We start from the raw sequence: 115,343 nt of genomic DNA, 5'->3' as shown, positions 1-115,343 counted from the left end.
GGGCATCGGAGTGAAAACACAAGCAAACGTACAAGAGCAAGCACATTTGGAATCACAGCTACTAACTGTCCTACCCGATGAAAAAGTTTCATTTAGTAAATCCGTCATTCTCGGCTTTCAACATGTATTGGCTATGGATGTCTATGTAGTGCCATTCCTTATTGCGATGTTAATCGGCTTACAGCCCAATCAGTCCAGCGCGTTAATCCAATCCACCTTTATTGCCGCAGGACTTGCAACGATTGTGCAAACCTATTTCTGTATGAAGCTGCCTATCGCTCAAGGTCCTTCTTATGTTCCGCTGGGTGCGATCGTCAGTATTTATGCAACTAGTGGTGGCGGAGAGCTCGGTTGGAGCTCCGTGTTAGGTGCCAGCTTAATCGGGGCCATCCTGGTTATTATTTTGGGTTATGCGGGGATTTTTAATAAAATCGTTAAAAACTTTATTCCGCCTATCGTAGGTGGCACAATCATTTTCATTGTAGGTCTATCTTTATTGCCTGTTGCGATCAGAGATAATATCTACGGAGCCTCCGGGGCTTCAATTAATCAAAATGTATTATTAGCCCTTATTTCAGGTGCTACACTGCTTATTTTTGTGGTTCTCGGTACTTTGTTCCGTAATAAAGGATCTGTCTTCCGAATTCTTTCCGTAATGATGGCGTTAGTAGTCGGATGTATTTCCGCTAATATTATGGGCGTTTTAGATTTCTCAGCGATAAGTAGTGCCAAGTGGTTTAGCATGCCGCGGATCGCTTTTGTCGATTTCGGCTTTTCCTTCAATTTTTCAGCTATTATCACCATGGTTATTATTTATATCGTGCTGCTGGCTGAAACAACAGGCACCTGGTTTGCGGTCAGCAATGTAATCAATAAACCTTTGACAGACAAAAATATTAACCGCGGCGTAATTGGAGAAGGAATTGGCTGTCTTATTGCTTCTGTGCTCGGTTCGACTCCTGTTACAGGTTATTCAACTAATGCAGGGATCATCTCCATTACAGGTGTTGCCAGCCGCCGGGTTTTTCTCGCTGTAGGAGGATGGTTTGTCCTCTTTGGTTGTTCCGGTAAACTCGCCGCTTTGATCTCTTCCATTCCATCCGCTGTAATCGGCGGCGTCTTCGCCATCATCTGCGGCATCATCGCAATTAATGGTGTGCAAGTAATGAAGAATGTAACCATCGGCGAAAAAGAAATGTACATTATTGCCTTACCTATGATCATCACCTTGGCGTTGGTACTCATTCCTGGTGACTACTTGAACTCTTTACCTACATTCGTGCAGTATTTATTAGGCTCACCTATCCTAGCTGCTTCATTGGCAGCAATCTTATTGAATAAATTATTACCTAGTGGAAAATAGAACATAAAAAGGAGCAGCCTCTTATTGATCCTTTTTTATCCCCGCGAATAAGCCGAGCTTTGTATGCTACCTTCTGGAATTCCTTAAACAAAAGACACCCATCGAGGTGTCTTTTGTTTAAGGACATGATTATTTTTTACTTGAGTTCATCCATAAAACCGCCTTACCATATGACCTCACAATTTTAATACAAATATCCATATGTCCCTTGATTATATTTAATAAACTAGGATTCCTCCAAAATAACGGAGATTATCAACGCATTGAATTATTCCCTGAAATATATTATGATACGTTTAAACAATTAAACATTATAACGGAGGGAGTTATGAACGAATCTAATAGTAATCAGAAGGCGATTCATATTTTCGAGAATTTAAGCCCCTATTTCCAAGGCTTGGGAGATCCTATACGTCAGCAAATCATTGCATTGCTGATCGACAAAGAGAGTATGAATGTGAGCCAAATTGCAGAGCATATCCCCATGTCCCGGCCTACAGTCTCTCATCATCTGAAAATATTACGGCAAGCAGGGCTGCTTAAGGTTCAGAAGAAGGGCACGGAAATGTTCTACAGACTTGAGTTTGACGAAGCGATAGCGCTTATGAAACAACTTGTCCATTTCGTCGAAGAGGAATGCCAGTGCTAATGCCATTAACCTGACTAGCACTTGTCATTCCTATTTTTTTAAGCGATATGTTAAATAACTTAAACATATAAACATTTAAACGGAGGTTGCAGATATGCATAGGAAAAAGGTACTTATTGTAGGAGGATACGGTGCCGTCGGCAGACAAATTGCTCAAATATTACACGATCGACATCCCGATCTCGAGATTATATTGGGAGGAAGGTCACCGCAAAAAGCAGCACCTTTTGAGTCCACACGGGTACAAACAGTCGTAGTTGATAATAATGCGGATGATCCACTGCTTTATGCAGGCGATAATGTATCGCTAATCATCAATTCCGTCAACGATCTGCAGGATCGGCTACTTATGTCTGCAGTTAGAAGAAAACTCCCACTGATCGATCTTACTCGCTGGACAGAGATATTCCAACAATCAATCACAAAGTTAGAAAAAGCAGACCTCTATGCTCCTATCGTGCTTTCTTCGGGATGGATGGCGGGAACTGCTTCGCTGTTCGCCATGCTGCACTCGGCCACGCTTCAAAACGTCGCCGTTGATATTCACGCGTTGTACTCTCTACGTGACAAAGCAGGACCCGACTCCGCGGCGTACATGGATCGTATGACCATTCCATTCCATATTACAGAACGGGGGGGAAAACGTCTTGTATTTCCAATGACTGACCCCATCAAAGTCCAATTTCCAGATGGATATACAGCAAAATGCTATCGGCTTGACACCCCAGATCATGTCACCTTGCCAACAGCTGAGAATATCGACTCCGCCAGCTTCCGCATCTCCTTCGACAGCAAAGCCTCCACCTCCATCCTTGTCGGACTAGTTAACAGCGGAATATGGAAGATGATCAGCGGGGACCGATTCCGTTCGCTTAGACGAAGACTGCTCTACAACCCTGGTACTGGCAGCGCACATCATATCCTTATTCATCTAAAGGGCCTGGCTCATAATGGGCACTGGGTTGAACGGACAATAGCGATTTCTGACCCGCTTGGTCAGACTCATCTTACCGCTTTGGGAGCTGCTGTCCAAGCAGAAAAGCTATTGCGGATATCAAAGGAAGAACCATTGGTCCCAGGCATTTATTATCCAGAAGATCTACCTGATGAACGGATGGACATCTCTGAAATCACCAACTTTTTTAAACAATATGGGGTTCTTATATCTCACTAATAGCACTTCACATATACCGAGCATTCTGTCTACTACAATTAAGTGCACAGACAGTAAAGAACCCGCTAATATAGCGGGTTCTTTACAATAGAGATGAGACGGAGCTAGGTAAGTTCACAAAAATATAAAATCTTTGATTCGTGCTAAACCCTGTCCCCTGCCTATTTCCACCCTTAAAGGCGTTTGACTAGACCAGGCTAAAGTCCCTGAATATATTGTTATTATTTATCCTATTCAAGGACTTTTATTAAATGGTGGGGGTGATCATTCTGGCTATCCGTTACAGCATCATAATTCCAACCTATAACCGACTTCAGCAGCTGCTACTTACACTCACTTCATTCGAGACACAGACCTATCCGAAGGATCGGTTCGAGGTGATCGTCGCAGATGACGGTTCTACAGATGGTACTAAGGAAATGGTCGAAAGCTTTCAAACTTCTTATCCGCTTATTTATGTCGCTCAGCAGGAACAACGCGGCCGTTCTGCCGTAAGAAATCTGGGGCTGAGTCAGGCAAAAGGGAAATACGTCATCTTCTGCGATGCTGATTTTCTGGTATTCCCTGAATTCATTAGGATCGTAAACCAGTATCACCGTAAATATCCTAAGTCGATAATTTCAGGTATTCCACACTCATGGGATGACGCTTATACCCACTACTACCCAGACTTTTCTCCTGAAGAAAAAGAACATTGCCGCAATACACTTTCGCCTTCTAACTTATGGAATCCTGACTTCGAATCAGCGACTGAAATTATCCCAATAATCACACCCAATGATATCCTTCAGCAGACGGAGACGTTATCAAAAGTCACCTTTGCCTCAAGAGTTCCTCCAAATACTAAAAAGCAATTTGCCAGCACAGATGTAGCCCCTTGGATGTTACTCGTCACACGTTGTGTGTCCATAAGACGCAGCCAATTAACACGGGCTGGAGGTTTTAATGAACAGTTTATCCTCTATGGACTCGAAGATTGGGATCTTGGGTATCGACTGCATCGATTAAAAATCCCTTTTCACAGCATCAAAGAAGTTGTCGGCGTTCACCAAGAACATCCAACCCACTTCAGAGGAAATCTCATAAATATTGAGAATCTAAAAATCATGTTCAAAAGCTACGGGTTCAATGACTCTTCCCTAAATCTGTTCGCCCTTGTTCCTCCAAACGAAGACCTGGAGAAATACAAACATACTATACGGGTCTTGCGCAGAGGATACCGAACGAAGTCAACACGTTCATCAGCAATATTAATGAGAAGGACGTTACGGATTGCCGCCAAACAGCTCTATGAACCCAATGATACCGCCGTATACCAAGAGTCGTTAAGACGGATAAGTGTAAAAGTAAAGAGGAGAAAAAGCCGGGCTGCCCGTGTTTTGCGAGAGATTTTGGTGAAGGCTGAAAAGCTGGGAGAATAATACCTAAAAATACATTAAACCGGGCATCAAATGATGTCCGGTTTTTACTTATTTTCTCAATTTATTAGGTAGCGGAATATGCCTAATCGACTCAATGGGGTGATAGAGCAGCATCCACGGACCAGAAAAACGCATAACCCCTTTAATTCTTTGGCGATAATCCGGTTTGTAACAATGAACAGGACATTTGGCACAAGCTGTTTTCTCTTCACCAAACTTACAATAGGCTAACCTCTTCAGCGCATACTCGTTTAATTCCTGACATTCCTCACAAAAGCCTTTATGATGATGTTTTTTCTTACAATATATACGAATCATTTTGGTAACAAGCTCTTGTTCTTTTAGAATTTTAGGACCCTCATTTAACTGCCGGTTTACCTTTGTTATCATATATGAACCCCCTTGTAACTTGTACAATAAGATCTCATGTAATTATAAAGGGTAAACCAACTGTGAAACCAGCCTTAACGCTAAACCTCCTTAATTCCCTCACATACCGGGGTTGAAAGCGATTATTTTATAAATCAAATTTATTTTTAAAAAACTTGTAACGTTTATAGCTTTTTACGGATATATAACTTGAGGAGGTGAATGGATGCAGGACAACGAGCAATTATACAGGGAATATTCAACCCAAGTATATAAATTCGTATTTAGCTTTTGTCATAATCACTTGCTGGCAGAAGAAATCACCCAAGAAACTTTTTATAGAGCTATAAAATCGATAGACAAATACGATGGGACCTGCAAAGTATACGTATGGCTTTGTCAAATTGCTAAACATGTGTGGTATCAGGAGCTGGACAAGCAGCGCAAGCGGAAGTCTGAGGAATTAGAAGACGCTCCTTTGGCTAACGCAAATTCAACAGAATCCCAGTTCATTTTTGCTCAGGACAAAATGGATTTATTTAAACAACTTCATTTACTTGATCCAAACACCAAAGAAGTATTATATCTGCGTTTGACCGGAGAATTCAGTTTTCGGGAAATTGGCGAAATTCTTGGCAGAGATGAGACCTGGGCAAGAGTTACCTTTTACCGTGGAAAACAAAAATTAATGAAAGGAAGATCTTCATGAAATGCGAGATCATTCAGGATTTATTACCTTCCTATATTGAAAAGCTAACCTCTGTACATAGTAACGAAGAAATCGAAAAACACCTGCAATCCTGTGAAAGCTGCCTTCAATCCTATAATGAAATGACCGCCACAGCAAATCTAAGTGTGCCTATTATTGATAAAGAGGAAGTTAACAAACTCAATTATTTTAAAAAAGTGAAAAAAAAGAATATAAAAACTCTCATTTTTTCCGTCTTATCGGTACTCATACTGGCTACAGCCCTTATTGGACTTTTTGTTATCGGTTTCCCTGTATCCTCTAAAGATGTAGTCATAGATTATCAGAAAACAAAGGATCGTTTGGAAGTTCATCTAACTTTGGAAAATGGCAAGGACCTCGTGTTCTCAGGAAAAACCAAATTTATCCGCGATGAGAATAATAATGTAATCGGTTCTGAAACTAGGTATACGCCTAGAGGTTTACTTCATAATCCCTTTGATGATGTAGGCAAAAAAGTTATGTTGGGGACGGAGATTCATACTGATCTAGATTTTCCAAACAAGTTTATTCTTGAATTCAAAGATAAAACTATGACGTTTGTTAATGGTGTTTTAGTGGAGTAGACATTGCCGCTAAAATAAATAAAGACACCTTTTAAGGTGTCTTTCGCTTTACACCCTACTAAAAAAGTTAGCATTTTTGTTCGTTTTTTCGCTAAAATATAGGGTTATCGATTTTCTAAAAGTATCTTATAATAAAATTACACATGGATATTTCACCTCTTTGTGAACGCGCGTTTATAGATCGGCCCATTAACCACTTAATAGGAGGAATGGTCATGCAATATGGTTATTTTGATGGAAAAAACAAGGAATACCTCATTACCAAGCCGAATACGCCTGCCCCTTGGGCGAATTACCTCGGCTCGCCGGAATACGGTGCAATCATCTCAGGTAACGCAGGCGGCTATAGCTTTGTAAAGTCTGGCGCAAATGGGCGGCATATCCGCTACCACTTCAACTCTAAGGACGAGCCCGGACGCTATATTTACGTGAGAGATTTGGAGAACGGGGATTATTGGTCCGGCTCTTGGCAGCCAGTGGGTAAAGATCTGGAGCAATATAAGTCGGTATGCCATCATGGAACCGGATACACGAACATTGTCTCGGACTACGATAACATCCATACAGAATCATTATATTATGTACCACTGAACAAAACCTATGAGGTGTGGCGCATGAAGGTGCGCAATGATGGCTCCAAAGCACGCAAGCTGGCTCTCTTCGGATTTGTTGAATTAACCAACAATAACAACTATGAGCAGGATACCGTCAACCTTCAGTACACTCTGTTTATTTCACGGACCTACTATAAAAATAATATGATCCTTCAAGTCATCAATGAAAACACCCCCGAAGAACAAACCTGGAGATTCTTCGGGGCTGCAGGTGCAGAAGTTACCGCTTATGACGGTGACCGGGATACGTTCCTAGGCGATTACCGCAGTTATGGCAATCCGGCCTCTGTTGAGAACGGCCAATGCTCCAATTCATTAAACTACAATACTAACTCCTGCGGGGCCCTGCAGATTAACGTAGATTTACAGCCGGGAGAAGAGAAAGAAATCGTATTTCTACTGGGACAGTATGATGAGAAAGGCGCTTCCGAGATTCTCAGCCATTATAAGGACTTGTCCGTGGTAAATAAAGAACTCGAAGAGTTAAAAGCATTCTGGCACAGCAAGCTTAACCGCTTCCAGGTCCAGACACCAAGCGATAACCTGAACAACATGATCAACACTTGGAATGCATATCAATGCTTTATCACTTTCATCTGGTCACGTGCAGCCTCCTTCCAATACTCCGGTCTTCGTAATGGACTCGGATATCGGGATACCGTGCAGGATATTCAAGGCATCATTCATCTGGATCATGAGATGGCCCTTGAACGTCTAAGACTGATGATATCCGCCCAGGTTTCCAACGGCGGTGGACTTCCGTTGGTGAAATTTGACCACAACCCTGGACATGAGGGCACACCGGATGATCCAGAATACGTGCGGGAAACCGGTCACCCCCATTATCGGGCTGATGACGCTTTATGGCTGTTCCCCACCGTCATTAAATACTTGAATGAAAGTGGCAACTGGGATTTCACAGATGAAATAATCCCTTATTCGGATAAAGGCGAGGGCACAGTGTACGAGCATTTGCGCCAGGCACTTCAGTTCAGTCTGGATCGTATGGGCGCACACGGCATGCCGGTTGGGCTTCATGCCGACTGGAACGATTGCCTACGGCTTGGAGCCAAGGGTGAGTCGTTGTTCGTCGCATTCCAGTTGTATATGGCATTCAAGGTATTCATGGAAATCGCACAAAATAAGAACAAGCCTGAAGATATTCAATGGGCGCAGGGCCTGCTTGATGAGCTGGACGATAACATTCAAAAACACGCTTGGGAGAACGATCAATTCGTCCGCGGATTTACCGAAGACAACTATACCATCGGCTCCTGGGAAAATGATGAAGCCAAGATCTGGCTCAATCCGCAAAGCTGGGCCGTATTAAGCGGTGCAGCCCGCCCGGATCAGGCGAAGCTCGCCATGGACAAAGTGTATGAGAATCTGCGGACCGATTACGGCACTATGTTATTCTACCCTCCGTTCCGTGAATACGGTTTGCCAGTAGCGTTGATGGCTCTTTTCAACGCCTCAACTAAGGAAAACGGCGGCATCTTCAGCCAGCCGCAGGGATGGCTCATTCTGGCGGAAACCATGATCGGCAACGGTGGGCGCGCGTTCGAATACTTCCTGAATTGCAGTCCGGCCAGCATGAACGATAAGGCTGAAATCCGTAAACTCGAGCCTTATGTACATGGCCAGTTTGTCGAGTCCAAGGACAGCCCATATCAAGGCCGGGCGCATGTCCACTGGCTGACCGGCACCGCTTCAACCGTGATGGTCTCCTTGGTGGAAGGCATTATGGGGGTTCAACCGCAATTTGATGGCCTTCGCCTCAACCCGTGTGTTCCTTCCGACTGGACAGACTTTTCCATGGTCCGGGAATTCCGTGGGAAGAAGCTGAACATCCAGGTGGAGAACAAGAAGGGTGTACAAAAAGGGGTTACCCATATCGTTATTAACGGTGAAGAAATTCAAGGCAACCTGATCCCGGTGGCCAAAATGGCGCCAGAAAACAACGTGCTCGTTATTATGGGTTAAGGCGTATTTATGAGGAATAGATAGGAGGACGGACCCGATAAGGTGCGTCCTCCTGTTTTTACAATTAGAACGAGGCTTGTACACTTGCCTTCCGGCTCTATGACCGCGATTGAGCTGGATACAATTGACGAAAAAAAGACTGCCGGGACCTTCCCGACAGCCTGAACTCATTCTCATAATTGGCAAACCAAGTTTCTTCGCCTGTAACAATCCTCTACAACCTCGGGTCGATCTCTTTCTCTTTCGTTACCTCGAATAACAGGTTTGCTGCAATTTGCTTGTAGTCCTCGTTGTCAGACGAGATCTCATCCAGCTTCACTTCTAGCATTTGTCTGCCCAGCCGGTGTTCGATTAAGGACGTCCGAAGCTTAGGAGCGATATTCTTCTGTTTCATCAGCTTGGCATACTTATGTGGAAACTTGTAGTCGTACCCGTAGATGATCGACAGGTAGCCCGGATTGCGGACCTTCATGTATGGGACTACCCCCTGCTGTTCTTGCTCCGGTTTGATTACAATTCCCTCCATATGTTTCTCTACCGTTATCTTTGCGAAATACTCCTCTGCTCTGATGTAGGCATCAGGCTCTTTTAAGTCCAAAACCAGAGATTCATCATCATTTAAGAACCTGTATAATTCGGAGGTTTTACCGTCAGGTACCCGTTCAGCACCATTCTCCAGTACTTCCTTCAGGATTGCAAAAGGTTTGTACGCTAATTCTGCATCACCCGCATACAACTCCAGTTGCTGCTTGTATACTCTGTAAGCTTCCTCACGCTGGTCAAGATCTACATACGATTCTCTTATGTCACGGACATACTTAAAAGTCTGGTAAACATGAGGCCCATAGTTGTTGTTAAGCGCCTCTTTCGACATATGGTGCTGGTCTTGTTCAAACCCGCTTGCTTCAAAATCCTGTATCAGTTTACCCAGTGACTCCTCAAATCCATATTGTCTTAAGAAATCCAGCTCTGTCTCCAGCGCCTTGCTAATCGGCCGGAACTGACGCTCAATTAACCCATCCCCCAGCGCTTTCCAAGGCAGCAGCTCGCCATCCAGTAAAAGCACACGGATCCCCTGCTCAGCCATATAGGTTCCGAATCTATGCAGCAGTTGTTCGTAGATAGGCGTCAGATCGACCGCCTTAACCTTGTAGCCGTTCCGGCTAATTGCGTAACACTGCTCTATATCCCGGTAAAGGTACACACTACAGCGTGATCCCATATATTTAGGTTGCAGGACGACTTCAGATATACGACGCTCGGCAAAATAATCCAACCCTTTTCGCAGAGACTCAAGCTCACCGGCAGCCATATCCTTATCCGCAGGTGACATCGTCCCGGAGATGAAGTTGACCCGGTTCTGCGAGGAATACTGCAGTCTGCGCACAGACTCGTAATCAAGCTCTAACAAGGATACGGTTTGCTGTTCCCGGAACAGGATAGGTAGCTCTTCGTGCACCGTAGTCACATGCGATTTTTGACTTTTATAGAAAGGTTTAAACGACATGCGAACAGAAGTTAGTTCATTACCCTGCGCACTCCCTGTGTCGAGGTGGAGTTTGTTTTTGATCCGAAAAGTCTGCTTGGCTGCAATATGTCCGAAGAGATGAAAGGGGTGATTACTCACAGCCTCTTGCTTTAGGAAATCAAGCTGTTCCTCAAAGGAAACCTCACGATCCAGCCGAAAGTTACGCTGATGGCGTAGTGAATTCGTATCCAGCTTACCAATGTACTTATTACGGCAAGGAGCATGAGTAACATAAAAAGAAGGACCTTGCATACCTATATAGCGGTAAAAGGGCTGAGATTGCTCCACTAAAGCCGAAAATTTACTAAAAAGCGCGGTATCCTCCTTAAGCACTTGGGTGGAATCAAAGTACGTTCTTAGCAGTTCCGGATCGGTTCCTTGAATCTCACCCTTTACGTACTTGTATACAAAGTTCTCGTGATTGCCCATAACAAATAGGAAATGCTCGCGGTTATCAAATAAGAACTCAATCGTCTCCCGTGTCTTTTTGCCCTTATCAATCCAGTCACCAGCAAGAATGACTCGTGTGTTACTGAGCTTATCTGTTGCACTTAACTTACCTTCGTGCACCCTGTAGCCGTAATTACGTAATAGTCCCTGAAGCTCTTCGACGCACTCATGAACATCCCCAACCACAATATACTCTTGTGCTTGTAGAAGTACCGTAGATGCGTAAGTATCCCAATCCTGTATAATCACCCGGTAGTCCGGGTTAGGTATCCCTTCACCCTCGAGAATAAAATCTTTAGCACGCACTTTATGAATCTTGTTGTAACCTTCCCGTGACAGAACAGGCAGGACTTCTTTTCTCAGCCGGTTTAAATGATTGGAGATCAGCTTCTTCGAGCGCTCCGAGACGTAGTAATCCTCCCGTTTACGGTAATCAAACAGAATAACCTCCAGATTGTAATTATTTTGCCCGGCGATCTCACGGACTTTACTACGGTAATCTTCGGATAGCCCAATGGTATCCATCACCACAAACTCCGCATTAATTGGAAAAGAAGTGACTAGCTTCAATCTCTCAAACAATAATTGAAAGGTATGCGAACTGGCCTCCAGCATAACCTGATCATACTTATCATAGTCGTAGCCCAATATCTCCTGGCGGATACTATCCGAGGATAAGTACTGCACATTCGTACGTAACCCTTTAGAAGCATCCTCTAGTTTTAACTGCGGGATCAGAACTTCTTTAGCAAAAGTTGACTTCCCGCATTCCGTTGCTCCTACAAGCAGAAATATGGTGTGTACACGTGTTTGAATTTCCATTGCCTATTCCTCCTTTCTTAGCACAATAGCGCATTGCGTCGTACGGATCTCGCCAACCCGGTCACCAACCATCAAATATTCAACCTCGACTGCTAAACCTTGAACCGTATCCAAAACCCATTGCCCGAACGCTTCCTGTCCCATTTCCCACTTGTGATCTTCATGCCGGAATCCTTCCAGCTCATAGTAACGATTGAAATCAGCATTCGGTGTCGTCACAATAAGCTGTTGAAAATTCACATTACCGATTATTTGCTGAATAAGCTCTGCCGCTTCACCCTCACTCATGTGCTCTACAACTTCTGTTAGAATCACATCAACCTGCTCCCCATTGTACGACTCCAGAAAATGGTCCAGTGAGCCAAAGGTTGCGATGTTATCAATGTCCTTAGCTTTCGCTTTCCGATTCACAACCTCCAGCAACGCCTCGGCTATATCTACCGCATAATAGGTGCTCTCTATTTTTCCGGCAAACGGAATTGCATAGAAACCTTCTCCGCAGCCGATGTCCAGAATCGGCTTATTGAATGGAAGCACACTCGAAATAAAAGTACGCCGCTGCATCGCAGTACCGCCATACTCCAGCCCAATAGAATACTGGTCTGTTTGTTCGATGGAGGCTTTATATCGCTTGAACCGTTCCTTAGAGGTAAGGAAATTCCTTGCAAATAGACTTCTTATATAAAAAGGTGCATCAATGACGTTAAGGCTGCGGATATATTTATCCAAAATAGCATCCGAAATATCTATGTACTCATCCCCAAATATGGATAAGAACAAGGACAGCACACCAACAACATGTAAGAGGTGATACAAGCTTTTATGTGTGGTAATCGTCAGGGAATAGCTCTTATGTGCCTGATGCTGCAAGGAGAAGGTATATCCCTTTAAATGCTTTTGGAAAAATTCAATATAGTGTATCCGCTCAACCTGAACCATATTGATGAAAAAAGAATGCTCATATCCTTCCGCATCCCGTTCATCCTGGGATTTAAAGGGTGTAGAGAAAAACTCATTGACCGCATTAAGCGGAAATAGAGGTGTATTAAACCGGGAGACATTTAAATACTCAAAGCTCTCGCTTCCGTTCTGCTTGTAGGATATATCGTTATCTGCGTCCTTAAAATAAACGTTATAAGTTGCCTCATCAGAATACCATCCATAAGCCAATCCCTGACGAACCAGACGAAGCTGCATACCTGTCACTGGATTTTTTTTAATTAAAAAAGTGAATTTTGGATTCGTAGATTTCAGTTGTACAATAGCCACTACCATCTTCCTCCTATCAATCTTTCTATAGGGCCCGTCCCCATACTTCCTGTAAAGCTTCTCGAAATAGAGCATCCAGCTGATGATCTCTGTTGTTCTCCTTAGCATTCAAGGACGCCGCCACCTTATCCAACACTTGGAACTGTTCTTCTAAATAATCGTTAATCGCGGTTAGCTGCGGCTCGTAGTCTAGTTCCTCACCGGATTTTTTTCGTGCCAGCAATTGCTGAATCACCTGCCACAGCTCTTCATCCTGCGGAATAAGCCGATCTACCAGTACATCGAACTCCATCGGCGGCATCTCTCCATATCGTTGAGTCCATTCACAGGCTAGAACGGGACGAAGTACATAAAAGTACTTTTTGATCTTGACCTGTTCGCCTTGCAAATAATCACGGTAGTTCCCTCTTGCCATGTTTAAGTAATGGTACATACAAGACTTCGGCGAAAATGTGTACGGGGAGATGCTTCTAAGCTTCTCTGCTGTACTGTACTTTTCTGCATATTGAATGGGTGATTGCAGCCACTCCAGCAGCGGTGGATTAGACTTGCGAAATAAATTCAGTGCTTTCCGCAAATCCCAGCCATTGATATCAAGCATATTGTTAATAGGACGCTCGATCACATCCCGCTTATCAAAAATAGATAGATACCATTCTGGTTTATGCAGATAAATAAATCTCACATCATAATCGCTGTCCTGCGATGGGAATCCCCACGCCCGGCTACCTGATTCGCAGGCATACAATATTGTAACTTGCTCCTCCTGTTCAATCTGTTCCAGCTGCTCACGGATAAGCTTGTTTATAGGATCCATCTTCATCCCTCCAGATCGGTTACTTCCCTATTCTCTACCCTTGTTACTATTCGAACGCCTCATCAGAATTGCTTTGGCTTCATGGATCTATCTTCGCTCATCTTCCCTGTAACGAACAGGGCGGAAGTATGGCGGCGGCCAAAAACACTTCCATTTTATTCAACTCTGGTGCTTAATATAATGAGTACTACTATTTCTTATGGATTCGCTACAGGGTGGAGGGATACAAATGGCCCGGGAAAGTTTTGACAAGGAGATTCAATTTCTTCGCATGCTCTCTTTAGCGGGGGGAGCTTACAGCAGACAACAATTCGCCGATCGTCTCGGCATTTCTGTACATACCTATGACAAAACGCTGCGCAACCTGAAGGGCATGGTAACCGTCTTACAACAGGATCTGCCTACAGAACAAGGAACAGAACTCTCTGAGTGGCTCCGCTATAACTACTATGAATCTGCCGACCCGCTGCTCCTGTTCTTGTTCCGGGCGAAGTCGCTTAAGGAAACGGAGAGCATCCGGCTTACACTACTATTAACTGCGCTCCAGACTCAGGAGCTAACGGCTAAAGATCTACAGGATGTGTGCAGTGAGCAAATGCCAACCGATTATCCAATGCCCGATGAGAAAACCATCCGTGGAGATCTGAAATACCTTGAGGAAGTTGGCGTTATTCTTCGTGTAAACGAAGGTCGGCCTTATCGATACAAGGCTGCTAACGATCTGATTGATCAATTATCCGGCGATCAGCTCTTGGATCTTTACGACTATGTTGATGTCATCGCCAACACGCAGACTCCGTCTGTACAAGGTTACCTGCTGCGCGACACCTTAAAAAAGGTCCTGCGGAAGCGGGGTTATACCCTCGAAGCTACGGAAACCCATAGATACAAATATAATTATCATTCACGTATTCTTGATGAGGCACACCTATATACGATATTTGCAGCCATTCAGCAGCGAAAAAAAATCAAGTTTCTATATCTATCCCCTAAAAAGGGCAAAAACTACGCCTCTCAGAATACCAATCCTCTCTTTGAGCGGGAAACAAGGGGCGTCACAGAAACTGTTCTTCCGCTCCGCGTCATCTATGACCATCAATATGGGCGCTGGTATTTAATCGGACATAATTCACGTATGGGCATCATGAAATTCCGAATGGAGGGCCTCACTCAAATTGAGGAGGGCGACACTGTGGAAGAAGCAGAGTTTGCTCAGAAACTCAGCAATCTGGAAGAGCAGATGACAACCAGCTGGGTTATAGATACCACCCGTGCAATTAAAGTGGTGGCAAGATTTTATAACCCCAATCGCCCAGGTGTTAATTTTATTCGGGAGCGGGTTGAAGCGCAGGGACAGTGGGGAGAAATTACGGAAGAGTCCGATTCTACATTCCTTTATGAGATCATAGTGAATGGTATTTATGAAATTAAGCCGTGGTTACGAAGCTTTGGTTCGAGCTGCGAGGTATTAGAACCCCCTTGGCTGCGTAAGCAATTTATCGCGGAGTGGAAGGAGATTCACAGCTATTATGAATCCATTTGAGAAAATATTTAACTTCCAAATCATTTCACGCCTCGACGAAGTGGGTTCATTAGCGCTGACCTCCCAGGAACGTTCCTGGCTGAAAACCATGTTAATGCACCCGGCCTCAGAAGCAGCTTTTACACTGGATACCTTAAGTAAATTGAACGCCATATTGGAGGCAGAAGCGTCCACAGAAGTGCGGCAAATTATTATGGAGAAAGCTAAAAGCAAAGAGCGGCAGGTCTATCATCCAATGCTTCGTACACTCCGCCGTATAATCATGCAGAATCAAGCGATCCTTATTACTTTCCATATTAAGCATGGAGGCCAACGAACTGACCAAACCGGGTTCCCTCATAAGCTGGAATACAACATGTATAAGCGGGAGTGGTATCTGCAATGGTACAGCACCCGGCAACGTTCTCTTATGTCCACTAAACTAAAAAACATTATTTCTGTTGAAGTAGCTCCCTTCCCTGCCAAACGGATTAATGATTTAAAAGCAAGGATAATGCGATTATTAGAGGATCAGAAGGAATGTGCATGTATTCAAGTCATCCCCACCTTTAATGCTGAGCTATCACGAATTCTGTACGCCTTTTCCTGTTTTGATAAATCCGTGTCCTTTGATGAAAATTCGGGTATCTATCGAATCAAAGTCATCTACATGAGAGACGATAGCGAATTCCTATTGTCCAAAATCCGTTTTCTTGGCCTCCGCGTAAAAATCGTCGAGGGTGAGCATCTTAAGCGGCGCATGCTGAAATCCGCAGCTATGGCGATTGACCGGTATGGGGAATAACCGAAGAATTAGTATAAGCTGGTCAACTATCCTGAAGTGCTGAAACGTGCTTATATAGTAAAGTAAAAGACACGGTTAAGATGTCTTTTACTTTACTTACAGCAGCTTTCTTAAAAACTGAGAGGTTTATTCTCATGAAAAGAAAAGCCGTCTTATGCATATAGTCAAGATGAAAACTCAGAGTTAGTGAGGGGATTAGAAGTGGGAAAGAGAGTTATAGTAAAAATATCAGAATTGACCAAAAAACATAAGATTTCCCTACGAGAATTGTCCAGAATATCCGATGTCCGACATGCCGCATTAAGTGAGTTAGCTAATGGAAAAAGGGAGAATATTAACTTTAGTCATATAGGCAAAATTGCAGAAGCTTTAAATATTGAGGATATTCGTGAGATTATTGATTTGGTTGATGATAAAGATTAATCAAATCAACACAAAATTAATAGTTTTTGAATCGACAATAACTCAAGTAATAAGATCATAAGAAAAAGCAAAGAAAAGCGACCCCTACAGGTCGCTTTTCTGCGTTTCTGATACTCCATATTAAAGTAGAGGCAGCCATTCCCCTATTCCAGCTTCATATAGTACAGATTCGCCGTACTATCTTTTGTAATGGTATGTGCACCTGCGGCAAGAGAGACAGTGGCAATGCCATTGGTTGTAGGATAACTTGTTCCATCCACTTTGATTTTCGTTCCCTCTGTGTTGAACACTAGGGTTAGCGTTGAAGCTTTAGCAGCAGTGAATTGAATGCTGGTAACACTCTCGATTTTTAGACATTGGGTTAGGGTTAAACCCTGATAGGCCACAGTTCCCTTACTTGTTGAGAGATTGCCTTGAATATTGAAGAAGCTGCTTGTTGTTCCATCCGTAGTAAAGTTGTGAACGTTTGCTCCCGCTGTCGGCACTGGCGTTGTCGTCGGTGCTGGAGTCGCTGTTGGAGCTGGGGTCGCTGTTGGCACAGGAGTTACTGTTGGCGTAGGTGTTACTGATGGAGTCGGAGTCGGGTTCGTTGGGTTTGAATTCCCCCCTACAGAGACAAGTCCCGTTGTGTAGCTTCTGATTGCAGACATCAGCGCTGTATTCAACGCATACGAAACGTCATCCACTGAATCATTAAATTCCCATGTGAAGTCTCCGCCATTCAGACGTCCGGCTTTTGCCATAACAATCTGTTCAACATTGCTTACGTTATCAATATTAGATACGTTCACTCCTGTATTTACGCTCGTGTCGAAGTTGTTATAGGCTGTTCCGCCTTTTAATGCTTTGTATGAGCTTGGGACGGTTTCATTTCTTGACGAAGCTAAGTAAGCATCAAATGAGGTAACATTAGCAGGAGCTGTCCCTGTGTTTGAATTCGCATAGATGAGACTTGAAGCCTCTACAATAAGATTGTTATAGGCTTTAATCACACCTCCATTTTCGCCTGAGAATGTGCCCTCCCCTAAAGCATCTGTACCTTGTAAGGAGATCATCATTGGAAACTTAGCATGTCTAAAATAATTAGATTCTACAAAAGCTGAAGCACCTGTAGTAACACCCACACCGTATTTGGAGATACCATCGAAAAAGTTGTTATAGATATGGACGGATGCCACTCTAATCCGCGGATGACGGGAGTCCGAATGGTCAAACCAGTTGTGGTGGAAGGTAACAAAAAATTCAGCCGGCTCACTCAAACCAACTAGCGAAGATTTTCCGGAATCCCAGTAATGGTTGTAAGAGATTGTAATATAGTTGGATCCATTTTTAAGGTCTGTGGAACCGTCGCCCTTGGCTTGGTCTGCATCGCCTCCAGCAGCTCCATAAAAAATATCATTATTATGCACCCAGACATTCATATTGCCAGAATCCATTGAAATGCCATCGTCGGGGAATAACATTACACCCAGGTTTCTTACTTCCACATTACCTACATATCTTAGAAGCATTCCCCAACCGTATGCGTAAGCATCATTTCCGATACCTTCAATAGTAATATTCATTTCCGAATAATTGTTTTTACCTTTGACTTCAAGATACCCACTGCTGTTAAGCTGTCCACTCAGATCAGCAGCTGTAACTTTTCCGATAATTCGAATCGCAAGTGGAGTTGTATCATAGCCTTTTTGTCTCAGTGCCAGAATACCGCCCAGGCCAACCCCTGTTTGTACAGCGCCGGAGCTGTTGATTTTCACACCAAGGGTTACGGTTTGCGCAGTCTGAGATGTTATATACAGCACTTGAGCACCATTCTTGAGGGTTCCATTCTCATTATAAGCCCCTGATCCCGTACCATATTGCGAGCTAGTCGAAAAAGCAAACCCTGAGCGGTCATATGACGTTACGGATAGTGGATTTGAAACCGCACTTACCGTCCCACCCCCTGACAACGTAGCTTCAACTTTCATCACATAATTTCCGGCTGCAAGCCCTACAGCATCCGCTCTCCAGTAGGAAGGATATTTGCGGATTAACTCATTATTAATTTGTTGATACCCAGAATCCGCTGCACTTGCCAATTTAACATAAACGTTATACCCTGTCGCATTGCTTACAGGTGACCATTCCACATATGCCGTTTCATTCCAGCCTCCACTGCCTGTTACCGCAAGACCAGCAGCATGCACCACCGTATTTGTCCATCCACCTACTATTAAAGAAAGAGCAAGAGAAAACAACACAACAATACTGGTTACCTTTGCAACTCTTTTTTTCATTTTATTTCCTCCCGATTTTAATTTGTTGCAGATATCATTGTAACCGCTTGCAAAAAATGAAGTTTCTCTTTTCACCTCCTAAATATTTAGAAAGAGATCCTGCATCTAGCCCCTGTCCCCCTTCGAAAATAATACAAATTCTGGAACCAGAACACGTTCAACATATCAAAACTAAAAAAGGTTCCGAAACAATCATTTACTCATATCTCCCCTATCTAACCGTGTTCTGAGCTAATGATTATAGGACAGCGAATGGATTGTGATCATACAACACGAATAGCCACACAGTAGCCAGCACATAATAAAATTCACAACCATTAGGTAATCAAGGAGGAATTTTCAATTGAGCGCAAATAAACCAGACAAGAATCTGATCAACACCGTAAAAGATTTGGAAGCCACGCCCGTAAACAGCCTGGAAGCCCAACAGCAACAACAAGCCCGTAATGATCGCCGCAAGCAATCTCAGCATGACAGCGACGGAAAATTCACGGAAAATGAAACCGGGAACTTTCATTAAAGTCGGGGATAATGTTGGCATCTTCTTTTCAAGCTGCAATAACGTAAAAAGACACCCTTCAAGGTGTCTTTTCTTTTACTACCTATGGAGCCGTATCATAATGTATTTTCCTCTGATCAATACGTATCAACTGCTCATCCTGTAATCCAAGCAATGATTTTGTCACGGTCTCACGCGCCGTTCCTGTCATATCCGCCAGGTGTTGATGCGTTAATTTCAAATCGATTAGAACACCTTTATCAGAGGGCACTCCGTGCTGTTCTGTTAGACGCAACAACACGTGAGCAACTCCAGATAGAACCAGATAGTGCTCCTCTCCCTCTTCACCCTCAAAAAAGATGGACTCTCCTTTTATATAAGTACGCTCGCCACATACCTTAGCAATTTCAGCTAATTATTCATCATCAAGATGTTCAAAGAACGGAAAATCCCGTAACAGTTGGGTTTGTGATTGAGTATGTTTCACAAATTTTCCAAATGAACCATCACAAAATGGAAGGTTTTGGTTGTTTAGGACAAGAATAAAGTTAAGATTCTAAATTTCGAGAAGTGAGTTGATGAACATGAGTGATAAGATGGTGGCTGTTTTAAGAAGACAGTTTGATCCAACCGTAGAAATGTTGAAGAATCTTATCGAAGTATGTCCTGATCATTTTTGGAAGAATGCCAAGCATAAATACTGGAAGCATATATTCCACGCTACAACCAGCATGAAATTTTGGTTTAGGCAGCAGAAGGATGAAGAATTCACGATACCTGACTTCGGTAAAGATATAACAGAAGACTTAGATAAGGAGTGCTCTGACTACCCTACTAAGGAAGAAATGACGGAGTACGTAGAGGAGATATTGAGTGTGGCTCGTAATTTTTTTGCTGAACTTACTGACGGCAGATTATTGGAACCATGTGTACTATACGAAGAAATAACTAAAACTGATGTTATCCTCATGCAGATAAGGCATGTTCAACATCATATAGGTTATTGCAACAGCATATTGAATTCGAATCACCTACAAACAGCAAAGTGGCTATGATAAAATTAGTGACCGAAATCAGCTTCTTTACCACGAGGAGTGTTATTTAGTATGGTTTATGAATTTGATAGTGAGATAAGGCTGCTGGAAGGTAAAATGAAATGGAAAGTAGTCTATTTCCCCTATTCAGTAAGGGAGATATTCAATACTAATGGTAAAGTACCTATTCAAATCTCTGTTGACGGGCACGAATTTGACCATACTTTATTGCCGTCAAAGAATGGGCATTATTTTGTTTATAACGAATTTATTCGAAGAGCAGTACAAAAAGAGCTCGGTGATACATTACATATAATACTTAAGAAATGTGAGGAAAATCGTAAACTGATTGTGCCTGATTACATTACTACAAACCTTGAAGAGTACCACATGCTGAATACATTTCTAAACCAGCCTGATTACATTAAACGAGAGCAGATTAATTATATTGAGCTTGCTAAAAAGGAAGATACAAAAAATAGACGAATACTAACTCTAATTGATAAACTTAAGGATTAATAAAGGGACGACAATAAAGTTGAGGTAAAATAAAGACATCAGAGTTAAGCAACGAATAAAATGAGCACAAAACTTTAAAAAATCACAAAAAAAGCGATGAGAAACAATCCTCATCGCTTTCACATTACTAAAACCAGACTTGTTACAGCAAACCTCTGCCATAGTAATAGATGATCGTTTAAGAGTCAGCAACCCTCTACCCCCTTACGTGGTGCTGGCACGTCGATTAGCAAGCGCCATAGCAGCGGCGTAGCCGGAGCTCCAAGCCCATTGCAGGTTATAGCCGCCGCAATCTCCATCCACATCCATCACTTCACCTGCCAAATACAGCCCAGGGACTAACTTAGATTCTAACGTTCCTTCGATTAGCTCCGTCGTATCGATGCCACCGGCTGTTGTTTGTGCATTCGTGAAGCTATTGGTATCGGTCACTTTAAATTCCCAATGCTTCAAGATTCGATAAAATATTTTCTTGGTTTTCCATGATAAATCCATACAAAGCAAGTGCGGCTGTTGATCAATTCCAGCCTCCTTCAGCAGAACTGGAATCAGTTTCTTGCTGACGATGCCCACAAAAGAATCGGCAACCGTCCGGTGTCCGAAGATCCCCCAGTGGATCTCCAGAAAATCAATTAACTCTTCCTCCGTGCGCTCCGGCATTAAATCAACCGACAATGTCACCGATTCTCCTATTCCGAGATTATACGCAGCCTTTCTGCTGAGCTGAAGTATGGGCGGGCCCGAGATACCATAGTCCGTAAAAAGAATCTCACCAGACTCAGTGCGTATGACTTCATTGTTTACGATAACATGGGCCTCTCCCTCAAATTTGATGCCCGATAGTTCCTTCAAATACGGATAATCCAGCTTCAATTGTACAATGCCTGGCACCGGGTTGATCAGGGTGTGCCCCAGGCGTTGGACAAGCGTATAACCGGAGCCGTCCGTTCCCGTTTTGGGAGCGGTAAGGCCGCCTGCACATAGAAAAAGATAGTCGCTGGTATACACAACCTGTTCCTCTGTCTCCGTCTGGCAGGTTATCGCGAACCGCGGATGTCCCGCCGAAACGGTAACATCCAACACTTTATGTTTATAATATACGGGAACATTCCGATCCTCCAGCGCCAGCTTAAATACACCCGGCACCGAAGCCGCCTGCAGCGACATCGGATACATCCGGCCATTCTCCAAGCTTACAAAAGGAAGCCCGAGTGAGGAGAAAAATTCGATCGTTTGGCGGACACCGAATTGCCGCAATACATGTATTGGGAATCCTTCCTGATTACTGTGATACTTGCGTGATAAAGCGGCCGCTTCATCCGTACCGGTGGCGGTGGATTGGTTCGTAATGTTGCAACGCCCGTTACCCGTCGTTATTATTTTCTTCCCAAGCCGGTCATTGCTTTCAATAATTGCTGTATCAATACCTTGATCCCTCGCTGTAACTGCAGCCATTAGACCTGCAGCACCCCCACCGATAATGAACAGCTCGTGGTGCTTAGAAGTCTGATCCTTATACATGTTAATTGATGCATCCCTTTTCCTAATAAATTTATTGAATTGACTTAGCTAGCGCCATGGCGGCCACATATCCGGAACTCCAGGCCCATTGCAGGTTATAGCCGCCGAAATCTCCGTCGACATCCATCACTTCGCCAGCCAAATACAGCCCAGGCACCAGCTTGGATTCCAGCGTTCCTTCGATGAGTTCCGACGTATCAATGCCGCCGGCTGTCACTTGCGCATTCGTAAAGCCATTGGTATCCGTCACTTTAAATTCCCAACGCTTCAAGATTTGATAAAATTTCCCCTTAGTTTTCAACGACAGAGCCTGGCAAAGCAGCTGTGGTTGCTGATCTAAGCCGGTCTCCTTGAGTAGGACCGTAACAAGCTTCTTGTTAAAGATGCCAACGAGAGAATCCGCAACCGTCCGGTGTCCAAAGGTCTCCCAGAGCCTTTCTAAAAACTCAACTAACTCTTTCTCCGTGCGGCCCGGCATCAGATCAACCGACAATGTTACCTGTTCTCCTCTTGCAAGATGATACGCAGCCTTCCTGCTTAGCTGAAGAATTGGCGGGCCGGTAATACCATAATCCGTGAAGGCAATTTCACCCTGTTCACTGCAGATGACTTTACCGTTCACAATGATATGGGCTTGTCCCTGAGATTTGATAGTGGACAGTGCCCTCATATTCGGATATTGCAGCTTCAATTGCACAATGGCCGGCAAAGGCTCAATCAGGGTGTGCCCCAGACGTTCGGCAAGTGTATACCCAGGAGGTTCTTTTCCCGCATTTGGACCGGCAAGGCCACCCGCAGATAGAAGTAGATAGTCGCTAGTATAAACAACCTCCTCCTCTGTCTCCGTTTGGCATTTTATCTTGAAGCGCGGATGATTCTTCGAAACAGTAACATCCAACACTTTGTTATTGAGGTATACCGGAACATTCCGATCCTCCAGCGCAAGCTGGAAAATATCCAGCACCGCTGCTGCCTGCAGCGACATTGGATACATCAAGCCCTCCTTCAATCTTGTAAGTGGAAGCCCGAGAAAGGAGAAAAAATCTATAGTCTGACGGATGCCAAATTGCTGCAATACCGCAAGTGGAAATCCGGCCTGATTACTGTGATACTTGTGCGATAAAGCAATTGCTTCATCCGTACCCGTCGCAGTGGATTCATTCGTAATGTTACAGCGGCCATCACCTGTCATTAATATCTTCTTTCCAATCCGGTCGTTACCCTCCAGAATGGCAGTATCGATACCCATATCACGCGCAGTAACGGCGGCCATTAGTCCGGCAGCACCTGCGCCGATAATAAACAGCTTGTGGTGCATAGAAGTCTGATTCTCATACATGGTTGGTCAATGCATCCTTTATCCAATTTTTCTAAAACACAGAGTCACTTTATTAAATTATAGCATAAGTATACTGGTTTTCATTTATATCTCCCTATTAACTCTTCCTATCCTAGGTTTGCCTTTTTTATCCCTATATAGAACCTTAAATTTTCCTTCACACCTTCTTCACTGCAATCTTTAATTCCACATACGAAAGATACTGGATCTAGCAAGATACTCATTTTTTTGAACCGCCACGCATAGTCCAGATCATATTCTGAAAATATGAAAAAAGACACCTTTCATGGTGTCTTCAATAGTACTCCATATGGAGCCGAGCCATGGCTGTACAAATCCACAATTCGCCGCCGTGTGATGATTCGGATGTTCGGCGAGGTAGCATAGTTTAAGATCATTCCTTGGTCAGCGTATCGATGCGCGTGTGGCATTGCCCAGCGGATCAAATACGCCATTCTTCTTCCCATTGATAATACTAGCTTCTGCTTCATCTTTAATTAGATTCACTGCATAAGAGCTTGCGGTAGACATATCCGTAACTTTGCCTTTGGAAGCATCTTTATTACACTGATTTAGCCATTCAAGGAAAACAAACTCTCCTATAAAGAAAGGCGATCCTTGAGTAGCATAAAAAAGAGTTGCAACGACAACAAGACCTAGACGAAGCGTTCGAAGCGGTTAATTACAAACTTCGCAAGTACGATCAAATCTAGAAGGGGCAAATAACGGCTGAGCAGGAGTTTGTAATGGGTGATCACGAGGTAATGCATGACGAGTTCCTCTAAATATACACAAAAAAGTTACGAACTCAGTTTGGCCGCTTCGAGCAAGCGTTGTAAAATGACGGTAGCTTCGGCACGTGTAATGACATTGTTCGGCGTAAGCTGTCCTTGATTGCCTATGATAATTCCGTATTTAACGTTAAGTGCAGCTGCCGCTCTTGCAGACAAGTCGAGCAAATGATGGTCTTTGAATGTGCTAAGCTGTTGAGCGGCTTCGCTATCGGAAATCGCTGTATCCATCCCAGCAAGCTTCATGGCTTTCCCCAGCAACACCATTGCTTCTTCTCGGCTTAGCTTCTCGTTGGGAGTGTACTGGCTGTTGTTACTTGCCGTAACTAACCCGTAGCCTTCCGCAATGGAGACCGTTTCGTAATACCATTGCCCGCTGTTGACGTCAGTAAAGCTAGTAGGCTGATCAACCGTGTGTAATCCGAGAGCCCGGACCAACATCGCCGTGAACTCAGCTCGGGTAATTTGCTTGTTCGGTTGAAAGCTCGATTCAGTGACACCTTGGACGATCAGCTTGGACGCTACTTGTTCGATATCATACTTCGCCCAATGATTCTGAATATCCGCAAAGGTTTTGTCATTCTCTATAACGGCATAGACGCTATTTGTCAGGCTATAAATGACAGCAAAGGTCTTGCCGTTCTCCCTCATCATTCGGGTAGGTACCGGCACGATGTTTCCATCCTTCGTCATCGTAATCCCCGTTATATTTTTATTGTGATCATCTGCTGAATTGGGAATGACAATCGTCCGCTCGACATAGCTAAGAAACTTGTTGAGCTCAATCGTCTTACCGCCATGTGCTGCTGTGATGTTGAAATCAATCGGCGGCGACAAGAGTCTTGCCTTCCCTATACTATTAGCAAGTTGCACGATATCGCTTTCTGGTACATTGGTAATCTCGACTTGAATCACCATGTTTCGCAGTGCATCCTCCGAACCGAAACGCTTCGTGACAAGACTCCAATCGATCCGGTTGGCAGCTAGAAGATAGGAACCAAGCTCCGTTTGAATTAGAATAACTGCGTTTCGGTCATTCAGTGTTGTGATAAGCTGACCGTTTAAGAGCAGAAGAACACGATTTGAATCATTATGGACCGGTATGTTAATGACTGGCTTATCGGGTAAGGAATCGAGGTAACGCGATAATTTCTTCTCGTCGATGGTTACCGTTGTCACTTTCTTTCCGTTCATAACAGCAGTTGTTTCTTTGGCTAAATCCTTCTGTTTAACTCCATTGATCTCGATCTCTAGCCCTAAGCTTGGAATTGGGCTTGTACTTGAGCTTGTACTTGGGTCTGAGCTTGAACCTGAACCGGATTCAGGAGTCGAGATGTTCAGCGTAAACGTGGCAATCGTCTGATTTCCTGCTTCATCGATGACGACTAGCGTGTAGTCGCCAGAAGATATAACTCTCGTTCCGGTTGTGAAGGGCTGACCGTTTAATGTAGCGGTACCTTCATTAAATCCAATCGTCAACGGACTGGTGTAGTTGCTTATTCCTACAGTTAGACCGGTTATAATCGGGTTTGTTCGATCAATTGTGAAAGAAATCATTGTGACGTTACCCGCCTCATCCGTCACCACAAGCGTATAGTCACCTTCGGCAAAAACCGTTGCGCCACTTGCGAATGGATCTCCGTTCAAGGTCGCCGTACCTTCATTGAACGTAATCGATTGATTCGTGTTATAGATAGAGCCGTCGGTCACACCGCTAATGATCGGGACCGTTTTATCGATCGTGAATGCAATGGTTGTAACGTTGCCCATCGCGTCCGTTACGATGAGTGTGTAGTCGCCCTCGGCACTGACTTCAGATCCACTAGCAAAGGGATCTCCGTTCAATGTTGCGATTCCCGTGTTAAACGTGATCATTCTGTCGGTATTATAACTCGATCCGTAAACAACCCCAGTAACGGTTGGGCCGGTTTTGTGGATCGTAAAGCTGACTGTCGTAACGTTGCCCACCGCATCGGTCACAATGAGTGTATAGTCGCCTTCGGCGGAAACGGTCTCGCCACTTGCGAATGGATCTCCGTTCAACGTTGCCGTACCTTCGTTAAAAGTGATCGTTCTGTCGGTGTTGTAGCTCACCCCGTAAACAACGCCGGTGACGGTTGGAGCGGTTCTGTCAATGATGAAGTTGGCCGTCGTAACGTTACCCGCCTCATCCGTCACCACAAGCGTATAGTCACCTTCGGCGAAAATGGTTGCGCCACTTGCAAATGGATCTCCGTTCAAGGTCGCCGTACCTTCATTGAACGTAATCGATTGATTCGTGTTATAGATAGAGCCGTCGGTCACACCGCTAATGATCGGGACTGTTTTATCGATCGTGAATGCAATGGTTGTGACGTTGCCCATCGCGTCCGTTACGATGAGTGTGTAGTCGCCCTCGGCACTGACTTCAGATCCGCTAGCAAAGGAATCGCCGTTCAACGTTGCGATTCCCGTGTTAAACGTGATCATTCTGTCGGTATTATAACTCGATCCGTAAACAACCCCATTAACGGTTGGGCCGGTTTTGTGGATCGTAAAGCTGACTGTCGTAACGTTGCCCACCGCATCGGTCACAATGAGTGTATAGTTGCCTTCAGCGGAAACGGTCTCGCCACTTGCGAATGGATCTCCGTTCAACGTTGCCGTACCTTCGTTAAAAGTGATCGTTCTGTCGGTGTTGTAGCTCACCCCGTAAACAACGCCGGTGACGGTTGGAGCGGTTCTGTCAATGATGAAGTTGGCCGTCGTAACGTTACCCGCCTCATCCGTCACCACAAGCGTATAGTCACCTTCGGCGAAAATGGTTGCGCCACTTGCAAATGGATCTCCGTTCAAGGTCGCCGTACCTTCATTGAACGTAATCGATTGATTCGTGTTATAGATAGAGCCGTCGGTCACACCGCTAATGATCGGGACCGTTTTATCGATCGTGAATGCAATGGTTGTAACGTTGCCCATCGCGTCCGTTACGATGAGTGTGTAGTCGCCCTCGGCACTGACTTCAGATCCGCTAGCAAAGGGATCTCCGTTCAATGTTGCGATTCCCGTGTTAAACGTGATCATTCTGTCGGTATTATAACTCGATCCGTAAACAACCCCAGTAACGGTTGGGCCGGTTTTGTGGATCGTAAAGCTGACTGTCGTAACGTTGCCCACCGCATCGGTCACAATGAGTGTATAGTCGCCTTCAGCGGAAACGGTCTCGCCACTTGCGAATGGATCTCCGTTCAACGTTGCCGTACCTTCGTTAAAAGTGATCGTTCTGTCGGTGTTGTAGCTCACCCCGTAAACAACGCCGGTGACGGTTGGAGCGGTTCTGTCAATGATGAATTTCACCATCGTGACGTTGCCTGCTGCATCGGTTACAACCAGCGTATACACACCATCCTGATCAATCTTTGTACCGCTTGTATAAGCAGTTCCATTCAATTGCGCTGTCCCTTCATTAAAACTAGGAACTACCGATATATAAATTCCGCCCTCCATTACTCCCGTAACAATTGGCGCCACATTTTCGATCTCAAAGTTAACCGTTGTTACATTACCTACTGTATCGGTTACAACCAGCGTATACACACCATCCTGATCAATCCTTGTACCGCTCATATAAGCAGTTCCATTCAGCTGCGCTGTTCCTTCATTAAAACTGGGAGTTACCGACTTATAAACCCCGCCCTCGCTTACCCCTTTAATTTTAGGTGCTGTTGTGTCTATCTCAAAGTTAATCGTTGTTACATTGCCTGCTGTATCCGTTACAATCAGGGTATACACACCATCTTGTGAAACCTGTGCACCACTAACAAAAGCAGCTCCGTTTAAAGTCGCGGTTCCTTTGTTAAAGGTAATCGTTTTGATTGTGTTGTATATTACACCATTCGCTATTCCCGTTACGGTAGGTGCTATCGTATCAACCTTGAAAACCACCGTCGCACTATTGCCTGCTTGATCGGTGACGATCAGTGTATACGTTCCATCCTGGGTGATGTCTGTACCACTGGTATAGGGACTCCCATTAAGCAATCCGCTGCCTTCATAAAATAGAGGATTAACTTTGCTATTATATACTATGTTATTCACTACATTTGTAATAACAGGAGCTATTGTATCTACTGTAATTGTACTACTAATAGTTGAGTTGCTCGAATTACCAACTCTATCTTTATATTGTACATATACGTTTTTGACTCCCTGTCCAGCCGGAAGGACCCATGACCTCCCGTTCAGATCAGCGATACTGAACCAGCTGGTCTGCCAAGTCCCATTAACATTGGAGAGACGCACCTGCTCAACTCCTGAGCCGCTTCCATCCGTATAGGTTCCTTTTAAAGTGACCATCTCTGATTTCGTCCATGCAGCACCATCATTAATAATCAGTGCACCTGTTGGTGCTGTCTGATCCAATAGAATGATCTGAGAAGAACTGGCAGATATCGCATTGTTGGAATCTCTCACCTGCATATAGATGTTCTTCGCCCCATCCCCTCCACTTAGACTGAATGTTGCTGTATTGCTGAAAGGCAACCAAGATGCCGCCGATAAATTAGCAACGCTATTCGCAAATCTCATATGGGTAACACTATCACCTGCATCAGGATCTGAACCTGTTACGGATAGATTGACTGTGCTGGCGCTTGTCGCTGTTCCCTCCGCAATTTTGAAAGAGCCCGTAGGCGGGGTATTCGTCGGTCCGGTCTCATAAGTAACGACTAGCTTCGGGCGAAATGCAGCATTCGAAGCTTCTAAGGAATACAATAAAAATCTCCCGCTGTCTGCATCTGCTTCATTGCCGTTAAGTGTAAAAGTTACTGTGCGATCAGAACCACCCGTAAAGGCATCGACAGCACTCTTAACATTGAAAGTAATCGATTGATCCTGAAGATAAGTGCCCATCGGCACTTCCGCAGTGCTTTTCGCCGTAAATTTATCTGAAAAAGGGCTATTCACATCTACGAAGGGGAAGGTACCATTAAAATTATGGTCCAAACTATTCGCAGCAGAGCCCCTTGCCTCCATGTACAGCGTGTGATTCGGGACTCTTAATACAGTAGCAACCGTCACAACCAGCTCTGCTGATACAATGGTCCCTTCTGGAGCACCTAAATTGAAAGATGCGGCCATTCTATTGCGCACATTGACGAAGCCGTCATTATTGCTCATGCCGACATATAGATAACCATCTCCGTCATTATCATAGATTCCGTTATATTCCGCTTGACCATTTAATTGCATCGTATCAGCAGTTGCTGTATAGGTCTTTGTAACTGTGCCTCCTGCTGCTTCAGCACTCGGTACCAACCCGGGTGTGATTGTCGTGAATAGAATAGCAATCGTCATGAATAGAGTTAGAATTCTTTCTCTCAATGTTTCTCCCCATTTCATATAAATATCAATATAATACTTTATGTAATATAATTACATTATAAATAAATAATACAAAATAAAAACTTATAGACAATAGCCTTACGAAGCCTATCTTGTCTATGTAATCTATCCATTATATAATTCCAGCATTTGAGAGAATAGTTACTGCTGTCATCACTATTGTCACATGACAAATTTGTAAATTTAACCAGTTATTATTCATCCTATTTAGGTATACTTTAGAGAACGAAAAAACTGGCCTCATGTGTGTTCAATCAGTTGAGAACAGTTACGTATCCCTTCTCGTTCAGCTACCTCCTTATAGCTCGATGAACCCTCTTAATACGCTCTGACCGCCTTTAATTTGAATTCCTCTGTATACTTCTGAAATGTTTGACCTTTTTTAGCCATAAAAAATATCCCCTCCAAGTGGCACTCAAGCCTACATGATAACATGAAGGTTTTTTTGAGTGTCTACTTGAAGGGGATAATATCAATCAGCGGGTCTTTCAAATGGAGCCGGGGGGAGTCGAAACCCTATCCGAAGATAACGGCACATAAGCTTCTACGAGTGTAATTACAGTTTTGATGACCCCTAGAAGCATTCTAACCAATATTTGATGAGTCATTCTGATTAAGGAGACTGGTCATAGGAATAACTCCTTAGTATAGTGATCCATTTATATAAGTTAATCCTGAATATATCGGTTTTTCACAGTGCTTCTTCAATACGCAGAAAGTACCTTTGGCGCTACAGATGATGGCTGGATCCTTTTAATTTTTAGAAGTTGCTAATTCCCTGCGGAATCAAGATACGCTTCAGCTTCTTCTATCGATTCGTACAAGTTTGCAATATCTTTAAACATACGATTCATTTGCGTTTTGTAGAACGCCGTAGGCGCAACATACACCCATTTGTGTTTTGTGGACATTCCAGCTTTCACAGCATCTTCACCAGTTGGAGCAAGAATTGCCATCACCTCTTGCTTAAATACCAGACCACCAGTGATTACAGTCATACCTGTAAACCCTCGCTTAGTTTTCTTCAGTATCTTCGGAAATTGTTCTGCGTACGCAAAGGCATCCTCAACTTCCATACCGTCCGATGTTACAATAATTCTGTTTTTATTTTTAACATAATCAATAGTGAAACTCATAATAGTAATTCCCCCGAATATTTTTGCTTTTGAGTGCTTAATGCCATAATCTAATCTTATATCAGTTCGAGCTCTTATAGATGTAGTTTCGGAAAATGTGCCACTAAATATTAACTTCAAAGTGAATGATCTAATTTTAGATGTAGACAACATGTCTACAAGAATAAATACTTTTAGTTCCCCATAATTCCTTGTCTGCATTCGGTCTACAATTCAATCACTAAACAGCAAAAAAACCGCTATCTCAGCGGGTTCCTCTTATGGAGCCGAGGGAAGTCAAACCCCTGTCCGAAGATAACGGCACATAAGCTTCTACGAGTGTAGTCAGAGCTTTGATGTCACAAAATTCATGACTCCCGCCAGAAAATTGTTTTACGGTGTAGTTGTAATTCTAAACTCAAAACTGTGCTATAGCGAAAAATCGGTAACACCCTTTTTATAGGAAAATTTAAGACTATATGTTTCTTCTTTTCCATAGGGCATTGTAGCAATTTTTATACGAGTATAATCAAGCCTGCTATCTCTTAAAACTCTCTTTACCAAGGCTATACTACGTTCTTCTTCCGTAATGATACAAAATATATTAAGAGCATATTTTTTTGGGTCGGAAATGCATTTGCCCATATCAAAGCCATCAACACAACCTAAGTTAGCATCTATTAGAGATATGTCCAGGTATTCCATTACTTTATCTCTTAACCAGTTATCACGTTGGCTTCCTTTTTCACTTTTTAGAGGATACTGTACTACTAACCAAAATTTTTCACTCATTCATAATCACCAGCCAATGAAGAGATTATTATAATAATTATAACAAAGAAACTTTGCAAAAGGGTATCGTTAACAATAGTATGGGAACCATCCTCATGCGGACGGTATTCGTGGTGGTAGAGAAATCTTTTGCAGTTTAAAAATATGCATACCAAACATTCCGAGACCTCATAGTAGACATGATAAACCACAAGTACACATTTGAGGAATTGGCTGAAATCATTAAAAAGCATTGCCTAACTTTAATTATGAGGATACAAAAAAGCGACCCCTAAAGGTCGCTTTTTCTAAAACTCCATATGGAGCCGAGGGGAGTCGAACCCCTGTCCGAAGATAACGGCACATAAGCTTCTACGAGTGTAGTCACAGTTTTGATGTCACCCGAGTATCGCCCCGTAACCGGCTATACGTTGGGTCAGCCTGATTGTCTTCTTCAGCTCACCGCAGGCGGAGATGAGACAGCGTATCCCACTATTTGTTAGCCCCTATCCCTGTCACATGGGCGATGCAGAGTAGAAGCACGCACACAGTTTCTTAGGCTGCGAAAGCGTAGTTGTTTTGTTGTTTGCCGTTTAATAGGCTTTAGCGTTGATGAAGCGGACGCGTCCCCACTACTCGCTACTCATGCTCGAACTACCCCCGTCGAATCCAAGAACGGCCCCTCATTAAAAAGGGCGCTTCGGATCAAGCGGATCTTCCAAGCAAGAGAGATCCAATCTACAGCTTCTTGTTCAAGAAAACTGTAACGAAGCAATAACTAACTTACTTACTCAGTATAGCACATTTATCAACACTTTAACACGTGGGTTAAAGGAATTGAAGGTTGAAACTGGAACTCATTTGAATCGTCTAGTTCTCCCAGATTATCTGGCGATCTTTTGCTTATCACGCAGTACACGCTGGATATCACGTTGAGCATCTCGCTTGGCAGCCGAGTCACGTTTGTCATACTCTTTTTTACCTTTACCAAGACCAATCAGCAGCTTCGCATAGCCATTCCGCACATAAATCTTGAGTGGCACAATCGTAAACCCATCTCGCTTGGACAAGCCCAGCAGTTTATGAATTTGCTCCTTATGCATTAACAATTTACGTGTGCGTGTGGGATCAGTAGGATTGGCACGGTTACCTTGTTCAAAAGGGCTGATATGCATGTTGTGAATCTGAATCTCACCATTGCGGATCGTAGCAAAAGCATCTCCAATATTAGCGCGGCCATTACGCAGCGACTTGATCTCTGTACCCGTCAGCACCAAGCCAGCTTCATAAGTATCCTCGATAAAATAATCATGGGAAGCTTTCTTATTCTGGGCGAGTACTTTCCCGTCTGCTTTTTTACCCATGAGAATCACTCCTTGAATCATATTCATAAGTTAAAGTAACCATGTCTGTCTAATCTTAAACGACACAGCCATCGAACGTCTGATCTATATTGTAACAAATGGAATCAAGTGAGCGCAAGGAACCTTCAACCAAATATACCTCACCTAATTTGTCATATAGTTGTCAGTAACATTACCCAATATCTAGCATTTGTTACAAAAAAGCATTAAGCTGAGTTGATCTGGAGTTTTTCAGCAAATAGCGAAGTTACCCTTTTACTTGTGCGCCTTAATTAACAGATAGTTATCCACTAATCTCCACATATCTATATCCATATACCCTATTTACTTATTACCTATTTGTTCTCAATTATCCGCTTCCCCCTACTTGGATATACATCTATTCGACGCCTATTCAAATAGTGCTGCTTTTACCTATACTGTGCAATCCTATACTGTACCTATCCTCTACCTATTCACTTGCTATCACCTACGTTGTTCTATATATAAATGTATTTCGTGCAACTATTTAAGCCTTGTCACCGCCAAAAAACTAATTAGTTGCACTTTCTGCAGCTAAAAAAGCGAAATCAGACCAATTAGAGGTAACTCATCAGATTTAGATGTACAAAATGCAATTAGCTACCACTTTTACTACATAACCCAAATTTAACTGCACATAATGCAATTAACCAAGCCTATTATGAGTTAAAAAGCACCGCCCCCAGGAGGGACGGTGCTTAGTATCATTATAGAGTTACGCAACGCATAACCGTCATTTATTTCTTTTTACGCTTACGTGATGCACCTTCTGGAGCGCCGCCATTATTGTCACTTCGTTTAGAAGTGACTTGCTCAGAAGTCTCTACGTTGCCTGGTGTAACGGACTGGCCGATGAACACGCCGCCTTTGGTTTTCTTTTTGCGGCGGCCTTTGCCTGTAGGAGCGCCGTTACGGCCTTCTCCACCGCCAAAGTTCCCCCCGCGATCCTCGCGGCTGCGGAACTTCGTGCTGCCGTCCACGCCCCGCGCTTCGCCGCCGGAGGAGTCGGACGCAGGAGCGCCGTATCCGCCTTTGCCTGAGCCAAAGCCGAAGCTGATGCCGCGTCCACCACCGGCACCGCCGGTGTCTCCGCCGCGGCCTCGCCCGCCGCTGCGCTCACGCGGCGCGCCTGCGTTGCCGCCGGCTTCGCCTCCGCGCTCTGCGCCCGGCGCAGCAACTACCCGGCTCGCATCCTCGCCGGCCTCGCGCCCGCGCTTCCGCTTACCGCGTCCGCCCGCTGCGCCAACACCGGCCGCTTCGCGCGGCCCTTCACCGGCGCGCACAGCTGCGCCCGGCTTGCCCTTGCCCGCGCCTGCAGCAGCGCCGCCGGGCTTGCCTTTACCGCCGCGTCCCTTGCCCGCGGCGCCTTTGGCCCCGGCCGGCTTAATGAAGCCGCCGCCCGAACGGCCGCCCTTGCCTCCGCGGCCGCCTGCAAAGCCACCGCCGCGGTGCTCACCTGGCGCGCGTGGCTTCATGTCGACCAACTCGAAATCGATCGTGTGGTCATCCATATTTACTTTGGCGACTCGGATCTTCACCTCGTCACCAATGCGGAACACACGCGATGTGCGCTCGCCAATAAGCGCCATATGACCTTCGTCGAAGTGATAATAATCGTCGCTCATTGCACTGAGACGAATAAGACCTTCGACGGTATTATCCAGCTCGATGAACATTCCGAAGCTGGTCACACTGCTGACCATAGCCTCGAATTCCTCGCCTACTTTATCCTGCATGTATTCTGCTTTCTTCAGTTGCTCCGTATCGCGTTCAGCTTCTACCGCCACACGCTCGCGTTCCGAGGACTGCTGAGCAATGTCAGGCATCCGGCTAGACAAATAATCATGCCGTTTCTGGGTCAATGCCCCTCCATTCTCAATCACTTCACGCATTACGCGGTGAATGACCAAATCGGGGTACCGGCGAATCGGAGAAGTGAAGTGAGAATAGTATTCCGCAGCCAGTCCGAAATGGCCCGTGCTCTCCGCATCATACTTTGCCTGCTTCATAGAACGCAGCATCATCGTACTGATGACCGTCTGCTCCTTTGTGCCTTGGATTTGCTCCAACAAATCCTGCAAAGCACGTGGATGAACCGAATTGCCACGACCCTTGACGTGATATCCGAAATTGGCCGCAAAAGCCATGAAATTCTGCAGCTTCTCTGGGTCTGGATCTTCGTGAATCCGGTAAAGGAACGGAACCTTCAACCAGTGGAAATGTTCAGCTACTGTTTCATTTGCCGCCAGCATGAACTCCTCGATAATCTGTTCAGCTACAGAACGTTCACGCTTCACGATATCTACAGCCTTGCCGTTCTCATCCACGATGATTTTGCTCTCTTCAAAATCAAAATCAACCGCACCCCGGCGCATCCGCGCATCGCGCAGCTTCATCGCCAATTCTTTCATGAGGCGGAAATCATCAATTAGTGGACTATAACGTTCCAGCAGCTCTGGATCTTCATCTTCGAGAATTTTACGAACATTGGAGTAAGTCATTCTCTCTTTGGTGCGAATCACGCTCGTAAAGACATCGTGCTTCACAACCTTCATTTGCTCGTTAAATTCCATTTCACAGGACATTGTTAACCTGTCTACCTGTGGATTCAAGCTGCAAATCCCGTTCGATAGACGGTGCGGCAACATCGGAATAACCCGGTCTACCAAATACACACTACAACCGCGGTCATAGGCTTCTTTATCCAGCTCAGAGCCTTCACGCACATAATAACCTACGTCTGCTATATGGACGCCCAGCTTGTAATGTCCATTCTCCAAGCGCTGTACGTTTACCGCATCATCCAAATCCTTAGCATCTTCGCCATCAATCGTAACAATGTTCAGTCCGCGCAGGTCGCGTCTTCCTTGCTCCGCAATCTCCTCTTCTGTAATTGAATCAGGAGCACTATCGGCTTCATCCATCACTTCAGCTGGAAATGCTTCAGGCAATTGATGTTTGCGGATAATGGAAAGAATATCAACACCCGGATCATCCTTATGTCCGAGAATTTCAATAATTTCACCCTCTGCCGCTGCTCGGCCTTCCGGATAACTCACAATACGCACAACGACCTTTTGACCATCAACAGCACCTTTAAAGGATTGCTTCGGAATAAAAATATCACGATTAATCCGCTTATCATCAGGCAGCACAAAACCATAGGTCTCCAGGTTCTGAAAAACACCTACCGTCTGCAACACGCCACGTTTTACAATACGTACTACTTCGCCTTCCATACGTCCGCCGGACGGACTTTTAGAGGTAATACGAATCAGAACGATATCGCCATTCATAGCTCCCTTAAGATCATTTGCATGGATATATACGTCAGGATGATCACGATCATCCGGGATTAAAAAAGCAAAACCCTTCGCATGTGCTTGTAAACGTCCACGCAGTAAATCCATCCGTTCTGGCACGCCATAACGTGCAGTACGGGTCAATACAATTCTTCCATCCTGCTCTAATTCAATCAGCAGCTCCTCGAACTTTTTAAACCCTTCACTATCCTCTAGAGCAAAATGACTCACCAGCTCTTCATAAGTCATTGGTTTATATGCAGTTTCCCGCATGAAATCGAGTAATATTTCTTGTGTTATCATGTTCGTCACCCCAGCCCTCCGCGGCTTCAAGCCGCTGGCAAATATGTATATCTTGTCCTGCCCTGCAGTAATGCCAAGTAAATTTTACCTTTACTACTTCATACCCTAGTATACACGAAATCAATCCTGCGCATCCCTGTTACTGTCATCCAAAGGTTAACACAGTACAAAATTTCCTTTAACTGCTGAAATACATCCATGCCAATTTCAGATTTACTTCCTATCGATCCATCCTTTTTCTTTGCGAATATGAAAAGAAAAGCACCCTTAGGTGCTTTTTAACTCCTTTTAATATAACAAAAAAGCCTCCGCTCTATTCCATTTAGAACAGAGCGAGGGCTTACGGTAGATCTTTTAGTCGATTAGAATAGCAGCTAGAATCGCCATGATGAAGAAACCAGCAGCAAGTCCAACAGTTACACGTTGTAGTACAAGCTCCATACCACGAGCTTTTGTTTTACCAAAGAGATGCTCAGCACCGCCAGAGATGGCACCGGAAAGACCCGCGCTTTTCCCCTTTTGCAGAAGAACGACCGCAATAAGACCGACGGAAAAAATCAGGAGCACAACTTTCAAAAAGATATCCATTCACTTCCACCTCCTACGCCTAAGCATCACTATCTATGGTAATTTAGGTTATCACGATACATAAACAGTATTCTTATTTTATCATAGCGCTGTCGGTAATACAACAGCTTAGACTGTTAAGTCGTAGCTTTTCTTGCAAGATAAGGACAAACCTATTAAAGTCTATCTTCTTCAAATCATAAAAAAGACCCGCCATAACGGCGGGTCTTCGAAGTCTGCTATAAAAGCAGATTATCTTTTAAGGTTGTAGAAGGATTTCAGGCCGTTGTATTGAGCCAATTCACCCAACTCATCTTCGATGCGAAGCAATTGGTTGTATTTAGCAACACGGTCTGTACGGGAAGGAGCACCTGTTTTGATTTGACCAGCATTAGTCGCAACAGCGATGTCAGCGATTGTGCTATCTTCGGATTCACCGGAACGGTGGGAGATAACTGCTGTGTAACCAGCACGTTTAGCCATTTCGATAGCATCAAAAGTTTCAGTCAATGTACCAATTTGGTTAACCTTAACCAAGATGGAGTTACCGATACCTTTTTCGATACCTGTTGCAAGACGCTCAGTGTTAGTAACGAACAAGTCGTCACCAACCAATTGGACTTTATCGCCCAATTTTTCAGTAAGCAATTTCCAGCCATCCCAGTCGTCTTCGGACATACCGTCTTCGATTGTGATGATAGGATATTTTTCAACCCATGAAGCAAGAAGGTCAACATACTCAGCGGAAGTGTAAGATTTACCTTCGCCAGCAAGGGTGTATTTACCGTCTTTGTAGAACTCAGTGGAAGCAACGTCCATACCCAAGAATACGTCAACACCTGGTTTGTAACCAGCTTTTTCAATAGCTTCGATGATTGTAGTGATTGCTTCTTCATTCGAACCAAGGTTCGGTGCGAAACCACCTTCGTCACCTACAGCTGTGTTCAGGCCTTTGGATTGAAGTACGGATTTCAAGTTGTGGAAGATTTCAGCACCTGTGCGAAGAGCTTCTTTGAAGCTTGGAGCTCCTACAGGAAGAACCATGAACTCTTGAACGTCGATGTTGTTGTCCGCATGCTCACCACCATTGATGATGTTCATCATTGGTACTGGAAGAGTTTTAGCGTTGAATCCGCCCAGGTATACGTACAAAGGAATATCCAAAGCTGCTGCAGCTGCACGAGCTACTGCCATGGATACAGCTAGGATTGCGTTAGCGCCCAATTTACCTTTGTTAGGAGTTCCGTCCAAAGTAATCATCAATTTGTCGATGCCCACTTGGTCAAGAGCGTCCATACCGATAACTTCTGGAGCGATGATTTCATTTACGTTCTCAACAGCTTTCAGAACGCCTTTACCCATGTAACGGGATTTGTCGCCATCACGAAGTTCTACAGCTTCGTGAGCACCAGTGGAAGCGCCGGAAGGAACGATAGCGCGGCCTTTAGCACCGGATTCCAGATAAACGTCAACCTCTACAGTAGGGTTACCACGGGAGTCAAGGACTTCGCGAGCATATACATCAGAAATAATAGTCATGTAAGTTAATCTCCTTTTAACATTGTTTTGGTCTTACTTGTATAGCTTAAAATCAAAGGCGTTATACCTTACCTTACTTACGGCTAGCAATCATGGATTGTCCGGTCATTTCCGCAGGTTGCGGAAGTCCCATCAAATCTAGGATTGTTGGTGCTACGTCTGCAAGAATACCGGATTCACGCAATACAACATTCTCAGTAGTCACGATGAACGGAACAGGATTGGTTGTATGAGCTGTGAACGGGCGACCGTTCTCGTCAAATACCATATCTGCATTACCATGGTCAGCGATAATAATGGCAACGCCACCTTTGGCAACAACCGCATCCACTACTTTACCTACACACTCATCCGTCACTTCTACAGCCTTGATTGTTGGTTCCAGCATGCCGGAGTGTCCAACCATATCAGGATTGGCAAAGTTAAGAATGATAGCATCCTGTCTTTCCGCTTCGATTTCCGCTACGCAGGCTGCAGCCACTTCGTATGCGCTCATCTCAGGTTGAAGATCATAGGTTGCTACTTTAGGAGAGTTGATTAAGATCCGGGTTTCACCAGGAAGCTCCTCGTCACGTCCACCGCTGAAGAAGAAGGTTACATGCGGATATTTCTCAGTTTCCGCGATGCGCAGTTGCTTCTTGTTTTGTTGAACAAGCACTTCACCCAATGTGTTATCCAGGTTTTTCGGTGAATAGGCTACATAACCTTGTACCGTTTCGCTGAAAGTAGTTAGGCATACGAAGTGCAGGTTTTGCGGGAACAAAGGTCCACGGTCGAAACCGCGGAAATCTTGATTCGTGAACACTTGTGACAATTGAATAGCACGGTCAGGACGGAAGTTGAGGAACACGACGGAATCGCCGCTCTCTACTGCCGTTACAGGTTTGCCTTCACTGTCTACAATTACACTAGGTTCAACAAATTCATCAAATACCGAGTTTTCATAAGATGAAGTGATGGCTTGCACAGCATCCGTGTATTTAGGGCCTTCACCATAAACCATAGCACGGTAGGCTTTCTCTACACGTTCCCAACGTTTATCACGATCCATTGCGTAATAACGTCCGGACACCGTTGCAATTGTACCCACGCCAACCTCTTCGATTTTAGCTACTAGATCTTGGACAAACTTCTTCCCACTATCAGGAGCTACGTCACGACCGTCCATAAAAGCATGGATATACACTTCATGCATATCTTCTTTTTTAGCCAGGTCAAGCATAGCAAACAAGTGGTTAATATGGCTATGTACCCCTCCGTCGGATACAAGCGCGTAAAGGTGAAGCTTTTTGCCAGTGTTCTTAGCATTTCTAACTGCGCTAACCAGGGTTTCGTTATCGAAGAACTCGCCCTCGCGGATCGATTTATCAATACGAGTCAAATCCTGATAAACGATCCGGCCTGCACCAATATTCAAATGCCCTACTTCGGAGTTGCCCATTTGGCCTGCCGGAAGGCCTACAGCTTCACCGCAAGCAGTGAGTGTAGTGTTAGGATATTGTTTCAGGTAACGGTCATAGTTAGGTTTGTTGGCTTGAGCAACGGCATTACCTTCTGTCGTTCCACGCAAACCAAAACCATCCATGATGATCAAAGCTACGGGTTTTGGAGCTGACATCTTACTTCGCCCCCTCAACCAATTGAACGAAGGAATCCGGTTGTAAGCTGGCACCGCCAACAAGCGCACCATCGATGTCGCTTTGGCCCATGTACTCAGTTACATTCTCAGGCTTCACGCTGCCGCCGTATTGAATACGAACAGCTTCAGCTGTTGCTGCATCATACAGATCTTTTACAAGACTGCGGATGTAAGCAATAACTTCGTTAGCATCTTGGGAAGTGGAAGATTTACCTGTGCCAATAGCCCAGATAGGCTCGTATGCAATAACAACTTTTGCTGCTTGCTCGGCACTAAGACCTTGGAATGCAGCTTCAGTTTGTACTTTACATACTGCTTTAGTTTGATCAGCTTCACGCTCTTCGAGCTTTTCGCCAACACATACGATAGGAGTAATTCCGTGACGGAATGCAGCATGCATTTTCTTATTCACGATTTCATCCGTTTCGCCAAAATAAGCACGACGCTCAGAGTGGCCAATGATAACATAGTCCACACCAAGATCACTTAGCATTACACCACTGATCTCGCCTGTGTAAGCACCGTTATCTTCAAAGTGTAGGTTTTGTGCACCAATCTTGATGTTAGTACCTTTTGCAGCTGCTACAAGTGCAGGCAGGTTAGTAAATGGAGCGCAGATTACAGTCTCAACGCCTTCTACTTCTGCTTTGCCTTTAATTTCAGCAATAAAGCTTTCTGCTTCAGGAACTGTTTTGAACATTTTCCAGTTACCTGCAATAATAGGTGTTCTCATGACTTATGTTGCCTCCTTCTTAGGTCTTACTTATCGTTCAGTGCTTCTACGCCAGGAAGCGCCTTGCCTTCCATGAACTCAAGGGATGCACCGCCACCAGTGGAGATATGATCCATTTGATCAGCCAGGTGGAATTTCTCTGCTGCTGCTGCGGAATCTCCGCCACCAATAACAGTGTAACCTTCAGTAGTTGCACAAGCTTTTGCTACTGCAAGTGTACCTTCAGCGAATTTATCGATTTCGAATACGCCCATAGGTCCATTCCAGACAACCAGCTTGGAGTTCTTGATAATATCGGCATAAAGTTCACGAGTCTTAGGTCCGATATCAAGTCCTTCCCAACCTTCTGGGATTTCATTGTAATCAACGATCTTAGTGTTAGCGTCAGCACCAAATTTATCAGCAACAACAACATCAACAGGAAGCATGAAGTTTTTACCAAGTGCTTTTGCTTTTTCGATGAATCCAAGAGCAACGTCAAGTTTGTCGTTGTCTACTAGTGATTTACCGATTTCAAAACCTTGTGCTTTAGTGAATGTATAAGACAACCCACCGCCGATCAGGACGTTATCAGCCAAAGACAACAAGTTATCAATAACATCAATCTTGTCTTTAACTTTCGAACCACCGATGATCGCAGTGAAAGGACGTTCTGGGTTAGAAAGAGCTTTACCAAGAACAGACAATTCTTTCTCCATCAAAAGACCGGATACAGCTGGTAGGAAATGAGCGATACCTTCTGTCGATGCATGTGCACGGTGAGCCGCACCAAACGCATCATTAACAAACAAATCAGCCAATTCAGCGAATTGTTTAGCCAGTTCAGGATCGTTTTTCTCTTCACCTGGGTAGAAACGAACATTCTCAAGTACAAGTACGTCGCCTTCGCCTAGCTCAGCGATTTTTGCTTTTACAGCTTCGCCAATTGCTTCGTCAGCTTTAGCTACTGGTTTGCCAAGAAGCTCGGACAGACGTTCAGCAGCAGTAGTCAAACGCATGGAATCTACGAATTCGCCTTTAGGACGACCCATATGACTCGCAAGAATGATCTTTGCACCGTTCTCGATCAAATATTTAATGGTTGGAAGTGTTTCGCGAATACGAGTATCATCAGTAATTTTACCGTCTTCTACAGGTACGTTGAAATCCACGCGTACAAATACGCGCTTACCCTTTACTTCTACATCACGGACGCTTTTTTTGTTCATGATTAATTCCTCCACACCCAAAATTGTTTCTAGCAGGAAACAAGAAATACATTTAGAAAGAGCGGAAACAAGGAATTTCTGTTTCCGCTCTATAGATGTTGCTTATATCAAGTCAATTACTTAGCGATTTTAGCGAATTTCTCCAAAGTACGAACCAATTGTGCAGTGTAGGACATTTCATTGTCATACCAAGCAACAGTTTTAACCAGTTGTTTGTCGCCAACAGTCAATACTTTAGTTTGTGTAGCATCGAACAGGGATCCGAAAGTCATACCTTTGATGTCGGAAGATACGATTTCATCTTCAGTGTAACCATAAGTGTCTGGATCGGAAGCTGCTTTCATTGCTGCGTTGATTTCTTCAACAGTAACGCTCTTATCAAGAACAGTTACAAGCTCAGTCAGGGAACCAGTTGCAACTGGAACACGTTGAGCTGCACCATCCAATTTACCTTTAAGTTCTGGAATAACCAGACCGATTGCTTTAGCAGCACCAGTAGTGTTAGGAATGATGTTCTCAGCTGCTGCACGAGCGCGTCTGAAGTCACCTTTAGCATGTGGAGCATCCAAAGTGTTTTGGTCGCCAGTGTAAGCATGAATTGTAGTCATCAAGCCTTCAACGATACCGAACTTGTCGTTCAGTACTTTTGCCATAGGAGCTAGGCAGTTAGTTGTGCAAGATGCGCCGGAAATAACAGTCTCAGTACCATCAAGAATGTCATCGTTAACGTTGTAAACGACAGTTTTCATGTCGCCAGTAGCTGGAGCGGAGATAACTACTTTCTTAGCTCCACCTTTCAAGTGTTTTTCAGCTGCTTCTTTAGTTGTGAAGAAACCTGTGCACTCAAGTACGATATCAACGCCTAGGTCGCCCCATGGCAATTCTTCAGGGTTGCGGTTAGCAAGAACCTTAACTTCTTTACCATTGACTTTGAAGAAGCCATCATGCACTTCAACATCACCTTGGAATTTACCTTGAGTTGTATCATATTTAAGCAAATGAGCAAGCATCTTAGCGTCAGTCAAGTCGTTGATTGCTACCACTTCGATACCTTCTACATTTTGAATACGGCGGAAAGCAAGGCGTCCAATACGTCCAAAACCGTTAATTCCAACTTTTACACTCATTGAATAGTTCCTCCTAGAATTCGTTTTATTTATTCAAAACAGACGGTGAGGTCTGTCATGACAACAATGTTAAGTATGATGCAAGAAGTATGTTATTGCCTGCAATCTAAAAACTACGAAGATAGCTGTAGTTGATTGTCAATTTCCTTGCCTATTTCTACTGCAGCAGCCTCGTCCGTGACGAGAATATTCTCCTGCCCGAAACGCAGCATGGCATGAATGGCTTTGGCCTTGGGTTTGCCTCCTGCAATACCGATGACTTTCTCTGTCCGAATAATATCTTCTAGACGTAGACCCATCGTAAGCATGGTATGGACAACCTGACCCTCTTCATTGAAATAATAGCCAAAAGATTCGGCCACTGCCCCTTCACCCTGGATTTCCGAGACTGTAGCCTCGTCCAGTTTGCGGCGGCGGGTCATTTCAATGGCATCCCCAATCCCATGTACAATAATACGCGAACTACGGATGGTTTGTACAATCTCTCCAATATTAGAGTCAAGTGCCAGCGATTGGTATGCATCCCCGCTAAGCAAATCAGGGACATGCAACAACCGGTAGTTGGCTCCAACCCGCTTTGCCATTGTTGAGGCAATCGTGTTGGCTTGAATCTCCATACTCTCTCCTAATCCTCCACGCGCCGGAACAAACCAAGCGTTCTTATAGGAAAGGGACAACGGCGGTGTCAGTTGATCAGCCATATCGGCAAGCGTAGATCCACCTGTGACGGCAACTGTATCATCTGCGCGAAGTATACTCAGCAGCGCTTTCGCACCCGCTCGGCCAAGCTCTCGTTTGGTGAACGGCGATGACTCACAATCACCCGGTACTACAATAACTTTATCCAGACCATACGTTGCTCGAATTTTCTCTTCCAGCTCATCCAGACCAAATAGGCTCTTAACAACCGGCTCTAGCAAATCAAGCAGTCTACGTCCAGCAGCGCTAATGCGCATGCCAACACTCTCGATCTCAATAAGCCCTTGCGATTTCAGAAGATCCGTCTCGGCACGCAGTACCCGCTCAGTCATATCTAGCGAAGCGGCTAGCGTTCTGCGCCCAATAATATCGGACAGCATGATCTGATGAAGAATCGTGTACCGTCTCTTAAGGGTTTCCATGAGATCAGGCAGAAGCTGCTTTTGGATATCTAATAAATTACGCATACTTTCACTCCTGCAACTTCGTCTTCCTCTATTCCCTTGTTCATGGTCTCAAAACGTCCCGGGTAAACTTTTTAAGTCCCACCCATATTCTAACCAAATATTGCTCGAAGCGCAAGTCTTCCGAGAGTAGAATTCTCAAGCGCTTGTCTTCTTATACATTAATAAGGTCAGAAAAAGATATAGCGCCCGATGCCTGCCCCTAAAGCGCTTGTCCAGTATTAATATTACATTGCAATTGTGTAAAAATTGTATTATAATCATTTTTGTTGCGCCCGTGGTCCAATGGATATGACGTAGGCCTCCGAAGCCTGAGATCCAAGTTCGATTCTTGGCGGGCGCGCCATTAATTTCATTTTTGCACATAATTTAGTAGTGCCTATACTACTACTTAACCAAAGAGCCGCTTGTCGGCTCTTTTTTTTGAATATAAGTTTGACTTTCTTTGACTTTTTGTTTGAATTTGTTTATCATGTGGGTAATACGGCAAGAGTAAAAATGAATACATTTAAAGAACCAATATCAAGGAGGTTTTCCACGTGAGTTATATTCCTATGGTAGTAGAACAGAGCAACCGCGGCGAGCGCGCTTATGACATCTATTCCCGCCTGCTGAAGGACCGCATCATTTTCCTTGGAACGGAGGTTAATGACGTGGTAGCCAATTCTATCATCGCACAAATGCTGTTCTTGGCTGCCGAAGATCCTGACAAGGACATTCACCTTTACGTGAATAGCCCAGGCGGTTCCATTACTGCAGGTATGGCTATTTTTGATACAATGCAGTACATTAAACCAGACGTTTCCACCATCTGTGTGGGTATGGCAGCTTCCATGGGAGCTTTCCTGCTAAACGCTGGCGCCAAAGGCAAACGCTTCGCACTGCCTAACAGCGAGATCATGATCCACCAGCCTCTGGGTGGTGCTCAAGGTCAAGCAACGGACATTGAAATCCGTGCCCGCCGCATCCTCAAATTGCGCGATAAGCTGAACCGTATTCTAGCAGAACGTACGGGTCAACCTCTAGAACGTATTGAGAAGGATACAGATCGCGACTACTTCATGACTGCTGCAGACGCGGCTGAATACGGTATCGTAGATAAAGTAATCGAGAAGACATTGCCTAGCGGTGTGTAAGCTATAAAGTAAAAATATAAAGAGGCTGTGCTCTATCCGTTATGGTTAGAGCACAGCCTCTTTATATTTTATAGAAGACCTAAATCCAATTAAGCCAGGCCGCCATAACCTAGCGCATCCAGCTTCTCGGCAATTACGCGATAACCCCGGCCATTCGGATGCAAATGATCAATGGATAACAGCCCTCTCTCATTTCCTGCGAACTCACTGTAAATCGAAGCAAATCCACATACTCGGCTGCTGTACTGTGCTGCGTATTGATTAAACTGCCTGACCCACTCTGTCGCACCAACCACCTGAGGATAGGGGTTATATAATCCCACAATTCTAATGATAAAAGGTCTACGCGTCCTCGCCTTCAATTGTATAAGGATATTCATAATTGCAGAGAAATTTTGTTTGCATTCCTGAAGCGATCTGCGCAGTTCTGCGGATAAGTTGCCTTGCTGTCTTGCTGCTGATTTGGCCGCGTGAATCAAATCATTACCACCGATAGACACAGTGATGATATCAGCTACTCGAACGGCCTCACGCATCATGGAATTTCCGCGCAGCCGCTGCTCCAGCTCTGAAGTAGTCATTCCGTTCACGCCTAAATTCGTAGAGGCTACAGTAGTCCGCAGTCTCCCTTCTGCCATTCTACGGTACACCGGTACAAAACCGTTACCTGGCAGAGCACCAAATCCAGTCGTCAAGGAATCGCCAATTGCAGTATATTGGTAGCCCATAGCTCTCCCCCGTTCATAAACTAGTTACTCCCTTTAGCATATGAACAAGAGACAACTCTGGTAAGGGGGAGATGTCTTGTGCCGACATTAGCGGAGACGAAGCATTTCCATTTATTTTATGCCAGCAAACGGGCTACTGCCATCCGGTAAAAGCTCTTTGAAACTAAAAGTATACTCAGGGAAGCCTGCAGCATACGCTGTGTACTCATATAATTGGAAGAACAGAACAACCTTGTCGTCCTTCAGATAGAAATATTTCTCCGTATTCAATCCGTTGAATCCTCCCAAATAACTATCCTCTGCCTTCAGTAGCTTGCTCAGCTTTGCATTCAGCTGTTTTTTGTAGTTTGGATTAGCTCCAAACAGGTCGCCCAACAGTAGACGTTTACCATCCTTAAGCGAGAAGGTGAAGGCTTCACGGTTAGTCATTCCATGGGCCCCGCCCGTATCACTATACTGATGCATCACTATGCTGATCACACCATTCTGATTGTAGGTCACTACATAACCTGAATCATAGGTGTATTTGGGCTCTGCTCCATCTCGATCGGAGATATCCTGTTCTGCACCCGCCGCGAATTTCATAACACTTTCCTTCAAAGTATTATTAATAGCTTGTTGCGCACTGGAGTTGCCCAATCCACTGATCTTCGGATAATCAAGCTGAATAAAAGCTTCTGCCCGATCTTTAGCATAAGTTTCCGTGGTTACCGTCAGCGCGTTCTGCGGTCTGTTCACCACATTCAGCCTACTGGCGGCCCGACTCCAATCTACCTTATAACCCATATAATCATTTAACAATCCTGATGGAACATAGAGGCGATTATTAATTAACTTCCCTTCATACTCTCGAATGAAATAGTTGTTCACCCACACAGAAGTACCGTAGCTGGATAACATCAACTTGGCCTTGGTCGATCCTTTTCCAATCATGTACGCATTTTCCTTCTTATCATACACAAGCGGTAATCCCAACACATCTCGCATAAAAGTTATGGGAATCCAGGCCTGTCCTTCCTTCAAAATACCTTCCTGCAACGAATTTATCCCGTTTGCCTTTAAAACGATACGCGAATCAATAGCTTTATTCTCCGTTTTACTAGCTGCTGCATAACCCGTTTCGCTGGGCAGCAGACCTCCACCAAACAATAAACCTGCTGACATCAGACCTATGCCCCATTTGCGTGCTGATTCTTTTGAAATAATATTCATCATCTTATTTTTCCTCTCCTTTCCAATTTATTAAACAGAATCGTAGAGAACTTACACAAAAAAAGAGGCGCCCCCCACTATTACTAGTGGAAGATCACCTCTCCTCTCTGCATTCACCTTGTTCTGATACTATTTCAATTCATACATTACGCTCAGCTGAGTTGTAACTTTAACTACTCCGGGTTGCACGGATGTGCTTGCACCAGCATCTGCTGCAGCCATATTCATTTTTAGATTCTGTTCAAAATAAACCGGAGTGATATCGCCATCATTTTGGCTGACCGTGATCACTTGACCCAAGCTGCGTTTAGCTGCCTTAGCAATAGCCCCTGCTTTAACATCTGCATTCGCCATCGCTTTTTCAATCACCTGAGCTTCAAATGCAGAAGTATCTTCCACAGAAAAACGTGCATTTCCGATATTATTCGCCCCTGCCGCAGATGCAGCGTCCAGCAATTCACCAACCTTGGTCAGATCTCTATAAGACACTAACAGCGTATGATTGGCGTTGTACCCCTTCACTTGCTGTCCTTCTTTTTCGCTGTAACTATAATTGGGTTGCACATAAAACTGCGTGCTTTGAATATCTTTATCTGCAATTTTCCAAGTATTCTTCAGTAAAGTCATAATCTTCTGAATTTTAGCGGCATTGGTCTTCTGCGCTTCTTGCGCAGTTGTGGCCGTAGTATCCACACCGATGGACAAGTATACGATATCCGGCTTGAGGGACAATTCGCCTTTACCTACTACACTAACGACATTTTTCTGCACTTCATCTGCGTAAGCCTTTGCAGGACCTTGGAAAACACCACTCATGCTGATCCCTCCAATTAACAAACTCCCTACGATCATCACTGAACCAATTTTCTTCAATAAACCTTTCATATTTGCCAGCCCCTTTCATTTCTTGTGATTTGTTATTATCCTCTAGACGAGTCATTTTGGTAAATGTTGCACGTTCTCCATCTATTTTTTGGTATTAAAAAAAGCCCCGAAGGGCTTTTGGTCATGCGATAAATAAAGTCTTCCTAGCAGAAACGATGTTGTCTTCCTATTATTGGTTCTCAAGCTCTTCTTTGCTGACCAGACTTGTCAAAGCGTTTACAGCTTGATCGGCATCCGCACCGTCCGCGCTAATGTAAATCTCCGTGCCGGAACTGATAGCGAGGCTCATAATCCCCATAATACTTTTAGCATTTACTTTTTTATCATCTTTTTCCACGAAAATCTCCGACGAAAACTTGTTAGCTTCTTGCACAAACAATGCTGCCGGTCGGGCATGAAGCCCTGTCTTCAACCGAACAACTACCGGGTGCTTTGTCATGAAACGCTTACCCCCTAATTGAGTTCTCCCCAAAAGTTTCACATTAATTTTATATTATTATATCATTATAACGTAAACCACACTAGAAAAAAAGTAATTAGCCGCCTCGAACCTTGTCCGCCAGCTCATCAATCTTACGAAGCCGATGATTTACTCCCGACTTACTGACTGTACCTTTGAGCATTTCACCAACCTCCTTGAGGTTGATATCTGGATGCGCCATTCGAATTTCTGCTACTTCACGCAGTTTATCCGGCAAATTCTCCAGTCCCATTTCTCGCTGCAACAGCTTGATATTTTCAATCTGCCGCACCGCAGCACTTATTGTTTTGTTGAGATTTGCGGTCTCGCAGTTCACGATCCGATTCACGGAATTACGCATATCGCGCATAATTCTTACATCCTCAAATTTGAACAGCGCCTGATGCGCTCCAATCAAACTTAAGAATTCAATAATCTTCTCGCCTTCTTTAATGTAAAGAATGAACCCTTTTTTACGTTCGATGCAGCGTGCGTTTAGGTGGAATTCCCCAGCCAGATCCACTAATGCTTTACAATGTTCCTCATACATCGAGGAAATCTCCAAATGGTAGGAGGAGCCTTCCGGATTATTAACCGATCCGCCAGCCAGAAAGGCACCGCGCAAATAAGCACGCTTGCAGCAGTTATTCCCAACAATCTCATCATCAATACCATCGGTAAAAATAAATCCTTCCGACACAATTCTAAGATCCTTTAGGATCTCTTGTACACGGTTTGGGATTCTGACGATATAGACGTTATTTTTCTTCAAACGCATTTTTTTACGCACGAGTAGCTCAATATGGACCTGGTAATATTTCTTAAGTAAAGAATATACCCGCCTTGCAATCGCGGCGTTCTCCGTCGAAATGTCGAGAATAACCTTTTTGCTTGAAAGCTGCACAGATCCATTCATACGGATAAGCGCTGACATTTCCGCCTTCTCGCAGCAGGGTTCACTCTCCACCATCGTCAGCTCTTTTTTGGTAAGGGCCGCAAAAGACAAGGGTCTCACCTCTTTCTTGATAAGTACTTCGTTCTCATCTATAAGTTATACCCTAGGGTTTCTGTTTATCCAATCCTGCACAAGCTGATAAATGTGATGGCTAAGCTTATCGGTATCATGTCTCAAATAAGTTCGGAATAAAACCAGTTTATCGGCTATAACCTTGTATCCATTGCCATCCAGCGCTTCTTTATCAAGCTGCACCGGGCGCGCGCCCTTCTCGGCGTACTTCGTCTGGACCTGTTCCGGAATCTCACCGTCATTAACAATAACATAATCGAATAAATCGATCCCGATATGATCATATACAGCTTGAAGATGATCGCTGACGGTATAGTTATCCGTTTCACCCGGCTGAGTCATTACGTTGCAGACGAAAATTTTGATAGCATTCGAAGATACAACCGCTTCTGCCAGTTTCGGAACAAGCAGGTTGGGAAGAATGCTCGTATACAGACTGCCAGGACCCAGCAGGATCGCATCTGCATTCCGAATCGCCTCAAGCGCTTCGGGCAACGGTTCTACATCTGGCGGCTCCAAGGACACTCGTCTGATGATCCCGCCAGCTTCAGGGATTTTGGACTCCCCCGTGATAATCGTGCCGTCCGACATTTCTGCATGCAGGATTACAGCCTCACCGGCCGCAGGCAATACCCGGCCGCGAACAGCGAATAATCGACTGAGCTCCCGTACAGCTGTAACGAAATCGCCGGATATATCCGTGAGCGCAGCAAGTATCAAGTTGCCGAGACTATGACCAGCTAGTCCCTCACCCGTGTTGAAACGGTATCTCATAATCTCTGCCATGAGCGGCTCAACATCAGCCATAGCTGTCAATACGTTGCGGATGTCCCCAGGAGGAGGCATTTGCAGTTCACTGCGCAAAATACCTGAGCTTCCCCCATCATCGGCAACGGTAACAATAGCAGTAATATCTAATGGCTTCTCTTTTAAACCACGAAGCATAACAGATAACCCCGTGCCACCGCCCATAACGACGATACGTGGACGCTGTCTTTGTTCTTCAGCCACTATGACCCCTTCTCTCTAGTGCCGATCACGCTCGGAATCCCGATGACTAACGGTTACGGATTCCGTCTCGCTAACGCCCAGCATTTTACCCAAATACTCGGAAATGGCTACGGAACGGTGTTTACCTCCCGTACAGCCAATGCCAATGATAATCTGGGACTTACCTTCCTTACGATATTGCGGAATTAGAAAATGAAGCATATCGAGCAGTTTGGTCAGGAACACCTGTGTTTCAGGCCACTTCATTACATAATCGTAGACTTCACTGTCCTGGCCGGTTTTAGGCCGCAGATGGTCCACATAATGTGGGTTAGGCAAGAAGCGGACATCGAAGACAAGATCTGCATCAATAGGGATACCGTACTTAAATCCGAAGGATGTAATATTGACGGAAAGCGTACTTTTTCCTAGATGCGAAAACCGTGAAACGATCTTCTCCTTAAGCTGCACGGGCTTCATACTGCTGGTATCTAAACATAACGTAGCTGAATTTTTCAATTCTTCAAGCATTTTACGTTCTAGCTTGATACCATCAAGCGGCAGCCCCTTAGGTGCTAATGGATGATGACGTCGACTTTCCTTGTAACGCTGAACAAGTACTGAATCTGTAGCATCCAAAAACAAGATCTCACAGCCAATGGTTGACTCATCCTTGATATAGGCAAGAGACTCAGACAAAGCAGTGAAGAATTCTCGACCACGCAGGTCAATTACAAGGGCTACCTTGGCAATCTTACCCTTCGACTGTTCAATTAGCTCTGCGAACTTGGGAATCAGCACCGGTGGTAAATTATCGACACAGAAGAACCCTAGGTCTTCCAGACTCTGTACAGCAATTGTCTTCCCCGCACCTGACATTCCCGTAATAATAATCAGGGTGGCTCCAGCCGTTGGGGTATTGTCCAATTCGGTCATAAAAGCGTCCCCTCCCTAGATTTAGTATATGAATACTTCCCGTCTTTTAAGAACGCAGCAAAAGGCCGGCAGCCCCAACAATACCTGCGTCATTGCCAAGCTCAGCTGGAATAATCGAAACACCAGTTTGAAGCGGAGCCGGTGTCAATTTCGCAAACACACGACGAACCTCGTCAAATAGAATATCTCCAGCCTTAGACACACCGCCGCCAACGATAAATACTTCAGGGTTAAGCACAGCCGCAACAGAAGCCATGGATTTACCCAGATAGTACGCTGCACGATTCACTATACGGATAGCTACTTCATCGCCAGCCTTAGCCGCATCAAAGACTTCTTTCGCAGCAATCTTCTCTACCATAGAGAGGGAAGTACGATCGCCACGAGCTACTGCATCATTAGCCATGCGGATAATACCTGTAGCGGAGGAAACGGTTTCCAGACAGCCCATGTTGCCACAGCCGCATTGAATAGCTTCCAGATCCGGCACTACTGTGATATGACCAAGCTCACCAGCTAATCCCGCAAAGCCTTGATAAATCTTTCCATTAATAATGATTCCGCCACCGACACCTGTTCCAAGCGTATAGCAGACACAGTTATCAACGCCACGTCCCGCACCGCTCCAAGCTTCGCCCAGTGCAGCCACATTCGCATCATTGTCTATTTTGACAGGCTTGTTCCAACGATCTTCCAAAATGGAACGGATCGGCACATCTCTAAATCCTATGTTAGGCGCAAGGATGATGATTCCTTCACGAATATTTGTGAACCCGGCTACACCCGCTCCTACACCTGCAAGCTGATCCCAAGAGTACGGGGAATCCTCCACAATTTGGCGTACATACTTCTCGATATTATCGATAACAGTATCGACACCCTCTGCAGTTCCTGTAGGTCCCTCATAAGTATGTAGCAGGGTACCTTCAGCATTACAGATTCCAACCTTAATTGCAGTTCCACCCAAATCCACGCCAACGTAGATATTCTCAGACATGTAACAAGCCACCTTTTTTTATACTAAAATAGTTAATCCTAAGTACCAACTATAATAGAAGCCCTCTCTGTGGTCAAGGAAAGACAACACACCCGGGAATTCCTTATTTTAAGAGTATACTCTATTATATTCTAAAAAGACCCCCTTACGCCTAAGTAAGAGAGTCTTGTACCTATATTATTATCTGGAAAATAACCCAACGCACCGATTTATTCTGATAAAATGCGCTTTTGGCCCTCTAATGCTCGGATTGGAGCGATATTCTGTGTGAACTCTAGCGTGCCCATATATTGGCCTGACTCGTCTCGTACAGCGAAGTAACGGATGTAGATAAACTTATCCTTGATATTGATCCAGAAGTCTTCAGCATCCTTACGGCCTGCCTTAAAGTCTTCCAAAAGCTTCTCTACCACATGAACACTTTGCGGGGGATGACAGTTCTGTACTGTACGGCCGATAACCGCTTTAGTTCGGGCAAAGATACGTTCCTTCCCGTGTGAAAAATATCGGACAACATCATTCTCATCAATGAAGGTTAGATCTACAGGAAGATGGTTGAGTACGGTCTCCAGCTGATGCAGTGACAACAACCCTGTCTCAAAACGGATGAACCCGCCTTGCGGCGTAGCTCCTTCTGTTTCTTCCAGCACTGCGCCGTCCGGCTCAGCGGCCCGCTCAGGGATCCACTCCTGCTCCGGTGCGGTTAGGCAGAACCCGATCTCATCGCTCTCCCGGGCGATTTTGACCCATTCATCTTCCGTCAGTTTGTCCAGGGCCATGGGCAATAGAATATTTTCTTCCTTAAAGATCATTTCATTAACTTCCTTGATGATCTCCTCAAGCTGAATGCCTATTTCTGCTGCGTTTCCGCTATAAGTGCTGAGCGCAGCTTTTGCCTCTTTAATCATACGGCGGATATTATCATCCACTCCCCACATTACCTTGGTTGGGCCATAAATGCCGTATTTTTCGAGGTATGGGAACAGCAGATTTTCTTTTCGGCTATAGTGTTTATCAAGATCCAGCAGCAAGCTAAGATCCTCCAACAATTTGAAGATCAGTTCCTCACTATCATTCTTTTGAAACTTTGTTGCGTGCAGATCCATGCGGAAGTTAACAAGTTTTTCGATCTCACGATTCTCCAATTTGAAGGTGTGTACTGGATGGCCTGGCTGCTCCTCGGGCTGGGACGAGCGGTGAATTTGCTCAATAGAGCCTTTAAAAATGGCTGTATGCACCGAACAAAGACGTTGGACCTCGGATACCGGAATTCCTTCTTCGGTCATTAATGAATGCTCCATCGCGGAAATCTCCGCTACGGTAACATCACCCACAGCTTCGGCGAATCGCGCCTTAACCTCTTCTACACTTTTCCCTGCATGCAGCTCTTTAATAATCTCCTTAAGCATAGCCTGGCGACGAGTCTGTTCCGGCACATCAACTTCACGGTTGTTAATCAGTTCGCTCATATTAACACTCCTTTATTAAATAATCCCGAAACCATGACGTTCAAAAGTTTGCTTCACGTGCTCGAGATCCATTTTTTTCAGCTTAATTCCTTTGGATAAGGTCATGAAACGGCCAGCAGTCTGCAGCATGCCAGGCTTGGCAATATCCTTAAAGCCCAGCTCTACCATAATCTCGATGACCTCCGGATGCCGTGATACCATCTCGAATATAGATTCATCCAAACTCAGCACTTTTTCCATCTGACTCTTCTCCTTTATGTGAGAACTATTCTCAATAAAAGATTAGCACAGGCCGTACAGGACCATTGTGATTGCAATCACTAATTCAAAAGAATGCAATTATCGTTCTTTTTAAGACGGATTATGTATGCTGTGAACCTAAAAAAACTGTCCCCTACGCTTAAAAAGCATAAGAGACAGCCTGATTTGTCATTAATTAATGATTTATTATAGCGTTACTCCTGTTTTGAATATGGAGATCTCACGGAAATTATTCTTTTCATTATTAACCCATTCACCGCTGGCCACCGCAATAATATAGTTTATGAAGCTGCGCAGGACCTCATCTGGAGAACCATCTTCCACCAACACACCTGCATTAAAATCGATCCAATGACGTTTGCCTTCATACAATGGGGTATTGGTAGATACCTTCATCGTTGGCACGAATGTACCAAATGGTGTTCCCCGCCCGGTCGTAAAGATCACCAATTGGCAGCCAGCAGCAGCCAGTGCAGAGGAAGCCACAAGATCATTGCCAGGTGCGTTAAGGAGATTTAAGCCTTTATTAGTGATAAGCTCCCCGTACTTGAGGACATCCATAACTGTAGCGTTCCCCGATTTTTGAGTACAACCCAATGATTTATCCTCAAGCGTAGTAATTCCTCCGGCTTTATTCCCTGGAGAAGGATTTTCATATACCGGCTGTTTATAGTCCATAAAATACTGCTTAAAGTCATTAATGAGATCGACAATTTTGTTGAAAATAGTTTCGTCCGCAGCACGTTCCATTAGAATTTTTTCGGCACCAAACATTTCAGGCACTTCTGTCAGTACAGTGGTCCCGCCTTGAGCAGCCATATAATCAGACAGACGTCCAAGGAGCGGATTCGCAGTAATACCGGATAACCCGTCGGAGCCTCCACATTTCAGACCGATCTTCAGCTCGGAGAGTGATACCTCTTCCCGTTGATCGCCTTGGACATTATTATAGATTTCCTTCAGCAGCTTCACGCCTTCTTCAATCTCATTCCCAACCTCCTGGGAGACAAGGAAACGCACACGATCCTCATCATAGCTGCCCAGCATGTCTTTAAAAATATGCAAATTGTTATTCTCACAGCCCAATCCGAGCACAAGCACGCCGCCCGCATTCGGGTGTTTAACCGCGTTAGCCAGAATCGTACGTGTATTGTCATGATCATCGCCCAGCTGGGAGCAACCGTAGTTATGCTTAAGCACGAGCACGTTATCGAAAGGTGCGATATCTCCAACCTCTGCTTTGAAAATATTGATGATCTGCTCCGCCACTCCATTCACACAACCAACAGTAGGGACGATCCACAGCTCATTGCGGATACCTACAGATCCATCAAAGCGCCGATAGCCCTTAAAGGTCAAATTCTCCGCTGCAAAAGGATTCGGCGTCAGCTTCTGCTCAAAGGTATATTCCTCTACCCCTGTTAGGTTTGTCTTAGTGTTATGGGTATGCACCCACTGCCCCGGCGCGATAGACGCTATAGCATGACCAATGGGGTAACCATATTTCAATACATTTTCACCTTCGCTAATGCTGGATAGTGCAATTTTATGGCCTCTAGCGATATCTTCAGTAATTTTAATCTCTTTTGAACCAATCACAATGGTGTCGCCTGCTTTATAGTCTTTTAGTGCAACAGCGACATTATCAGCCTCATTAATCTGCAATACTTCTTTCATCGTCTTGATCATATCATTGTCACCTCCAGGGTATTAGTTGTGTGCCGGTCTCTTCACGAACGCTTTTAAGGCTTGCTTCATGCCATTTTTCTCAATCGCAATCAGTCCTTCTGTCACCTTGTCAGTAAGTCCAGACACTTCATTCAGGTCACAGCCCCAGCGATTGGTTGCGGCAAGTACTTCGACGGCCAGTGCGCGCAGCCCGGTGTCTGTGCCATCCCATCCTCCCCATAAGGAGGCGAACCATTCCAAAATATCCGCATCATCAGCCAGTTGAATGTTTTCTTCCCCTCTGCGTCCTCTATAGAAGGCAATTAATGCGCTCAATGAGAAGACAAGCTTTTCAGGCAATTGTCCTTTGGCCTCTACATATTGCAGTAAAGAAGGCAGATCTCTTGTCTTAAACTTCGATATAGAATTAAGGGAAATGCTCATCAAGTAATGCTGCACATAAGGGTTCAGGAATCTTTCTAATACCGCGTCTGCAAAAGAATTCAATTCCTCTGCCGGCAGATCCAGCGTTGGAATAATCTCATCATAGATTAAGGACTTCACGTACGCCCCAACCTCTTCGTGCTCAATGGCTTCAGCAACCGTATCAATACCGTACAAATACGCTACTGGTGTCATAGCTGTATGAGCTCCGTTTAAAATTCTCACTTTACGAGTGCGATAAGGGGCCATGTCATCCACCACCAGCACATTAAGACCTGCTAGTTCAGCCGGGAACTCCTTTTTAATCCACTGTGGCCCTTCAATCACCCAAAGATGGAATTGCTCGCCGACAACGACCAGCTTATCCTCATAACCCAGCTCTTCTGTAATCTCGGCAATGCTGTCTCTTGGATAACCGGGAACAATGCGGTCCACCAGACTGCAGCAGAAGGTATTAGCTTCATTCAACCAGTTCACAAAACCTTCTCCAAGATTCCACAGCTCAGCATATTTCAAAATAACCTTTTTGAGCTCATCACCATTCCGGTCAATCAGCTCGCATGGAATGATGATAAAACCTTTAGAAGCCTCCCCATTAAAAGTTTGATAACGTTTGTACAATAAGGCCGTCAGCTTGCCTGGGAAACTACTCTGCGGCGTATCGGTTAACTTGTCACCAGCTTCAAAAGCAATTCCCGCTTCAGTAGTATTAGACACGATAAAGCGCAGCTCAGGGTTCTCAGCCAGCTTCATATACTCCTCATGCTGTGAATAGGGATTAAGCGTCCGCGTAATACAATTAATTACCTCGTGTTCTTTTACAGCCGCTCCGTCTTTAATGCCTTGCAGATAAAGGGTATACAGCCCATCCTGATCATTCAGCATTTCTGCCAGTCCGTTAGCCAATGGCTGTACAACAACCACTCCACCATTGAAATCCGTTTTTTGATTCATGGTATGAATCTGCCAATCTACAAAGGCGCGCATGAAATTGCCTTCGCCAAATTGTAGAACCTTCTCAGGATACTGCTTGTAAGCTGTCCAATTATCACTATTTAATCTTTTCATATTAACGCCTCCTAATAGTAAATGCACACGATAAACTTATTAAATAAACTATATAAAATCATATTTATATTACTAATCAATTAAATATATGCACACGTGAAAATTTTAGATAGCAACCCTTTACGAAGGTAAAGGATTAGGCTGCTATGCGCAGCCTCTACTTCTGCAACTTCCTGACTGATTCTCTGGCAATAAGCTCTGTCTCGATCGAGATCCGCCCGTCTTTTTCTGAGGGTTCCTTGACCAAGCTTAACAGCTGGCGAGCGCCTTGCTCACTAATCTTCTCAATAGGACGTTTGACCGTGGTGAGTGAAGGATTGGCAAAAAGTGAAAACCCAATGTCGTCAAAACCAACAACAGAGATATCATTTGGCACCTGCAGCCCTCGCTCAAACACGCCTTTCATAGCCCCGATCGCCATATCATCATTGGAGCAAAATACAGCCGTCGGTGGCTTCTCGAGATCCAGCAGCTTGCCCATCGCCTCATATCCACTTTGCATATCATAACTACCGCTTATCATGTAGTCATTACGAACAGGGATATTATGGTCAATCAAAGCTTTTATAAAGCCATCTCTGCGTTCCTGTGTGGATTTAAAGCCCTCGACACCTTCAATAATTGCAATGTCTTGATGCCCGTTTTCGATCAGGTATTTGCCTGCATTATAAGCACCTTCCCGGTCGTTCGAGATGATGTTGATAATGGAACGGTCATCAATTTCCCGGTTCAGCACAACGATTGGAATGCCTTGCTGGACAACATGGTAAATGAATTTATTATCTGCTTCACTCTGGCTCATTAGAATAATTCCATCAAAACGTTTGCGATGAATAGAGGAGTAATCCGCATAATCGTCGATCCCACGGATGAACAGATTGTACTCTACATCTATGACCCTATTTACACCACGAATCGTATCAGAGAAGAAACCAGAAGTTGTGCCGTTGGCAATACTCGTGAAGAACAGACCAATGGTATAGGATCGCTGCATCACAAGGCTTTTGGCATTGTAATTAGGGACGTAACCCACTTGCGCAGCGATCTCGGCAATTTTTTTACGTGTGACCTCTTTAATTAGTGGACTATTGTTAAGTGCTCTCGATACAGTTGTATGCGATACATTCGCCAATTTGGCGATATCCTTGATTGTAGGTGCCATGGGTCAACCTTCCTTATTAAACGGGTTTGGCTCTTCCATGTAAGGATATCATAACGATTACCTAGTCACCAATGCCTGTTTCGAGAAATTAAAATAATGATCAGCGTTATTGTAACAGATGTTCTCAATCATACTGCCCAGTAACTCCATATCATCCGGGGCTTCTCCAGCTTCTACCCAAGAGCCTACTAGATCACACAAGATTCTTCTAAAGTACTCATGTCTGGTATACGATAAAAAGCTTCTGGAGTCTGTTAACATCCCAACAAATTGGCTAAGTACGCCTAGATTAGCAAGTGTCTTCATCTGTTCCAGCATGCCGTCTTTATTATCGTTGTACCACCATGCGGTTCCGAATTGAATCTTCCCTGGAATACCGCCGCCCTGGAAGCTGCCCATTAGACTGGCAATAACATGATTATCATTAGGGTTCAATGAGTACAAAATGGTCTTAGGCAACGCATTCTCACGATCCAGCGCATCGAGCAGACCCGCCAAAGGCTTAGCAATCACGCCGTCATTGATAGAATCATAACCCGTGTCAGGTCCGAGACGTCCGAACATTACGCTGTTGTTATTCCGTAGCGCATGAATATGGAATTGCATCGCCCAATCCAGCTCGTTATACAATTTGCCGAGGAATACTAGCGTGAATCCTTTATATTTCTTTTCTTCACTCTCACTTACAGTGCCTTCATAAAGTGCTTTAGCGAATATAGCTGTAGCTTCCTCCAAGGTAGTAGGCTCAAACATTACCGCATCCAAAGCATGGTCAGATACACGGCCGGCTCTGGCGTGGAAGAATCTCACTCTGCTCTCCAATGCTGCAAGAAACTGTCCGTAATTCTTAACAGCCATTCCCGAAACTTCGCTTAGCTGAGCTACCCAAGGCTGGAAGGTAGGACGGTTGATTTCAAGCGCTTTATCTGGCCGGAATCCCGGCACAACGCTAGCATTGAATCCACTCAGATTACTGATTTTCTCATGATATTCCAGATTATCTACAGGATCATCGGTAGTACAAACCGTAGTCACCTTCGATTTAATGATCAAATCTCTTGCTCCGTATCCTTCACCCTGTAACTGTCTATTCACTTCATCCCAAATTTTTGGTGCGTTAGCTTCATTCAGCAACTCATATACACCGAAGAAACGTTGCAGCTCCAGATGCGTCCAATGGTATAGCGGATTCCCGATAATCATCGGAACCGTTCTAGCCCAAGCTAAAAATTTATCATAATCACTGGCATCGCCAGTAATGAATTTCTCTTCTATACCGTTAGCGCGCATCACTCTCCATTTATAATGGTCGCCATACAGCCAAGCTTCGGTGATATTGTTGAACGTTTTGTTCTCATAAATTTCTTTTGGACTGAGGTGGCAATGATAATCGATAATGGGCATGTCTTTCGCATGATGATGAAACAGCTTAATTGCGGTCTCGCTCGACAATAGGAAGTTCTCATCCATGAATTTTTTACTCATGAGGTTTGCTGCTCTCCTTTAAGTTCGAATGGGAGTTACACAAAGTTTAACGTGAACATTTATTCAATCGGTCGATTTCTTAATAAATATTTTAAACTTAAAATTATTGATTATAATAGGGTTTGTATAAATTGTTCACGTTAACATTATATCTTCATTGTAAACGTATTTTTAAAATGCGCAAGTCTTTTTATAAAGACATTGTTACAGTTATTTTAACTTCCGAGCGGTAATAAATAAACAACATATTTAATATCTGGACACGGCCCCGCCAATATTGAAAAAAGCAGGCAACCCTTTAGAAAAAGGATAACCTGCTTATATGTCATCGACTACGATTTCTCGCAAAATTAACTATCCAGTGTTTCGCTCCAGTCATGCACCATCGTGCCCTCTAGGTACTTCTCAGCATCCATTGCTGCCATACAGCCAGATCCCGCTGCGGAAATTGCCTGACGATAACGGGTATCCTGCACGTCGCCACAAGCGAATACGCCCGGGATGTTCGTTTCTGTCGTTCCAGGGTTGACCACAATGTAGCCGTTGGTATCGGTCGTAATTTGCCCCCCTAAAAATCCGGTGTTCGGCGTGTGCCCAATCGCGACAAACACTCCGTCCGCTTCGATGAGTTCATCAATTCCCGTCTCATTGTTGCGAACCGTCAGCCCCTTAACGCCAGACTCGTCGGTTGTAACCTCAAGCGGTGTACGGTTAAGAGCCCACGATACCTTACTGTTATCCCGTGCGCGAGCCTGCATAATCTTCGAAGCCCTAAGCTCATCACGACGGTGAACCAATGTTACATTGGAAGCGAACCGGGTTAAAAAGCTGGCTTCTTCCATCGCAGAATCTCCACCACCGACGACAATAATCTTTTTGCCACGGAAAAAGAATCCGTCACAAGTAGCACAAGTGCTGACCCCACGGCCCACATTCTCCTGCTCCCCGGGGATTCCTAAATATCTGGCAGATGCGCCGGTTGAGATGATCACTGACTCCGCCTCTAATACTCCCAATCCATCTACAGTCACTTTAAATGGACGCTGTGAAAAATCAACTGAATCCACCCAACCATTCTTAAATTCAGCCCCAAAACGTTCAGCCTGCTTGCGCATGTTGTCCATTAAATCCGGGCCTAGAATTCCTTCAGGAAAGCCTGGGAAGTTCTCGACTTCTGTTGTCGTTGTCAGTTGTCCACCTGGTTGCATACCTTCAATCACAAGTGGGTTTAGGTTGGCACGTGCCAAATAAATTGCAGCAGTAAGCCCGGCTGGGCCTGTTCCGATTACAATCGTTTTGTACATAACAGTGGCCTCCTCACAATAGGGTTTATTTAGAAGAAACGGGCCCTTTTTTGGCAAGCATAGCCGCCTTCGGTGCCCCTATAAGGAACATTAGCGTTACGCAAGACATATAAAAAGGGCTCCGTTTCTACGAAATACTACATGATCGATTTAGATATTCTCGGTAAATGGCGGAAGGCTGTCGCTCACACTTCCCTCGAAACTACATTCCTCATCTATGCGCCGAGCATAACGACTGACCATAGAAACGGAAACATTGTAACGCTGGGCTACTTCACGGTAGGTGACCGGCAGGTTATGCGTTTTAGCGATTAGATATTCTAAAGCAGCACACCAGCCACTCGCATGACGGATAAACGGAACATCCGGATAAAGGCTGCTCAGAAATTGCTTCCACAGTAATTCAGCATCTTTTTTGTGGATTGCATCATATCTTCGATCCATCATACTAAGGGTCTGGTCGATAACTTTCTGCCAATCCTCTCTCCATTCCGGCAGTCCCTTCAGACGCGGGGAAGAGGTTTCTTTGACTTCCTGAAGAACATTCTCTTCAGGAACACTTCCAATCAGCCGCTGCAGACTAAGAAGTGCCGCTTCTTGCAGCTTTTCTTCCTGCAAGGGCTGCTGCTTTAGAAGTCCTTGCAGAATTTCGGACATCTCTTCATCTTCGATCCACCGAAGAGCTTCTGTAACCTGAAGCTTCGTATTGGCATCCCCGTAGCGGAGCGCCCAGAAGAAGGAAGAGCGAAGCAGCGGATTGTTCCGTACCTCTTCGGTAAAGCTGCCCTTGTTGTCCTTCCACAGCTTCAGCTGCTCCTGAAAAGGAAGCTGATAGTTGTAGCTGACCAGCGACAGCGTTTTACCTTCCCCCTGCGCCTGCTGCAGCTGAGCCAGAAAAAATCTCGGCACAGCCGATTCCGGATCGAGCTTAGCCGACTTCTGCCAGCAGCGTTGGGCTTCTGTATACAGGCCACTATTGCTGGCAGCTGCCGCACAGTAATGATAGAGACTGGCGTCGCCACCGACCTCTTCATCCTTCAACAGACGTCTAAAATGGCCATAGGCGGTTCTATGGCGTCCCAGAATCCCCATGGTGGTGGCCATTTTGAACAAATGCTCCTGATGAAACGGAATGGTGGTCTCCAGAAGGCGTAACAATCCATCCAGTTGCCCGCGGTCACCTTCATACTGAAGGAAGATCGCTAAGTTACATAGTGCATGCAAATTCCCGGAATCCAGCTCCAGCACCCGCATAATACATTCCTTAGCTTTGGTAAAACGACCCATGTAAAAATACGCTAGGGCTAGGTTGTTATGTGCCGCCAGGAAGTCAGGCGTATTGCTCACAATCTCTTCAAGCAAAGTGACGGCTTGTGTAAACTTGCCCTCCTCCAACAGTGCTCGGGCTCGCTCATGCTCTATTACACCTTCCCGGCTTCTAATCCGGATAAGTGGAGCAGGACGGTCCAGCTCATATTGCAGCAGCTCCATCAATTCTTCCGATTCGGCCAGAAATTCACCGTTCACATCTTCTTCGAGATAAGTGACGAGTGAGCGTTCTGCCTCCTCATAGCTTTCCATATTGGCGAAGTTGTTAGCCATATAGAAATAACATTCCGTCATTGCCGGATCAATATTCTCCAGTACATGGGTTAAAATGTCGTTGGACGCTTCATAATTACCCATTTCTGATAATACGCCAGCCACGTTGCAATGATTGACCGGATTCTCCGGCTCGTACTCTACAGCTTTGCGAAAATTCTTTAATGCCTTATCATATTGAAAGCGATCCAAGGACCGAACGGCTCTTTCAAAGAAAAAATTGGCATTCAGAGTTACAGGAATCACATTATCATTCCCCAATTCATACTCTGAAGTTCTCTCAATCATGGAAGCAAGGCACCTCCCTTATAAGAAGCTTCCTTATACTAACGAAAAATAGGAGGGCGGCGCCCTATGGGGTATGCCGGAGCTCCATCCTTAATCGCTATTCCGTTCCCTTATTGGGCGCGGGTATCTCCACACAGTATACCACATGTGACAGCGAGAATCTCAAGTTGAGAAAGACTCTACCACTCTGCTTACAACATCTTTTTTGACAAAAAATAAAAAAGACGGGGAATTAAATTCCCGCGTCTCTAAATAGCTTATCGATTGAACCACCCTCAAGGATGATGTGCGTAGCCTGGGCAAGCATCGGTGCAACAGATAATACCGTAAACCGACTTGAATGGTCATCAGGCAGTGCAATAGAATCTGTCGTAACCACTTCCTGAATAGAAGGATGGTCAAGCCGCTGTAGCGCGGGCCCTGAGAATAATCCGTGCGTCGCGCAGACAATACTGTCCTTCGCACCTCTCTCCTTCAGACCTTCTACCACATTCACAATGGTCGTCCCAGTATCGATCAGATCCTCAATAATGATAGGTGTCCGTCCCTCGACATCACCAATGACATGAGTGATTACCGATTCATTATGGGCTGGGCGCTTCTTGATCATAATGGCAAAAGGTGAATCCAGCTTATTCGCCAGCTTCTCAGCCATAGACGCACGCCCTGCATCCGGGGAAACAATGACCAGATCAGACATTGCCTTGGCTTTCAAATGGCTGCTGATCAAATCGAGTGCAGTCAGATGATCGACCGGAATGTTGAAAAAGCCTTGAATCGCCGCTGCGTGCAAATCGATGGTGATTACGCGGGTTGCTCCAGCGGTCGTCAGCACATCAGCCACCATCTTAGCCGAGATCGGCTCACGAGGTGCGGACTTCCGCTCCTGCCGAGCATATCCATAATACGGCACAATAATGTTCACTGTACGAGCTGAAGCCCGTTTGGCAGCATCTATCATCACCAGCAGCTCCACGAACATCTCATTAATGGGATGCGAAAGGGATTGCACCAAAAATACGTCGCAGTTCCGGATGCTTTCTTCGTAATGCACGTAAATCTCGCCGCTCATGAAACGGGTCAGCTTTATCTGCCCCAATTCAACACCAAGTCGCTCCGCAATATCAGCCGCTAACTTTGGATTCGACGAACCGGAAAAAATACGTAATTGTTGATGATGCATAATACCCTCCTGCGGATTATAAATTATTATAGTTTGAACTGAACAGTGGTACGGCGGCGTCCCTCAAATACAGCCAGCTCACGAAAACCAGTGTGCCAAAGCATACTACGCGCCTCTTGCAGCCCGTCCCCCAGCTTGGTAGGATCATGTGCATCAGAGCCTAATGTCAGTGGTATGCCGAGCTTTAGGGCCTCCTGTAGCAGATGCTCCGCCGGGAACATCTCAGCGCAAGGCTTCGTAAGTCCGGAAGCATTCAGCTCCATGGCGATTCCGCTATCCGCTATAACCTTTAAGGTCTCTAGCTCCAGCGCCCTCACCTCAGCCTTGCCCTCCGGTGTTTGTGGACCATAACCGAACCGTTTAATAACATCCATATGTCCTATAATATCATATAATCCCGATAACGCCGACTTCTTTACCGCATCGTAATAAAGACGATACACCTCTAGCGCATCTCTGCCTTCCCAACCATGAACCTGGCGGTGATCCGTAATATCCCACTCCCCAAGAAAATGTACAGAACCTATAAGATAATCCCATGGATACGGCGACAAAATCTCGCGGATTTGCTCTTCGTAGCCTTCGATATAATCGGCTTCCAGCCCCACCCGCAGATCTATGACTCCACGGTAACGCTCCTTTAGGGTTAGACATTCCTCCACATAACGAGGCAGTTCAGCCATTGGCATAGCCATTTCAGGATAATAGCTGGCGGGATCTACGTGGATTAGCGGCAAGTGGTCGGATAACCCCAGCTGCTGAAGTCCAAGCTCTATCCCGCGCTGTACATACTCCTCAAGCTTACCCACGGCATGGCCACAGCGTTCATGATGCGTGTGGTAATCAATATGCATCACTCAGTCCTCCCTTAGTACTGATCCCGGCGTGGGCGTTCGTGACGGGTACTCAATTCTTCCATAATCTCATCCAGTGGAAGCTTACGTTCTTGCAGCAATACCAACAGATGATAGATCAGATCACTGACCTCAAGGCGCAGCTCGGCGTTATCTTTATTTTTGGCGGCAATTATGGTCTCGGAGGCTTCCTCGCCTACCTTTTTGAGGATCTTATCCACGCCTTTATCAAACAGATAAGTGGTATACGCCCCTTCCGGACGTTCCACTTCCCGCTCAGCAATCACACGCTCCAGCTCACCAAGAACAGCAAAGCGCTCCCCATCCGTCAGACTAGACACTGGTTTCGAGGCATCTGTTGTTGGGTTATTCAAAGGAATCTCAAGGAAAAAGCATGACGTAGCTCCAGTATGGCAAGCTGGTCCTTCAGGCACAACCTTCACGAGTAGTGTGTCGCTATCACAATCATAGGATATGGAGGTAATAGCTTGTGTGTTGCCTGAGGTTCCGCCTTTATGCCAAAGTTCGCTGCGTGAGCGGCTCCAAAACCAAGTCTGACCACTCTCCAGTGAGAGCTGTAACGATTCGGAGTTCATATAAGCAACCATCAGTACCTCTAAACTGCTAGCATCCTGAACAACGGCAGGCACCAGACCCGCTTCATTCCAGCGAATGCCTGCCAGAGCTTCTTTTTGGCTTAATGTGGTATTGTTTTGTGTTTCGCTCATCGGATTTCTACCCCTTTTTGCTTCAAATCTGCCTTTAAATCATTAATTGCAATCTCTTTATAGTGAAAAATGGTCGCCGCAAGTCCCGCATCGGCTTTCCCTTCCGTAAATACATCGTAAAAATGCTCCTTCTTCCCAGCGCCGCCAGAAGCAATCACAGGAATACTGAGCAAATCGCATACTGCCGAGGTTAGCTTCAGGTCGAAGCCGTCTTTTGTGCCATCTGCATCCATGCTAGTGAGCAAAATCTCGCCTGCACCCAGCTTCTCAGCTTCTTTGGCCCAAGCCAGAGCACGGATGCCGGTGGGCTTACGCCCGCCATGAGTGTACACTTCCCATTCACCAAAAGCCTCATTATATTTAGCATCTATCGCTACTACAATACACTGGGAGCCAAATCGGCGAGCACCGTCCAAAATTAACTGAGGATTAGTGATGGCTGCCGTATTAATGCCGATTTTATCTGCGCCTGCACGAAGAATCCTTTTCATATCATCAGTTGTAGAGATCCCTCCACCCACTGTAAAAGGAATGGCAATCTCACCAGCGGTCTGCCGCACAACCTCGATCATCGTTGCTCTACCTTCCACGGAAGCCGATATATCGAGAAACACAAGCTCGTCTGCGCCCTCGCGGTCATACAGCGCCGCTAGCTCTACCGGATCTCCAGCATCACGCAGATTCACAAAGTTAACGCCTTTGACTACCCGTCCATCCTTAACGTCAAGACAGGGGATGATACGTTTTGCTAACATTATGAAATCCCCCTTTCTTTAAAAAGCGTTTCAAGCACCTAAAGTGTGTCGGTACCCCTAAAGCCCTCTTAGCCCAGGGGGAGCCCAAGGGCCCCTGCCCCCTCTGGAAACCTTGATTGTTGGCATGGCGGATCATAGCCCATCCGGCTGAACCATAGCCCACACTACTGAACATGTGCTATGATCGCTAACCCCTTCGTGGCCGCTTCCTAGATCCATGACACTTTCATGTTCCGCGGTTTTGGCCCTTATGTGGTCGGAAGGGCTCACGCCACCTGCAAGCCCACGAGTATTTAATTGCACAACGTGCAGTTATTTTATCAGCCTTTTTGCAAGCTACTCTTTTAACTGCATTTCGTACAACTAAATCTGGGGATGAGCTTATAAATCAACTCATCTCTGAGTTATAGCTGCACGAAATACAACTAAATTAGCTAATCAGCTCTAAATGTGAAAAATAGCTGTATAAAGTACACTTAAATCATCATCCGAGGAAAAATACCCTTCCCGCCGCCTCATTACGCCTATTGTAGCAGATTGTGCAGCGGGTTTTAGCTAGCGGGTAACCTCCATTTTCACAGGTATTAAAATTTCACCGGATCCCTCGTTGAAACAGCGCCCAAGTCGTTACGCCATTCGTAATGAGATGAGATTTTTCCAAAGTGAAAACACATTAGCTAGTTGGGTTTGTTGCTTTATTGGCCAGCTGGTTTGTTTTAGCTCTTTTGTTGGTTTGTTACTTTGTTATTAAGCCCTTTTGCTGGTTTGCTGGTTTGTTCGTTTAACTTTTGCTAGTTTGCTTCTCTGTGCGTTCATTTAATTATTATTAGTTACTCATTTACTGTTACGTCTATTTCTTTTATCCACTGCTCATGGCTTGCTCAACTGTTGTCTTTTTGTTCATTCGCTCGTTTATTAATTAGTTTGGTGATTTAGTGATTTGTGTTCACTACGTTACTGTTAAGTCTATTTCTTTAACCCACTGTTGGTTCTGTCTGTTTCATTAATCCACTATTCCTTGGCTAGCTCATGTCGTCTTTTTGTTCATCCGCTCATCAATTAGCGCGCTCGCCCAACGCTATTTCTGCCCAAGCGCTCGCAAAGCTCCAGAAAGATCAATATTGCCCGTGTATAACGCCTTGCCAACAATAGCTCCGCCTACACCGCTGCCGCTGTGCACGTTCAGACGCAACAGATCATCAAGACTGGTGACTCCGCCGGACGCGATCACAGTTTTACCGCTGGCCTGCGCCATGGACAGGATACCGTCCACGTTCGGTCCCTGCATCATCCCGTCGCGGGAGATGTCGGTGTAAATGAATGTCTCGGCTCCTTTTGCCGCCAATTCCTTGGCAAGAGCTTCAGCACGTACTTCAGAGGTGTTCAGCCAGCCGTGTGTCGCAACATAACCGTTACGTGCATCAATGCCGATCGCGACTTTATCGCCGTATTTTGCCAATACCTCTTCGGTAAAAGCATGATCATTAATCGCAGCAGTACCGATAATAACGCGGCTAACGCCAAGTCCGAGCAATTTCTCTACGTCCGCAAGATTGCGAAGACCGCCGCCCACCTGCACAGGAACGTTAGCATTAGCAGCAATAGCACCGATAATCGCATCGTTCACAGGATGACCCGCTTTCGCACCATCTAAGTCCACCAAATGAATGAACTTTCCACCTTGCTCTTCCCATGATTTTGCCACCTTTAGTGGACTATCATTGTATATCGTTTCCTGATTGTAATCCCCCTGCTGCAGCCTGACGCATTTTCCATCCCGGATATCAATCGCCGGATATACAATAAAAGAAGACATTTGGCGCTCCCCACTTTCGTTCCATTATATTTATAGCGTGGCTTACGCCCGCTCTCTCTTAATCTTCAAAAAATTACCCAACAGCTTGATTCCCAGCTCTCCGCTTTTTTCCGGATGGAACTGCATACCGAACATATTATCTTGCCCGACAATAGCTGTAACTGGGTAACCATAATCTGTGACGGCCAGCAGATCACTCTCTTTTGCTACAAGCGCGTGATAAGAGTGGACAAAATACACATGCCCCTCCTCAAGGCCAACAAAAAGCGGATTCTCCGGCTGTCTAAAGCTGAGCTTGTTCCACCCCATATGCGGCACCTTATAGCCATCTCTAGGAGCGAACCGCACCACTGAACCCGAGAGAATATCTAACCCCTCATGGCTGCCATGCTCTTCACCGGTGCTAAACAACAGCTGCATACCAAGACAGATCCCAAGCAGAGGCTGCTCTCCAGCGGCTACCTGTTTGACGACAAGATCCAAACCATTCTCCCGCAGATGCCCCATCGCATCGCCAAATGCACCGACACCTGGCAGAATGACACTATCAGCAGCGAGAATTTGCTCGGCATCACCCGTCACTACACACTCATAACCGAGACGTTCTACCGCCTTACTCACACTGTGCAGGTTGCCCATGCCATAATCGACGATTGCAACAGTCATCCTACAGCACTCCCTTCGTAGAAGGCACACCCTTCACACGGGGATCAATCAATGTTGCCTCATCCAGCGCCCGTCCAAGCGCTTTGAATACAGCCTCAATCATGTGGTGTGTGTTAGAACCGTAGTGTACGATAACATGTAACGTAATCCGTGCTTCGAGCGCGAACTTCCACAGGAACTCCTGAACAAGCTCCGTCGAAAAGCTGCCCACCTGCTGTGAAGGATAGGTTGCACGATATTCAAAGTGCGGGCGATTGCTGATATCGATCACAACCTGCGCCAACGCCTCATCCATCGGTACAAAAACACTCGCATAACGTTTGATTCCTTTTTTATCACCCAGTGCTTCGTGCAGTGCCTGCCCTAGGCAGATCCCAATGTCTTCAACCGTGTGGTGGTCATCAATCTCGATGTCTCCACGCGCCTGTACAGACAGGTCAAATTGTCCGTGCTTCGTGAACAGATCCAACATATGATTCAGAAAAGGAACATCCGTCTCCAGCTCTGAAACTCCACTTCCATCTACGTTAAGAGACAACTTTATATCCGTCTCGTTTGTTTTACGGCTTAATCCAGCTTGGCGCAGGGCCTGTTCGTTATTGTTCTCCATATCCGTCTCCACCTTTTCCTTCGTTCTTGATTCGAATCTCAATGGCTCGTGCGTGGCCTTCTAAGCCTTCGCGACGTGCCAGCTCTATAATGGTCTTCCCATCACGCAAGAGTGCTTCCTTACTGTAATAGATCAGACTTGATTTTTTAATAAAATCATCCACATCCACTGGTGACGAGAAACGTGCGGTCCCATTGGTTGGGATAATATGATTTGGCCCGGCAAAATAATCACCCACGGGCTCGGAGCTATACGCTCCCAGGAAGATGGCTCCAGCATTCTCAATGCTGCCTACGAGGCCCATAGGATCTTCGACAACAATCTCCAGATGCTCTGGTGCCAGTCTATTCACTACGGAGATCCCTTCCTCCATAGATTCCACAACAATGATCGCGCCGTAATTCTCTACCGAAGAACGGGCGATCGCCTGACGCGGCAGCTCTTGCAGCTGACGCTCCACTTCAGCCGCCACGCTATCCGCCAGGCTCTGCGATGGCGTGACCAGAATCGCCGAGGCCATCTCGTCATGCTCGGCCTGCGAGAGCAGATCCGCTGCGACATAAGCCGGCTCAGCGGTCTCATCTGCCAGCACGACAATTTCGCTTGGACCCGCGATACTGTCGATATCCACGGCGCCATATACCTCGCGTTTAGCCAGCGCAACGTATATGTTGCCGGGCCCACATATTTTATCTACCGGCGCTATGCTCTCCGTCCCAAAAGCCAAAGCAGCTACCGCCTGCGCTCCGCCCACACGGTAGATTTCATTCACACCTGCTTCTGCAGCAGCAACCAGGATGTAAGGATCAATCCCTTCTTTACCGCCGGTGGATGGCGGAGTCACCATGACGATCTCCGGCACACCCGCGATCTGTGCTGGGATCACGTTCATCAGCACCGAGGAGGGATAAGCTGCTTTGCCACCAGGTACATATACCCCTACCCGCTTCAGCGGACGAATAATCTGCCCCAGAATCGTGCCATCCGGCTGCAAATCCATCCATGAATTCCGTTTCTGTCTGGCATGGAACGCCCGGATATTGGCTGCAGCTGCTTGAATGGCAGATACGAAAGATTGCTCTACTCGGCCATACGCTGCCTGAAGCTCTTCCGGCGTTACCCGCAGTTGATTCGGCGTAAGTGCAACCCGGTCAAATTGCTCCGTATAGCGAAGAAGCGCTGTGTCTCCTTCTTTTTTAATGGCGGCCACAATTTCCTTTACCGCCTGATTTTGCTCTGGCGTACCATACTCCACTTCCCGCTCTAGCTTAAAGTCCTTGCTCGACACAACCTTCATCGCTGGTTCCTCCCTTTACCCCTAACATCTGTTGCCGCCTACCGCAAATTAGGTTGCCCTATAACTGCCTGTAGTCGGTCACACAGTTGCTGTATCTCTTCATTTTTCATCCGATAGCTCACACGATTTGCCACCAGGCGGCTTGTAATTTCGAATATACTCTTCATTTCGATTAATCCGTTGTCCCGCAGCGTTTGCCCGGTCTCTACCATATCCACAATACGATCGGCCAGACCAATCAGTGGTGCAAGCTCGATGGATCCATTCAGCTTCACTACCTCGACCTGTTGGCCCTGCTCCCTAAAATACCTTGAAGCTACATTCGGATATTTCGTCGCTACACGCTGCTGAATTCCCGGCTGCCAGTTCGGCAATCCGATGATCGACATCCGGCAGCGGGCAATGCCAAGATCAAGCAGCTCGTATACATCACGATCTTCCTCCAGCAAAACATCCTTGCCCACGATACCAATATCCGCCACGCCATATTCTACATATGTAGGTACATCTACTGGTTTCGCCAATATAAACTCCATCCCTGCCTCAGGCAGCGGAATAACAAGCTTGCGTGATGCCTCACCGTCCGGTGGAATCGGAAGACCTGCCTGGCGGAACAGCTCAGCAGCCTTTTCGTAAATCCGGCCTTTTGGCATAGCCACCTTCAATATCTGTGCCATTGTTAAGTTGCCTCCTTTTCCATCTCCATGCAAAATTTATGTTAATCGCTTTTTGTACTAGCGATATCCTCAGCCATGCTCACTTACAAAAGATACGAATGTATAGATCTCACCGTACCGTACACCCTCTGCTTCAACCGTGTCCGTATCCAAACGCTTCACCGTTTCAAGCTCTTCTGGACCTGCAGCAAGTCTAGTAACGACTGCATGACCCTCTGACCGCAGGCGTGTTGCCTCTTCCAAGCCTTCTTTTCTGCGAATCGCATCATATTGGATCAAAATAGGCAGCTCTTCCTCTTCGACCACTCCAGTTACACCATCCAGGATGCGATTCGTTTTTAAGGAAAATCCTGTGGATGGGATCGGACGCCCAAACTGTTGCAGCAGATTGTCGTATCTACCACCACTGCATACCGGAAATCCTAATTCCGCTGCATAACCTTCAAAAGTCATGCCAGTATAATAGGAAAAGTCCCCGATCATCGTCAGATCAATCAGTACATGCTGTGATACGCCGTAAGAGACCAGCACCTCCCACACCTTGCACAAATGATCAATCGAATGACGCGCGAGCGGATGATTGCTCAGCTCTAGCGCCTGTCCACAAATCTCCTTGCCTCCGCGCAGACGCAGCAGCCCATCCAGTTCGTTCTTCTGCGCTTCTGTAAGATCCAGCCGCCGTAAAGTCTCCCGGAAAGAAACATAGTCACGGCCCAGCAAATGACTTTTCAGCTCCTCTTGAGCCTCAGGCAGTTCAGGAAGTGCCTCTTGAAATAACCCATTTAGAAAGCCTACATGCCCCATAGCGATCTTAAAAGACTTCACACCCGCGGCTTGCAGCGAAGAAATAGCAAGCGCAACTACCTCCGCATCAGCTTCAGGTGAATCATCACCTACCAGCTCTACACCTGTCTGGAAGAACTCCGCTTCCCGCCCCGCTTCTTCCTCAATGGCACGGAATACATTCGCGTGATATGACAGACGCAATGGCAGTGGCTCATCCTTTAATAGAGAGGCAACAACACGGGCAACCGGGGCAGTCATTTCTGATCGAAGCACCAAAGCCTGACCACGATTGTTAAGTAATTTATAGAGCTTCTGGTCGGACGTAGAGCTAGCCACGCCAACTGTATCGTAATATTCCAACGTTGGAGTCATCATTTGCTGATATCCCCAGCGACTCATGCAATGCAGTACATCGTTCTCAATTTTGCGCAATTTCGTTACGGCCCGGGGCAGATAGTCCCGAACGCCAGACGGCTTCTCAAATCCCTTTGGTTTGGACATCTTCATTGTTCACCTCGTCAGTTATCATTAGATACTGTTTATGTTTACTTTACTATGGTAAAGTGGTAGCAAATTAAAGTATTTTCAATATCGTATCATGTTCACTGCTTTTTCGTCAATCAAACCCTTAGTTGAGCGTTTGGCATTTTCTTTATTTTTGCCTCCCCGCTTATCGAATACTATAATGAGCTAATACGATTGTACTTCATAATTTTGTAATTGGTGTTCTAAAAATATACTTTCACCTAGAAAGAAGGGCTAACGCTTGACTAAATCCTATATGATTGGCGTTGATATTGGTACTACAAGTACAAAGGCAGTTCTCTTCGAGGAGAATGGAGCCATAGTTGCACAAGCGAATATGGGTTATCCCTTGCATCAACCCTCCCCTTCTATAGCGGAGCAGGACCCAGAGCAAATCCTACGTGCAGTCTTTCATACCCTCTCTAATGTCATGCGGCAAAGCGCCGTATCTCCAGATAAGATCCTATTCGTCTCTTTCAGTTCAGCCATGCACAGTGTCATTGCAATTGATCAGCTGGGTAAACCACTTACTGCCTGCATCACTTGGGCTGACAACCGTAGTGCCGGGTCTGCACTTCGCCTGAAGAACGAGTTTAACGGACATGAGTTGTACTTGCGCACAGGAACGCCTATTCATCCTATGTCACCGATTACCAAGCTAATGTGGCTTCGGGATGAGCAGCCTGAGTTGTTCCAACAAGCCTATAAATTCATTTCTATAAAAGAATACATATTCGCTCGGCTGTTCGGCGAATACATCATCGATCATTCCATTGCCTCTTCTACAGGCATGCTCAACCTTGAACTTTTGGAGTGGGATAAAGAGGCCCTGGAGATAGCCCATATTTCACCAGATCAACTCTCACGGCTTGTTCCCACCACAGAGATCATGCAAGGCCTGCTTCCCGGTCTAGCAGAGGAGCTGTTACTGCTCCCCACGACACCTTTTGTCGTAGGAGCCAGTGATGGCGTCTTGTCCAACCTTGGCGTAGGCGCGATTAAACCCGGTGTAGTGGCTGCTACGATTGGAACAAGCGGAGCGATTCGCACCGTAGTGGATCACCCGCTTACCGACCCTAAAGGACGGACCTTCTGTTATAACTTAACCCCAAAACATTGGGTGATCGGAGGGCCCGTTAATAACGGCGGTATGTTGTTCCGCTGGGTACGGGATGAGTTCGCTGCTTCTGAAGTCGAAACCGCCAAACGTCTTGGCATTGACCCTTACGAGGTTCTAACGCGCATCGCGGAACAAGTTCCGGCAGGTAGCGGTGGTCTTCTGTTCCATCCTTACTTAACTGGTGAACGGGCACCGCTGTGGAATCCTGATGCTCGTGGCTCCTTCTTCGGCCTTTCTATGAATCACCATAAGGAGCATATGATTCGCTCGGTACTAGAAGGCGTAATCTTCAATATGTATATGGTTCTGCTGGCTATGGAAGAGCAAATCGGGCGTCCTAGCAAAATTTTGGCTACAGGCGGCTTCGCCCGCTCCTCAGTCTGGCGGCAGATGATGTCTGATATTTTTGATCAAGAGGTCATCATTCCGGAGAGTATCGAAAGCTCCTGCCTCGGAGCAGTAGTGCTTGGTCTTTACGCAACGGGCCGTGTGGACTCCTTCGATGTTGTATTCGACATGATCGGTTCAACTTACCAGCATGATCCGATTGATGAACATACCAAAGTGTACAAGCAGCTGCTGCCGATTTATATTTCCGTCTACCGTAGTCTGGAAAGCCAGTATCAAGCTATTGCGGAGTTTCAGCGGGAACAAGCTGGAGAATAGACAAAATATAAAAGCGCCGGTCAACCCGCATATACGGGAGACCGGCGCTTTTATATTACCTAGCAGTAGACTATGCGCTTATGGAGCCTGTTTTTGCTTTCTTTTGTGCGCCTGATCCGAAAATAATCCAAGACGCAGGCACATACCGGAAGACGAGAGCCACTGCCAGCCATGAAACCAGCAGCGCAACAAGCCATCCTCCTACAATCGCTGCGATGTACGCAAGAGAACCCCCGTGAAACGGTAATTTTCTATAGAAATACAGCAGCAGAGGGTGCAATAGATAAATTCCGAAGGAGCATGCTCCCACAGATACCAAAAGTCTTGTCAGCAAGCTACGACCCGCCCCATAGAGCAAGAAGGAGATTTGCAACAGCACCACACAAGAGAGCAGCGCATGTAAATTAGAGAAACCCTCATACCATAAGCTGTTGATGACAGTTTTTTTCGTGTAATTGTTAAACCATAGCTCAACATGAACAACCCCTGCTACAATCCATAACAACCACAACGTAATCCAAACCGGACCTTTACCGGCGCGCCAGCCTTCACGTGAAGGCACTAACCATTTTTTCAAAGAAGAGTAATACACTGCAATCCCAGCACCCAGCAGGAAATACGAGAAATAAGTGATCGCCAGACTCCCCTTGGATAACTGCCAATACCCGTGATTGGTCATGTATTTATTCAGCAGCACAAAACCCCACTGTAGTAATAACCCGATCAGTGGCGCCCAAGCCGCCAGATGACGAACCTTTTGCAAACACCACAAAATAAGCGGAAATAACACGTAAAACTGAATAATGATAATAATATAATACAGATGCGTATATGCCGTTCCTGTCCATAAATACTTCCATAGCTTAGAAGCCATCTCCCCCGGAGGTAAGCCCCAAGTATTCCCGGCATTCATTTTTAACGCAAAATACAGCAGTGAAAATACTACATAAGGCACAATAATATAAAGCAGCCTTCTAGTGTAGAACTTTCCTAGCGTTTTGCCACCCAGCGGACGGTCAATATAGTTATAGAAGAGCACGAACCCACTCAAAAATATGAATGAAGGTACGGCGAACTGGCTGAATTTATTAATAAATAAGAACGGATGAAACATGTTTGTACCTAGTGTCTCCGCCAACGTTCGTGAAGTAGCATGAATAGCCAGCACTGCAAAAATAGCAATCGCCCGAAAAATATCCAGCTGCGGAATTCTTTCTTTTTGTCTCATAATCTTTCCTCCTGTTAAGCTCCGCATCGAAATGATGCCTTTTTAATCAAATATTATGAAGGCTACTTCCCCACGTTTTAGCGTGTGCGTGTATCAGACCTTCTTCTAACGCTATTTCTCCTGCTGCACGAACCCCTTTGCCCGTTCCTCAGAGATATAACCTGACTTTTCCTCCGGACTGGATTCCAAAGAGCGAGGCACGCTTCCAAAAATAATCCATGAACCCGGAACTCGCCGGAAAGCAAACTGCACAATAAGCCAGCTCCCTCCCAGTGCGACCACAAGCCCTCCGTAGATGAACAAAACATATGTTAGCGACTCTAGGGGAATCTGATATCGGAACCTGCGATATACCGCCAGCAATAGCGGATGAATCAAATATATCGCAAATGAGAGTTCACCCAAACGTGTTAAAAAAGCAACAATCCCGCGAGAGGCCTTACGATAGATCAGGAATGTAGCATACAACAGAACCAATGCTGATAACATCGTATGGACATTCCATAATAGCTCGTACCACAGCGAATCCGTCCACACCCCAAAATGGCGGGCCACATACCATAGCTGCACATGGATAAAGGCTGCAATTAACCACCCGCTCACTAACAGGGCAGTCCATCCTTTTTGCTTGGCAGTTAGCCCCCTCCATGGCTTCATCAGCCAAGTCTTCACCTTCTCAAAGTGAATTGCGATATAAGCACCCATCATATAATAAGCCAGATAAGAGATCGCCAGGCTCCCTTTTTCAACAATGTGCAGTTCGTATTTATTCCAGAAAATAAACCCCCACTGAAGTGCCAATCCGAGCGGAACCGCCCATTTAATTAAAAAGCGGGAACTCTGGAGTAGCTTAAGCAGTACTGGAAAAAGCAAATAAAACTGAATGCTGATAAATACAAAATACAAATGCGCATATGCGGAACCTGAGAATAACGCTCTAATAAAGCTGTACAGGTTGCCACCGAGGTTCTGGGTCAATCGTCCGTTCACATATAAGGTTAGTGCGTAATAGCCCATAGAGGCTAGCAGATAAGGTAATAAAATATACTTTAATCGACGACGGTAGAAATTAATAATCAAGCTGCGTGTCACAGGACGCCCATAATAATTATAAAACAATACAAAGCTGCTCAGAAAAATAAATGAGGGCGTACCGAATTTAAAGAAAATGTTGATCCAATTCAGCCAGTAATAATAAGGGGAATGCAGTGCCTGCTCTCCAGCGGCAAAAGATGAGGAATGCACATGCAATACGCCTAAGATCGCTAATGCTCTGAAAATATCCAGCTGGGGCAGCCTTTCCTGTCTCGCAGTGTTCATATTATATTCCTCTTCTCTACTATGATGGTTGTTCATAGAGACGCTAAGCGGAATGTGGAAACTGAAAATACCAGGAAGCCTGCACCTGCTGATTTTACATTCTGATATTTGAAGCTGAATGCCTAGCGTGGGATTCGCCTTATCCTTATCACTAACGCTAATTATATCGAATGTATCTGTTCTAAAAACTTAAGAAGAACTTAAAGTTTCCTTAATAATCTTCTCTAAGACGCAAGAAACCCTGCAGAACCTGCGCTAAAAAAACGCAATATGTAACTGCAGGGTTAAAAAAGCATCGTTTACACTTGTTCCGCATGTTCTTCCGTTGAAGAGGGGCGCAGCTCTCGCAGAGGATTGCCTCCGACAAAAGAGCCAGCCGCCACATTTTTGTGCACCACGGAGCCAGCAGCTATAACTGCCCAATCTCCAATGGTTACACCGGGAAGAATCGTTGTATTCGCGCCGATCAATACATTTTCACCGATCACCACTTCGCCCAGGCGATATTCCTTGATCAGATACTCATGCGCCAGAATCGTCGTGTTATAACCAATAATAGAATTCTCACCTACCGTTATTTTCTCCGGAAAAAACACATCCACCATTGCCATAAGACCAAAAGCCGTGTGTTTACCAACCTTCATCCCCAGCATCCGTCGATAGATCCAATTCTTTAACGGTAGAATCGGACAATAGCGGGCAATCTGAATAAAAATAAAGTTGCGGACACCCTTCCAAGGGCTGACCGTACGGTAAATATACCAAAGTGAGTTATGACCTTCTACTGGATAACGGGTTACGTTTCTCACGATTCATTCGTTCCTCGCTCCATAATTTCTATAATATCCTTCATGTTATGGATGATAAAGTCCGGATCATACTTGCGGAGCGTATCCTCGCCCTTCAAAGACCAAGATACTCCAGCAGCGTATACACCGGCAGCTTTGGCTGATTGAATATCAACTGCACTGTCACCTATCATTAAGGTTTTGCGAGGATCAACACCAAGGTTGTGGACCGCTGTCAGTACGGGCTCCGGATGTGGCTTTGGTTCAGTAACATCGTTCACAGTCACAATCGTATCCATGTACTTAAGTAAATCGAACCTTTCCAGGGTCTTGATCGTTGTTGGACGGATCTTAGTAGTTACAATCCCAAGTTTGATCCCACGACGCGAGAGCTCCTCAATGGTCTCCTTTACAAGCGGAAAGGAACGCACTAACTCATCATGATGCTCATTATTATAAGAACGATAGGACTTTTCTAACGTACCATTTACATCCTCTAGTCCAGAGAATACTCTCATCTGTTGCTGAAGGGTTGTTCCCATATGCGGAATTATCTCTTCTCTGGTCAGTGGAGCCAGACCATTGTCCTTCAGCGCGTACATAAATGAACTAATGATTAGCTCATTCGTATCGACAATCGTTCCATCCAGATCAAAAAGAACGCATTCTATCATAAGTTTTACTGCTCCTTCTTATCTCCATCCGCTGGCTGTCCTTGCTCAGGTTGTGTTCCTTGACGAGTTTTCTGCGGTGTATTTACTGCGCTTTCTGGCACTACAGTATCTGCTTGGATCGGTTTAGTACATACGATAGGGTCAGAATAATGTGCTTTAGGCTCTCCGGTTACTCTGCGAATAACGATCAGCAATATAGCTGCCACAATAATCAGTAGAGAAAGCAGCTGAGAAATACGAATATTACCATAGGCAGGATCCAGATATCCTTGTTCAAAACCTAACCATTCCATCGGACTCCATAAGCCGTTTATAAACGAAGCCAGTCCTGCACTTCCGTTAAAAGCTAAACTGTCAGTACGCACAGCCTCGATGAAGAACCGACCGATGGAATACCATATAAAGTAAGACATGAAGATTTCTCCAGCACGTACAAACTTCTGACGACGGAGAACCATCAATAACGCAATCCCTAGTAAGCTCCAAAGAGATTCATACAGGAAGGTCGGATGATGAAAAGCATCTCCTATGTACATTTGATTAACGATGAAGTCAGGTAAATGCAGTTTATCCCGTAAAAAAGATTCCTCAACTACGCTGCCGTATGCCTCTTGGTTGACAAAGTTTCCCCAGCGGCCAATCATTTGACCCGCCAGTAGTCCAGGTGCACAAATATCAACAATACGCCAGAAAGGGTAACCCTTATAACGGAAATAAATAATTCCGCAAATAATCGCTCCTATTAATGCGCCGTAAATGGCGATGCCGCCATTCCAGATCTTAAAGACGTCTATCAGATTATGCTTATAATCGTCCCATTTAAAAGCTACAAAATAAATCCGTGCCCCTATAATTGCCGAGGGTACACCCAGTAGCAGCATATCCATAAAGAATTCTTGCGGGATTCCGAACCGTTTGCCCTCGCGGATCGCAAGAAATAATCCCGCGAGTGCACCGACCCCTAGTATTAACCCGTACCAGTGTACAGGTAGTGATCCAATTGAGAATACAATAGGATCTATTGCTAATGGGAACATTGTCTCACACTCCTAATCGAGATCGTCCATATCCTCAGATATGGTCGCAGTTAACTTATTCGTAAACTGCAGGGCTGCATTAAAGCCCATTTGCTTCAGGCGATAGTTCATCGCAGCAACCTCAATAATAACGGCAAGGTTACGTCCTGGACGTACAGGAATGGTTACAAGTGGAACATCGGTATCAATAATCCGCGTTGTTTCCTCATCAAGTCCAAGCCGGTCATACTGCTTGTCTTGCTGCCAAGCCTCTAATCTAACGACAAGTGTAATCCGTTTATGATTACGGATAGCACCCGCACCAAAAAGTGTCATTACGTTAATGATACCTACTCCGCGAATTTCCAACAAGTGACGGATCAACTCAGGGGCTGTACCATGCAGCTGGTTATCTGAAGTCTGGCGGATTTCCACGGCATCATCAGCGATCAGTCTATGTCCACGTTTTACAAGTTCAAGGGCTGTCTCACTCTTACCAATACCACTACTACCAGTAATCAGCATACCTACACCATATACATCACAGAGTACACCATGAATCGTTGCTGTAGGGGCTAATCTCCCTTCTAAGAAGCTCGTCAAACGGCTGGAGAAAATAGTCGTAGCCATCGAGCTACGAAGCACAGGAAGTCCCTTTTCATTACTTATATCAATTAACTCCTGTGGCACATCCAAACTACGGGTAATTACGATACAAGGGGTATTGTCATTACAGATTCCACGAAGCCTACTTTTACGTTCAGCTTCAGGCAGCATGGAGAAGAATGCGAGTTCTGTCTTACCTAATAGTTGAACACGTTCTTCCGGATAATATTCGAAATAACCAGCAATCTCTAGTCCAGGGCGATTCAGGTCATCGACCGTAATAGGTCGTTTTAGACCTTCCTGGCCGGAAATAACCTCTAATTGAAAATGTTGTACCAATTCAGATACTTTTACTTTCTTAGCCATGTAAATTCGTCCTTTCGTCACCTGCGGTATATGTCCGCTTACTGCGTCCGGTTGACAGCGATCTCATTACAATTCCGGAGGTAATTCTCCTGCTATCTTAATTGATAACGCTTGTGAATGCAATCTTAACGCCTATCCATTACGACCCTAATTAAACAATAAAGCCACCCTTTCGGGTGGCTTTATCAAGAGAGAAAAGATCCTGCGATCTTATCCCAACAGAATGTTAACTTCGGATTCTTTATCGAAGAAGTGAACTTTGTTCATATCGATAGCCAGTTTTGGCTTGCTGCCTTCGCGAGTAGTGGAACGTCCATCTACACGAGCGATTACAGTAGATTTACCAAGGCCGCTCAAGTAAAGGAGCATTTCGTGACCAAGGTTTTCAGTTACATCAACCAATGAAGTAAAGATTGTGTTCGGGGAAGCTTCCAAGAATACTGGCTCTTCATGGATATCTTCTGGACGAACGCCCATAATTACTTCTTTGCCAATGTAGCCTTTGCTGCGGATGATTTGAGCTTTTCCGCCTGGTACTTCAACATCAAGGTTCTCAGCGCGGAAACGGATAGAACCGTTTGCTTCGGACAAAGTACCATTGATAAAGTTCATTGTAGGGGATCCGATAAATCCAGCTACGAACAGGTTAGTTGGTTCATTGTACAACTCTTCAGGGGAAGCAGCTTGTTGAATGATACCATCATACATAACTACGATACGGTCACCCATTGTCATAGCTTCTGTTTGGTCATGCGTTACGTAGATACAAGTGGTTTCAAGGCGTTTAACCAGTTTAGTGATTTCAGCGCGCATTTGACCACGAAGTTTAGCATCCAAGTTGGAAAGAGGCTCATCCATCAAGAAGACTTGTGGATCACGTACGATAGCGCGTCCCAAAGCGACACGTTGGCGTTGACCACCGGAAAGTGCTTTTGGTTTACGATCTAGCAAATGCTCGATATCGAGAATTCTAGCAGCTTCACGTACTTTCTTGTCGATTTCATCTTTCTTCACTTTACGAAGTTTCAAACCGAAAGCCATGTTTTGGTATACGCTCATATGCGGATACAGGGCGTAGGATTGGAATACCATCGCGATATCGCGGTCTTTAGGTGCAACGTCGTTGACTACACGATCGCCAATGTACATTTTACCTTCGGAGATTTCTTCCAGACCAGCGATCATACGCAAAGTTGTGGATTTACCGCAACCGGATGGTCCAACCAATACTAGAAATTCCTTATCTTTAATATCAAGATTGATATCCATTACTGTTGCTTTATCTGAACCCGGGTATTTTTTGAAAATATGCTCTAAACGTACGCCTGCCATTGTATTTCCCCCTCGAGTTAATTATTGATTAATTGAAAAATTCTTTTTTCCTTGTACATTTATATTACCCTAGACGGGACACGGTGGCTATTTGTAACGTTCACAAAAAACCTATTTCCTTTTCGTCACTTTATACAAAAGCATAGTAAGCTTCACAATAGCAGCGTCCCCAAAGCTACGCACATCGGCACCCGTCTCCTGTTTTATCTTGTCCAGACGGTATAAAAGCGTGTTGCGATGAATATATAACTTCTTGGCTGTTTCACTTACATTACAATCCATCTCAAAAAACGTCTCCAGGGTCATCAGCATCTCTTTATCCGATAATACGGAAGAATAGTCGCCAATCTGTCCAAGTAACTGTTTACGCCGTGCATCAGGAATGCTGTTAACCAAACGTTCCAAATGCAGCTCCCAAGGTAAATGAATATATTCACCCACTTGGAAAATACGTCCGAGTACAATAGTCTCCCTCAGCAAGGCCACGGATCCCGTCAATCCCTTAACAGGAACGATAGCCGGAGCTACAGCCAAATGGAATACACCTACCCATTCGCTAGCTATCAGTTCGTGCAAGCCCATACTGGTCTGAGCCAGAATTTCATCTACACTCTCTTCTTCCTCATCCTTATCATCTCCGCCCGTGAGTAGTTCCTTCCGGGCCAATATTAACCATTCTTTTTCTTGAAGAGGTATAAGCAGAATTTCATTCTCAAAATAGCTGCGCAGCAGCTTCATTAAGGAACGATAAGTGATCTGCGGGCTATGTGCATTCTCACTGCTAAGTAGGAATGGAACCATATCTCCGAATAAACGTCCCTTTAGAGCCATCTCATCGGGTATCTCAGAGTCATTTTTCTCTTGCTCCAGTTCGGTGTTCAACCAGGTACCCAGCTGCCGAGCCTCCGCTTCCCCTTCTTCTCTAACCCCAGTAGCTTTTAGTGCAATTGCAAAGTTTCGAACTGCATAATTCACTAATTGTATTTCCAAAGAGTTAAGTCCATCCAATTCCACCCAGACAGCGGTTACACGTCCATCAGTCTCATATAATGGTGCCCAAAGATGACCTTCATGGATTACCGGCTGTTCTTGTGCTTCCAATCCCAGGCTAAAAAGAGAAGCTGAATGTTGCCTCCCTAACTGCTTGATTCCGGTTTTCTTTCCGGTGAGCTGCTCTAACTTTTTTCGCAATGTTTCGCTATCCATAGTCACCATACTCCACCACTTTTGCTCTTTTCGCCTATTTTAGCATATTCTCTAATATTATGTTAATCACTACAGCAGCGCGCTACTATAATACGACATAAAAACACAAAAAAAGCCACCACCCTAAGGTGATGACTTTCTGTTTGGGATGAGCCATGAAGGACTCGAACCTTCGACACCCTGATTAAAAGTCAGGTGCTCTACCAACTGAGCTAATGGCTCATAAATGGTGGGGGATGATGGATTCGAACCACCGAACACGTACGTGAGCAGATTTACAGTCTGATGCGTTTGGCCACTTCGCTAATCCCCCAAAAAAGGTGGCTCGGGACGGAATCGAACCGCCGACACGAGGATTTTCAGTCCTCTGCTCTACCGACTGAGCTACCGAGCCATAAGATTACATGACAATTAAGCGGAAAAGTCTTACACTTCCCACTCATTTTGTGGAAAAAATGGCGGAACCGACGGGATTCGAACCCGCGGTCTCCTGCGTGACAGGCAGGCATGTTAGGCCAACTACACCACGGTTCCGCATTAATTAAAAATGGTGCCGGCGAGAGGACTTGAACCCCCAACCTACTGATTACAAGTCAGTTGCTCTACCAGTTGAGCTACACCGGCACGGTGTAAAAGCAATTCTAAAAGATGAAAATGGTGGAGGCTGAGGGGATCGAACCCCCGACCCTCTGCTTGTAAGGCAGATGCTCTCCCAGCTGAGCTAAGCCTCCAGGTATTATGGTAGCGGCGAAGGGGATCGAACCCCCGACCTCACGGGTATGAACCGTACGCTCTAGCCAGCTGAGCTACACCGCCACAATAATTAGTATTGCTATGGATTGAAAATGGCGGAGAGAGTGGGATTCGAACCCACGCACCGCTTACGCAGTCTAACCCCTTAGCAGAGGGTCCCCTTATAGCCACTTGGGTATCTCTCCAAACGATATCAGTACCACAGCAATCCAAACAGGAATTTGACTCCCTGAAAACTGAATCCGAAACGAATCTGCATTCTACGTATAGGATAAGCCCTCGACCGATTAGTATTGGTCAGCTCCATGCATTGCTGCACTTCCACCTCCAACCTATCTACCTCGTCGTCTTCAAGGGGTCTTACTAATTGGGAAATCTCATCTTGAGGGGGGCTTCACGCTTAGATGCTTTCAGCGCTTATCCCGTCCGTACGTAGCTACCCAGCCATGCTCCTGGCGGAACAACTGGTGCACCAGCGGTACGTCCATCCCGGTCCTCTCGTACTAAGGACAGCTCCTCTCAAATTTCCTGCGCCCACGACAGATAGGGACCGAACTGTCTCACGACGTTCTGAACCCAGCTCGCGTACCGCTTTAATGGGCGAACAGCCCAACCCTTGGGACCTACTTCAGCCCCAGGATGCGATGAGCCGACATCGAGGTGCCAAACCTCCCCGTCGATGTGGACTCTTGGGGGAGATAAGCCTGTTATCCCCAGGGTAGCTTTTATCCGTTGAGCGATGGCCCTTCCATGCGGTACCACCGGATCACTAAGTCCGACTTTCGTCCCTGCTCGACTTGTAGGTCTCGCAGTCAAGCTCCCTTATGCCTTTGCACTCTGCGAATGATTTCCAACCATTCTGAGGGAACCTTGGAACGCCTCCGTTACTCTTTAGGAGGCGACCGCCCCAGTCAAACTGCCCGCCTGACACGGTCCCCGTACCCGGTAAGGGTACTAGGTTAGAACCTAGATACGATCAGGGTGGTATCCCAACGGCGCCTCCACCGAAGCTTGCGCTCCGATTTCTACGGCTCCCACCTATCCTGTACAGATCGTACCCAAATTCAATATCAAGCTGCAGTAAAGCTCCATGGGGTCTTTCCGTCTTGTCGCGGGTAACCTGCATCTTCACAGGTATTAAAATTTCACCGGATCTCTCGTTGAGACAGCGCCCAAGTCGTTACGCCATTCGTGCGGGTCAGAATTTACCTGACAAGGAATTTCGCTACCTTAGGACCGTTATAGTTACGGCCGCCGTTTACTGGGGCTTCGGTTCATAGCTTCGGGTTACCCCTAACCACTCCCCTTAACCTTCCAGCACCGGGCAGGCGTCAGCCCGTATACTTCGCCTTGCGGCTTCGCACAGACCTGTGTTTTTGCTAAACAGTCGCTTGGGCCTTTTCACTGCGGCCCCCTCGTGCTATTCACACTACCGGGGCACCCCTTCTCCCGAAGTTACGGGGTCATTTTGCCGAGTTCCTTAACGAGAGTTCTTCCGCGCGCCTTAGAATTCTCTTCTCGCCTACCTGTGTCGGTTTGCGGTACGGGCACCTTCTCCTGGCTAGAGGCTTTTCTTGGCAGTGTGAGATCATGACCTTCGCTACTACAATTTTCGCTCCCCATCACAGCCCAGCCTTAATGATGTGCGGATTTGCCTACACATCAGCCTCACTGCTTAGACGGACATCCATCAGTCCGCGTCACTACCCTCCTGCGTCACCCCATCGCTCATAGCGGATTACGGTGGTACAGTAATTTCAAACTGTTGTCCTTCGACTACGCCTTTCGGCCTCGCCTTAGGTCCCGACTTACCCTGAGCGGACGAGCCTTCCTCAGGAAACCTTGGGCTTTCGGCGGATCAGATTCTCACTGATCTTTTCGTTACTCATACCGGCATTCTCACTTGTGTAGTGTCCAGCGCTCTTTTCAGTACACCTTCAACCCCTACACAACGCTCCCCTACCCCAGATACATAGTATCTAGCCATAGCTTCGGTGGTGTGTTTAGCCCCGTTACATTTTCGGCGCAGAGTCACTCGACCAGTGAGCTATTACGCACTCTTTCAATGGTGGCTGCTTCTAAGCCAACATCCTGGTTGTCTGTGCAACTCCACATCCTTTCCCACTTAACACACACTTGGGGACCTTAGCTGATGGTCTGGGCTGTTTCCCTTTTGACAATGGATCTTAGCACTCACTGTCTGACTCCCGGCAATAAGTATATGGCATTCGGAGTTTGACTGAGCTTGGTAATCCTTGCGGACCCCGCACCCAATCAGTGCTCTACCTCCACTACTCTTATACCGAGGCTAGCCCTAAAGCTATTTCGGGGAGAACCAGCTATCTCCGAGTTCGATTGGAATTTCTCCGCTACCCCCACCTCATCCCCGCACTTTTCAACGTACGTGGGTTCGGGCCTCCAGTGCGTGTTACCGCACCTTCACCCTGGACAGGGGTAGATCACACGGTTTCGGGTCTACGTCCACATACTAATTCGCCCTATTCAGACTCGCTTTCGCTGCGGCTCCACCTTCTCGGCTTAACCTTGCATGTTAAACGTAACTCGCCGGTTCATTCTACAAAAGGCACGCCATCACCCATTAATAGGGCTCTGACTTTTTGTAAGCACACGGTTTCAGGTTCTATTTCACTCCCCTTCCGGGGTGCTTTTCACCTTTCCCTCACGGTACTGTTTCACTATCGGTCGCCAGGTAGTATTTAGCCTTAGCAGATGGTCCTGCTGGATTCATACGGGGTTTCACGTGCCCCGCACTACTCGGGATCCGTCTCGGAGAGAACACAGTTTAGGTTACAGGGCTTTTACCTCTATCGCGGGCCTTTCCAGACCTCTTCGCCTACCATATTCCTTTGTAACTCCATGTGAGACGTCCCACAACCCCTAAGAGCAAGCTCTTAGGTTTAGGCTGTTCCGCGTTCGCTCGCCGCTACTGACGGAATCACTATTGTTTTCTCTTCCTCAGGGTACTTAGATGTTTCAGTTCCCCTGGTCTGCCTCTACATTTCCTATGTATTCAGAAATGAGTAACTGCGAATTACCACAGCTGGGTTTCCCCATTCGGACACCCCCGGATCAAAGCTTGCTTACAGCTCCCCGAGGCAGTTTCGTTGTTCGCCACGTCCTTCGTCGGCTCCTGGCGCCTAGGCATCCTCCGTGTGCTCTTATTAGCTTAACCTTGATTCTTCCGAAGAAAAATCTCACTAATAACATTTACTTGTTTGCACAAGTTGCTAAAAGATGTTCTAAAACGCAAATTCGTTTCGGTATCCAGTTTTCAAGGATCAAGTTAAAAAAGTTATTCATTTAAAAATTTATGGTGGAGCCAAGCGGGATCGAACCGCTGACCTCCTGCTTGCAAGGCAGGCGCTCTCCCAGCTGAGCTATGGCCCCATAAAATTACTCTATAATGTTATATGGTGGGCCTTGGTGGACTCGAACCACCGACCTCACCCTTATCAGAGGTGCGCTCTAACCAACTGAGCTAAAAGCCCATATAACATATATAACATTGTGAATCAACCAATGAATTGGTTGTCCGCTTGGCAACGTCCTACTCTCCCAGGACCCTTCGGTCCAAGTACCATCGGCGCTGGAGGGCTTAACGGTCGTGTTCGGGATGGGTACGTGTGGAACCCCTCCGCTATCGCCACCAAACGCATACGAAAGAGACTTGCTCTTTCAAAACTGAACACGAGTGAGTGTTCGAACCCGAGGGTTCTATCGTGGAAGCTTAGCTTCCGATTTGAATGTTCTCATCGCAGAGAACGATTCTCCATAGAAAGGAGGTGATCCAGCCGCACCTTCCGATACGGCTACCTTGTTACGACTTCACCCCAATCATCTACCCCACCTTCGGCGGCTGGCTCCCTTGCGGGTTACCCCACCGACTTCGGGTGTTGTAAACTCTCGTGGTGTGACGGGCGGTGTGTACAAGACCCGGGAACGTATTCACCGCGGCATGCTGATCCGCGATTACTAGCAATTCCGACTTCATGCAGGCGAGTTGCAGCCTGCAATCCGAACTGAGACCGGCTTTGATGGGATTGGCTCCACCTCGCGGCTTCGCTTCCCGTTGTACCGGCCATTGTAGTACGTGTGTAGCCCAGGTCATAAGGGGCATGATGATTTGACGTCATCCCCACCTTCCTCCGGTTTGTCACCGGCAGTCACTCTAGAGTGCCCAACATTACTTGCTGGCAACTAAAGTTAAGGGTTGCGCTCGTTGCGGGACTTAACCCAACATCTCACGACACGAGCTGACGACAACCATGCACCACCTGTCTCCTCTGTCCCGAAGGCCGCTGCTATCTCTAGCAGATTCAGAGGGATGTCAAGACCTGGTAAGGTTCTTCGCGTTGCTTCGAATTAAACCACATACTCCACTGCTTGTGCGGGTCCCCGTCAATTCCTTTGAGTTTCAGTCTTGCGACCGTACTCCCCAGGCGGAGTGCTTACTGTGTTAACTTCGGCACCAAGGGTATCGAAACCCCTAACACCTAGCACTCATCGTTTACGGCGTGGACTACCAGGGTATCTAATCCTGTTTGCTCCCCACGCTTTCGCGCCTCAGCGTCAGTTACAGCCCAGAAAGTCGCCTTCGCCACTGGTGTTCCTCCACATATCTACGCATTTCACCGCTACACGTGGAATTCCACTTTCCTCTTCTGTACTCAAGCCACCCAGTTTCCAGTGCGACCTCAGGTTGAGCCCAAGGTTTAAACACCAGACTTAAATAGCCGCCTGCGCGCGCTTTACGCCCAATAATTCCGGACAACGCTTGCCCCCTACGTATTACCGCGGCTGCTGGCACGTAGTTAGCCGGGGCTTTCTTCTCAGGTACCGTCACTCCGGTAACAGTTACTCTACCGGACGTTCTTCCCTGGCAACAGAGCTTTACGATCCGAAAACCTTCATCACTCACGCGGCGTTGCTCCGTCAGGCTTTCGCCCATTGCGGAAGATTCCCTACTGCTGCCTCCCGTAGGAGTCTGGGCCGTGTCTCAGTCCCAGTGTGGCCGTTCACCCTCTCAGGTCGGCTACGCATCGTCGCCTTGGTGGGCCGTTACCCCACCAACTAGCTAATGCGCCGCAGGCCCATCCCTCAGTGACAGATTGCTCCGTCTTTCATTCTTCTCTCAGGAGAAAAAAGAAATTATCCGGTATTAGCTACCGTTTCCGGTAGTTATCCCAGTCTGAAGGGCAGGTTGCCTACGTGTTACTCACCCGTCCGCCGCTAAGTCATTTTGAAAGCAAGCTTTCAAAATGACTCCGCTCGACTTGCATGTATTAGGCACGCCGCCAGCGTTCGTCCTGAGCCAGGATCAAACTCTCCAATTAGTATTGAAAAGAGCGATATGCTCATTTTGAAACATCTGACGAGAAAATTAATTCTCTAATTTGGATTTCACTTACGTGATTTCCCACTCACTCGTTGTTCAGTTTTCAAAGATCAATGTCTCATCTTTCGTCGTCGTTGCTTGTCAGCAGCGACCTTTATAATATATCACAGCGCCTTTGTTTTCGTCAAGCATTTTTTTAATTTCTTTTTTTGCTTGACCATTTCAGCAAGTTGTTAATCAACAGCTTGTCCAAACGGGCGAGACTTAATGTATCATATTTTTCAAAGCCACGTCAAGCATTAAAATAAAATTATTCTTAATCCGAGTAACATCACCACGCCAGGAAGCCCAAGAACCGTTACTGCGCCTATAGTTGCAGGGTTCAAAGGGATATACACCTGCGTGAGCAAACCTGAGAAGTTCACTACATATATCCCGAGTGCAGCCAATACCAAATGAACCCCAAATAAACTTAGCCACCCAAAACCCAGCTTTTTTCTAAATACAACTAAACCTAATAGGATAACGGATAATATCAATACGCCCATAGCTATCATTCTAAGCATGTAGATCCCCCTTATACATTTATTTATAAGCCCTTATATTTGACTGCTGTTCAACCCCAAGCTTTTTGCATGTTTGAGATGTATCTGATATTTACGTTCTGCAGCCTCCAAAATATATATCGCGTAATCTATCTGATCCTGTCCCAACGCCTCGTCGAACATCAAGTACGCCCTCTCCCACTCTGAATGCGCCTTACGGACCTCTAAGAGGGTTTCCCATCCCTCACTTTCCTTTTCGCCTTGTTCCTTATCCACTCCCCACCACAGTTCTCTCCACCATCCCATTTCAATTCCTCCTCAGAATAATTTTGATGCAAAATACACATCTCGTTATTCTCATTCATATCGGGATAGGGACAAACTTAGAACAAAAAAAAGGAAACCCGAGGGCTTCCTTTTTGAAAAATACCACTATAGAGCTGCTAGAATAGCTCGCGACGGCCTTCCAATGCTTTGGACAAAGTAACTTCATCAGCGTATTCAAGATCGCCACCTACAGGCAAGCCATGAGCTATCCTGGTGATTTTAATCTCAAACGGCCGAACAAGACGAGAAATGTACATCGCCGTTGCTTCTCCCTCAATGTTGGGGTTAGTCGCCATTATAAGCTCACTTACTCTCTCATCACTCAGACGGGTCAATAATTCTTTCAGGCGAATATCATCAGGGCCGATACCTTCCATAGGTGAAATAGCACCCTGAAGAACATGGTAATATCCATTAAACTCCTTGGTTCGTTCTATAGCCACCAAATCCTTAGAGTCTTGAATCACACATATCACTGAAGGATCTCTAGTTTTGTCCTGACATATCTTACATGGGTCCGTATCCGTAATATTACAGCAGACCGAGCAATAGTGAAGATTGCGTTTGACGCTTACTAGCGCTTTTGCAAAATCAATGACTTCATCCTCTTTCATGTTAAGCACATGAAAAGCTAACCGGGCGGCTGTCTTCGGTCCAATCCCGGGCAAACGCGTAAAAGCATCGATCAGCTTAGCTAGCGGTTCGGGATAATACAAATTAATAATTCTCCTTTAGACTGAAGTGGAGTGGGCTATTAGAACAAGCCTGGGATCTTCATTCCACCAGTGAATTTACCCATGTCATTGTTAGCAAGCTCTTCAGCTTGAGTCAATGCATCATTTACAGCAGTGATTACAAGATCTTGCAGCATTTCAACATCTTCCGGATCAACGGCTTCCGGTTTAATTTGAATAGACAGCAATTTTTTGTGGCCGTTTACTTGAACAGTAACTACGCCGCCACCTGATGAACCCTCAATAACCTTGCCTCCGAGTTCCTCTTGAGCTTTAAGCATTTGCTCCTGCATTTTCTTAACTTGCTTCATCATTTGGTTCATATTATTCATACATCGTCTCTCCTTTGGAATGCGCAATTAGCGCTAGTATGTTTATATTACTCTTTTATGACAACAAGGTCTTCTCCAAAAAGCTGGATAGCCTCATCAATCCAAGGTTCAGGTTTAGCTTCTGCAGTATCGTGTTCATGCTCCAGCTGCAGTTCTTCTTTGCCAGTCTGTCCCACAGACTTCTGGGCAGCTTCATTCCAGTCACGAAGCATCATGGTTACAAGTCTATAAGGTTTGCCTAGACGCGCTGCAAGCACACTCTCAATAACCTGTCTGTTTGCCGGCTTCTCAGTAGTATCGCGGTGAATCGTGTTCTTGAATGCAACAAGTACCGCATCCTCCATAATCGATACTGGCTCACCGTCTACAAACCATGCATGAACCGTTACCTTTTCCTCTTTTACTCCTTGCAGGACAAGGCTCCACTGTTTATAGATAGCTGCAAAATCGGGACTATCCTTACCAGCAATAAACCTATCTACGTTAGGAGGCATTTTGGAGGCTGAAGAAACCCGCGGTGTTGGAACCGCGTGCGATTTCGGTGCAGGAGAACCATCACGCCCTCCTCCGGAAATACCACCGGATTGCATTGCCTGTTCCAGCTTCTTCTCCAGTGCTGCGATCTGTCTTTTGAGAAGATCCAGTTCACCAGAGTCAATGCTCGAATTATTCGCGCTTACTCCGGCATTTGTTTCACCTAACGGAGCAAATGCGGCACTCTGACTTACCTCTTGCTGCAAGCTGCAAAGCTTCATCAGCGCCACTTCAAACAGTGTCTGAGGATGTGTTGCGTATTTCATTTCACCTAGGTATTTATTGATTGTATCTACAATCTGAAATAGACGCTCCCGAGAAAATGCGGTGGCCATATCTTTAAATTCAGCAGGATTCAGCACCCGCTCTGTTAATTGATCGGCCTCGGGTACCATCTTAATCATCAATAAATCACGGAAATAATACATGAGATTCTCTAGGCATTTATCTGCACTTTTACCTTCATGCATAAGCTGCTCAACGAGCTCCAGAAGAAGACCCATATCACCTTCTAATATGGCAGTGGCAAGACGTGCAAATTGCTCGGAGGGAATTCCCCCTGTCATTCCTAACACTTGCTCGTACGTAACATTACCATCTGTAAAGGATGAAATCTGATCCAGCAAGCTCAATGCATCACGCATACCACCATCAGATAGACGGGCAATATACTGCAATGCGTTGTTATCCGCTGTAATCCCTTCCTTCTCACAAATAGCAGTCAGATGGGCGGTCTGTTCTTCTAACGCCACTCTACGGAAGTCAAAACGCTGACAACGGGAAATTATTGTCGCCGGCAATTTGTGAGGTTCCGTTGTCGCAAGAATAAACATCGCATGTGACGGCGGTTCCTCCAAAGTCTTTAATAGAGCATTAAAAGCTTCTGTCGTCAGCATATGCACTTCATCAATGATATACACTTTACGGCGCACCTCGGTAGGTGCATACTTCACCTTCTCACGCAGATCACGGATCTCCTCTACGCCCCGGTTTGATGCCGCATCTATTTCCTGCACATCCATTACATTACCCGCAGCGATTCGCAGGCAGGATGGACATTCGTTACAAGGTTCCGGACCTGGCCCACGTTCACAGTTAACCGCTTTAGCTAAGACTTTAGCAGCACTTGTCTTACCAGTTCCCCGCGGACCGCTGAACAGATAGGCATGCGAAACCCGCTGTTCACGAATTGCGTTCTGCAGCGTTTGGATAATGTGCTGTTGTCCAACCATGTCTTGAAACGACTGCGGCCGCCAAGCACGGTACAGCGCGATATGTTCCACTATGCATTACCCTCTCTTAAGCTGCCGCTTTCCCGGCATTTGTCGCAAATTTATTATACTATATTCATCGGCTATTGACCAAAAACAAAAAGCATCTTTGCTTGTGGCAAAGATGCTATGATAAACAGAATTATAAACCGTGCACCTGTTATTGATGGCTACGATCCAAGCGGCAACCCTACATGACTGCTCGAGTTAGGCCACCCTCCGGCACAAGAGTAATCTTACTTATGGCTGCTTCCTTCCGGACCTGACCAGGTTCATAAGCACTCATTGCGGAGGACCCAACTGTCAACACAGCCCGTAGGAACCAAGGCCTCACATCGATAGCACCTCTAACAGGAATTCAACCTCGCTACAGCGGATTGCGAGTTACAGGGCACCGCTACCTCCCCGTCTAGCACGGCGAAGATAAGTATAGCTCACGCTCGGACAAAAATCAACTCCAAGACATAAAATGAGCCCCTCAGCTATACAACTGGGGGCTCAATCTAACCGTTAAGCCGCAAAGCGACTGTTCAAATTAGATACCATATTTCTTCTTAAATTTATCAACGCGACCGCCGGCATCCAAGAACTTCTGCTTGCCAGTGAAGAACGGATGGCAGTTGGAGCAAATTTCGACACGAAGCTCTTGTTTAACAGAGCCAGCTTCGAAAGTGTTGCCACATGCGCAGGTTACCTTAGTTACATTATACTTTGGTTGAATTGCTTCTTGCATTTTGAATTTCACCTCTCATGCCCTAAGCCTCATGCGGACCCAGAGTTATATGATTACACTGTGGTATTTTAGCACGAAATATCAAATTGGGCAATATGTTTCATTTTTACATTTTAGCTGCTTAAATATTGATTCCCCGCCGCTTAGCCCGCGCCATATCTGCTGGTGGCACATGTGTATAAGAGCCTATAACTACATCCGGCAGTTCATCGCGGAAAATATCAAGCATCGTCTTCATCCCAAGGATTTCACCCTGGGCAGGAGGAATCAACTCTAAATAACTCTCCGGGTCAATGTTTAGATTGCGCATCTGAATAAGCTTAAGATCAGTACGTCTTACAAACTCCAGCATCGCTTCAATCTCTTCTTCGCGATCAGTCACTCCAGGGAAGATCAGATAATTGATCGATGTGTAAACCCCCTGCGAAGCAGCGTATTTCAAAGATTTTTCTACATTGGCCAATGTATAACCGCGTGGTTTGTAATAAGCATTATAATGGTCATCAAGGGCACTGATTGTGCTGACACGCATCAAATCGAGCCCAGCATCAACGATTCCTCGCATATGATCGCTTAATCCCGCATTGGTGTTGATATTGATATAGCCCATATCAGTAATCGAGCGCACTTCACGAATAGCTTCTATAATAAGTTTTGCCTGCGTGGAAGGTTCCCCTTCACAGCCTTGTCCAAAGCTGATAATCGATTCAGGCGTCTTTAAATGCTCCAACATAACTTGTGAAATTTCGTTGACCGTAGGCCGGAAATTCATCCGAGTCTGCGGAGATACAAAGCCGCTATCATCAGGTTGCTCAGAAATACAACCAAAACATCCAGCATTACATGAATAAGAGACGGGTACACCGCCCTCCCAACGCCCTAAAAAGGTATTGGAGGAAGTCAGGCATTCATAGCCAAGCGCACAGTTAGAAAGATGCTCATAGAGGCGGTTATCAGGATATTTGGCTGTCATCTCACCAACACTGACTTCAAGATCTTCTTTGTCACAATTAAGTGGATTCCATTTCTCTGGATTATCGGTAGGGTCTGCCGCAACATAGAACCCGCCATCCTTCCACACTACAGCCGAATACCCAAACAGAGGAAGCTTATAAGACTTATCTGTCTTCACATAACCAGGAAGACATAGACGAGTGTAGCCTTGCGGCAGCAGCGCTCCGACAGCCTGCGAACCTTCCGGCAAAGACATCATTTCACCCGTCTCAGGATTCATACCCACAGCACGTGTACTAGGCAAGCCCACGAGCGTAGCACCTTCTGGTAATGGAATTAATTCTTCCTCCAGCATTTCAACAATCATATCCCCACTACGGGCTAGCCCGTACAGTTCAGGATGATCATATACGTTTCCTTGCCCGTCGGCATATACCAAATACATGTTAGTCTCCTCTTATTATCAATTCTCAAGTTGTAGGCACTGAAGGTGTCTTCGCCCGCGTGGTACGACGAGCAGCTGTACCGCTGTTGGAGGTGCCCCCGTTACTTGCAGTCCCGTTTGGTGTTGTTTTTGCCCCAGCAACGTCAAAGGATGCCAAGAACTCAGCATTAGTCTTCGTATCACGCAGCTTTTTGATGAATCCCTCCACAAAATCGTAGGATTCGTTCATATTTTTGCGAATCGCCCAAATCGTATCCAGTTCTTCTTTGCTCAAGAGCACTTCTTCGCGACGTGTACCTGAACGACGAATATCGATAGCTGGGAATATCCGGCGTTCCGCCAATTTGCGGTCCAAATGAAGCTCCATATTACCGGTACCCTTAAATTCTTCATATATAATATCATCCATACGCGAGCCAGTATCTATTAATGCTGTTGCCAAAATAGTTAATGAGCCGCCTTCTTCCACATTCCGTGCAGAACCAAAAAACCGCTTCGGCCGGTGAAAAGCCGCCGGGTCAATCCCCCCGCTAAGTGTACGTCCAGATGGTGGAACCACCAGATTATAAGCACGCGCCAGACGCGTAATGCTATCCAAAAGAATAACTACATCCTTCTTGTGCTCAACTAAACGAAGTGCCCTTTGCAACACAAGCTCAGCCACTTTAATATGATTCTCTGGAAGCTCATCAAACGTCGATGCAACCACTTCGCCTTTTACAGAACGCTGCATATCGGTTACTTCTTCAGGACGTTCATCAATCAGCAATACAAAGAGCTCAATCTCAGGATTATTAGTGGAAATACTATTGGCAATTTCTTTTAAGAGGAGCGTTTTTCCTGCTTTTGGAGGTGCTACAATCAAACCCCGCTGCCCCAAACCTACAGGAGCGAGCAAATCCATTATTCGGGTAGACAAATGAGTAGGGGATGTTTCAAGCGGTAGCTTGTCTTGCGGATAAAGTGGTGTTAATGCTGGAAAATGAAGACGCTCCGCTGCACTAGCAGGGTTCTCGCCATTAACGGCATTGACTTGAAGCAGGCCAAAATATCGTTCATTTTCTTTTGGTGTCCGACATTTACCAGACACAAGATCTCCGCTTCTGAGATCAAACTTACGAATTTGTGAAGCTGAGATGTAAATATCTTCAGCACTGGGCAAATAGTTAATCGGCCTAAGAAATCCATAGCCCTCAGGCAAAATTTCTAGTACGCCTTCCATAAACATGAGACCGCTCTGCTCTGCCTGTGCCCGAAGGATCGCAAAGATCAGTTCCCGTTTCTTCAGCTGTCCGTAATAAGGAATCTGGTATTTCTTGGCCAGCTTATATAACTCGGTCAGCTTCATTTCTTCCAGATCGGAAATTTGAAGATCCATGTAATAACCACCTATTCAATTTTTAAATGAGTTCTTCCTAGTCTATCTACTAGGCAAAAATATGATTCTATTAAAATGCTCATTAGGTTAGTATTACCCCAAATGGAAGGAAATATGCGGTTTGGCCGCAAATTAATACTCCTTCCAAGCGGGATATCCTAATATTATTCATTCTCACGCCAAACATGAGCACCAAGTTGCCGAAGATTGCTCACTAAATTATCATAACCACGATCAATATACTCTACGCCGGTCACTTCAGTAATACCATCTTCTACTGTTAACCCGGCAATGACAAGGGCTGCACCCGCACGCAGATCAGCTGCCTTTACTTTAGCAGCATTAAGTTTACTGCCCTCAATAATTGCAGATCGGCCTTCAACACGAATCTTGGCGCCCATTCTTACCAACTCTGGCACATGCTTGAAGCGGTTGCTGTAGACGAAATCGCTAAGCACACTAACCCCTTCTGCCTGTGTCAGCATACTTGTCATAGGAGATTGTAAATCTGTAGGAAATCCAGGATAGGTCAGTGCTTTAACATCTGCATGTTCATAATTAGCTCTACCTATAACTCGGATACTTTCATCAAGCTCTTCAATATCCACACCCATCTCTAAAAGCTTGGCTGTTAAGGCTTCCAAGTGCTTAGGAATAACATTATCTATCAACACATTACCGCGCGTAGCCGCAGCGGCAATCATATAAGTTCCTGCTTGAATCCGATCGGGAATAATGGAATGACGGCAACCGTGCATTTCCGAGACCCCTTCGATCCGGATGGTTTCTGTACCAGCGCCTTTAATAACAGCGCCCATAGAGTTCAATAGGGTAGCTACATCTATAATCTCAGGCTCTTTAGCCGCATTTTCAATAATTGTAGAGCCTTTGGCTCGTGAAGCCGCCAGCATGATGTTTATAGTGGCACCTACGCTTGATACGTCCAGATAAATCTTCGCACCGCGTAGCTCTTTTGCATATAAATGGATAGAACCATGTTCGTTGGTAACTGTTGCTCCCAAAGCCTCGAATCCCTTGATATGTTGATCAATTGGACGAGGTTCAAAATTACAGCCACCAGGAAGACCTATTGTCGCTTCTTTGAATCTTCCAAGCAGAGCTCCCATCATATAATACGAAGCTCTAAGTTTCTTAACCGGCCCATTGGGCATTGGAATAGATACAATACGTGAAGGGTCAATTCTCATCTGATTGCCTGACCAGGATACATTAGCGCCAAGCTCTTGCAAGATTTCGGAGTAAACGGCTACATCACTAAGGGACGGTAAATTATCCAGAACAACTTCAGATTCGGCCAAAATTGCCGCAGGAATAAGCGCGATGGCACTATTCTTTGCTCCACTGATGGTTACAACGCCCTCTAGCGGACGTCCACCGCCAATCATTAATTTTTCCATAGATTTATCAATTTCCCCCTACGTGTATTGCAGCTGGGTGGGCAATACGTGCTGTGGACTTTTAGTGATGAAAATGGAAAGACACCGGCTAAGCGGTGTGCTTTCCTCATCAAACTATTCAACTGGACAGAGTAATAGCCCTATCCTTTAACAAATTGCTTGTCCACCTGAGGCGGAAGCTACAATGATTAGGCTTTGTTGTTGGATCCAAATTCGCGAATTTTACCAATAACGGTTTCTTTGATTGCATCGCGACCTGGTGCGATGAATGTACGTGGATCGTAAGCATCAGGTTTAGCAGCTAGAACTTCGCGAACCACTTTTGCGAACACGATTTGGTTCTCAGTGTTCACGTTGATTTTGGAAGTACCCAGGGAGATGGCTTTCTTGATGTCATGTTCAGGAATACCTGTACCACCATGAAGAACCATTGGGATGTTAGTAGCGTCACGGATTTCTTCCATTTCTTTGAATCCGAGGTTAGGCTCGCCATGGTAAGGTCCATGAACGGAACCAAGTGCAGGAGCCAGGGTGTCGATACCTGTTTCTTTCACAATACGTACGCACTCATCAAGCTTAGCATACATGATGCCGCCGATAACGTCGTCTTCTTGTCCACCAACAGTACCTACTTCAGCTTCTACAGAAACGCCTTTAGCGTGAGCATATTCAACGACTTTTTTAGTCATATCGATGTTCTCATCGATTGGGTGATGGGAACCGTCGATCATTACGGATGTAAATCCAGCATCAATTGCTGCTTTACATTTATCAAAGCTAGATCCATGGTCAAGGTGGATAGCTACAGGAACAGTGATATTCATGTCAATAATTAGACCTTCAACCATTTTAACAACAGTAGTGAAGCCGCCCATGTGGCGTGCTGCGCCTTCAGATACACCAAGGATTACTGGTGATTTTTCTTGTTCAGCGGCACCAAGAATAGCTTGAGTCCACTCCAAGTTGTTAATGTTGTACTGACCTACTGCATATTTTCCTTCAAGTGCTTTGTTCAACATGTCTGTCATAGATACTAATGGCATGGTTTCATCCTCCTAAGAATGTTGGTTGGCTATGTTTTTAAACCGACATCACATACAGGCTTATTATAGCACATCCTGTGTCAAATACTAAATAGGGTAAACAAAAAAATGTCCCGGTGGGACGATTTTTATCCAGCCCATATAACAATTACACTCATCCTCTTCGGAGTCACCACGCGAAATAGGACCGATACAGAAATCACCGTTCTAACTGCATTGATCCACAGACTTGTTATGAAGATGCATGTTTACCGCTACGCGCATTTCGTCTATGTCGAACGGCTTTGTAAAATGCATTAACGCCCCTAGCTTGGTCGCCTCCTTAATCATGTCCAGTTCACCATAGGCCGTCATCATAATGACCTTAATGGACGGATTGATCTCCTTTAGATGCTTCAGAATCTCGAGTCCATCCATTCCCGGTATTTTCATATCGAGTAAGACCAAATCGGGTGACTCGCTGCGAACAATGTCTAATGCCAATTTTCCGTTAGCCGCTTGAAATGTTGTATATCCCTCACTATTGAACACTTCCATAAGAAGAATCCGGATCCCATTCTGATCATCGACAATTAATACTTTCTTCTTTTCCATACGATACCCTCCCAGAAATTAAGGCAGATTGACTATACCGCGCTCTCCACAGCGACCGGCCCCTTTAGAAACTACTCCATACGAAACCTATTATTCGTGCTTTACTGTCCAAATCCTGCTAATTGGATAAAATGGGTAAATAAAGAGTCTAAAATGAAATAAATGTCAGTTACAATATTTCTATTAAAGGGTAATACAAAAAGAGAGCCTTCGGATGAAGGCTCTCTTCGACTATTTAAGAACCGAGGGTTCTTTCTGTCTGTGTATAAATTATTGCTGCTCGGAATGCGTCAAAGAGGCTTTGACAAATTCACGGAATAGCGGTTGCGGGCGGTTCGGACGTGAAGTGAATTCCGGGTGGAATTGAACCGAGAGGAACCACGGATGCTCTGGAAGCTCTACGATCTCTACTAGACGGCCATCCGGAGAAGTTCCGGAGATAACCAGTCCTGCTTTTTCAATTTCGTCACGGTAAGCATTGTTGAACTCATACCGGTGACGGTGACGCTCATATACCAGTTCATCATCATAGCAAGACATTGCCAGAGAGTCCGGAATAATCTTACAAGGATACAACCCAAGACGCATAGTGCCGCCCATATCTTCAATATCTTTTTGCTCAGGAAGCAAATCAATCAATGGATATTGTGTATTTGGATCGATTTCGGAGCTGTTTGCACCTTGTAGTCCAAGAACAGAACGGCCATATTCAATTACAGAAACCTGCATTCCAAGGCAAATTCCAAAGAAAGGTATCAATTGCTCACGGGCATAACGAATAGCGGAGATTTTACCTTCGATTCCCCGATCACCGAAACCACCAGGAACAAGAATACCGCCAATACCACGCAGCATTTCGTCCACGTTCTCATCCGTAATTTCCTCTGCATTCACCCAGCGGATCTTAACCTCTGCATTCGCAGCAAAACCTGCGTGTGAAAGTGATTCAACAACGCTCAAATAAGCGTCATGCAGTGCTACGTACTTACCTACAATTGCGATTTCTACTGTCTTCTCTAATTTCTGAATCCGGCTAAGCATACTTTCCCATTCGCGCATATCTGGCGCAGGTGTTGTAAGCTTCAAATGATTAACAACAATCTCGTCCAATCCTTCATCACGAAGGTTCAATGGAACTTCATATAATGTCGAAGCATCGCGGCATTCCACAACAGCATTAGCATCAATATCGCAAAAGAGTGCGATTTTGGCTTTCATATCTGCGGAAAGCTCATATTCCGTACGGCACACGATGACATTCGGTTGAATACCGATACTGCGCAGCTCTTTAACGCTATGCTGTGTCGGCTTCGTCTTCACTTCTCCAGCAGCCTTGATATAAGGAATCAAGGTTACGTGGATATACATCACATTTTCCCGGCCAATATCACTCTTGATTTGACGAATCGCTTCCAGGAACGGAAGACTTTCAATATCCCCTACAGTACCGCCGATCTCTGTGATAACAACATCAGAGTTGGTCTCACGGCCCGCGCGGAACACGCGTTCTTTGATCTCATTCGTAATATGCGGGATAACTTGTACAGTTCCACCCAAGTACTCTCCACGACGTTCCTTGCTGATTACGGATGAATAGATCTTACCTGTCGTCACATTGCTGTTCTTCGACAGATTGATATCAATAAACCGTTCATAGTGCCCAAGGTCAAGGTCAGTCTCTGCACCGTCATCCGTTACGAAGACTTCTCCGTGCTGGTAAGGGCTCATTGTTCCAGGGTCTACGTTAAGATACGGATCAAATTTCTGAATCGTTACCTTTAGACCTCTGTTCTTGAGCAGCCTGCCCAGCGAAGCGGCGGTAATGCCTTTACCCAGGGAAGACACAACGCCACCCGTTACAAAAATATACTTTGTCACTGTAAAACCCTCCTAAATAAAGTCCAAACATAAAAGCGGCACATGGTGTTTATCGTAACCCGTTTTACTATCATCAAAACAGGGGAAATCAAAAGTTTAATTCACCGGGGAAAACATAAACCGTCATCCCTCAAATTCCATTAATCTACAGCTACTTTGCATCTAAAAAAACAAAAAAGTGACACCCGTAGAACCGGGGCACTTTTTATTTTAGAAAACACGTTTATTAACTTACATGATAAGCCCATGCAATAGTTTACTCTGACGATCCCCCACTGTCAAGGGAGGAATTATGCCACAGACAAGACTCTTCTGATTATTGATCTTACTTGTCATCCTCGGAATCTTCATCGTCGCCATCTTCTGCATCGTCTTCGTCCGTATCGTCTTCGTCTATGTCATCTTCATCGATCACGACATCTTCGTCGACTTCTTCTTCGCTGTCGTCGTCAGAATAGAGGTCGTCGCGATCTTCATCGATAGCGTCGAAATCCTCTTCTTCAGCTGTGTAGTTTTCTTCTTCATCAGCAAAATCGTCATCTTCCAAATCATCGTCTTCATCGTTGATGATGCGCACCCGTTTAGTGTTACCAACCGGATCATCGGAGCGCTCAAGAGGATACCAGCGTTTCAGTCCCCAAAGGTTGGTTCCGACACAGGCAAAACGCCCGTCAATGTTAATCTCGGTATATAACTGGGCAATAGTATCTTGGCTTTCTTGATCGGTCATGCCGCGTAACTTGGCTACCTCGACCATCAGATCACGGTAATAATACGGTGTATTGGCTGCTTTAAGCACCAGAAAGGCAAGATCCACCATTGGCATTTCTTTAACTTTCTCAGGGTCTAGCTTTAAATTGAGTGGCGTACTCACTAAAGGACACTTCCTCTCACGCATTGTTCACATTACGGTTTATTTCAATAATATCCATTAACAAAACTAAGTAAAACCTATTTAACAACAAAATGCAAGTCAAATGCAAGAACCGCCCAACAGAAAAAGCCTCCTGCTTATTATCCATACAGGAAACCTGTCTTCATCAAGAAGAGTTGATATGTAATTGTAGCAAGGGTCGCCGCACCCAAAGTTTTTAGAAATGGGATTTAAAAAGGCGGAGGAAGACCTCCGCGCATGACTGTATCCACGCCAAGGATCGGCTCCTTACGGGATGTTACAAAGAGAGTTTTAATCTCTTCTGTTTATTTTATGTAAAGCGCCGTCTTTTGACACGCTGGGCAGCCCATTTCCTTAAAAAAGGGCAAGTTCCCATTCGGACCCCTCCCTCCGCTCATACAATATGGCAGCAGGGCACCGAGGAGGGACAGCGAAACCTATGGACTATTACAAATTTTGGAACATGCTTCTTGAAGAAATATCGGTTGCCCCCAAAAATGGTGAGCGGCGTATTCTTACCTTCAACGATCCCCGCCAGTATGCCGGAGCTTTCTCCCAATGGAAGGCTCTAAAAGCAAAGCAGCCCGAGCTGCGGCAAGTACAGGTATCTCCGCTGATTCGGGCCTTCTTCGTGCCCGCTGCCGCCGGAAAGCTGATGAACCGATTTGCAGACCTTCTAAATGTCGAAGACGATCTGCAAATCCAAATCCATTCCATAGCTAACGAAAAAAGCGGAATCGCAGCGCTCCCATGGGGGGTGAAAGCGATTCATGCTCCTCAGGCATGGTCTAAATCAACCGGAGTTCACGTCAAAATCGGCGTCATTGACACCGGCGCGGATTACCGTCATCCCGATCTGAAGCATTCATTAGCCACTGGAGTCAACCTACTACACCGCGGAATGCTGCCGCTGGATGATAATGGGCACGGAACTCATATCGCCGGAACCTTAGCGGCAGCAGGGGGGAATCGCGGAATGATGGGAGTGGCGCCGCGAGCGCTGCTATATCCAGTCAAGGCTTTTGATCATAGTGGATCAGCCTATGTATCCGATATTGTGCTAGGTATTGATTGGTGTGTGCAGAACCGAATCGACGTCATTAATATGAGCTTTGGAATGAAGACTAGAAGCAAAGCGCTCCACAATGTGGTTATAAAAGCGTATCGGGCCGGAATCGCCGTCATTGCCTCCTCTGGGAATGACGGCAAACGTGGCGGGGACTATCCCGCACGTTATCCCGAGACGATAGCCGTGGGCGCCATTGATAAAAGACACCGGGTTGCCGGCTTCAGCAATCGCGGTTCATATATCGATGTATACGCGCCCGGCGAAGGCGTGCCCTCCTGCTGGCTGAAGGAGGGCTACAAAGAAATGAGCGGCACCTCCATGGCGACCTCGCATGTCACGGGAGCCGCAGCACTGCTGCTCGCACTGCGACCGGGCCTCACGCCAAGGGAGCTGAAGCTGCTTTTGCGCCGCACCGCGTCCCCGGTGCGGCTGCGTAAGGGGCAGCGCCGCGCATCCCTAGGCGGCGGCTCTGCCGATGCCCTACGCCTGCTGAGAGCAGGAGTAAGGGCGAAGCGTTCGGTCTCCGCGAACGTGTAGACCCCGCCCGGGCACCGGGTGGGTCACTCTGACGTTAGCGCAGCTGATGCCGGTGCGAAGAACGGCAGCAAAGAAAAATCCGCCCCCCAGGAAACCGGAAGGCGGATTTTTTGTCGTTTGCTGTTGATTTACATGCGATCCGGTGCAGAAACTCCGACAAGACGCAGTACATTGGCAATAGTAGTACGTGTTGCGCCAAGCAGAGCAAGACGCGCCACGGTTTGAGCAGCATCCTCAGTAATTACACGTTCAGCTTTGTAATAACTGTGGAACATCGCAGCCAGCTCATATACATAACGAATGAGGCGATGTGGAGCATAACCTTCAGCCGCAACAGCGATTTCTGCCGGGAGCTCACCAATTTTGCGCAGCAGGTCATATTCATGCACTGCTGTCAGCTTGGAGAAGTCAATTTCCGCGTAATCAGGGATAGAAATCCCTTGCTCCTCTGCCTGACGGAAAATACTGCAAATACGCGCATGCGCATATTGAACATAGAATACAGGATTTTCATTAGAAGTAGAGATCGCCAAATCCATATCGAAATCAAGATGAGAATCCATGCTGCGCATGGTGAAGAAATAACGAATCGCATCGATCCCTACTTCCTCCATCAAATCTTCCATCGTAACCGCTTTGCCGGTACGTTTGGACATTTTGACCTTTTCACCATTCTGGAACAGGCTGACCATCTGAGCAATCAGAACCACTAGCTTCTCAGGATCATTGCCAAGGGCTGACATTGCCGCCTTCATCCGCGGAATATAACCATGGTGATCAGCGCCCCAAATGTTAATCATTTTATCGTAACCGCGGCCATACTTATCGCTGTGATAAGCAATATCCGGGGTAAGGTAGGTATATGTGCCATCATTTTTGATCAAGACACGGTCTTTATCATCCCCGTATTTTGTCGTTTGCAGCCAAGTTGCCCCATCTTGCTCATACACTTCTCCACGATCACGGAGCTCGTCCAGCGAGCGCAGTACTTCTCCGTTCTCATACAGCGAGGTTTCACTGAACCAGATATCGAAGTTTACACGGAAAAGACCTAGATCACGTTTGATTTTATCCAACTCTTTATTAAGTCCATAGGTCCGGAAAAAAGCAGCGCGCTCACTAGGGCTCATCTCGAGCAAGGTATCGCCCTTTTCTGCCACAAGCTCCTTCGCAAAACCCTTAATATCCTCACCATGGTAACCATCTTCCGGCATTTCTGCCTCTTGTCCCAGCTCCTGAAGGTATCTGGTTTCAATGGATTTACACAGATTAGCCACTTGGTTACCGGCATCATTAATATAATATTCCCGGGTCACTTCATAACCTGCATAATCAAGCACATTACACAGCGCATCACCGACAGCAGCACCACGGGCATGCCCTAAATGTAGGCTACCCGTTGGATTGGCACTGACGAACTCCATTTCAACCTTCTGACCTTGACCCAGATTAATACGGCCATAGTCATCCCCCTGCTCAGCAACAAGGCTTATGATTGGGTACAAGTAATTCTTAGACAGGGTAAAGTTAATAAAGCCTGGTCCTGCAATCTCCGCTTTCTCAATAGAAGCTCGGCTCGTATCCAAATGCTCAATAATAGCTTCAGCAATCTGGCGTGGATTACGTTTAGCAATTTTGGTCAGCTGCATAGCAGCGTTCGTAGCCAAATCACCATGCGCCTTATCTCTTGGTACTTCAAGTACAATATCCGGAACCTCTTCCGGTGCAACCAGCCCAGCATTCACAATCGCATCGGCGATGGCTTCTTTTACCCGTTCATTTACAAGCTCTAACGGATTCTTACTATGTGTCATAATTTCGGTTCCTCCTGTATATGCAAACTAATAGCGAACTTTCCTGTCAATTCCTCGTAAACGTACAAATCATATTCCCAGGCAACCGTTAAAGAACGCCCTTCGCGCACAACTTCCAGCTTGTTCGTTTCCGTAGAAAGATTGAACTGCGTATATGGCGAGCGGTAGAATCCTGGCAGACGCCGTCCAGCTTCAAAGCTCTGCTCCGACTGAATCCCGCCATGGCGGATTAGCTTCAGTTGATTGCCTGCAATCTTTATCGTTGTACGAACAGAAACTTCCTCTCCGCGAGGACCCTGCTCTAATTCTTCATATTGAATATATAGATGCGGTCCCTTGGATGTTACTTCTCCATTCGCTTCCATAACATTTCGCTGACCATCTTGAAGGCTCACGAGCGTAATAGAGACATCATATTTGTCAGACTGTATTTCAGGCATCACACGTTCCTCCATTCTGCAAGCCTCTGCATTCTGCATAAGAAAAACGTCTAATGGCAAAGCTTAAACATTTTTATATTAATCAAAGGCCTATTTCGCTTTCCCATTGTACACTATAATCCAGTTCAAAGAAGCATTTCAATACAGAATCAAGCATATCTTCATAAGCACATAAAATATTACCATATTGATGATTAAAAGCACACTTTGAACGTCCATTCTCTATGTATATCATTTACTTCGATAATATTTGCACCTACCAAGCACCTATCGGACATAGATGACCTTAAACGCAGTATGATTCCATATTCGGTGTGATAACGGACCCCTTAGTCGCTATTGGCATAAAAAGCAACCCATTTGAACCTCTTTCTAGGCGATAGTGTTACTGGAGTCCGAAACCCTATCCCAAAGGCCGAAAGTTTGCAAATAACGTCAACTGGGTCCGTACCCCTCCGAGGATGAGGGATCTGATAAGGCCACTGATAAGGGTACTATTCAAGCAAGCAACCAAGGATAAAAAATACAGAGCAGCGATTCTCCAAGTATCCGGAGAATCGCTGCTCTGCTGTCTATTTGCGATGTTTACAATACTTCGGACCCTTATATTTTTTATTGAAGAGAATTATTGGGTCATCACTTTTAAAGAAAACCTGCGTTCCCATGAAGCTCCGCCGTCTTTGGTCACATACAAGGAAGAGTAATCAAGCTCACGGATGGCGAGCCAGCCCTCTTTATTACTAGTGAAGGAGATTACCCCGTCATAACCAGCGAGCTCCGGAAGATTAGTCCATTGCTTACCGCCGTTATAAGAGCGTCCAACTGCCACTTTCTCTGCTGCTGGGGAAAACCCCACTAAAAAGGATGTGCTGTTTCCTACAAGCTGCAGGTTCCCGGGTTTGCCAGCGGCTGGCCCTTTATTGAATTCAGCCTTGCCGCTGCCTGGCGCAGGTCCGCCGCCCGCAGTTTCCTGAGCGATCACACGATTCCAAATTTTCCCCCTGTTCGCACTTTCGTACAGCGAGTAGGAGGTCTGACTCATCCCCGTACCGCCATAGAGCACTACAGCGACCTGATCTCCCTTAGCGGAGATTTGTCCAAACTCGGGCTCGGCAAAAGCCGCCTTCAGTGAAAGGCTCCAAGTTCCCCCTCCATCTGTGGTCTTCATTACCCGATATCCGCTTCCGGGCACGATTACAACCGCCCAGCCGGTATTCCGGTCACTAAAATAAGCGCCTCGTGTATTGGGTGGGGTGGAAATCTTACTCCAGCTCAGCCCCCCGTCTTTGGTGTAATACGTTGCGGCTCTCTCATAAGCAAAACCTTTCTTACTATCGATAAAATTTATTCTTTCAAAGCTGACGGCATTGTTCGAAAGTCTCTTCCACTCCGAGCCACCGTTAGAAGTACCAATTAAATATTGAGCCTGCCCCTCCTCTACAGAAGCAAGAGCAAAGCCATGTACATTATCGGGAAAATCGAATTGTTTGAAGCTCCATTGGCCTTGATAGATCTCTTGAAAATGGCAACCTCCGTCAGAGGTACCAATCATAAATCCATTACCTGCTGCCCGTCCGGTATTCCCATTCAAAAACTGAACATCAGAAAAGCTTAGCGGTGTAGATACATCACCTGAATGCTTGTTTTGCAGGGCCTGTAGCAAGCCGTGATCTCCCGTGCCGCAAGTCGCTGGTGCTGGTGTAGCCGCAGCATGTACAGAAGTTACAGGTGCACTCCAGCCTGAAACCATAATAAGCGTCGCCGAGAGGGCGGTTATTGTCGTCTTATGAATCCTTTTCGTCCATTTCATGATGACACCTCCTAATATGTATATACCCTTACTCACAATCCCTACTCTGTTATACCGCCAGAGAGGATACCCTATCTACCTTAAACAATCACAAAATAGAAACAATTTGTTACCCTCCATATCCCTAATGAATATCCTTCCAGATCCTTCCCCATAATATGAGAGAAAGGAGTCTGGTGCCATGACACGCGAATCAACGAATCCACCGAAACGAAAAAGCCGCTTCCGGCGTTTATTTCGGCTGCTGGCAGCCCTGATCATATTATTTGTATTAACCACCGGAGCTCTGCTCGGTTATCTATATCAAAAAGATCTTCCACCGATTAGCGATGATGTGCGCTCCAAGCTGTTTGACTCCCGGGGCAATGTTCTTGCCACCTTTACCTCAGACGGCCGCAGCCGCGAACCGGTCAAATTAAGTCAAATTTCTCCCCTGCTCATTGAAGCTACACTAGCAGTCGAGGATCGTAAATTTTATGAGCATTCCGGATTTGATCTGAAAGGGATGGCACGAGCTGTTCTTGTCAATCTGGAAGAGGGGAACCGGTCGCAGGGTGCTAGTACACTAACTCAACAGCTCGCACGTAACCTCTACCTATCCCATGAAAAAACGTGGACGCGCAAGGCTAAAGAAGCTGTCTATACGATGCAGCTGGAGATGAAATACAGCAAAGATGAAATCCTGAACATGTATTTAAATAATATCTACTATGGCCACGGTGCTTACGGCATTGAAGCAGCCTCACGGATGTATTTTGGGAAATCTGCAGCGGATTTAGACCTGGCAGAGAGTACCATGCTGGCTGGAATTCCAAAGGGACCTACCTATTATTCACCATACAACCACATGGACAATGCTAAAAAGCGCCAGAGAATCATCCTGACCGTCATGGCGAATTTAGGTAATATCACTCAGGAAGAAGCGGGACAAGCCGTCCAAGAGAACTTAAACTTCAAGCCGCAAGGGCAAAAGGATACGCTTGTAGCTGCGCCTTATTTCCGGGATTATATCCGCAATTTGGCTATAGAATCGCTCCACATCAGTAATGATGAGCTGGAGCAAGGCGGACTAAATGTCTATACCACCCTAGATCCTGACATGCAGCATGCCGCAGAAAATGCCGTTGACAAAGAGATGGATCAAACTAGTGATCTGGAGACTGCGCTTGTATCCATCGATCCTCGCACCGGTTACATCAAAGCAATGGTCGGCGGAAAAAATTATCGTACCAACCAGTACAATCATGCTTTGGCCACCACACGCCAGCCGGGTTCTTCCTTTAAACCGATTATGTACTTGGCCGCACTCTCATCCAAAGAGATGACAGGACTTTCGGTCTTCAATAGTCAGCCAACGATGTTTCATTATGATAACAACCGCAAAACGTATCAGCCCCGAAACTTTGGAGATAAGTATCTGGGTGAAATTAATATGCGGCAAGCTATCGCAGCATCCGACAATATCTATGCTGTTAATACAATTATGAAGATCGGCGCGGATAAAGTAAGCGAAATGGCTGCGAAGATGGGCATTGACAGTCCACTTCAAAGCGTACCTTCACTGGCCCTAGGCACTTCACCGATCAGTCCGCTTGAAATGGCTGCGGCTTTCGCTGTAATTGGAAACAGCGGTCAGAAAATGCCGACCACAGCCATTCTAAAAATAACCGATTCAAATGGCATGGTCCTGTATGAAGCACCTCAACCCAAAGGAGTAACCGTCGTAGAACCTTCAGCTACCTATGTACTGACTCGTTTAATGGAGGGGGTATTCGAGACTGGGGGGACGGGCAATCGTGTGGCTTCCATAATCAAACGTCCGGTAGCCGGCAAGACCGGTACTACGGATACAGATGGCTGGATGGTAGGTTTCACCCCGGAGCTATCAACGGCAGTCTGGGTTGGGTACGACAAGGGGCGTGACATCGCAACTACCGACGGACGGCGTGCAGCTCCTATTTTCGCCCAATTTACTGAAAAAGCGCTGGAAAATGTCCCTCCAAAAATTTTCCCCATTCCAGATGGAGTGGTCAGCGTATACGTCAATCCGCAATCCGGTAAACTTGCTACAGCAGCATGTCCCGACAAAGAACTGGAAACCTTTATTAGTGGAACTGAGCCCACCGAATACTGCGAACTGCATGGAACTGGCGCCGCTCCTGCTGTCGATGACACACAAAGCAAGGTAGATCCTGCTGAAGAGAATCGTTCCCTATGGAAGAACATTAAACGCTGGTGGTTGAATTAGCTCCTTCATTTATATTGAAGGGGTTTTTCTTTTTTTATAAGTTATATATTGTAGTAACAACAGGATTTCCAAATTCAAATATCACTTATCACATAAGGGATGTAACCGTTTTATTTATTATGCTTACCCCATTCTCTTAACTCTCAATTACTGCTATAATAGTTATTAGAAACCAAAATATAATGATGTAAATGAGGGACATGGGATGAAGGATACAGGCATGATCCGGAGTTTAGACAGTCTTGGGAGAATTGTGGTTCCCGCAGAAATCCGTATGACGCGTAATATCGACATTGGTGATCCTATCGAATTTTTTGTTTTAGACGAAAAAATCATCGTCCTTAGGAAGTACACCTCGACAGAGTGTACATTTTGCAGAAGCCACGACCATGTCACCTACTATAAAGAGCAGTTTATTTGTAGCAGCTGTCTAAAAGAAATTGTCGATCCTGAACGCATGTCTCAATTGCCAGAGTCACGTGAGGATTTTGTTGTTGAGGCACCTGAGCACAACACCAGCATCCGAAAGTCGAAGACAGAGGAAATGTGCCAACGTCTGGAACAAGCTATTGAAGATCATCCCTATGCCAACCAAAAAGAACTTGCAGAAATCCTCGGGATTAGCCAAGCCAGAGTGAGTCAGCTCAAACGCAAGCTTAGCAGCACAAGCAAATCATAAATTAAAAAAGCTTCGACGCTCCTATTTCCGGAGGTCGAAGCTTTTTCTATATCGGATAACCCTTCTGGAGGCTCCTATACTATTCAGTCAGTGCAGCTTTAAGCTCATCTGAGGATGCATTCCACCATGCTTCATTATGAGAGATCAGAAGGGATTTGAGCGCCGACTTCTCAATGGCTCCAAGCCCTGCCACATCGATCTTGCGTTTAAGAGCTGCATCCAGCTTATTGACATGCTCGGCAAGAATTTTCCATCCGCGGCGCGCTTCTGTATCAATCCACATTTCACAGGCTGTGATTCCACCATAAAATTGAGCTTCCAATGTACGGTCTACCGCTACCCATACCACCCAAACCTGTCTTCCATTCGGTACATCTTCACGATTCATGGAAAATTTAATTCCTTTTTCCACCTTGCTCTTGGCATGCATGGCACCGATATCAATAACCGCCACATCACCATCAATAATGACAGGTGAAACGTTGTTGAGATCTATAGAGCCTGCTCCAAAGCCTTTATGTTTACTTTTAGCGTTCACAATATTTAAGGCAATCTGTTTCTTGCCCTCCGGTTGTATGTTGTCCACGAGTGCACACCCTTCCTCTTACGAATAATTTAATTTTAGCTAATAATGCGGCGATTGCAAACATATACATCCCGTAGATGCTTGTCACGGGAGGAATCACACTATGAAGTCACTGTCATTAAAGTACATCATCTTTGCGACCCTGGCCATCCTCGCGCTGCTGGGAGGAGGAATATGGGCCTTTTCAGGGGATAGCTCAACAGCTTCTGTTACTAGCTTTGCTTCAAAAGAGGCCAAGTCCTCCAGCGGCACAGCGCCTGCAGCCGTACCACAGCAGGTATTGCCTGAGAGCGCACCCGTCCCGGCAGAGGAGGCTTTAAGCCAGCGGGTAGTCGAGTATCACATTGATGTCCAGCTTGTTCCTGACACAGAAACCTTAAAAGCTTCTGAGACAGTAACCTGGACACACCCCGGAGTAAAGCCAGTAAGTGATTTATATTTTCACATGTATCCAAATGCATTTGCCTCATCAGATACCACCTTTATGAAGGAATCCGGAGGGACGCTCAGAGGCGACAGCATGCCTGAGAACGGCTTCGGAAATATGACGCTGACCGATCTGCGCACGACAGAGGGAACTTCGCTAATGCAAAGAGTGCAATATGTTCAACCTGATGACGGCAATATCAACGATAAGACGCTTCTAAAGGTACATCTTCCTCAGCCTGTTAATGGTGGGGAAAGTGTAACACTTAAGCTTCAGTATGAAGTCCAGCTGCCCAAAATCTTTGCTCGCATGGGTGCTTCAGGTAACTTCGTTATGGCTGGGCAATGGTTCCCTAAGCTTAGTGTATACGAGCCTAAGGGCACACGCGGAGTTAAAGAAGAAGGCTGGGACCTGCATCAGTATCACGGGACCTCTGAGTTTTACAGTGATTTTGGCATCTTTAATGTAACGATTGCCGTTCCTTCCAACTATACGGTGGCTGCGACCGGATTTCCTGTAAAAAATGCCAAGCTCAAACAAGATCAAAAAATATATCAGTTCTACGCCGATGATGTCCACGACTTCGCTTGGGCTGCATCCCCTGATTTTACAGTAGCAGAGGAAGCTTTCTCTACGCCGGAAGTGCCTGGAGTACGAATTAAGGTGTATCTCGACCCACTGCACAAAGACTTACAAGAGCGTTACCTTCAAGCTGCCAAGGCTGCCCTGACCTACTTCAGCAAATGGTATGGCCCTTATCCCTACTCTACGCTGTCTATTATCGTCCCACCTAAGGAGGGAAACGGCGCTGGAGGAATGGAATATCCTACCCTTATTACAGCCTTTGGGGCCGCAGATTCTTCTCCAGATACCTCACTTGAAAGAACCGTCATTCATGAGATCGGCCATCAATACTTCTACGGTATGGTAGCCAGTAATGAATTCGAAGAGGCTTGGCTGGATGAAAGCTTTACTTCCTATGCCGAAGACAGACTTATGGAACAAGAATACGGTATCAAGTCTAATTTGCCTTTACAGGCCAGCCTGGTGACTATACCTGAGCCGTTAAATCTGGAAACGTGGAAATATGCAGGGGCGGATTCCTATAGCCGAAATGTTTATATCCGCGGCAAGCTTGTACTTAAAGATATCGAACGCCAGGTAGGTACCAAAGCAATGAACAACATCATGTCCTCCTACGCTCGTAAGTTCCGTTTCCAGCATCCCGCTACGTCAGATTTTCAGAAAGTCGTTGAGAAGGTAACCAAAAAATCATGGCAGGCATATTTCGATGATTACATTTATGGTGATGGTGCGCCTGACTTCTCAGTAGATACGATTACTTTTAAAAAAAATAACAGCGGCGATGCTCAAAGCTACGAATCATTAGTGAAGATTTCAAATAAAGGGAGCCATTACGTTGATGTTCCCGTGAAATTCACATTCGCCGACAGCTCTTCGGTGCAGCGGGTCTGGAACGGTGAAGGAGCAGAGACTACGTTTCAATTGTTAAGCGATAAGCCTCTTCTCTCTGCTGAGATTGACCCTGAGCATTCCATCTTATTGGAGAGCAAACATTTAAACAACTTTAGGCTGGCGGAAATAGAGCCCAAGACGCTCTCTCGCTGGACGTTAAGTGTAACTAAACTACTTGAAACCGTGCTCGGAACTCTTGTCTGGTGAGGTGAATGATTGTGAGAACATCGATAACCCGCGGCTGGCAAAGCATGAAGGAGCAATTTTATATTTTAATTCTGCTCTTCATCTACCGACTGCTCTGGGGCTACTTTATGTATGGTTTCATCCGATCTGCTATTATTCCAATTCTACTGCGCTATCCAGATAAAGACGCCGGCGGCAGCGGTATGGGCAGACTGTTGTATTATATCGAGGGACAGTTCAGCTTGAATACTGACCCTGCGATACGCACTTGGTTATGGATGCTTCTAGGACTTGTTGTCTTGCGACTTCTGCTTTCTCCTTTCATAAGGGCAGGATTGCTGCATGAGCTGCACCAGGAGCGAAAGGGCGAGCGCGGGCTGTTCTTTTTCCCCGGCATGAAGATCTATGGACTACCTGTCTTAGTCTTTAGCCTAATCGAATGGGTGCTGACCCTGCTGCCGCTTTACTGGCTTGCTCCAAAAATGTACGGGCTGTTCTTATCCTCTTTGTTTAACTACACTTTGTTACTTCATTTAGTACCATACGTATTGGCATGGCTTATATATATTTTTATCGTGCGCCTGTTTCTTCTATATATGCAGTTTGGTTACACCGGCGGTACAGGAATGTTCTCCTCACTGTTCATCTGCTTGCGGTCACTGATTCCTGCTATAGGTGTTTCCATTGTACTTGGTGCGGGAGGCTTGCTCCTACTGCTAGTGTGCGGACTGACGGGTCTGTTCTGTCCCGGCCTGCCGGCACTTATAATACGGCAAATCTCACCACTACCTTCTACGCTCT

The 115,343-nt window shown here is 45.7% G+C and carries 92 protein-coding genes, 11 tRNA genes, 3 rRNA genes and 2 other RNA genes (1 of these 108 cut by a window edge); 21 read left to right on the top strand and 87 right to left on the bottom strand.

Translation table 11 applies throughout. From position 1 onward, the window contains the following. The first annotated feature begins 10 nt into the window (after window positions 1-10). The 4 genes from NST94_RS01085 to NST94_RS01070 all read left to right on the top strand — a co-directional run bounded on the left by NST94_RS01085 (window position 11) and on the right by NST94_RS01070 (window position 4,607). Window positions 11-1,363, top strand: a complete 1,353-nt coding sequence (locus NST94_RS01085) for a solute carrier family 23 protein (RefSeq protein WP_076303209.1) — start codon at window positions 11-13, stop codon at window positions 1,361-1,363. 328 nt (window positions 1,364-1,691) lie between these two features. Continuing rightward, window positions 1,692-2,012, top strand: a complete 321-nt coding sequence (locus tag NST94_RS01080; protein WP_076126921.1) for a metalloregulator ArsR/SmtB family transcription factor — start codon at window positions 1,692-1,694, stop codon at window positions 2,010-2,012. Window positions 2,013-2,106: 94 nt separating this feature from the next. After that, window positions 2,107-3,186, top strand: coding sequence for a saccharopine dehydrogenase (locus NST94_RS01075; protein WP_339281552.1), 1,080 nt, complete (start codon window positions 2,107-2,109; stop codon window positions 3,184-3,186). A 269-nt stretch (window positions 3,187-3,455) separates the two neighbouring features. After that, on the top strand, window positions 3,456-4,607 hold the full coding sequence (locus NST94_RS01070; protein WP_339282116.1) for a glycosyltransferase: 1,152 nt from the start codon (window positions 3,456-3,458) through the stop codon (window positions 4,605-4,607). A 48-nt stretch (window positions 4,608-4,655) separates the two neighbouring features. Here the strand turns inward: NST94_RS01070 and NST94_RS01065 are convergent, their stop codons facing one another. Beyond that, the gene (locus NST94_RS01065; RefSeq protein ID WP_076126918.1) at window positions 4,656-4,997 is read right to left on the bottom strand and encodes a nitrous oxide-stimulated promoter family protein; all 342 of its coding nucleotides are present in this window, start codon (window positions 4,995-4,997) and stop codon (window positions 4,656-4,658) included. A 205-nt stretch (window positions 4,998-5,202) separates the two neighbouring features. Here NST94_RS01065 and NST94_RS01060 point away from each other — a divergent pair, with 205 nt between their 5' ends. The 3 genes from NST94_RS01060 to NST94_RS01050 all read left to right on the top strand — a co-directional run bounded on the left by NST94_RS01060 (window position 5,203) and on the right by NST94_RS01050 (window position 8,887). After that, complete coding sequence (locus NST94_RS01060) at window positions 5,203-5,685, top strand: sigma-70 family RNA polymerase sigma factor (protein ID WP_036687188.1); 483 nt, start codon at window positions 5,203-5,205, stop codon at window positions 5,683-5,685. Next, complete coding sequence (locus NST94_RS01055; RefSeq protein WP_076126916.1) at window positions 5,682-6,290, top strand: zf-HC2 domain-containing protein; 609 nt, start codon at window positions 5,682-5,684, stop codon at window positions 6,288-6,290. Before NST94_RS01060 ends, NST94_RS01055 begins: the two co-directional genes overlap by 4 nt. Window positions 6,291-6,505: 215 nt before the next feature. Next, window positions 6,506-8,887: a N,N'-diacetylchitobiose phosphorylase gene (locus tag NST94_RS01050; protein WP_076282636.1), complete on the top strand. Its 2,382-nt coding sequence runs from the start codon at window positions 6,506-6,508 to the stop codon at window positions 8,885-8,887. Window positions 8,888-9,101: 214 nt separating this feature from the next. Here the strand turns inward: NST94_RS01050 and NST94_RS01045 are convergent, their stop codons facing one another. Genes NST94_RS01045 through NST94_RS01035 form a run of 3 tightly spaced genes read right to left on the bottom strand, consistent with a single transcriptional unit; the run spans window position 9,102 to window position 13,773 of the window. Further along, window positions 9,102-11,687, bottom strand: a complete 2,586-nt coding sequence (locus tag NST94_RS01045; protein WP_339281550.1) for a metallophosphoesterase — start codon at window positions 11,685-11,687, stop codon at window positions 9,102-9,104. A gap of 3 nt (window positions 11,688-11,690) precedes the next feature. Next, window positions 11,691-12,956 (bottom strand): class I SAM-dependent methyltransferase, encoded by a 1,266-nt coding sequence (locus tag NST94_RS01040; protein ID WP_339281549.1) that lies wholly within the window; start codon window positions 12,954-12,956, stop codon window positions 11,691-11,693. A gap of 25 nt (window positions 12,957-12,981) precedes the next feature. Continuing rightward, window positions 12,982-13,773, bottom strand: a complete 792-nt coding sequence (locus NST94_RS01035; RefSeq protein ID WP_076305136.1) for a nucleotidyltransferase domain-containing protein — start codon at window positions 13,771-13,773, stop codon at window positions 12,982-12,984. A 229-nt stretch (window positions 13,774-14,002) separates the two neighbouring features. Between NST94_RS01035 and NST94_RS01030 the strand changes: the two genes are divergently transcribed. From NST94_RS01030 to NST94_RS01020, 3 genes are all read left to right on the top strand, one after another. After that, window positions 14,003-15,316, top strand: coding sequence for a WYL domain-containing protein (locus NST94_RS01030; RefSeq protein WP_076192616.1), 1,314 nt, complete (start codon window positions 14,003-14,005; stop codon window positions 15,314-15,316). Continuing rightward, window positions 15,303-16,100, top strand: a complete 798-nt coding sequence (locus NST94_RS01025; protein WP_076126906.1) for a WYL domain-containing protein — start codon at window positions 15,303-15,305, stop codon at window positions 16,098-16,100. The genes NST94_RS01030 and NST94_RS01025 overlap by 14 nt, the downstream gene beginning before the upstream one ends. A gap of 201 nt (window positions 16,101-16,301) precedes the next feature. Further along, on the top strand, window positions 16,302-16,523 hold the full coding sequence (locus NST94_RS01020) for a helix-turn-helix transcriptional regulator (protein WP_076126905.1): 222 nt from the start codon (window positions 16,302-16,304) through the stop codon (window positions 16,521-16,523). A gap of 143 nt (window positions 16,524-16,666) precedes the next feature. On the opposite strand, the gene NST94_RS01015 is transcribed toward NST94_RS01020, so the two are convergent. After that, window positions 16,667-18,802, bottom strand: a complete 2,136-nt coding sequence (locus NST94_RS01015; RefSeq protein ID WP_339281547.1) for a pectate lyase — start codon at window positions 18,800-18,802, stop codon at window positions 16,667-16,669. A gap of 343 nt (window positions 18,803-19,145) precedes the next feature. On the opposite strand from NST94_RS01015, the gene NST94_RS01010 reads away from it, so the two are divergent. Next, on the top strand, window positions 19,146-19,322 hold the full coding sequence (locus tag NST94_RS01010; RefSeq protein ID WP_169744731.1) for a hypothetical protein: 177 nt from the start codon (window positions 19,146-19,148) through the stop codon (window positions 19,320-19,322). Between the two features lie 82 nt (window positions 19,323-19,404). Here NST94_RS01010 and NST94_RS01005 read toward each other — a convergent pair whose 3' ends face one another. Further along, the gene (locus NST94_RS01005; protein WP_076303217.1) at window positions 19,405-19,602 is read right to left on the bottom strand and encodes a helix-turn-helix domain-containing protein; all 198 of its coding nucleotides are present in this window, start codon (window positions 19,600-19,602) and stop codon (window positions 19,405-19,407) included. Between the two features lie 283 nt (window positions 19,603-19,885). Between NST94_RS01005 and NST94_RS01000 the strand changes: the two genes are divergently transcribed. After that, on the top strand, window positions 19,886-20,356 hold the full coding sequence (locus NST94_RS01000) for a DinB family protein (RefSeq protein WP_175620008.1): 471 nt from the start codon (window positions 19,886-19,888) through the stop codon (window positions 20,354-20,356). Between the two features lie 51 nt (window positions 20,357-20,407). Beyond that, a complete protein-coding gene (locus tag NST94_RS00995) occupies window positions 20,408-20,854 on the top strand; it encodes a YdeI/OmpD-associated family protein (RefSeq protein WP_076279925.1) in 447 nt (148 codons plus the stop codon). 204 nt (window positions 20,855-21,058) lie between these two features. Here NST94_RS00995 and NST94_RS00990 read toward each other — a convergent pair whose 3' ends face one another. The 16 genes from NST94_RS00990 to NST94_RS00915 all read right to left on the bottom strand — a co-directional run bounded on the left by NST94_RS00990 (window position 21,059) and on the right by NST94_RS00915 (window position 44,742). Next, the gene (locus tag NST94_RS00990) at window positions 21,059-22,375 is read right to left on the bottom strand and encodes an NAD(P)/FAD-dependent oxidoreductase (RefSeq protein WP_076126895.1); all 1,317 of its coding nucleotides are present in this window, start codon (window positions 22,373-22,375) and stop codon (window positions 21,059-21,061) included. Window positions 22,376-22,406: 31 nt separating this feature from the next. Then, window positions 22,407-23,714: an aminoacetone oxidase family FAD-binding enzyme gene (locus NST94_RS00985; protein ID WP_081383478.1), complete on the bottom strand. Its 1,308-nt coding sequence runs from the start codon at window positions 23,712-23,714 to the stop codon at window positions 22,407-22,409. Window positions 23,715-23,998: 284 nt separating this feature from the next. Then, complete coding sequence (locus tag NST94_RS00980; RefSeq protein ID WP_139329976.1) at window positions 23,999-24,181, bottom strand: hypothetical protein; 183 nt, start codon at window positions 24,179-24,181, stop codon at window positions 23,999-24,001. Window positions 24,182-24,514: 333 nt separating this feature from the next. Next, complete coding sequence (locus NST94_RS00975) at window positions 24,515-29,866, bottom strand: S-layer homology domain-containing protein (RefSeq protein WP_280753379.1); 5,352 nt, start codon at window positions 29,864-29,866, stop codon at window positions 24,515-24,517. A gap of 791 nt (window positions 29,867-30,657) precedes the next feature. Beyond that, entirely contained in the window at window positions 30,658-31,023 is a 366-nt protein-coding gene (locus NST94_RS00970) for a hypothetical protein (RefSeq protein WP_076126891.1), read from the bottom strand. A 408-nt stretch (window positions 31,024-31,431) separates the two neighbouring features. Beyond that, a complete protein-coding gene (locus NST94_RS00965) occupies window positions 31,432-31,794 on the bottom strand; it encodes a hypothetical protein (RefSeq protein WP_076126889.1) in 363 nt (120 codons plus the stop codon). A gap of 297 nt (window positions 31,795-32,091) precedes the next feature. After that, window positions 32,092-32,456: a transfer-messenger RNA gene (gene ssrA / locus NST94_RS00960) on the bottom strand. A gap of 201 nt (window positions 32,457-32,657) precedes the next feature. Then, window positions 32,658-33,137 carry an SsrA-binding protein SmpB gene (gene smpB / locus NST94_RS00955; protein WP_036687155.1) on the bottom strand — a complete coding sequence of 160 codons (480 nt, stop codon included), beginning with the start codon at window positions 33,135-33,137 and terminating at the stop codon, window positions 32,658-32,660. A gap of 758 nt (window positions 33,138-33,895) precedes the next feature. Next, on the bottom strand, window positions 33,896-36,763 hold the full coding sequence (rnr, locus tag NST94_RS00950; RefSeq protein ID WP_076303379.1) for a ribonuclease R: 2,868 nt from the start codon (window positions 36,761-36,763) through the stop codon (window positions 33,896-33,898). Between the two features lie 354 nt (window positions 36,764-37,117). Then, window positions 37,118-37,351 (bottom strand): preprotein translocase subunit SecG, encoded by a 234-nt coding sequence (gene secG, locus NST94_RS00945; protein WP_076126868.1) that lies wholly within the window; start codon window positions 37,349-37,351, stop codon window positions 37,118-37,120. Window positions 37,352-37,582: 231 nt separating this feature from the next. Next, the gene (eno, locus tag NST94_RS00940) at window positions 37,583-38,869 is read right to left on the bottom strand and encodes a phosphopyruvate hydratase (RefSeq protein WP_036687130.1); all 1,287 of its coding nucleotides are present in this window, start codon (window positions 38,867-38,869) and stop codon (window positions 37,583-37,585) included. A gap of 73 nt (window positions 38,870-38,942) precedes the next feature. Beyond that, on the bottom strand, window positions 38,943-40,487 hold the full coding sequence (gene gpmI, locus NST94_RS00935; RefSeq protein ID WP_076303371.1) for a 2,3-bisphosphoglycerate-independent phosphoglycerate mutase: 1,545 nt from the start codon (window positions 40,485-40,487) through the stop codon (window positions 38,943-38,945). 1 nt (window position 40,488) lies between these two features. Then, on the bottom strand, window positions 40,489-41,241 hold the full coding sequence (gene tpiA / locus NST94_RS00930; RefSeq protein ID WP_036687124.1) for a triose-phosphate isomerase: 753 nt from the start codon (window positions 41,239-41,241) through the stop codon (window positions 40,489-40,491). Window positions 41,242-41,267: 26 nt separating this feature from the next. Continuing rightward, window positions 41,268-42,449 carry a phosphoglycerate kinase gene (locus tag NST94_RS00925; protein WP_036687122.1) on the bottom strand — a complete coding sequence of 394 codons (1,182 nt, stop codon included), beginning with the start codon at window positions 42,447-42,449 and terminating at the stop codon, window positions 41,268-41,270. 116 nt (window positions 42,450-42,565) lie between these two features. Beyond that, window positions 42,566-43,576 (bottom strand): type I glyceraldehyde-3-phosphate dehydrogenase, encoded by a 1,011-nt coding sequence (gene gap / locus NST94_RS00920; protein WP_036687120.1) that lies wholly within the window; start codon window positions 43,574-43,576, stop codon window positions 42,566-42,568. Window positions 43,577-43,689: 113 nt separating this feature from the next. Then, a complete protein-coding gene (locus NST94_RS00915) occupies window positions 43,690-44,742 on the bottom strand; it encodes a sugar-binding domain-containing protein (protein WP_036687118.1) in 1,053 nt (350 codons plus the stop codon). A 268-nt stretch (window positions 44,743-45,010) separates the two neighbouring features. On the opposite strand from NST94_RS00915, the gene NST94_RS00910 reads away from it, so the two are divergent. Beyond that, window positions 45,011-45,085: transfer RNA gene (locus NST94_RS00910), tRNA-Arg, on the top strand. Between the two features lie 193 nt (window positions 45,086-45,278). Continuing rightward, window positions 45,279-45,875 carry an ATP-dependent Clp endopeptidase proteolytic subunit ClpP gene (gene clpP, locus NST94_RS00905; protein ID WP_036687113.1) on the top strand — a complete coding sequence of 199 codons (597 nt, stop codon included), beginning with the start codon at window positions 45,279-45,281 and terminating at the stop codon, window positions 45,873-45,875. A gap of 89 nt (window positions 45,876-45,964) precedes the next feature. On the opposite strand, the gene NST94_RS00900 is transcribed toward clpP, so the two are convergent. The 26 genes from NST94_RS00900 to NST94_RS00775 form a co-directional block, all read right to left on the bottom strand. Continuing rightward, window positions 45,965-46,603: a GDSL-type esterase/lipase family protein gene (locus NST94_RS00900; RefSeq protein ID WP_076186860.1), complete on the bottom strand. Its 639-nt coding sequence runs from the start codon at window positions 46,601-46,603 to the stop codon at window positions 45,965-45,967. Window positions 46,604-46,714: 111 nt separating this feature from the next. Further along, the gene (locus NST94_RS00895) at window positions 46,715-47,818 is read right to left on the bottom strand and encodes a DUF4163 domain-containing protein (protein WP_076303372.1); all 1,104 of its coding nucleotides are present in this window, start codon (window positions 47,816-47,818) and stop codon (window positions 46,715-46,717) included. 126 nt (window positions 47,819-47,944) lie between these two features. After that, on the bottom strand, window positions 47,945-48,700 hold the full coding sequence (locus NST94_RS00890; RefSeq protein WP_076126857.1) for an SIMPL domain-containing protein: 756 nt from the start codon (window positions 48,698-48,700) through the stop codon (window positions 47,945-47,947). A 169-nt stretch (window positions 48,701-48,869) separates the two neighbouring features. Next, the gene (locus NST94_RS00885; RefSeq protein ID WP_036687106.1) at window positions 48,870-49,139 is read right to left on the bottom strand and encodes an HPr family phosphocarrier protein; all 270 of its coding nucleotides are present in this window, start codon (window positions 49,137-49,139) and stop codon (window positions 48,870-48,872) included. Between the two features lie 97 nt (window positions 49,140-49,236). Beyond that, the gene (gene whiA / locus NST94_RS00880) at window positions 49,237-50,166 is read right to left on the bottom strand and encodes a DNA-binding protein WhiA (RefSeq protein ID WP_036687104.1); all 930 of its coding nucleotides are present in this window, start codon (window positions 50,164-50,166) and stop codon (window positions 49,237-49,239) included. 45 nt (window positions 50,167-50,211) lie between these two features. Continuing rightward, complete coding sequence (locus NST94_RS00875) at window positions 50,212-51,159, bottom strand: YvcK family protein (RefSeq protein ID WP_169744815.1); 948 nt, start codon at window positions 51,157-51,159, stop codon at window positions 50,212-50,214. Between the two features lie 54 nt (window positions 51,160-51,213). Further along, complete coding sequence (gene rapZ / locus NST94_RS00870) at window positions 51,214-52,113, bottom strand: RNase adapter RapZ (RefSeq protein ID WP_076126855.1); 900 nt, start codon at window positions 52,111-52,113, stop codon at window positions 51,214-51,216. Between the two features lie 46 nt (window positions 52,114-52,159). Then, window positions 52,160-53,110: an ROK family glucokinase gene (locus NST94_RS00865; RefSeq protein WP_036687097.1), complete on the bottom strand. Its 951-nt coding sequence runs from the start codon at window positions 53,108-53,110 to the stop codon at window positions 52,160-52,162. 209 nt (window positions 53,111-53,319) lie between these two features. Further along, the gene (locus NST94_RS00860; protein WP_076126854.1) at window positions 53,320-54,579 is read right to left on the bottom strand and encodes a DUF438 domain-containing protein; all 1,260 of its coding nucleotides are present in this window, start codon (window positions 54,577-54,579) and stop codon (window positions 53,320-53,322) included. A gap of 15 nt (window positions 54,580-54,594) precedes the next feature. Continuing rightward, complete coding sequence (locus NST94_RS00855) at window positions 54,595-54,819, bottom strand: DUF1858 domain-containing protein (RefSeq protein WP_076126852.1); 225 nt, start codon at window positions 54,817-54,819, stop codon at window positions 54,595-54,597. Window positions 54,820-55,026: 207 nt separating this feature from the next. Next, window positions 55,027-56,517, bottom strand: a complete 1,491-nt coding sequence (locus NST94_RS00850; RefSeq protein ID WP_076219204.1) for an altronate dehydratase family protein — start codon at window positions 56,515-56,517, stop codon at window positions 55,027-55,029. A 33-nt stretch (window positions 56,518-56,550) separates the two neighbouring features. Further along, window positions 56,551-58,020 (bottom strand): tagaturonate reductase, encoded by a 1,470-nt coding sequence (locus NST94_RS00845; protein WP_076303373.1) that lies wholly within the window; start codon window positions 58,018-58,020, stop codon window positions 56,551-56,553. 157 nt (window positions 58,021-58,177) lie between these two features. Continuing rightward, on the bottom strand, window positions 58,178-59,182 hold the full coding sequence (locus NST94_RS00840; RefSeq protein WP_076105201.1) for a LacI family DNA-binding transcriptional regulator: 1,005 nt from the start codon (window positions 59,180-59,182) through the stop codon (window positions 58,178-58,180). Between the two features lie 57 nt (window positions 59,183-59,239). Further along, window positions 59,240-60,667 carry a glucuronate isomerase gene (uxaC, locus tag NST94_RS00835; RefSeq protein ID WP_076192647.1) on the bottom strand — a complete coding sequence of 476 codons (1,428 nt, stop codon included), beginning with the start codon at window positions 60,665-60,667 and terminating at the stop codon, window positions 59,240-59,242. Between the two features lie 350 nt (window positions 60,668-61,017). Further along, window positions 61,018-61,971, bottom strand: a complete 954-nt coding sequence (trxB, locus tag NST94_RS00830) for a thioredoxin-disulfide reductase (protein ID WP_036687084.1) — start codon at window positions 61,969-61,971, stop codon at window positions 61,018-61,020. A gap of 150 nt (window positions 61,972-62,121) precedes the next feature. Beyond that, complete coding sequence (locus NST94_RS00825; RefSeq protein ID WP_076303374.1) at window positions 62,122-63,861, bottom strand: tetratricopeptide repeat protein; 1,740 nt, start codon at window positions 63,859-63,861, stop codon at window positions 62,122-62,124. Window positions 63,862-64,093: 232 nt separating this feature from the next. After that, entirely contained in the window at window positions 64,094-65,044 is a 951-nt protein-coding gene (locus NST94_RS00820; protein ID WP_036687083.1) for a ribose-phosphate pyrophosphokinase, read from the bottom strand. Window positions 65,045-65,070: 26 nt separating this feature from the next. Continuing rightward, on the bottom strand, window positions 65,071-65,898 hold the full coding sequence (gene hisJ / locus NST94_RS00815; protein ID WP_076303375.1) for a histidinol-phosphatase HisJ: 828 nt from the start codon (window positions 65,896-65,898) through the stop codon (window positions 65,071-65,073). A gap of 14 nt (window positions 65,899-65,912) precedes the next feature. Then, on the bottom strand, window positions 65,913-66,626 hold the full coding sequence (gene hisIE, locus NST94_RS00810; protein ID WP_076303376.1) for a bifunctional phosphoribosyl-AMP cyclohydrolase/phosphoribosyl-ATP diphosphatase HisIE: 714 nt from the start codon (window positions 66,624-66,626) through the stop codon (window positions 65,913-65,915). After that, entirely contained in the window at window positions 66,623-67,381 is a 759-nt protein-coding gene (hisF, locus tag NST94_RS00805) for an imidazole glycerol phosphate synthase subunit HisF (RefSeq protein ID WP_036687077.1), read from the bottom strand. The genes hisIE and hisF overlap by 4 nt, the downstream gene beginning before the upstream one ends. Before the next feature lie 1,078 nt (window positions 67,382-68,459). Beyond that, on the bottom strand, window positions 68,460-69,197 hold the full coding sequence (gene hisA, locus NST94_RS00800) for a 1-(5-phosphoribosyl)-5-[(5-phosphoribosylamino)methylideneamino]imidazole-4-carboxamide isomerase (protein ID WP_076126839.1): 738 nt from the start codon (window positions 69,195-69,197) through the stop codon (window positions 68,460-68,462). A gap of 42 nt (window positions 69,198-69,239) precedes the next feature. Beyond that, complete coding sequence (hisH, locus tag NST94_RS00795; RefSeq protein WP_076303377.1) at window positions 69,240-69,863, bottom strand: imidazole glycerol phosphate synthase subunit HisH; 624 nt, start codon at window positions 69,861-69,863, stop codon at window positions 69,240-69,242. Between the two features lies 1 nt (window position 69,864). Next, window positions 69,865-70,473 (bottom strand): imidazoleglycerol-phosphate dehydratase HisB, encoded by a 609-nt coding sequence (gene hisB / locus NST94_RS00790; RefSeq protein ID WP_036687073.1) that lies wholly within the window; start codon window positions 70,471-70,473, stop codon window positions 69,865-69,867. Further along, window positions 70,460-71,770, bottom strand: a complete 1,311-nt coding sequence (gene hisD, locus NST94_RS00785) for a histidinol dehydrogenase (protein ID WP_076303378.1) — start codon at window positions 71,768-71,770, stop codon at window positions 70,460-70,462. Before hisD ends, hisB begins: the two co-directional genes overlap by 14 nt. Window positions 71,771-71,808: 38 nt before the next feature. Beyond that, entirely contained in the window at window positions 71,809-72,447 is a 639-nt protein-coding gene (hisG, locus tag NST94_RS00780) for an ATP phosphoribosyltransferase (RefSeq protein ID WP_036687062.1), read from the bottom strand. Between the two features lie 69 nt (window positions 72,448-72,516). Continuing rightward, a complete protein-coding gene (locus NST94_RS00775; RefSeq protein WP_036687060.1) occupies window positions 72,517-73,734 on the bottom strand; it encodes an ATP phosphoribosyltransferase regulatory subunit in 1,218 nt (405 codons plus the stop codon). A 280-nt stretch (window positions 73,735-74,014) separates the two neighbouring features. Here NST94_RS00775 and gntK point away from each other — a divergent pair, with 280 nt between their 5' ends. Continuing rightward, window positions 74,015-75,544, top strand: a complete 1,530-nt coding sequence (gene gntK / locus NST94_RS00770; RefSeq protein ID WP_076303380.1) for a gluconokinase — start codon at window positions 74,015-74,017, stop codon at window positions 75,542-75,544. A 70-nt stretch (window positions 75,545-75,614) separates the two neighbouring features. Here the strand turns inward: gntK and NST94_RS00765 are convergent, their stop codons facing one another. From NST94_RS00765 to rpoE, 35 genes are all read right to left on the bottom strand, one after another. After that, window positions 75,615-76,772, bottom strand: a complete 1,158-nt coding sequence (locus NST94_RS00765) for an acyltransferase (protein ID WP_339281546.1) — start codon at window positions 76,770-76,772, stop codon at window positions 75,615-75,617. Window positions 76,773-76,883: 111 nt separating this feature from the next. Beyond that, entirely contained in the window at window positions 76,884-78,092 is a 1,209-nt protein-coding gene (locus tag NST94_RS00760; RefSeq protein ID WP_076179137.1) for an acyltransferase, read from the bottom strand. Between the two features lie 299 nt (window positions 78,093-78,391). Beyond that, window positions 78,392-78,901: an acyltransferase gene (locus tag NST94_RS00755; protein ID WP_170914218.1), complete on the bottom strand. Its 510-nt coding sequence runs from the start codon at window positions 78,899-78,901 to the stop codon at window positions 78,392-78,394. Next, window positions 78,898-79,554: a pyrophosphatase PpaX gene (gene ppaX / locus NST94_RS00750; RefSeq protein ID WP_076126829.1), complete on the bottom strand. Its 657-nt coding sequence runs from the start codon at window positions 79,552-79,554 to the stop codon at window positions 78,898-78,900. Before ppaX ends, NST94_RS00755 begins: the two co-directional genes overlap by 4 nt. A 5-nt stretch (window positions 79,555-79,559) precedes the next feature. Next, entirely contained in the window at window positions 79,560-80,591 is a 1,032-nt protein-coding gene (gene lgt / locus NST94_RS00745) for a prolipoprotein diacylglyceryl transferase (protein WP_076126827.1), read from the bottom strand. 12 nt (window positions 80,592-80,603) lie between these two features. Beyond that, window positions 80,604-81,542: an HPr(Ser) kinase/phosphatase gene (gene hprK, locus NST94_RS00740; RefSeq protein ID WP_036687047.1), complete on the bottom strand. Its 939-nt coding sequence runs from the start codon at window positions 81,540-81,542 to the stop codon at window positions 80,604-80,606. A 210-nt stretch (window positions 81,543-81,752) separates the two neighbouring features. Further along, the gene (gene ugpC / locus NST94_RS00735; RefSeq protein WP_076126826.1) at window positions 81,753-82,874 is read right to left on the bottom strand and encodes a sn-glycerol-3-phosphate ABC transporter ATP-binding protein UgpC; all 1,122 of its coding nucleotides are present in this window, start codon (window positions 82,872-82,874) and stop codon (window positions 81,753-81,755) included. Between the two features lie 111 nt (window positions 82,875-82,985). Beyond that, window positions 82,986-84,080 (bottom strand): helix-turn-helix domain-containing protein, encoded by a 1,095-nt coding sequence (locus tag NST94_RS00730; protein ID WP_036687042.1) that lies wholly within the window; start codon window positions 84,078-84,080, stop codon window positions 82,986-82,988. Between the two features lie 149 nt (window positions 84,081-84,229). Then, window positions 84,230-84,302: transfer RNA gene (locus NST94_RS00725), tRNA-Lys, on the bottom strand. 5 nt (window positions 84,303-84,307) lie between these two features. After that, window positions 84,308-84,393: transfer RNA gene (locus tag NST94_RS00720), tRNA-Tyr, on the bottom strand. Between the two features lie 8 nt (window positions 84,394-84,401). Next, a tRNA-Phe gene (locus NST94_RS00715) sits at window positions 84,402-84,474 on the bottom strand. A 62-nt stretch (window positions 84,475-84,536) separates the two neighbouring features. Further along, a tRNA-Asp gene (locus tag NST94_RS00710) sits at window positions 84,537-84,614 on the bottom strand. A 14-nt stretch (window positions 84,615-84,628) separates the two neighbouring features. Continuing rightward, window positions 84,629-84,704: transfer RNA gene (locus NST94_RS00705), tRNA-Thr, on the bottom strand. A 31-nt stretch (window positions 84,705-84,735) separates the two neighbouring features. Continuing rightward, window positions 84,736-84,811 (bottom strand) — tRNA-Val (locus NST94_RS00700). A gap of 8 nt (window positions 84,812-84,819) precedes the next feature. Beyond that, window positions 84,820-84,896: transfer RNA gene (locus NST94_RS00695), tRNA-Met, on the bottom strand. 30 nt (window positions 84,897-84,926) lie between these two features. Next, window positions 84,927-85,018 (bottom strand) — tRNA-Ser (locus NST94_RS00690). 82 nt (window positions 85,019-85,100) lie between these two features. Next, window positions 85,101-88,026, bottom strand: a 23S ribosomal RNA gene (locus NST94_RS00685). Between the two features lie 139 nt (window positions 88,027-88,165). Further along, window positions 88,166-88,241: transfer RNA gene (locus tag NST94_RS00680), tRNA-Ala, on the bottom strand. A 24-nt stretch (window positions 88,242-88,265) separates the two neighbouring features. Beyond that, window positions 88,266-88,342: transfer RNA gene (locus NST94_RS00675), tRNA-Ile, on the bottom strand. Between the two features lie 46 nt (window positions 88,343-88,388). Continuing rightward, window positions 88,389-88,505, bottom strand: a 5S ribosomal RNA gene (rrf, locus tag NST94_RS00670). Window positions 88,506-88,629: 124 nt separating this feature from the next. Continuing rightward, a 16S ribosomal RNA gene (locus tag NST94_RS00665) occupies window positions 88,630-90,187 on the bottom strand. The 16S, 23S and 5S rRNA genes sit together here with 10 tRNA genes alongside, the layout of an rRNA operon. Before the next feature lie 301 nt (window positions 90,188-90,488). Further along, on the bottom strand, window positions 90,489-90,755 hold the full coding sequence (locus tag NST94_RS00660) for a pro-sigmaK processing inhibitor BofA family protein (RefSeq protein ID WP_038568084.1): 267 nt from the start codon (window positions 90,753-90,755) through the stop codon (window positions 90,489-90,491). A gap of 33 nt (window positions 90,756-90,788) precedes the next feature. Further along, a complete protein-coding gene (locus NST94_RS00655; protein ID WP_076187197.1) occupies window positions 90,789-91,040 on the bottom strand; it encodes a DUF2508 family protein in 252 nt (83 codons plus the stop codon). A 137-nt stretch (window positions 91,041-91,177) separates the two neighbouring features. Then, on the bottom strand, window positions 91,178-91,777 hold the full coding sequence (gene recR, locus NST94_RS00650) for a recombination mediator RecR (RefSeq protein WP_036679922.1): 600 nt from the start codon (window positions 91,775-91,777) through the stop codon (window positions 91,178-91,180). Between the two features lie 38 nt (window positions 91,778-91,815). Continuing rightward, a complete protein-coding gene (locus NST94_RS00645) occupies window positions 91,816-92,127 on the bottom strand; it encodes a YbaB/EbfC family nucleoid-associated protein (RefSeq protein WP_036679924.1) in 312 nt (103 codons plus the stop codon). A gap of 47 nt (window positions 92,128-92,174) precedes the next feature. Continuing rightward, entirely contained in the window at window positions 92,175-93,944 is a 1,770-nt protein-coding gene (gene dnaX / locus NST94_RS00640; protein WP_076280419.1) for a DNA polymerase III subunit gamma/tau, read from the bottom strand. Between the two features lie 137 nt (window positions 93,945-94,081). Beyond that, window positions 94,082-94,350: signal recognition particle sRNA large type (gene ffs / locus NST94_RS00635), an RNA gene on the bottom strand. Between the two features lie 117 nt (window positions 94,351-94,467). Further along, window positions 94,468-94,665, bottom strand: a complete 198-nt coding sequence (gene rpmE, locus NST94_RS00630) for a 50S ribosomal protein L31 (RefSeq protein WP_036679927.1) — start codon at window positions 94,663-94,665, stop codon at window positions 94,468-94,470. 121 nt (window positions 94,666-94,786) lie between these two features. Further along, window positions 94,787-96,064 carry a radical SAM protein gene (locus NST94_RS00625; protein WP_038568079.1) on the bottom strand — a complete coding sequence of 426 codons (1,278 nt, stop codon included), beginning with the start codon at window positions 96,062-96,064 and terminating at the stop codon, window positions 94,787-94,789. A 25-nt stretch (window positions 96,065-96,089) separates the two neighbouring features. Beyond that, complete coding sequence (rho, locus tag NST94_RS00620) at window positions 96,090-97,442, bottom strand: transcription termination factor Rho (protein ID WP_036679930.1); 1,353 nt, start codon at window positions 97,440-97,442, stop codon at window positions 96,090-96,092. Between the two features lie 164 nt (window positions 97,443-97,606). Beyond that, a complete protein-coding gene (locus tag NST94_RS00615; protein ID WP_036679932.1) occupies window positions 97,607-98,860 on the bottom strand; it encodes a UDP-N-acetylglucosamine 1-carboxyvinyltransferase in 1,254 nt (417 codons plus the stop codon). Between the two features lie 188 nt (window positions 98,861-99,048). Then, complete coding sequence (gene fba, locus NST94_RS00610) at window positions 99,049-99,903, bottom strand: class II fructose-1,6-bisphosphate aldolase (protein WP_036679934.1); 855 nt, start codon at window positions 99,901-99,903, stop codon at window positions 99,049-99,051. A gap of 207 nt (window positions 99,904-100,110) precedes the next feature. Next, complete coding sequence (locus NST94_RS00605) at window positions 100,111-100,497, bottom strand: response regulator (RefSeq protein ID WP_036679935.1); 387 nt, start codon at window positions 100,495-100,497, stop codon at window positions 100,111-100,113. Between the two features lie 270 nt (window positions 100,498-100,767). Continuing rightward, the gene (locus tag NST94_RS00600; RefSeq protein ID WP_076130377.1) at window positions 100,768-102,375 is read right to left on the bottom strand and encodes a CTP synthase; all 1,608 of its coding nucleotides are present in this window, start codon (window positions 102,373-102,375) and stop codon (window positions 100,768-100,770) included. 325 nt (window positions 102,376-102,700) lie between these two features. Further along, window positions 102,701-103,249, bottom strand: a complete 549-nt coding sequence (gene rpoE / locus NST94_RS00595; protein ID WP_036679939.1) for a DNA-directed RNA polymerase subunit delta — start codon at window positions 103,247-103,249, stop codon at window positions 102,701-102,703. 460 nt (window positions 103,250-103,709) lie between these two features. On the opposite strand from rpoE, the gene NST94_RS00590 reads away from it, so the two are divergent. Then, complete coding sequence (locus NST94_RS00590) at window positions 103,710-104,876, top strand: S8 family peptidase (protein ID WP_036679942.1); 1,167 nt, start codon at window positions 103,710-103,712, stop codon at window positions 104,874-104,876. A 128-nt stretch (window positions 104,877-105,004) separates the two neighbouring features. On the opposite strand, the gene argS is transcribed toward NST94_RS00590, so the two are convergent. From argS to NST94_RS00575, 3 genes are all read right to left on the bottom strand, one after another. Continuing rightward, window positions 105,005-106,690 (bottom strand): arginine--tRNA ligase, encoded by a 1,686-nt coding sequence (gene argS, locus NST94_RS00585; protein WP_036679944.1) that lies wholly within the window; start codon window positions 106,688-106,690, stop codon window positions 105,005-105,007. Beyond that, window positions 106,687-107,130: a DUF1934 domain-containing protein gene (locus NST94_RS00580; RefSeq protein WP_036679946.1), complete on the bottom strand. Its 444-nt coding sequence runs from the start codon at window positions 107,128-107,130 to the stop codon at window positions 106,687-106,689. The genes argS and NST94_RS00580 overlap by 4 nt, the downstream gene beginning before the upstream one ends. 625 nt (window positions 107,131-107,755) lie before the next feature. Beyond that, the gene (locus NST94_RS00575) at window positions 107,756-108,940 is read right to left on the bottom strand and encodes a hypothetical protein (protein ID WP_076303417.1); all 1,185 of its coding nucleotides are present in this window, start codon (window positions 108,938-108,940) and stop codon (window positions 107,756-107,758) included. A 181-nt stretch (window positions 108,941-109,121) separates the two neighbouring features. Between NST94_RS00575 and NST94_RS00570 the strand changes: the two genes are divergently transcribed. Continuing rightward, window positions 109,122-111,188, top strand: a complete 2,067-nt coding sequence (locus NST94_RS00570) for a PBP1A family penicillin-binding protein (protein WP_280753842.1) — start codon at window positions 109,122-109,124, stop codon at window positions 111,186-111,188. 205 nt (window positions 111,189-111,393) lie between these two features. Continuing rightward, window positions 111,394-111,867 carry an AbrB/MazE/SpoVT family DNA-binding domain-containing protein gene (locus NST94_RS00565; protein ID WP_038568063.1) on the top strand — a complete coding sequence of 158 codons (474 nt, stop codon included), beginning with the start codon at window positions 111,394-111,396 and terminating at the stop codon, window positions 111,865-111,867. Between the two features lie 79 nt (window positions 111,868-111,946). Here NST94_RS00565 and NST94_RS00560 read toward each other — a convergent pair whose 3' ends face one another. Continuing rightward, window positions 111,947-112,453 (bottom strand): YwhD family protein, encoded by a 507-nt coding sequence (locus NST94_RS00560; RefSeq protein WP_036679953.1) that lies wholly within the window; start codon window positions 112,451-112,453, stop codon window positions 111,947-111,949. Window positions 112,454-112,556: 103 nt separating this feature from the next. Here NST94_RS00560 and NST94_RS00555 point away from each other — a divergent pair, with 103 nt between their 5' ends. Together NST94_RS00555 and NST94_RS00550 are read left to right on the top strand one after the other, a co-directional pair. After that, window positions 112,557-114,563, top strand: coding sequence for a M1 family metallopeptidase (locus NST94_RS00555; protein WP_076187210.1), 2,007 nt, complete (start codon window positions 112,557-112,559; stop codon window positions 114,561-114,563). Between the two features lie 11 nt (window positions 114,564-114,574). Beyond that, window positions 114,575-115,343, top strand: partial view of a hypothetical protein gene (locus tag NST94_RS00550; protein ID WP_076280421.1) — the 5' portion only. Its footprint extends 62 nt past the window's final position; 769 of the gene's 831 nt are visible here — the first part of the coding sequence; the start codon lies at window positions 114,575-114,577; its stop codon lies off the right edge, out of view.

Origin of the sequence: Paenibacillus sp. FSL H8-0282 (assembly GCF_037963825.1) — a bacterium.
Lineage (GTDB): Bacteria > Bacillota > Bacilli > Paenibacillales > Paenibacillaceae > Paenibacillus_AQ > Paenibacillus_AQ odorifer.
This window is presented reverse-complemented; position numbering and strand designations above follow the sequence as displayed.

What these genes read in the sequence shown, in the direction of transcription:
- NST94_RS01080 (WP_076126921.1), top strand. Translation starts at nt 1,692, where the DNA reads ATGAACGAATCTAATAGTAATCAGAAGGCGATTCATATTTTCGAGAAT.
- NST94_RS01075 (WP_339281552.1), top strand. Translation starts at nt 2,107, where the DNA reads ATGCATAGGAAAAAGGTACTTATTGTAGGAGGATACGGTGCCGTCGGC.
- NST94_RS01065 (WP_076126918.1), bottom strand. Translation starts at nt 4,997, where the DNA reads ATGATAACAAAGGTAAACCGGCAGTTAAATGAGGGTCCTAAAATTCTA.
- NST94_RS01060 (WP_036687188.1), top strand. Translation starts at nt 5,203, where the DNA reads ATGCAGGACAACGAGCAATTATACAGGGAATATTCAACCCAAGTATAT.
- NST94_RS01055 (WP_076126916.1), top strand. Translation starts at nt 5,682, where the DNA reads ATGAAATGCGAGATCATTCAGGATTTATTACCTTCCTATATTGAAAAG.
- NST94_RS01050 (WP_076282636.1), top strand. Translation starts at nt 6,506, where the DNA reads ATGCAATATGGTTATTTTGATGGAAAAAACAAGGAATACCTCATTACC.
- NST94_RS01045 (WP_339281550.1), bottom strand. Translation starts at nt 11,687, where the DNA reads ATGGAAATTCAAACACGTGTACACACCATATTTCTGCTTGTAGGAGCA.
- NST94_RS01035 (WP_076305136.1), bottom strand. Translation starts at nt 13,773, where the DNA reads ATGGATCCTATAAACAAGCTTATCCGTGAGCAGCTGGAACAGATTGAA.
- NST94_RS01030 (WP_076192616.1), top strand. Translation starts at nt 14,003, where the DNA reads ATGGCCCGGGAAAGTTTTGACAAGGAGATTCAATTTCTTCGCATGCTC.
- NST94_RS01025 (WP_076126906.1), top strand. Translation starts at nt 15,303, where the DNA reads ATGAATCCATTTGAGAAAATATTTAACTTCCAAATCATTTCACGCCTC.
- NST94_RS01015 (WP_339281547.1), bottom strand. Translation starts at nt 18,802, where the DNA reads ATGAAAAAAAGAGTTGCAAAGGTAACCAGTATTGTTGTGTTGTTTTCT.
- NST94_RS01000 (WP_175620008.1), top strand. Translation starts at nt 19,886, where the DNA reads ATGAGTGATAAGATGGTGGCTGTTTTAAGAAGACAGTTTGATCCAACC.
- NST94_RS00995 (WP_076279925.1), top strand. Translation starts at nt 20,408, where the DNA reads ATGGTTTATGAATTTGATAGTGAGATAAGGCTGCTGGAAGGTAAAATG.
- NST94_RS00990 (WP_076126895.1), bottom strand. Translation starts at nt 22,375, where the DNA reads ATGTATAAGGATCAGACTTCTAAGCACCACGAGCTGTTCATTATCGGT.
- NST94_RS00985 (WP_081383478.1), bottom strand. Translation starts at nt 23,714, where the DNA reads ATGTATGAGAATCAGACTTCTATGCACCACAAGCTGTTTATTATCGGC.
- NST94_RS00980 (WP_139329976.1), bottom strand. Translation starts at nt 24,181, where the DNA reads ATGGGAAGAAGAATGGCGTATTTGATCCGCTGGGCAATGCCACACGCG.
- NST94_RS00970 (WP_076126891.1), bottom strand. Translation starts at nt 31,023, where the DNA reads ATGAGTTTCACTATTGATTATGTTAAAAATAAAAACAGAATTATTGTA.
- NST94_RS00965 (WP_076126889.1), bottom strand. Translation starts at nt 31,794, where the DNA reads ATGAGTGAAAAATTTTGGTTAGTAGTACAGTATCCTCTAAAAAGTGAA.
- smpB (WP_036687155.1), bottom strand. Translation starts at nt 33,137, where the DNA reads ATGGGTAAAAAAGCAGACGGGAAAGTACTCGCCCAGAATAAGAAAGCT.
- rnr (WP_076303379.1), bottom strand. Translation starts at nt 36,763, where the DNA reads ATGATAACACAAGAAATATTACTCGATTTCATGCGGGAAACTGCATAT.
- secG (WP_076126868.1), bottom strand. Translation starts at nt 37,351, where the DNA reads ATGGATATCTTTTTGAAAGTTGTGCTCCTGATTTTTTCCGTCGGTCTT.
- eno (WP_036687130.1), bottom strand. Translation starts at nt 38,869, where the DNA reads ATGACTATTATTTCTGATGTATATGCTCGCGAAGTCCTTGACTCCCGT.
- gpmI (WP_076303371.1), bottom strand. Translation starts at nt 40,487, where the DNA reads ATGTCAGCTCCAAAACCCGTAGCTTTGATCATCATGGATGGTTTTGGT.
- tpiA (WP_036687124.1), bottom strand. Translation starts at nt 41,241, where the DNA reads ATGAGAACACCTATTATTGCAGGTAACTGGAAAATGTTCAAAACAGTT.
- NST94_RS00925 (WP_036687122.1), bottom strand. Translation starts at nt 42,449, where the DNA reads ATGAACAAAAAAAGCGTCCGTGATGTAGAAGTAAAGGGTAAGCGCGTA.
- gap (WP_036687120.1), bottom strand. Translation starts at nt 43,576, where the DNA reads ATGAGTGTAAAAGTTGGAATTAACGGTTTTGGACGTATTGGACGCCTT.
- NST94_RS00915 (WP_036687118.1), bottom strand. Translation starts at nt 44,742, where the DNA reads ATGCGTAATTTATTAGATATCCAAAAGCAGCTTCTGCCTGATCTCATG.
- NST94_RS00900 (WP_076186860.1), bottom strand. Translation starts at nt 46,603, where the DNA reads ATGGGCTACCAATATACTGCAATTGGCGATTCCTTGACGACTGGATTT.
- NST94_RS00895 (WP_076303372.1), bottom strand. Translation starts at nt 47,818, where the DNA reads ATGATGAATATTATTTCAAAAGAATCAGCACGCAAATGGGGCATAGGT.
- NST94_RS00890 (WP_076126857.1), bottom strand. Translation starts at nt 48,700, where the DNA reads ATGAAAGGTTTATTGAAGAAAATTGGTTCAGTGATGATCGTAGGGAGT.
- NST94_RS00885 (WP_036687106.1), bottom strand. Translation starts at nt 49,139, where the DNA reads ATGACAAAGCACCCGGTAGTTGTTCGGTTGAAGACAGGGCTTCATGCC.
- NST94_RS00875 (WP_169744815.1), bottom strand. Translation starts at nt 51,159, where the DNA reads ATGGGCGGTGGCACGGGGTTATCTGTTATGCTTCGTGGTTTAAAAGAG.
- rapZ (WP_076126855.1), bottom strand. Translation starts at nt 52,113, where the DNA reads ATGACCGAATTGGACAATACCCCAACGGCTGGAGCCACCCTGATTATT.
- NST94_RS00865 (WP_036687097.1), bottom strand. Translation starts at nt 53,110, where the DNA reads ATGTCTGAGAATATCTACGTTGGCGTGGATTTGGGTGGAACTGCAATT.
- NST94_RS00860 (WP_076126854.1), bottom strand. Translation starts at nt 54,579, where the DNA reads ATGAGCGAACTGATTAACAACCGTGAAGTTGATGTGCCGGAACAGACT.
- NST94_RS00855 (WP_076126852.1), bottom strand. Translation starts at nt 54,819, where the DNA reads ATGGAAAAAGTGCTGAGTTTGGATGAATCTATATTCGAGATGGTATCA.
- NST94_RS00850 (WP_076219204.1), bottom strand. Translation starts at nt 56,517, where the DNA reads ATGAAAGAAGTATTGCAGATTAATGAGGCTGATAATGTCGCTGTTGCA.
- NST94_RS00845 (WP_076303373.1), bottom strand. Translation starts at nt 58,020, where the DNA reads ATGAAAAGATTAAATAGTGATAATTGGACAGCTTACAAGCAGTATCCT.
- NST94_RS00840 (WP_076105201.1), bottom strand. Translation starts at nt 59,182, where the DNA reads ATGGCACCTACAATCAAGGATATCGCCAAATTGGCGAATGTATCGCAT.
- uxaC (WP_076192647.1), bottom strand. Translation starts at nt 60,667, where the DNA reads ATGAGTAAAAAATTCATGGATGAGAACTTCCTATTGTCGAGCGAGACC.
- trxB (WP_036687084.1), bottom strand. Translation starts at nt 61,971, where the DNA reads ATGTACAAAACGATTGTAATCGGAACAGGCCCAGCCGGGCTTACTGCT.
- NST94_RS00825 (WP_076303374.1), bottom strand. Translation starts at nt 63,861, where the DNA reads ATGATTGAGAGAACTTCAGAGTATGAATTGGGGAATGATAATGTGATT.
- NST94_RS00820 (WP_036687083.1), bottom strand. Translation starts at nt 65,044, where the DNA reads ATGCATCATCAACAATTACGTATTTTTTCCGGTTCGTCGAATCCAAAG.
- hisJ (WP_076303375.1), bottom strand. Translation starts at nt 65,898, where the DNA reads ATGCATATTGATTACCACACGCATCATGAACGCTGTGGCCATGCCGTG.
- hisIE (WP_076303376.1), bottom strand. Translation starts at nt 66,626, where the DNA reads ATGAGCGAAACACAAAACAATACCACATTAAGCCAAAAAGAAGCTCTG.
- hisF (WP_036687077.1), bottom strand. Translation starts at nt 67,381, where the DNA reads ATGTTAGCAAAACGTATCATCCCCTGTCTTGACGTTAAGGATGGACGG.
- hisA (WP_076126839.1), bottom strand. Translation starts at nt 69,197, where the DNA reads ATGTCTTCTTTTATTGTATATCCGGCGATTGATATCCGGGATGGAAAA.
- hisH (WP_076303377.1), bottom strand. Translation starts at nt 69,863, where the DNA reads ATGACTGTTGCAATCGTCGATTATGGCATGGGCAACCTGCACAGTGTG.
- hisB (WP_036687073.1), bottom strand. Translation starts at nt 70,473, where the DNA reads ATGGAGAACAATAACGAACAGGCCCTGCGCCAAGCTGGATTAAGCCGT.
- hisD (WP_076303378.1), bottom strand. Translation starts at nt 71,770, where the DNA reads ATGAAGGTTGTGTCGAGCAAGGACTTTAAGCTAGAGCGGGAAGTGGAG.
- hisG (WP_036687062.1), bottom strand. Translation starts at nt 72,447, where the DNA reads ATGGCACAGATATTGAAGGTGGCTATGCCAAAAGGCCGGATTTACGAA.
- NST94_RS00775 (WP_036687060.1), bottom strand. Translation starts at nt 73,734, where the DNA reads ATGTCCAAACCAAAGGGATTTGAGAAGCCGTCTGGCGTTCGGGACTAT.
- gntK (WP_076303380.1), top strand. Translation starts at nt 74,015, where the DNA reads ATGATTGGCGTTGATATTGGTACTACAAGTACAAAGGCAGTTCTCTTC.
- NST94_RS00765 (WP_339281546.1), bottom strand. Translation starts at nt 76,772, where the DNA reads ATGAGACAAAAAGAAAGAATTCCGCAGCTGGATATTTTTCGGGCGATT.
- NST94_RS00760 (WP_076179137.1), bottom strand. Translation starts at nt 78,092, where the DNA reads ATGAACACTGCGAGACAGGAAAGGCTGCCCCAGCTGGATATTTTCAGA.
- ppaX (WP_076126829.1), bottom strand. Translation starts at nt 79,554, where the DNA reads ATGATAGAATGCGTTCTTTTTGATCTGGATGGAACGATTGTCGATACG.
- lgt (WP_076126827.1), bottom strand. Translation starts at nt 80,591, where the DNA reads ATGTTCCCATTAGCAATAGATCCTATTGTATTCTCAATTGGATCACTA.
- hprK (WP_036687047.1), bottom strand. Translation starts at nt 81,542, where the DNA reads ATGGCTAAGAAAGTAAAAGTATCTGAATTGGTACAACATTTTCAATTA.
- ugpC (WP_076126826.1), bottom strand. Translation starts at nt 82,874, where the DNA reads ATGGCAGGCGTACGTTTAGAGCATATTTTCAAAAAATACCCGGGTTCA.
- NST94_RS00730 (WP_036687042.1), bottom strand. Translation starts at nt 84,080, where the DNA reads ATGGATAGCGAAACATTGCGAAAAAAGTTAGAGCAGCTCACCGGAAAG.
- NST94_RS00660 (WP_038568084.1), bottom strand. Translation starts at nt 90,755, where the DNA reads ATGCTTAGAATGATAGCTATGGGCGTATTGATATTATCCGTTATCCTA.
- NST94_RS00655 (WP_076187197.1), bottom strand. Translation starts at nt 91,040, where the DNA reads ATGGGATGGTGGAGAGAACTGTGGTGGGGAGTGGATAAGGAACAAGGC.
- NST94_RS00645 (WP_036679924.1), bottom strand. Translation starts at nt 92,127, where the DNA reads ATGAATAATATGAACCAAATGATGAAGCAAGTTAAGAAAATGCAGGAG.
- rpmE (WP_036679927.1), bottom strand. Translation starts at nt 94,665, where the DNA reads ATGCAAGAAGCAATTCAACCAAAGTATAATGTAACTAAGGTAACCTGC.
- NST94_RS00625 (WP_038568079.1), bottom strand. Translation starts at nt 96,064, where the DNA reads ATGTATTTGGTATATGCCGACGGGCAAGGAAACGTATATGATCATCCT.
- rho (WP_036679930.1), bottom strand. Translation starts at nt 97,442, where the DNA reads ATGGATCTTCAAATTTCCGATCTGGAAGAAATGAAGCTGACCGAGTTA.
- NST94_RS00615 (WP_036679932.1), bottom strand. Translation starts at nt 98,860, where the DNA reads ATGGAAAAATTAATGATTGGCGGTGGACGTCCGCTAGAGGGCGTTGTA.
- fba (WP_036679934.1), bottom strand. Translation starts at nt 99,903, where the DNA reads ATGCCATTAGTATCTATGACAGACATGTTGAACAAAGCACTTGAAGGA.
- NST94_RS00605 (WP_036679935.1), bottom strand. Translation starts at nt 100,497, where the DNA reads ATGGAAAAGAAGAAAGTATTAATTGTCGATGATCAGAATGGGATCCGG.
- NST94_RS00590 (WP_036679942.1), top strand. Translation starts at nt 103,710, where the DNA reads ATGGACTATTACAAATTTTGGAACATGCTTCTTGAAGAAATATCGGTT.
- argS (WP_036679944.1), bottom strand. Translation starts at nt 106,690, where the DNA reads ATGACACATAGTAAGAATCCGTTAGAGCTTGTAAATGAACGGGTAAAA.
- NST94_RS00580 (WP_036679946.1), bottom strand. Translation starts at nt 107,130, where the DNA reads ATGCCTGAAATACAGTCTGACAAATATGATGTCTCTATTACGCTCGTG.
- NST94_RS00575 (WP_076303417.1), bottom strand. Translation starts at nt 108,940, where the DNA reads ATGAAATGGACGAAAAGGATTCATAAGACGACAATAACCGCCCTCTCG.
- NST94_RS00570 (WP_280753842.1), top strand. Translation starts at nt 109,122, where the DNA reads ATGACACGCGAATCAACGAATCCACCGAAACGAAAAAGCCGCTTCCGG.
- NST94_RS00565 (WP_038568063.1), top strand. Translation starts at nt 111,394, where the DNA reads ATGAAGGATACAGGCATGATCCGGAGTTTAGACAGTCTTGGGAGAATT.
- NST94_RS00555 (WP_076187210.1), top strand. Translation starts at nt 112,557, where the DNA reads ATGAAGTCACTGTCATTAAAGTACATCATCTTTGCGACCCTGGCCATC.